103 protein-coding genes and 3 pseudogenes (1 of these 106 running past the window's edge) are annotated in these 115,343 nt (G+C 38.7%); 45 read left to right on the top strand and 61 right to left on the bottom strand.

Going from position 1 to position 115,343, the window contains the following annotated elements:
- The 4 genes from pyrD to pepN form a co-directional block, all read right to left on the bottom strand.
- A protein-coding gene (pyrD, locus tag C9J46_RS09010) for a quinone-dependent dihydroorotate dehydrogenase (protein ID WP_107208146.1) crosses the window boundary here: on the bottom strand, positions 1-291 show its 5' end (the start). The gene continues 720 nt to the left of window position 1, outside the view; only the first 291 of its 1,011 coding nucleotides appear in the window; the start codon lies at positions 289-291; its stop codon lies beyond the left edge, outside the window.
- Positions 292-639: 348 nt separating this feature from the next.
- Positions 640-5,463, bottom strand: a complete 4,824-nt coding sequence (locus C9J46_RS09005; protein ID WP_107246661.1) for an NAD-glutamate dehydrogenase — start codon at positions 5,461-5,463, stop codon at positions 640-642.
- Between the two features lie 112 nt (positions 5,464-5,575).
- Complete coding sequence (locus tag C9J46_RS09000) at positions 5,576-5,800, bottom strand: DUF2835 domain-containing protein (protein WP_006645627.1); 225 nt, start codon at positions 5,798-5,800, stop codon at positions 5,576-5,578.
- Positions 5,801-5,926: 126 nt separating this feature from the next.
- Complete coding sequence (pepN, locus tag C9J46_RS08995; protein WP_107287390.1) at positions 5,927-8,551, bottom strand: aminopeptidase N; 2,625 nt, start codon at positions 8,549-8,551, stop codon at positions 5,927-5,929.
- 673 nt (positions 8,552-9,224) lie between these two features.
- Between pepN and pncB the strand changes: the two genes are divergently transcribed.
- Complete coding sequence (gene pncB / locus C9J46_RS08990) at positions 9,225-10,424, top strand: nicotinate phosphoribosyltransferase (protein WP_107208143.1); 1,200 nt, start codon at positions 9,225-9,227, stop codon at positions 10,422-10,424.
- Between the two features lie 153 nt (positions 10,425-10,577).
- Here the strand turns inward: pncB and C9J46_RS08985 are convergent, their stop codons facing one another.
- The 4 genes from C9J46_RS08985 to C9J46_RS08970 all read right to left on the bottom strand — a co-directional run bounded on the left by C9J46_RS08985 (position 10,578) and on the right by C9J46_RS08970 (position 14,666).
- A complete protein-coding gene (locus C9J46_RS08985; protein ID WP_107208142.1) occupies positions 10,578-11,243 on the bottom strand; it encodes a lipocalin family protein in 666 nt (221 codons plus the stop codon).
- A gap of 200 nt (positions 11,244-11,443) precedes the next feature.
- Complete coding sequence (gene prc / locus C9J46_RS08980; protein WP_107246664.1) at positions 11,444-13,447, bottom strand: carboxy terminal-processing peptidase; 2,004 nt, start codon at positions 13,445-13,447, stop codon at positions 11,444-11,446.
- An 18-nt stretch (positions 13,448-13,465) separates the two neighbouring features.
- Positions 13,466-14,098 carry an RNA chaperone ProQ gene (proQ, locus tag C9J46_RS08975; protein WP_107208140.1) on the bottom strand — a complete coding sequence of 211 codons (633 nt, stop codon included), beginning with the start codon at positions 14,096-14,098 and terminating at the stop codon, positions 13,466-13,468.
- 109 nt (positions 14,099-14,207) lie between these two features.
- Positions 14,208-14,666: a GAF domain-containing protein gene (locus tag C9J46_RS08970; RefSeq protein WP_107208139.1), complete on the bottom strand. Its 459-nt coding sequence runs from the start codon at positions 14,664-14,666 to the stop codon at positions 14,208-14,210.
- Positions 14,667-14,750: 84 nt separating this feature from the next.
- Here C9J46_RS08970 and C9J46_RS08965 point away from each other — a divergent pair, with 84 nt between their 5' ends.
- The 4 genes from C9J46_RS08965 (at position 14,751) to rsmF (ending at position 22,084) form a co-directional block, all read left to right on the top strand.
- On the top strand, positions 14,751-16,583 hold the full coding sequence (locus tag C9J46_RS08965; protein ID WP_107208138.1) for an ABC transporter ATP-binding protein: 1,833 nt from the start codon (positions 14,751-14,753) through the stop codon (positions 16,581-16,583).
- 117 nt (positions 16,584-16,700) lie between these two features.
- Positions 16,701-17,897: a paraquat-inducible protein A gene (locus C9J46_RS08960; RefSeq protein WP_107208137.1), complete on the top strand. Its 1,197-nt coding sequence runs from the start codon at positions 16,701-16,703 to the stop codon at positions 17,895-17,897.
- Positions 17,878-20,505 carry an MlaD family protein gene (locus tag C9J46_RS08955; RefSeq protein ID WP_107287389.1) on the top strand — a complete coding sequence of 876 codons (2,628 nt, stop codon included), beginning with the start codon at positions 17,878-17,880 and terminating at the stop codon, positions 20,503-20,505. The genes C9J46_RS08960 and C9J46_RS08955 overlap by 20 nt, the downstream gene beginning before the upstream one ends.
- Positions 20,506-20,653: 148 nt before the next feature.
- On the top strand, positions 20,654-22,084 hold the full coding sequence (gene rsmF / locus C9J46_RS08950; RefSeq protein ID WP_107208135.1) for a 16S rRNA (cytosine(1407)-C(5))-methyltransferase RsmF: 1,431 nt from the start codon (positions 20,654-20,656) through the stop codon (positions 22,082-22,084).
- Positions 22,085-22,441: 357 nt separating this feature from the next.
- Here rsmF and C9J46_RS08945 read toward each other — a convergent pair whose 3' ends face one another.
- Complete coding sequence (locus C9J46_RS08945) at positions 22,442-22,750, bottom strand: DUF496 family protein (protein ID WP_105060198.1); 309 nt, start codon at positions 22,748-22,750, stop codon at positions 22,442-22,444.
- A gap of 518 nt (positions 22,751-23,268) precedes the next feature.
- Here C9J46_RS08945 and C9J46_RS08940 point away from each other — a divergent pair.
- Positions 23,269-23,478, top strand: coding sequence for a cold-shock protein (locus C9J46_RS08940; RefSeq protein ID WP_005367915.1), 210 nt, complete (start codon positions 23,269-23,271; stop codon positions 23,476-23,478).
- A 481-nt stretch (positions 23,479-23,959) separates the two neighbouring features.
- A complete protein-coding gene (locus C9J46_RS08935) occupies positions 23,960-24,169 on the top strand; it encodes a cold-shock protein (protein WP_005367917.1) in 210 nt (69 codons plus the stop codon).
- A 94-nt stretch (positions 24,170-24,263) separates the two neighbouring features.
- On the opposite strand, the gene C9J46_RS08930 is transcribed toward C9J46_RS08935, so the two are convergent.
- From C9J46_RS08930 to hflX, 3 genes are all read right to left on the bottom strand, one after another.
- Positions 24,264-24,725 carry a GNAT family N-acetyltransferase gene (locus C9J46_RS08930; RefSeq protein WP_107260359.1) on the bottom strand — a complete coding sequence of 154 codons (462 nt, stop codon included), beginning with the start codon at positions 24,723-24,725 and terminating at the stop codon, positions 24,264-24,266.
- A 111-nt stretch (positions 24,726-24,836) separates the two neighbouring features.
- Positions 24,837-25,409 carry an elongation factor P-like protein YeiP gene (gene yeiP / locus C9J46_RS08925; RefSeq protein ID WP_107246668.1) on the bottom strand — a complete coding sequence of 191 codons (573 nt, stop codon included), beginning with the start codon at positions 25,407-25,409 and terminating at the stop codon, positions 24,837-24,839.
- Between the two features lie 311 nt (positions 25,410-25,720).
- Positions 25,721-27,064, bottom strand: coding sequence for a GTPase HflX (hflX, locus tag C9J46_RS08920; protein WP_107290814.1), 1,344 nt, complete (start codon positions 27,062-27,064; stop codon positions 25,721-25,723).
- Positions 27,065-27,541: 477 nt separating this feature from the next.
- Between hflX and C9J46_RS08915 the strand changes: the two genes are divergently transcribed.
- Both C9J46_RS08915 and C9J46_RS08910 read left to right on the top strand, forming a co-directional pair.
- Positions 27,542-28,873: a hypothetical protein gene (locus C9J46_RS08915; RefSeq protein ID WP_107260361.1), complete on the top strand. Its 1,332-nt coding sequence runs from the start codon at positions 27,542-27,544 to the stop codon at positions 28,871-28,873.
- On the top strand, positions 28,866-29,201 hold the full coding sequence (locus C9J46_RS08910) for a multidrug efflux SMR transporter (protein WP_107208131.1): 336 nt from the start codon (positions 28,866-28,868) through the stop codon (positions 29,199-29,201). Before C9J46_RS08915 ends, C9J46_RS08910 begins: the two co-directional genes overlap by 8 nt.
- Positions 29,202-29,318: 117 nt before the next feature.
- Here the strand turns inward: C9J46_RS08910 and C9J46_RS08905 are convergent, their stop codons facing one another.
- The gene (locus C9J46_RS08905) at positions 29,319-29,921 is read right to left on the bottom strand and encodes a LysE/ArgO family amino acid transporter (protein ID WP_107290793.1); all 603 of its coding nucleotides are present in this window, start codon (positions 29,919-29,921) and stop codon (positions 29,319-29,321) included.
- Positions 29,922-30,314: 393 nt separating this feature from the next.
- On the opposite strand from C9J46_RS08905, the gene C9J46_RS08900 reads away from it, so the two are divergent.
- Complete coding sequence (locus C9J46_RS08900; protein ID WP_107208129.1) at positions 30,315-30,605, top strand: hypothetical protein; 291 nt, start codon at positions 30,315-30,317, stop codon at positions 30,603-30,605.
- Between the two features lie 94 nt (positions 30,606-30,699).
- Here C9J46_RS08900 and C9J46_RS08895 read toward each other — a convergent pair whose 3' ends face one another.
- Entirely contained in the window at positions 30,700-31,017 is a 318-nt protein-coding gene (locus C9J46_RS08895) for an antibiotic biosynthesis monooxygenase (RefSeq protein ID WP_107260367.1), read from the bottom strand.
- Between the two features lie 186 nt (positions 31,018-31,203).
- Entirely contained in the window at positions 31,204-31,503 is a 300-nt protein-coding gene (locus C9J46_RS08890) for a DUF3088 family protein (protein ID WP_107287384.1), read from the bottom strand.
- A gap of 15 nt (positions 31,504-31,518) precedes the next feature.
- Between C9J46_RS08890 and C9J46_RS21775 the strand changes: the two are divergent.
- Positions 31,519-31,661: pseudogene (locus C9J46_RS21775) on the top strand (phage integrase N-terminal SAM-like domain-containing protein); the annotation flags it as partial.
- Positions 31,662-31,850: 189 nt separating this feature from the next.
- On the opposite strand, the gene C9J46_RS08885 reads toward C9J46_RS21775, so the two are convergent.
- The 4 genes from C9J46_RS08885 to C9J46_RS08870 all read right to left on the bottom strand — a co-directional run bounded on the left by C9J46_RS08885 (position 31,851) and on the right by C9J46_RS08870 (position 35,713).
- On the bottom strand, positions 31,851-32,234 hold the full coding sequence (locus tag C9J46_RS08885; protein WP_107287383.1) for a VOC family protein: 384 nt from the start codon (positions 32,232-32,234) through the stop codon (positions 31,851-31,853).
- A gap of 52 nt (positions 32,235-32,286) precedes the next feature.
- Complete coding sequence (locus tag C9J46_RS08880) at positions 32,287-33,093, bottom strand: helix-turn-helix domain-containing protein (protein ID WP_107290792.1); 807 nt, start codon at positions 33,091-33,093, stop codon at positions 32,287-32,289.
- Between the two features lie 504 nt (positions 33,094-33,597).
- Positions 33,598-35,085: a hypothetical protein gene (locus C9J46_RS08875; protein WP_107290791.1), complete on the bottom strand. Its 1,488-nt coding sequence runs from the start codon at positions 35,083-35,085 to the stop codon at positions 33,598-33,600.
- 16 nt (positions 35,086-35,101) lie between these two features.
- Positions 35,102-35,713 (bottom strand): hypothetical protein, encoded by a 612-nt coding sequence (locus C9J46_RS08870; protein WP_107246681.1) that lies wholly within the window; start codon positions 35,711-35,713, stop codon positions 35,102-35,104.
- Between the two features lie 375 nt (positions 35,714-36,088).
- On the opposite strand from C9J46_RS08870, the gene C9J46_RS08865 reads away from it, so the two are divergent.
- Positions 36,089-36,565 (top strand): peroxiredoxin, encoded by a 477-nt coding sequence (locus C9J46_RS08865; RefSeq protein ID WP_107290790.1) that lies wholly within the window; start codon positions 36,089-36,091, stop codon positions 36,563-36,565.
- 177 nt (positions 36,566-36,742) lie between these two features.
- Here C9J46_RS08865 and C9J46_RS08860 read toward each other — a convergent pair whose 3' ends face one another.
- Positions 36,743-37,633, bottom strand: a complete 891-nt coding sequence (locus tag C9J46_RS08860; RefSeq protein ID WP_107208121.1) for a LysR family transcriptional regulator — start codon at positions 37,631-37,633, stop codon at positions 36,743-36,745.
- A 202-nt stretch (positions 37,634-37,835) separates the two neighbouring features.
- Between C9J46_RS08860 and C9J46_RS08855 the strand changes: the two genes are divergently transcribed.
- A complete protein-coding gene (locus C9J46_RS08855) occupies positions 37,836-38,405 on the top strand; it encodes a DUF2938 family protein (protein ID WP_107246683.1) in 570 nt (189 codons plus the stop codon).
- 285 nt (positions 38,406-38,690) lie between these two features.
- Here the strand turns inward: C9J46_RS08855 and C9J46_RS08850 are convergent, their stop codons facing one another.
- Both C9J46_RS08850 and C9J46_RS08845 read right to left on the bottom strand, forming a co-directional pair.
- On the bottom strand, positions 38,691-39,122 hold the full coding sequence (locus tag C9J46_RS08850; RefSeq protein WP_107208119.1) for a DUF2000 domain-containing protein: 432 nt from the start codon (positions 39,120-39,122) through the stop codon (positions 38,691-38,693).
- A 59-nt stretch (positions 39,123-39,181) separates the two neighbouring features.
- Positions 39,182-39,589, bottom strand: coding sequence for a GNAT family N-acetyltransferase (locus tag C9J46_RS08845; RefSeq protein WP_107290789.1), 408 nt, complete (start codon positions 39,587-39,589; stop codon positions 39,182-39,184).
- Positions 39,590-39,793: 204 nt separating this feature from the next.
- On the opposite strand from C9J46_RS08845, the gene C9J46_RS08840 reads away from it, so the two are divergent.
- The 3 genes from C9J46_RS08840 (at position 39,794) to C9J46_RS08830 (ending at position 42,042) form a co-directional block, all read left to right on the top strand.
- Complete coding sequence (locus C9J46_RS08840) at positions 39,794-40,603, top strand: peptidyl-prolyl cis-trans isomerase (RefSeq protein ID WP_107290788.1); 810 nt, start codon at positions 39,794-39,796, stop codon at positions 40,601-40,603.
- Positions 40,596-41,630 (top strand): HupE/UreJ family protein, encoded by a 1,035-nt coding sequence (locus C9J46_RS08835; protein WP_107290787.1) that lies wholly within the window; start codon positions 40,596-40,598, stop codon positions 41,628-41,630. The genes C9J46_RS08840 and C9J46_RS08835 overlap by 8 nt, the downstream gene beginning before the upstream one ends.
- Before the next feature lie 109 nt (positions 41,631-41,739).
- Entirely contained in the window at positions 41,740-42,042 is a 303-nt protein-coding gene (locus tag C9J46_RS08830; RefSeq protein WP_008987102.1) for an antibiotic biosynthesis monooxygenase, read from the top strand.
- 61 nt (positions 42,043-42,103) lie between these two features.
- Here C9J46_RS08830 and C9J46_RS08825 read toward each other — a convergent pair whose 3' ends face one another.
- A complete protein-coding gene (locus C9J46_RS08825; protein ID WP_233217731.1) occupies positions 42,104-42,406 on the bottom strand; it encodes a hypothetical protein in 303 nt (100 codons plus the stop codon).
- A gap of 321 nt (positions 42,407-42,727) precedes the next feature.
- Between C9J46_RS08825 and C9J46_RS08820 the strand changes: the two genes are divergently transcribed.
- The 9 genes from C9J46_RS08820 to purT all read left to right on the top strand — a co-directional run bounded on the left by C9J46_RS08820 (position 42,728) and on the right by purT (position 52,596).
- Positions 42,728-43,801 carry a sensor domain-containing diguanylate cyclase gene (locus C9J46_RS08820; RefSeq protein ID WP_158259610.1) on the top strand — a complete coding sequence of 358 codons (1,074 nt, stop codon included), beginning with the start codon at positions 42,728-42,730 and terminating at the stop codon, positions 43,799-43,801.
- A 215-nt stretch (positions 43,802-44,016) separates the two neighbouring features.
- A complete protein-coding gene (locus C9J46_RS08815) occupies positions 44,017-45,192 on the top strand; it encodes a serine hydrolase (protein WP_107290784.1) in 1,176 nt (391 codons plus the stop codon).
- A gap of 549 nt (positions 45,193-45,741) precedes the next feature.
- Positions 45,742-47,163, top strand: a complete 1,422-nt coding sequence (gene sbcB, locus C9J46_RS08810; protein ID WP_107290783.1) for an exodeoxyribonuclease I — start codon at positions 45,742-45,744, stop codon at positions 47,161-47,163.
- A gap of 239 nt (positions 47,164-47,402) precedes the next feature.
- Positions 47,403-47,924: a hypothetical protein gene (locus tag C9J46_RS08805; protein ID WP_107208277.1), complete on the top strand. Its 522-nt coding sequence runs from the start codon at positions 47,403-47,405 to the stop codon at positions 47,922-47,924.
- A gap of 125 nt (positions 47,925-48,049) precedes the next feature.
- Entirely contained in the window at positions 48,050-48,394 is a 345-nt protein-coding gene (locus C9J46_RS08800; RefSeq protein ID WP_107208276.1) for a CidA/LrgA family protein, read from the top strand.
- On the top strand, positions 48,391-49,074 hold the full coding sequence (locus C9J46_RS08795) for a CidB/LrgB family autolysis modulator (RefSeq protein ID WP_107208275.1): 684 nt from the start codon (positions 48,391-48,393) through the stop codon (positions 49,072-49,074). Before C9J46_RS08800 ends, C9J46_RS08795 begins: the two co-directional genes overlap by 4 nt.
- Positions 49,075-49,302: 228 nt before the next feature.
- Positions 49,303-50,190 carry a cytidine deaminase gene (cdd, locus tag C9J46_RS08790; protein WP_005367973.1) on the top strand — a complete coding sequence of 296 codons (888 nt, stop codon included), beginning with the start codon at positions 49,303-49,305 and terminating at the stop codon, positions 50,188-50,190.
- 149 nt (positions 50,191-50,339) lie between these two features.
- Positions 50,340-51,224 (top strand): DMT family transporter, encoded by an 885-nt coding sequence (locus C9J46_RS08785; RefSeq protein WP_107247649.1) that lies wholly within the window; start codon positions 50,340-50,342, stop codon positions 51,222-51,224.
- A gap of 193 nt (positions 51,225-51,417) precedes the next feature.
- Complete coding sequence (gene purT / locus C9J46_RS08780; RefSeq protein WP_107290782.1) at positions 51,418-52,596, top strand: formate-dependent phosphoribosylglycinamide formyltransferase; 1,179 nt, start codon at positions 51,418-51,420, stop codon at positions 52,594-52,596.
- 102 nt (positions 52,597-52,698) lie between these two features.
- Here purT and C9J46_RS08775 read toward each other — a convergent pair whose 3' ends face one another.
- Complete coding sequence (locus C9J46_RS08775) at positions 52,699-53,337, bottom strand: thiopurine S-methyltransferase (RefSeq protein ID WP_107260394.1); 639 nt, start codon at positions 53,335-53,337, stop codon at positions 52,699-52,701.
- 129 nt (positions 53,338-53,466) lie between these two features.
- Positions 53,467-54,804: a PLP-dependent aminotransferase family protein gene (locus tag C9J46_RS08770; RefSeq protein WP_107290781.1), complete on the bottom strand. Its 1,338-nt coding sequence runs from the start codon at positions 54,802-54,804 to the stop codon at positions 53,467-53,469.
- 307 nt (positions 54,805-55,111) lie between these two features.
- Between C9J46_RS08770 and C9J46_RS08765 the strand changes: the two genes are divergently transcribed.
- Complete coding sequence (locus C9J46_RS08765; protein ID WP_107260398.1) at positions 55,112-55,987, top strand: NAD(P)-dependent oxidoreductase; 876 nt, start codon at positions 55,112-55,114, stop codon at positions 55,985-55,987.
- A gap of 185 nt (positions 55,988-56,172) precedes the next feature.
- Here the strand turns inward: C9J46_RS08765 and C9J46_RS08760 are convergent, their stop codons facing one another.
- Positions 56,173-56,466: a hypothetical protein gene (locus tag C9J46_RS08760; protein WP_005367981.1), complete on the bottom strand. Its 294-nt coding sequence runs from the start codon at positions 56,464-56,466 to the stop codon at positions 56,173-56,175.
- Between the two features lie 241 nt (positions 56,467-56,707).
- Between C9J46_RS08760 and C9J46_RS08755 the strand changes: the two genes are divergently transcribed.
- Positions 56,708-57,100 (top strand): nitrous oxide-stimulated promoter family protein, encoded by a 393-nt coding sequence (locus C9J46_RS08755; protein WP_107290813.1) that lies wholly within the window; start codon positions 56,708-56,710, stop codon positions 57,098-57,100.
- 364 nt (positions 57,101-57,464) lie between these two features.
- Here C9J46_RS08755 and C9J46_RS08750 read toward each other — a convergent pair whose 3' ends face one another.
- Positions 57,465-57,833, bottom strand: coding sequence for a lipoprotein (locus C9J46_RS08750; RefSeq protein ID WP_107208269.1), 369 nt, complete (start codon positions 57,831-57,833; stop codon positions 57,465-57,467).
- Between the two features lie 398 nt (positions 57,834-58,231).
- On the opposite strand from C9J46_RS08750, the gene C9J46_RS08745 reads away from it, so the two are divergent.
- Positions 58,232-59,521, top strand: a complete 1,290-nt coding sequence (locus tag C9J46_RS08745) for a hemolysin family protein (RefSeq protein WP_107208268.1) — start codon at positions 58,232-58,234, stop codon at positions 59,519-59,521.
- 66 nt (positions 59,522-59,587) lie between these two features.
- Here the strand turns inward: C9J46_RS08745 and C9J46_RS08740 are convergent, their stop codons facing one another.
- From C9J46_RS08740 to C9J46_RS08710, 7 genes are all read right to left on the bottom strand, one after another.
- Positions 59,588-60,046 (bottom strand): hypothetical protein, encoded by a 459-nt coding sequence (locus C9J46_RS08740; protein ID WP_107290780.1) that lies wholly within the window; start codon positions 60,044-60,046, stop codon positions 59,588-59,590.
- 138 nt (positions 60,047-60,184) lie between these two features.
- Positions 60,185-60,778, bottom strand: a complete 594-nt coding sequence (locus tag C9J46_RS08735) for an alpha-ketoglutarate-dependent dioxygenase AlkB (RefSeq protein WP_107208267.1) — start codon at positions 60,776-60,778, stop codon at positions 60,185-60,187.
- Between the two features lie 100 nt (positions 60,779-60,878).
- Entirely contained in the window at positions 60,879-61,925 is a 1,047-nt protein-coding gene (locus C9J46_RS08730) for a lactonase family protein (protein ID WP_107290812.1), read from the bottom strand.
- A 73-nt stretch (positions 61,926-61,998) separates the two neighbouring features.
- On the bottom strand, positions 61,999-64,389 hold the full coding sequence (locus C9J46_RS08725) for a family 20 glycosylhydrolase (RefSeq protein WP_233217651.1): 2,391 nt from the start codon (positions 64,387-64,389) through the stop codon (positions 61,999-62,001).
- A gap of 58 nt (positions 64,390-64,447) precedes the next feature.
- Positions 64,448-65,392 (bottom strand): sugar kinase, encoded by a 945-nt coding sequence (locus tag C9J46_RS08720; protein ID WP_107208265.1) that lies wholly within the window; start codon positions 65,390-65,392, stop codon positions 64,448-64,450.
- 100 nt (positions 65,393-65,492) lie between these two features.
- The gene (locus C9J46_RS08715) at positions 65,493-65,885 is read right to left on the bottom strand and encodes a RidA family protein (RefSeq protein ID WP_005368015.1); all 393 of its coding nucleotides are present in this window, start codon (positions 65,883-65,885) and stop codon (positions 65,493-65,495) included.
- 42 nt (positions 65,886-65,927) lie between these two features.
- A complete protein-coding gene (locus C9J46_RS08710) occupies positions 65,928-67,379 on the bottom strand; it encodes an amidohydrolase family protein (RefSeq protein WP_107290778.1) in 1,452 nt (483 codons plus the stop codon).
- Positions 67,380-67,556: 177 nt separating this feature from the next.
- Between C9J46_RS08710 and C9J46_RS08705 the strand changes: the two genes are divergently transcribed.
- Together C9J46_RS08705 and C9J46_RS08700 are read left to right on the top strand one after the other, a co-directional pair.
- Positions 67,557-68,828: an amino acid deaminase gene (locus C9J46_RS08705; protein ID WP_107290777.1), complete on the top strand. Its 1,272-nt coding sequence runs from the start codon at positions 67,557-67,559 to the stop codon at positions 68,826-68,828.
- A 28-nt stretch (positions 68,829-68,856) separates the two neighbouring features.
- Positions 68,857-69,720 (top strand): MurR/RpiR family transcriptional regulator, encoded by an 864-nt coding sequence (locus C9J46_RS08700; RefSeq protein ID WP_107247659.1) that lies wholly within the window; start codon positions 68,857-68,859, stop codon positions 69,718-69,720.
- A gap of 43 nt (positions 69,721-69,763) precedes the next feature.
- Here C9J46_RS08700 and C9J46_RS08695 read toward each other — a convergent pair whose 3' ends face one another.
- Positions 69,764-70,306, bottom strand: a complete 543-nt coding sequence (locus C9J46_RS08695) for a prepilin-type N-terminal cleavage/methylation domain-containing protein (RefSeq protein ID WP_107208261.1) — start codon at positions 70,304-70,306, stop codon at positions 69,764-69,766.
- 158 nt (positions 70,307-70,464) lie between these two features.
- A complete protein-coding gene (gene bla, locus C9J46_RS08690; RefSeq protein WP_107208260.1) occupies positions 70,465-71,352 on the bottom strand; it encodes a class A beta-lactamase in 888 nt (295 codons plus the stop codon).
- Between the two features lie 201 nt (positions 71,353-71,553).
- Here bla and C9J46_RS08685 point away from each other — a divergent pair, with 201 nt between their 5' ends.
- From C9J46_RS08685 to C9J46_RS08675, 4 genes are all read left to right on the top strand, one after another.
- Positions 71,554-72,273: a sulfite exporter TauE/SafE family protein gene (locus C9J46_RS08685; RefSeq protein ID WP_107208259.1), complete on the top strand. Its 720-nt coding sequence runs from the start codon at positions 71,554-71,556 to the stop codon at positions 72,271-72,273.
- A gap of 146 nt (positions 72,274-72,419) precedes the next feature.
- A complete protein-coding gene (locus C9J46_RS21655) occupies positions 72,420-72,572 on the top strand; it encodes a hypothetical protein (RefSeq protein WP_199187151.1) in 153 nt (50 codons plus the stop codon).
- 760 nt (positions 72,573-73,332) lie between these two features.
- A complete protein-coding gene (locus C9J46_RS08680) occupies positions 73,333-73,794 on the top strand; it encodes a SulA-like leucine-rich domain-containing protein (RefSeq protein ID WP_107290776.1) in 462 nt (153 codons plus the stop codon).
- A gap of 194 nt (positions 73,795-73,988) precedes the next feature.
- A complete protein-coding gene (locus C9J46_RS08675; protein WP_107208257.1) occupies positions 73,989-75,401 on the top strand; it encodes a basic amino acid/polyamine antiporter in 1,413 nt (470 codons plus the stop codon).
- Positions 75,402-75,464: 63 nt separating this feature from the next.
- Here C9J46_RS08675 and C9J46_RS08670 read toward each other — a convergent pair whose 3' ends face one another.
- From C9J46_RS08670 to C9J46_RS08630, 9 genes are all read right to left on the bottom strand, one after another.
- Positions 75,465-76,781 (bottom strand): GGDEF domain-containing protein, encoded by a 1,317-nt coding sequence (locus tag C9J46_RS08670; RefSeq protein ID WP_107208256.1) that lies wholly within the window; start codon positions 76,779-76,781, stop codon positions 75,465-75,467.
- Between the two features lie 186 nt (positions 76,782-76,967).
- Entirely contained in the window at positions 76,968-78,251 is a 1,284-nt protein-coding gene (locus C9J46_RS08665; protein ID WP_107247660.1) for a DEAD/DEAH box helicase, read from the bottom strand.
- Positions 78,252-78,393: 142 nt separating this feature from the next.
- Positions 78,394-78,723 carry a hypothetical protein gene (locus tag C9J46_RS08660; RefSeq protein WP_107247661.1) on the bottom strand — a complete coding sequence of 110 codons (330 nt, stop codon included), beginning with the start codon at positions 78,721-78,723 and terminating at the stop codon, positions 78,394-78,396.
- A 131-nt stretch (positions 78,724-78,854) separates the two neighbouring features.
- Positions 78,855-79,763 carry an N-acetylglucosamine kinase gene (gene nagK, locus C9J46_RS08655; RefSeq protein ID WP_107208253.1) on the bottom strand — a complete coding sequence of 303 codons (909 nt, stop codon included), beginning with the start codon at positions 79,761-79,763 and terminating at the stop codon, positions 78,855-78,857.
- A 232-nt stretch (positions 79,764-79,995) separates the two neighbouring features.
- A complete protein-coding gene (locus C9J46_RS08650) occupies positions 79,996-80,721 on the bottom strand; it encodes a tRNA-uridine aminocarboxypropyltransferase (protein ID WP_107290775.1) in 726 nt (241 codons plus the stop codon).
- A gap of 93 nt (positions 80,722-80,814) precedes the next feature.
- Complete coding sequence (locus C9J46_RS08645; RefSeq protein WP_107290774.1) at positions 80,815-82,896, bottom strand: methyl-accepting chemotaxis protein; 2,082 nt, start codon at positions 82,894-82,896, stop codon at positions 80,815-80,817.
- 322 nt (positions 82,897-83,218) lie between these two features.
- Positions 83,219-83,563, bottom strand: a complete 345-nt coding sequence (locus tag C9J46_RS08640; RefSeq protein ID WP_158259295.1) for a DUF3802 family protein — start codon at positions 83,561-83,563, stop codon at positions 83,219-83,221.
- A gap of 65 nt (positions 83,564-83,628) precedes the next feature.
- Positions 83,629-84,648: a GGDEF domain-containing protein gene (locus C9J46_RS08635; RefSeq protein WP_107208249.1), complete on the bottom strand. Its 1,020-nt coding sequence runs from the start codon at positions 84,646-84,648 to the stop codon at positions 83,629-83,631.
- Positions 84,645-85,613 carry a response regulator gene (locus tag C9J46_RS08630; protein ID WP_107208248.1) on the bottom strand — a complete coding sequence of 323 codons (969 nt, stop codon included), beginning with the start codon at positions 85,611-85,613 and terminating at the stop codon, positions 84,645-84,647. The genes C9J46_RS08635 and C9J46_RS08630 overlap by 4 nt, the downstream gene beginning before the upstream one ends.
- A gap of 317 nt (positions 85,614-85,930) precedes the next feature.
- Between C9J46_RS08630 and C9J46_RS08625 the strand changes: the two genes are divergently transcribed.
- The 3 genes from C9J46_RS08625 to C9J46_RS08615 all read left to right on the top strand — a co-directional run bounded on the left by C9J46_RS08625 (position 85,931) and on the right by C9J46_RS08615 (position 88,368).
- Entirely contained in the window at positions 85,931-86,290 is a 360-nt protein-coding gene (locus C9J46_RS08625) for a glutathione S-transferase N-terminal domain-containing protein (protein ID WP_107208247.1), read from the top strand.
- Positions 86,291-86,456: 166 nt separating this feature from the next.
- A complete protein-coding gene (locus tag C9J46_RS08620) occupies positions 86,457-87,137 on the top strand; it encodes a DUF3334 family protein (RefSeq protein ID WP_107208246.1) in 681 nt (226 codons plus the stop codon).
- A gap of 202 nt (positions 87,138-87,339) precedes the next feature.
- Positions 87,340-88,368 carry an acyltransferase gene (locus C9J46_RS08615; RefSeq protein ID WP_107208245.1) on the top strand — a complete coding sequence of 343 codons (1,029 nt, stop codon included), beginning with the start codon at positions 87,340-87,342 and terminating at the stop codon, positions 88,366-88,368.
- 56 nt (positions 88,369-88,424) lie between these two features.
- On the opposite strand, the gene C9J46_RS08610 is transcribed toward C9J46_RS08615, so the two are convergent.
- From C9J46_RS08610 to C9J46_RS08570, 9 genes are all read right to left on the bottom strand, one after another.
- Positions 88,425-89,966: a GTPase family protein gene (locus C9J46_RS08610; RefSeq protein ID WP_107247666.1), complete on the bottom strand. Its 1,542-nt coding sequence runs from the start codon at positions 89,964-89,966 to the stop codon at positions 88,425-88,427.
- Positions 89,950-91,146: a YcjF family protein gene (locus tag C9J46_RS08605; protein WP_107290773.1), complete on the bottom strand. Its 1,197-nt coding sequence runs from the start codon at positions 91,144-91,146 to the stop codon at positions 89,950-89,952. Before C9J46_RS08605 ends, C9J46_RS08610 begins: the two co-directional genes overlap by 17 nt.
- Before the next feature lie 63 nt (positions 91,147-91,209).
- Positions 91,210-91,893, bottom strand: coding sequence for a potassium channel family protein (locus tag C9J46_RS08600; RefSeq protein WP_107208242.1), 684 nt, complete (start codon positions 91,891-91,893; stop codon positions 91,210-91,212).
- A gap of 39 nt (positions 91,894-91,932) precedes the next feature.
- Positions 91,933-93,192, bottom strand: coding sequence for a hydroxymethylglutaryl-CoA reductase (locus tag C9J46_RS08595; protein ID WP_107208241.1), 1,260 nt, complete (start codon positions 93,190-93,192; stop codon positions 91,933-91,935).
- Between the two features lie 87 nt (positions 93,193-93,279).
- Positions 93,280-93,630, bottom strand: a complete 351-nt coding sequence (locus tag C9J46_RS08590; RefSeq protein WP_107290772.1) for a hypothetical protein — start codon at positions 93,628-93,630, stop codon at positions 93,280-93,282.
- A gap of 21 nt (positions 93,631-93,651) precedes the next feature.
- Entirely contained in the window at positions 93,652-94,062 is a 411-nt protein-coding gene (locus tag C9J46_RS08585; protein ID WP_107290771.1) for a GFA family protein, read from the bottom strand.
- Positions 94,063-94,179: 117 nt separating this feature from the next.
- Positions 94,180-95,271 carry a lipocalin-like domain-containing protein gene (locus tag C9J46_RS08580; protein WP_107290770.1) on the bottom strand — a complete coding sequence of 364 codons (1,092 nt, stop codon included), beginning with the start codon at positions 95,269-95,271 and terminating at the stop codon, positions 94,180-94,182.
- On the bottom strand, positions 95,271-97,730 hold the full coding sequence (locus C9J46_RS08575; protein ID WP_107208237.1) for an ABC transporter permease: 2,460 nt from the start codon (positions 97,728-97,730) through the stop codon (positions 95,271-95,273). The genes C9J46_RS08580 and C9J46_RS08575 overlap by 1 nt, the downstream gene beginning before the upstream one ends.
- On the bottom strand, positions 97,711-98,382 hold the full coding sequence (locus tag C9J46_RS08570) for an ABC transporter ATP-binding protein (protein WP_105060132.1): 672 nt from the start codon (positions 98,380-98,382) through the stop codon (positions 97,711-97,713). The genes C9J46_RS08575 and C9J46_RS08570 overlap by 20 nt, the downstream gene beginning before the upstream one ends.
- A gap of 402 nt (positions 98,383-98,784) precedes the next feature.
- Between C9J46_RS08570 and C9J46_RS08565 the strand changes: the two genes are divergently transcribed.
- Positions 98,785-99,918, top strand: a complete 1,134-nt coding sequence (locus C9J46_RS08565) for a cupin domain-containing protein (protein WP_107208236.1) — start codon at positions 98,785-98,787, stop codon at positions 99,916-99,918.
- Positions 99,919-99,989: 71 nt separating this feature from the next.
- Here C9J46_RS08565 and C9J46_RS08560 read toward each other — a convergent pair whose 3' ends face one another.
- Complete coding sequence (locus C9J46_RS08560) at positions 99,990-101,357, bottom strand: MATE family efflux transporter (RefSeq protein WP_107247670.1); 1,368 nt, start codon at positions 101,355-101,357, stop codon at positions 99,990-99,992.
- Between the two features lie 281 nt (positions 101,358-101,638).
- Here C9J46_RS08560 and C9J46_RS08555 point away from each other — a divergent pair, with 281 nt between their 5' ends.
- Complete coding sequence (locus C9J46_RS08555) at positions 101,639-103,099, top strand: SDR family oxidoreductase (protein WP_107208234.1); 1,461 nt, start codon at positions 101,639-101,641, stop codon at positions 103,097-103,099.
- Between the two features lie 136 nt (positions 103,100-103,235).
- Here C9J46_RS08555 and C9J46_RS08550 read toward each other — a convergent pair whose 3' ends face one another.
- Both C9J46_RS08550 and C9J46_RS08545 read right to left on the bottom strand, forming a co-directional pair.
- Positions 103,236-104,807 (bottom strand): BCCT family transporter, encoded by a 1,572-nt coding sequence (locus tag C9J46_RS08550; RefSeq protein ID WP_107208233.1) that lies wholly within the window; start codon positions 104,805-104,807, stop codon positions 103,236-103,238.
- A gap of 919 nt (positions 104,808-105,726) precedes the next feature.
- A complete protein-coding gene (locus C9J46_RS08545) occupies positions 105,727-106,515 on the bottom strand; it encodes a helix-turn-helix domain-containing protein (protein ID WP_107290769.1) in 789 nt (262 codons plus the stop codon).
- A gap of 94 nt (positions 106,516-106,609) precedes the next feature.
- On the opposite strand from C9J46_RS08545, the gene C9J46_RS08540 reads away from it, so the two are divergent.
- The 3 genes from C9J46_RS08540 to C9J46_RS08525 all read left to right on the top strand — a co-directional run bounded on the left by C9J46_RS08540 (position 106,610) and on the right by C9J46_RS08525 (position 109,846).
- Positions 106,610-107,965: a CynX/NimT family MFS transporter gene (locus tag C9J46_RS08540; RefSeq protein ID WP_107288013.1), complete on the top strand. Its 1,356-nt coding sequence runs from the start codon at positions 106,610-106,612 to the stop codon at positions 107,963-107,965.
- Positions 107,966-108,638: 673 nt separating this feature from the next.
- Positions 108,639-109,139, top strand: coding sequence for a hypothetical protein (locus C9J46_RS08530; protein ID WP_107290768.1), 501 nt, complete (start codon positions 108,639-108,641; stop codon positions 109,137-109,139).
- A 131-nt stretch (positions 109,140-109,270) separates the two neighbouring features.
- The gene (locus tag C9J46_RS08525) at positions 109,271-109,846 is read left to right on the top strand and encodes a hypothetical protein (RefSeq protein WP_107288015.1); all 576 of its coding nucleotides are present in this window, start codon (positions 109,271-109,273) and stop codon (positions 109,844-109,846) included.
- A gap of 93 nt (positions 109,847-109,939) precedes the next feature.
- On the opposite strand, the gene C9J46_RS08520 is transcribed toward C9J46_RS08525, so the two are convergent.
- A complete protein-coding gene (locus tag C9J46_RS08520; RefSeq protein WP_107290767.1) occupies positions 109,940-110,245 on the bottom strand; it encodes a hypothetical protein in 306 nt (101 codons plus the stop codon).
- Between the two features lie 216 nt (positions 110,246-110,461).
- On the opposite strand from C9J46_RS08520, the gene mdtD reads away from it, so the two are divergent.
- The gene (mdtD, locus tag C9J46_RS08515) at positions 110,462-111,841 is read left to right on the top strand and encodes a multidrug transporter subunit MdtD (protein ID WP_107290766.1); all 1,380 of its coding nucleotides are present in this window, start codon (positions 110,462-110,464) and stop codon (positions 111,839-111,841) included.
- Positions 111,842-112,286: 445 nt separating this feature from the next.
- Here the strand turns inward: mdtD and C9J46_RS08505 are convergent, their stop codons facing one another.
- A complete protein-coding gene (locus C9J46_RS08505) occupies positions 112,287-112,760 on the bottom strand; it encodes a GNAT family N-acetyltransferase (RefSeq protein WP_107247675.1) in 474 nt (157 codons plus the stop codon).
- A 201-nt stretch (positions 112,761-112,961) separates the two neighbouring features.
- Here C9J46_RS08505 and C9J46_RS08500 point away from each other — a divergent pair.
- A pseudogene (locus C9J46_RS08500) lies at positions 112,962-113,120 on the top strand (phage integrase N-terminal SAM-like domain-containing protein); the annotation flags it as partial.
- A gap of 220 nt (positions 113,121-113,340) precedes the next feature.
- On the opposite strand, the gene C9J46_RS08495 reads toward C9J46_RS08500, so the two are convergent.
- Together C9J46_RS08495 and C9J46_RS08490 are read right to left on the bottom strand one after the other, a co-directional pair.
- A complete protein-coding gene (locus tag C9J46_RS08495) occupies positions 113,341-113,883 on the bottom strand; it encodes an N-acetyltransferase (protein WP_199187152.1) in 543 nt (180 codons plus the stop codon).
- 147 nt (positions 113,884-114,030) lie between these two features.
- Positions 114,031-114,783, bottom strand: a complete 753-nt coding sequence (locus C9J46_RS08490; RefSeq protein WP_107247909.1) for an SDR family oxidoreductase — start codon at positions 114,781-114,783, stop codon at positions 114,031-114,033.
- Between the two features lie 204 nt (positions 114,784-114,987).
- Between C9J46_RS08490 and C9J46_RS08485 the strand changes: the two are divergent.
- Positions 114,988-115,146, top strand: a pseudogene (locus C9J46_RS08485) (integrase); the annotation flags it as partial.
- Positions 115,147-115,343 lie beyond the last annotated feature (197 nt).

Genomic DNA, 115,343 nt, shown 5'->3' with positions numbered 1-115,343 from the left:
TTTATCATTACCAGGCTGTGGACGAGGTGTCACGGTCCCTACTTCAACAAAGCCGAAACCCATTTCACCAAATGCATCAATACATTCGCCGTTTTTATCAAGACCAGCCGCTAAGCCAACAGGGTTTTTGAATGTAAGCCCCATAACTTCGACAGGACGTGCAGGAAGATTTTGTCGGTAGAAAAGTTCTAATGGAGTGCCAGTAAAGCGAGAAAAGTTCTCAATAGCGAGGTCGTGTGCTTTTTCAGCATCCAACTGAAAAATAGCAGAACGTGCGATGCGGTATAACATTGTAACTCCAAAATAAGTCCCGAATAAACGGGATGGTATTATTCACAGTTATTCTGTTAACTTCAATCGTTATTTTTTTGATTATTGTCAATAAAACAGTAACTTAGAAATTAAACCTTTGTTTAACAATAAGTTATAGTTTCGTAGTTTCACAAATTATTACACATAAAAGCAATCGTTTTCTTTTTAGCTCTGAAAAAAGTAACGTATTATTTTTATAACCTTATTGTTAATACTTAAATAGTGACAATGTAACATAATAACATCGTAAAAAAGTTACATTGTCACCATATATGTTACACCGTAGCTTATACCATCTTATTAGGCGGTGACTATAAAGTACACTGACTACTGTATCGGCCTTGAGTTGAGATTTAGAATGGTTAATTCACGTAAAGCGACAGAGAACTTTGCAAACTCATGCGCATTACCGACTTTAAATTCAGCCAGTACACTCTCCCATCGATCAACCGCTTTTTTATGTTGTTCCATCCATAGTGATATACTTTCTTCTGGCTTAGCAGTACTTGTCATTATAACCGCTGTTGTTAATTGTCTTTGTTGCCAATCTAGATCTTCACGAAATGAAGCTCTTGCTAATGCTTGCCAATTATTCTCAACAGCTTGGTTTTGAATTTGCTTTAAGAACCAATGAAGTGATAGTTGCGCTCCTAGTACAAAGTACACTCTTGCAATATGCGATATGTTAACGTCCATTTCTTTTGCAATTTGCGCTATATCCATGGCTGAATATAAACTGGTTAAGCGTGAAATGTTTTTGGCCAACCGCTCAGGTACCCCTTTGCGGATCATTTCATTCGCTTGCTCTTCATGCTCTACCACTTCTTCAGTTACAAGGTAACTATCTAATTCATTTCGTAACTGCTCAACAAAGGGTTGATAGAACACTATTTGTTGTTCTATACCTAACTTGTGCTCTCTATTGCGTAGGAACCATCGTGTGACCCGACGCAACATACGCCTTGAACGATAAAGCATGTCATATTGCGTTTGTGCTGAAACTTGATTATCTAATGCTCTAATTTCACTAAAAATCTGGTCAAACTTAAAGATCTCACGCCCTATTGAGTAAGAGGCTGAAATTTCATTTATCGTTGCCCCCGTTTCTTCTTGCAGCCGAGTGACAAAATTGCATCCCATTTCATTCGACATCAAATTAGCTAATGATGTTGCGATTAATTCACGTCGTAATGGATGGTTTTCCATTTGTGATCTGTAGTTATCTTGTAAAAATTGAGGGAAGTAAGCAGGTAAAAGACGGGAATGATAAGGATCACTGGCTATATCGTGATTAACGAGTTTTTCTTTTAACACCATTTTACCGTAAGCCACCAGCACAGCAATTTCTGGTCGTGTTAAGCCAATCCCTGCCTTTTCACGCTCTACTAATGTTTCATCATCAGGTAAACATTCCAGGCTTCGATCCAATTTGCCCTGTCGTTCCAGTAAATGAATAAACCGCGTTTGTTCCTTTAATAGTTGTACTTGCTGTTGCTCTGTTACTGAAATAGATTCACTTTGGCGATAGGCATCATCTAATACAATGTCAGCAACCTCATCTTCCATCTTTTCTAAAATACTATTACGCTGTTTAAATGTCAGCTCATCAGCGGTCACTAGGCTATTGAGTAAAATTTTGATGTTCACTTCATTATCTGAGCAATCAACCCCACCAACATTATCGATAAAATCGGTATTCACTCGACCACCAGCTTTCGCAAATTCAACTCGACCTAACTGGGTTAAGCCTAAGTTTCCCCCTTCACCTACAATTTTTGCTGCAAGTTGAGAACCATTAACCCTAACAGCATCATTGGTGCGATCACCAACATCGGTGTGAGTCTCTTTAGTCGATTTTATGTATGTTCCTATACCACCATTCCACAATAAATCGACCTGCATTTGTAATATAAGATGTATCAACTCATTAGGTGTGCAACTTTGCTTACGCGTTTGCAGTAAAGTTTGCACAATAGGTACAAGCTTAATCGCTTTACTTTTACGTGAAAATATCGCCCCACCTTCAGATAAAACTTCACGATCATAATCTTCCCAACTCGATCGTTTAAGTTCAAAAAGACGTTTGCGTTCTAACCAACTTGCGGCAGGATCCGGATCTGGATCAATAAAGATATGCTGATGATTAAAGGCCGCTAATAAACGAATATGTTTTGATAACAACATCCCGTTACCAAACACATCACCCGCCATATCACCAATGCCGACACAGCTAAAATCTGTTGTTTGGCAATCTATACCTATCTCTCTAAAATGCCGCTTAACTGACTCCCAAGCCCCTTTCGCTGTTATTCCCATTTGTTTATGGTCATAACCATTAGATCCGCCAGAAGCAAAAGCATCACCTAGCCAAAAATCATAATCAGCAGCCAATGAATTGGCGATATCTGAAAATGTTGCCGTGCCTTTATCCGCCGCAACCACTAAATAAGGATCATCTTCATCATGACAAACGACATTTGCTGGTGGATACCGTTTACCCTCTAAGATATTGTCTGTTACATCAAGCAGCCCACAGATAAAACGTTGATAACAATGTAATCCCTCTGCAGCTATCTCTTCACGTGTTGTTAATTGAGGCTGCCGTTTGCAAATAAAGCCACCTTTCGCACCAACAGGCACAATTACCGTATTTTTAACCTGTTGTGCTTTGACTAGTCCTAATATTTCTGTGCGGTAATCTTCTTGCCTGTCTGACCAACGTAAGCCACCACGCGCAACTTTTCCCCCGCGCAAATGGACACCTTCCACATCGGGGGCATAAACAAATATCTCGTAACGAGGAATTGGAGCTGGAATTTCAGGGATAGATGATGGATTGAGTTTGAGTGATAGCCATGCTTTTGGCTTACCGGTATCTGTTTTTTGATAAAAGTTCGTTCTGAGGGTTGCTAAGATCATATCCATATAACGACGAATGATCCTGTCGTCATCTAAACTCTCGACATTCTCTAATCGCTCTACGATCTTTTTGATCAATAACTGTTCTGCTTTCTCACTATATTTCGCTTTGGGATCAAAGCGTAATTTAAACAACGACACCAAATAACAAGCTAGCTGACAATGATTAGACAATGTCTCTTCTATATACTGCTGGCTAAATGGAAAGCCAACTTGTCGCATATAACGAGCATAACTGCGCAATATGGTAATTTCTCTACCAGACAAACCAGAACGCAGCACTAAACGGTTAAAACCATCACTTTCAAGCTCTCCATGCCAAATATCAGAAAAAGCATTTTGAAAACGATCTCTTGCTTCTGATAGGTCAAATCCATTTCTAACATGATGTAACATCGCAAAATCTAAGATCCAATTAACGACACCATCCGCAGTGATCACTTGATATGGTGATTCACCAATGACCCGCAAACCTAGATTTTCAAGCATTGGCATAACATCAGATAAATGAATCGGTTCATTACGGTGAAAAAGCTTCAATTTTACAATCGATGAGTCGGCGGATTCCTCTTGTGGACGATAAAATAACATGCCTAATTTATTATCTTCATTCAGCCCTTCTAGCTGTAAAACATCTGCTACTGCAGAGCCTGGTAGCATTTGCTCTTTATAAGATCGAGGAAAAGCACGCGCATAATTTTTGGCAATTGGGATCCCTTTGCTTTCGCCAAAGTTAGCCACTAATGACTGGGTTAAACGATCTTCCCACGAGGCAACAGCGACAACTAAATTATGCTCTATCGATTTAACATCCACATCGAAATTATTGTTCTTTACCCTAACGATGTAGTGCGTACGAGCTAATGGACTCACAGAAAAAAAGGTTGTGAACTCAACAGTTTGTGATGAACCAAGATAGTCTTTTAAAACACTTTGGATCTTACGCCTAAGCTCCGTGTCATAACGCTCTTTGGCAACATAGACCATGCAGGAAAAAAAACGCCCAAAAGGATCCCGCCTTACAAACAATCGCAGCATGTCACGATCTTGCATTCGTACTACGCCTACTCCCACCTCAAGCATTTCCTCTTCTTTTGCTTGAATAAGTTCATCTCTGGGATAAGTTTCTAATACATTATTGAGCGCTTTCCAAGAATGAGAGCCTTCCGAATACCCACTGGCGTTGAGTATTCGTTTTACCCGATTACGGATCAATGGAATGTTCATTGCTGTTTGATGGTAAGCCGTTGACGCATATAGACCAATAAAGCGATGTTCACCAATAACATTACCTTTACTGTCAAATCGTTTAATACCGATATAATCAATGTAAGCGGGGCGATGAATACGAGATTTAGCATTACTTTTGGTGAGAATAAGCAGATCGGGCTTTTGCGCTTCAATACGCGCTGATTCAGGTAAACTGGATAAATTAAGTGGTCGTGCATGGCGCGGCTTTTTAAGTAGACCAAGCCCGGCCTCTTGCGTTGGTCTCAATTGATAATCACCTTTTATCGGCTTTAGGTCGTAACAGTGATAACCCATAAAGGTAAAATTATGATTGGCAACCCAATCAAGAAATTCAATCGCTTCCTCGCAGTATTGATTTTCAACAGGTAATTTTTCTGTTCTTAGCCCTTTGATAATTTGATGCATTTTATCTTGCATCCATTGCCAATCATTCACCACTAATTCAATGTCTTTAAGCACCGCTTCAAGTTCATCTCGCAATATCGCCATTTGATCATTTTTTGTAAGACGATCTACTTCAATATGAAAAAGTGTCTGTAGATCCCCCTTATCACCGCACGCCTTAACGATGTTATTTTTTTTGTCGCGCTCAAAATAATAAGGACCATTCAGCATTAAATGGCTAGTAATATCTAATCGATTTAACGTCATACGTACAGAATCAACCAAAAAGGGTTTATCTGGCATAACAATCTCAACCACGGTATGGGTAGATTTCCAGCCATGGCGACTTAATGTGGGGTTATACACACGAACGGATATTTGTTGCGGATTATTTTTAACCAGATGATGCCATAGGCTCAGCACAGCACCATATAAATCAGATTCGTTACGTTGTAATAAATCATCTTCAGCCAATTGATTTAATAGGCTTTTAGCAAACACATCAACTAAAGGTTGCTGGGTGTTATCAACTTTGGATTTTATTAAGCCATATACTTTTTCAAGTAATACAGGAACCACATTGTCTGGTGCATTCATAAGAAAATCCCATAACTTTTACTACCTTAGGTAAGTATAGGTATGCAATTTTCTGTCCGAGTTTCAAATAAAATACATGATAACAATTTAGCTATGATAAGAGATGTAAACACTAATCAGACAATTTAGTTAATGTAGTCAGTTTATTATTATCATCGACAGCAACTTGAAAACGCCCTCGTACACCCATTTGCGTTAAATACGGACGTAAACGCACAGCGGGCAATTGAAGTTTTAATCCATTCTCTGTCACCACAACAGCACTACTTGCTGCACCAGAATAGTGTTGTAAGAAAACTTGATAACTAATATTTACTCGAAAAGTAAAGCTTCGCATAATCCCTTTTATCTCGTTATTCGTTCAATAGCCCAATATAGAAAAAGCCAAGTCCCCATTACACACTCCCTCATAGAAAGTGTTTAGTAATAAGGTACTTGGCTCTATTATTTAGCGAATTATGATTTATTGTTCAAGCGCTTTATGCACTTTCTCAAACAGATCTTTTGCTAAGTTATCTAATGCCGCTAACTTCTCAAGCTCGCTACGCATTAATTGCTGACGTGTTTCATCGTATTGGCGATACTTTAAGAACGGCTCAATTAATCGTGAAGCTACTTGTGGATTACTGGTATTTAATGCCGTTAGAATTTCAGTTAAGAACGCATAACCAGAACCATCTTTCGCATGGAAATGCACTGGGTTATTGGCACAGAAACTCGCCACTAAACTGCGCGTGCGGTTAGGGTTTTTCAAGCTAAACGCTGCGTGACTCATAGTATTACGCACATTTTCTAACGCATTATCAGCAGGATTTGTGCCTTGTAGCATGAACCACTTATCCATAACCAAGCCATCGTGAGTCCACTTATCACTAAAGTCTGACATTTGTACTGCGCGACAAGCTAATTGCGCATTATTTGCAGCAGACATAGCAGCCATCGTATCAGTCATGTTGTCAGCAGCTGCATATTGTGCAATCACTAAATCATTACCTAGCGCTGTGTGTGCTAGATAAGATAAACACTTGTTACGCAATGCGCGTTTAGCCATAGCATCATGATCAAGACTGTATTCGCCTTGCGCTAAGCTACGATAAATCGCGAGTAATTCATCTTCCATTTCTGTCGCTAAAATCTGAGTTAACGCACCAACAACCTTATTGATTGCATCAACATCAACTTGCTTGTACCAGCCTGCGATTTCATTCTCGCTTGGCAGTGTTAGCATTTCAGCAATAAATGCAGGATCAAGATTTTCATCCAATAATGCGCCACGGAAAGCATCAATAACCGCTTCAGGTAATTGAACTGACTCACCAGCTTGAACAGCTGCCACATTGTTACGAATGTATTTCGCTAATAGCATTTGGCCAGCATCCCAGCGTGCAAACTCGTTACGCGCGTGGATCATCAAGAAGATCAACTCTTGATCTGAGTAATCATATTTTAAGATCACAGGTGCAGAGAATTCACGCAGCATCGACATCACAGGCTGTTCCGCAACATTCTCAAATACGAAAGTTTGCTCTGCTTCTTTTACATCTAACACGTTGTGAACAGGCATACCATTTGATTGAAGTGCAATAACCTCACCTTTGCTATCATATAGTTCGATATCAAACGGAATGTGAAGTGGTAGCTTTTCTTCTTGCCCTGCTGTTGGGGCTGTGTGCTGCTTTATAGTGACGTTGTAACACTTAGTGTCTGCATCATATGACGTATCAACTGTAACAACTGGCGTTCCTGCTTGACTATACCAACGACGGAAGCGAGACAGATCAATACCTGATGCATCTTCCATTGCTTGAACAAAATCATCACAAGTTGCAGCTGTTCCGTCATGGCGATCAAAGTACAGCTTCATACCTGCTTGGAAATTTGCTTCACCTAGCAAGGTATGCATCATACGGATCACTTCGCTACCCTTTTCATACACTGTTAATGTATAGAAGTTATTCATCTCAATCACTTTTTCAGGACGAATTGGGTGCGACATTGGGCCACGATCTTCAGCAAACTGTGGACCACGTACAATACGAACATTGGCAATGCGATTTACTGGACGAGAGCCAAGATCTGATGAGAATTCTTGATCACGGAATACAGTTAAACCTTCTTTTAAGCTTAATTGGAACCAATCACGACAAGTAACGCGGTTACCTGTCCAGTTATGGAAGTATTCATGACCAATCACAGCTTCAATACCTTGGTAATCAGTATCCGTTGCTGTTTTAGGGTTAGCGAGAACGAATTTAGAGTTAAAAACATTCAAGCCTTTGTTTTCCATGGCGCCCATGTTGAAGAAATCAACGGCCACAATCATGTAGATATCTAAATCATATTCAAGACCAAAACGCTCTTCATCCCACTTCATTGAGTTTTTCAATGAAGTCATGGCGTAATCTGCGCGATCAAGATTACCTTTATCAACGAAGATTTCGAGCTCTACGTTACGACCACTCATTGTGGTGTAGTTATCACGTAAAACGTCAAAGTCACCTGCCACTAAAGCAAAGAGGTATGAAGGTTTTGGGAATGGGTCTTGCCATTGTACCCAGTGACGACCATTGTCTAAGTCACCTTCAGCAATACGGTTACCATTACTAAGTAAATAAGGGAATGCTGCTTTATCCGCAATGATCTTAGTTGTGAAACGAGCCAGTACATCTGGACGATCAAGATAATAAGTAATCCGACGGAAACCTTCTGCTTCACATTGAGTACAGAAACCGCCCCCCGACTTATACAGCCCTTCTAATGCAGTATTTGCTTCTGGATTAACGGTTGTAACGATCGTTAAATCAAATTGAGCAGGCAGATCTGATAAAGTTAAGTGGCTGCCTTCTTGAATATATGACGTCCATGTTTTGCCATTGACAGAAATACTCACAATGGCAAGTTCATCACCATCAAGTACAAGTTGGGCATCATCGTTATCACTAATACGAATAACCTTGCTTTGCGCTATCACCGTTGTATTGGTGTCAAAAAGGTCAAACGTTAAATCGATATCTGTAATAGTGTAATCCGGTTGACGATAATCGGAACGATATTTAGCAGTAGGTTGTAAAAATGCCTGCTCTGTCATTATTATATTTCCTTTTATAAAGGCTCTACCAAACCTTGCATCAATAGACAGGTGTTAATAGAACGACAAACAATTTTCATAGTTTGATACTATAACGTTCAAACAAGAATTAATATCAAATATATCCGATAGTTTTATCTTTAACGGTCAATTTCTTAGTTTTCGCAATTAAACGATTAAAAATAAATCAAATTTCAATCGACATATCTAACCTCAGCCTTTTCTGGATATAAATTAATCAATTGTTCTATGTAAAGTACAATTTTTAAATAAAGAAATACTGTTTTACTCACTATTAATAATTATTATTTATCCCGGAAAAGTATGAGTAGTTAACTGCCAAACACTAGAAAACTTTTAAAACACTCAGTATTAATGAATAAACTCCCCGTCAAGCTATAGTTTATATATTGCTCGTAACGATAAGAGAATTAAAAACTCATAAATAATGCGTAAGCTATATATTTAGTAAGTAAACTTCATGAGTCTATAAAGCCTAATGAGAATGGTTATACTTGACGAACATCACATCTTAGTTCACAATCAGTCGTAACCTAAGGCATTAATAAATTCTATTTTTTATTTATCTTCAATAATATAACCCATTGAATAATAATAAAATCACGTTACAGATAGATTTATTATCACTTCTAATAAGTATCTACAGCCAGATATGAATAATAACCAACACAATATTGGGGTTATCAACTCCCTGCTTGATACTGATGCGTATAAATTGCATATGCAACAGGCAATTTTTCATCAATACCCAGACGTTGAAGCAGTGGCTGAATTCCACTGCCGAAGCGACGAAGATCTGCGCCCGTACTCTCAAGAGATCAAAGATCAAATCGCAAACATCGCAGCGCTCTCTTTTGCTGACGATGAAATCAATTATCTATCAACATTAACTTTTTTCAGTGCTGACTATCTTAAGTATTTACGAAATTTTCAACTAAATGCAGATGATGTTTGTGTTGATGATTCTGGTGAACAGCTATCTATTATCATTCGTGGTAAATGGTTGGATGTGATCTTATGGGAAGTTCCTCTTCTCGCAATTATTTGTGAAGTGCGCTGTGCACACTTATATCCAAATGCTACGCCCGAAGATGCCATTAAACAATTACAAGAAAAAATTTCACGCTTCTACCACAATGCACAAGATACAGATTTAAGTGAATTTTCGCTGGTAGATTTTGGCACTCGCCGCCGTTTTTCTAAAGCCGTTCATCATAAAGTTGTTGATTACTTAAAAGAAAACATGCCAGAGTTCAAAGGTACTTCGAACTACTATCTTGCATATACTCGTAATTTAACACCGGTTGGAACTCAAGCTCACGAATGGTTCCAAGGCCATCAGCAATTAGCCGGTGAGCTTGCTGATTCTCAACAATTAGCATTAAATCGTTGGCTACAAGAATACCCTAACGATTTAGGTATTGCGCTCACCGACTGTATCAATATGGATGCTTTCTTACGTGACTTTGATAAACGTTTATCTGAACGTTTCATTGGTTTACGCCATGATAGTGGTGATCCTATTTCTTGGGGTGAAAAAGCCATTGCACATTACAAATCATTAGGCATTGACCCAAAAACAAAATCACTGGTTTTTTCTGATAGCCTTACACTTGATAAAGCACTGAACATCTTTAAGCATTTCAACCACCAAATAAACGTAAGTTTTGGCATTGGCACACAGCTAACCTGTGATTTACCAAATGTAAAAACATTGAATGTTGTGTTGAAACTAACTGAATGCGAAGGTCGCCCTGTAGCAAAAATTTCAGACGAACCCGGTAAGAGCATCTGTCGGGATGAAGACTATTTAGATCAGCTTCGTACTGCATTTAATCTCGCTAACGAATAAAACTTCATCTATTTTCAAATTAGAAAGGCGAACAAGTTATCTTGTTCGCCTTTTTGTTTGCACATCATAACCAATGCTATATTTGTTGATATTATAAAAATTATGGAATGACCTTCCCTTTCACCACTAGCATTGTCGCTACATTAATAAAAATTATTCTCGTTGTAATATCGCTTCCATTCCAAAATGAGTATTCGTTAACGTTAGCGTGTCATTGCTACTTAATTCAAATTCAGAATCGTGTTGCCCATCTTCATATAATAAAACCAGTTGGTTATCTTCAATATAATAAATACCACGATGCTCTTTTGATTTTCCTTGATCATTTGAGACTTCAGCAGAGAATAAAAAATCAGGGCGTAACGTGAGTGAAAGTTCAGAAATACTGTGGTCAACATCAGAACCTGATATCATTGAAGTTTTCCAATTACCTGGTAGATTTTCAGGGGCTAACTTAGTAAATCTTGCACCATCTAACACGAACTGATTATAACTAAGCATATAAGTATGCATTTGATCTTCTTCGCCTTCGGTGACAAAAGTAATATTGGTTTCGTCAATATCATACTCACCTGACCATTGTTCTATTTTTCCATCAATACGAAGTAAACGCATTGCAAATACATAGTCAGATTTAAACATCACATGCATTGCACGATAACTTTCACCTTCACTTTCTACACCGGCTTCTGTTGAGCTAAACCAATACCAATTACCTAATAAAAATGGATAGTCAAACTCCGTAATATCGTCGGCAATGATTGGGCGGCTAAATGCGCTAAAGAAGAATAACACGGTAATAAAGAATAGTTTTTTCATAGGCTTCCCCTGTTACTAGAACAAAGTGCATGTACTTTAAAACTAGTTGGTAAAGCTATTTTGCGATGAAAAATATGCGACAGATCACATTTAAATATGCAACAAGTCTTATTTATGAGATTATTACAGTAACAAAGAGAAATAAAAAAGCGCCCCATGAAGGAGCGCTTATTTATGTGTTGCTGGATACTATCAGAAAACTACGATGATTTTATCTTGGTTAAGTCAGCGGTAATACCAATGGCTTCATCCAAATATGCATCAGGTGCTTCATAATCTTTTGGTACTGCATCTAAATCAGCAAACGGTTTTTTACCGAGTACTTTTTGACGCTTATTTAAACGTACCAATCGATCAGCATCTTGTTTATCTTGCTCAGCTAAACGCATTTTTTCATTTAATGAAATTCTATTGATATCTTTTTCCTTTTTATAGGTTTTGATATCTTCATTAATGAAACCAAACTCCATATCATTCTTAATTCGTGCAAGGTGTTCTTCATTTAACTTAGGAAGAATTGACGAATAATTATGAAGTTGTTGATATTTAGCCGGTTTAATACTATCCCACGGTAATGCATTATCTTCTACACTTTCACCGGTTTCAGACGGATCAATTGCTGTTGGGAAAGAGATATCAGGCACAACACCTAAATTCTGAGTACTACCACCATTAATACGGTAGAACTTTTGAATTGTATATTGTACATGACCCAGTGGCTTATCGAATAAATCATATAAATGGTTTAAAGAACGATGCTGCTGCACAGTACCTTTACCAAATGATTGTTCACCAAGCACCACTGCTCGACCATAATCTTGCATTGCCGCAGCAAATATTTCAGATGCCGATGCACTATAACGGTTAATTAGAACAGTTAACGGCCCATTAAAGAAAACTTGATTATCTGAATCACTGTTTACTTTTACGCGACCATAACTATCACGAACTTGAACAACAGGCCCGCTTGAAATAAATAAACCACTTAATGCTGTCGCTTCAGTTAATGCACCACCGCCATTGTTACGAAGATCAATAACGACACCATCAACTTTCTGCTCGTTAAGCTTAACCAATTCTTTCTTGGTATCTTCAGATAAACCGACATAGAAACTTGGTACTTCAATCACACCAATTTTCTTGCCTTCAACAGTTTTCACTTCCGATTTAACGGCACGATCTTCTAGACGAATTTTGTCTCGAACAATAGTGACAGTGTAACTCTTGCTGTTCTTACCTTCAGGTAAAACATCAAGAATCACTTTACTGCCTTTCGGACCTTTGATTAATTGGACAACATCATCTAAACGCCAGCCAATAATATCTACAATTTTTTCGCCATCTTGACCAACACCAATGATACGGTCACCCGCAGCCAGCTTTTTAGAGCTCGCAGCAGGTCCACCAGCAACAAGGGATTGAATCGTCGTATAATCATCTTTCACTTGCAGCACTGCTCCAATCCCTTCCAAAGAAAGGTTCATTTCTGATTGGAACTGCTCAGCATTTCGAGGAGATAGATAACTAGTGTGAGGATCAACTTCACGCGAGAAAGCATTCATGTATAACTGGAATACATCTTCACTATGGGTTTGCGTTAAACGTTTAACGGCGTTGTTATAACGTTTACCTAGTGTTTCTTGTATTTCTTTCCAGTTTTTACCTGCCAGCTTTAAATTCAACGCATCGTATTTCACACGCTTACGCCAAATTTCATTTAACTCAGCTTGATTTTCTGGCCACTCAAGTTCAGAGCGATCAATAACAAAGTCTTCATCTTTATCGAATTTAATCTCTGTATCTAATTGCGAGATCGCAAACTGATAACGGTCAAAACGACGTTGAAGGACTTTATTAAAAATATCAAATGCACCCGATGTATCACCAGATTTCAATTGATCATCAAACTGATTTCGCCAGCGTTCAAATTGCTTTACATCAGAAGCAGTTAGAAAGCTTTTATTATAGTCGAGCATTTCGATATAACGATCGAATACCTGACTAGAGAATTTATCATCAAGTGAAAAATGCTTGTAATGAGAGCGGGTAAAGCGTGACGCTACCCTCTTACTCGCAGTTGCGTGCTGCTGCTCTGGTGCAAGTTGCGGCAAATCACTTAATGAATACTTAGCCTCTAAGGCTTGCGCTGAAGCTGCCAGCATCATGCCGGCAGCAATCAGTGAGAAACGGAATCGACAATTCATGCGTCGCGCATTCTCCCTTTATGAACGCAGGTGCTCCGCTTTAACAGCCATTACTAAGCCGTTATTTAAGCGAACACGCACATCGTCCTTGTTAATTTCGACAATAGTTGCCGGCATGTTACCTGAGCCCATATTCACTTGTACGTTCTTACCAACAATAACTTCGTCAGCTTTTAGTACAGGTGTAGTCTCAACTGGCTTCTTATTAACTTTAGCCGTTTTTGGCTTAATGTTCTTAGGTTTAGCAGTTTTTGCGCGAGTTTTTTTCGCATCGCCTTCTTTAGCTGCTTTAGCGATAGCCTGCTCTTTACGACGAGTACGTACTTTTGCTTTGCTTTCTTCTAAGGCTTTAAGTGCGTGATCAACGTGTTCTTGCTCAAGTACATCACACTCATTTCCATCAAGATCAACACGACTTACACCAGCTTTAACGCCGTGAAGGTAACGCCAGGAAGATGTGTATTGACGTAATGCTGTACGTAGTTGAGTCTTACTGATTTTTGGATCATCACTTAAGCGCTCAGCAAGATCTTGAAAAATACCGATCTTAAGTGGTTTAGCTTCACCCTCAATAGTAAAACATTTTGGGAAACGCTCAGCAATATATGCAATAACTTCTTTACTGTTCGTTAACTTTTCAGAGTTTTCCATGGACTTTCCTGACATAAACGAGATTTGCTCGTTATTAGTGCTTTGTTCAAAAAGAAATAGTGGGGCTATTATAATTACCTAATAAGGAAAAACCACCGAAAGCATGAAATTAGAGTACTTTTTGTAGCTCTGTAACCAAAGAAACTAGACCTTGTTCATCATTTTGGTCAAATCTTGACAAATCTGGACTATCAATATCCAGTACACCTATACATTTTTCCCCTATATTTAATGGGATAACGATTTCAGATTGACTAACTGCGTCACAAGCAATGTGCCCAGGAAAGGCATGAACATCATCAACACGGATGACTCTGTTATCTTTTACTGCCGTACCGCATACCCCGTTACCGACAGGAATACGAACACAAGCAGGTTTTCCTTGAAATGGACCAAGTACGAGCTCATCATTTTTTAATAAATAAAAGCCAACCCAATTTATGTTCTCTAACTCCATATTCAACAACGCACTAATATTAGAGAGATTGGCAATGAGATCTGATTCACCTTCAACTATCGCTAAAGCTTGAAGTGTCAGACGGTTATAAAAAGAACCTGTATTTTCCATAGCATACGCCTTACATAATCGTTAAAATGGAAACACTTAACAATAATAGGAATCATTATCACTGTGAAGCATTCATTCCCCACTATGATTAATTGGTCTTGGCTTTTTATTCAAGCTAAAAAACATCGTCCCCGCCTTATCACCGCGAATATTATTGCTGTTATTGCCACCTTGATTAGCGTACCAATTCCATTACTTATGCCATTAATGGTCGATGAAGTATTACTCCATAAACCAGCTGAAGGGATCCAATATTTAAACCACCTTCTTCCCGAACAATGGCAATCACCTACTGGCTATATCTTATTAGTGTTATTTTTAGTTGTCTTAATGCGTACCGTAAGCCAAGCATTGAACATTTTACAAAGCCGCCAATTCACACTGGTATCAAAAGAGATCACCTTTAATTTACGTCAGCATTTATTGGATAAATTAGGGCGTATTAGCATGCGCCAATATGAAGAAAAAGGCAGTGGCGGCATTACTTCGCATCTTGTCACTGATGTTGAGACTATCGATAAGTTTGTCGGAGATACGTTAAGTCGTTTTATTATCGGCTTGCTCACCGTTGTTGGTACTGCTGGCGTTTTATTATGGTTAGATTGGCGACTCGGGCTATTTATTCTCATCATTAACCCTATTGTTGTTTACGCTTCAAAAATGATGGGTAACCGCGTTAAAAACCTCAAGCGTCAAGAAAATCAATCTTATGAAAAATTCCAACAACGTTTAGTCGAAGTATTAGATGGCATATACCAATTGCGCGCATCTAATCGTGAGCGTGAATTTTTAGCTCAACTAAAATCGCACGCAAATGATATACGCCACAGTGCTGATAAGTTTGCATGGCAATCAGAAGCGGCAGGACGCATCTCTTTCTTATTATTCTTGGCGGGTTTTGAAGTATTTCGCGCCGCTGCAATGTTAATGGTGCTTTTCAGTGGCTTATCTATCGGTGAAATGCTGGCTGTCTTTAGTTACTTATGGTTCATGCTTGGGCCTGTACAAGAGTTATTGGGGATTCAATTTTCTTGGTACAGTGCATCTGCGGCCATGCAGCGTTTAAATACGCTGTTAGATTTAGAAGAAGAAGTTCGCCCTACCGCTACCGTTTATCCCTTTAATCACAATGAAGCACTGGATATTAAAGTAAGAAATGTCCGTTTTTCTTATGACAATGATAAACAAGTGCTGCGAGGTTTAAATATTGATATCCCTGCAGGAAAACGTGTTGCTCTTGTAGGTGCATCAGGCGGCGGTAAATCAACCTTAATTCAATTACTGCTTGGCATTTACCAAAAGCAATCAGGTGATATTTTTATTAATGGTCACCCGATTGAGGCGGTCAGTTATGAATCTCTTCGCGAACGTATGGCTGTTGTGCTCCAGCAGCCCGTCTTATTCAACGATACATTACGTCATAACTTAACATTAGGTGGTGAATATACTGATGATGAACTCTGGAATGCATTAGACATTGCTCAACTTACAGACATGACAGAGCGGTTAACGCATGGCCTAGACACTGAAATTGGTCGACAAGGTATTCGTTTATCCGGTGGTCAGCGTCAACGTTTAGCGATTGCCCGTATGATCTTATCTAACCCTGACTTTGTTATTTTAGATGAAGCAACATCAGCGTTAGATACTTCAACAGAAGCTGCACTTCATAAAGCGCTGAATGGTTTTTTAAAAGATAAAACCACCTTAATTGTTGCCCACCGTTTATCTGCCGTTAAACAAGCTGATTTAATCTATGTCTTAGAAGATGGATTAGTCAGTCAATCAGGTACACATACTGAGTTAGTGAGTCAACATGGGTTATATCGAACACTTTACGGTTCAATTCAATCACCTAATAATGATGTTGAACAAACAGATCAACAACTTCCAGTAGCAAGAATCGGTACAAAATAATATAGTACCCATCCTTGACGCTCATGGGCTATCATTCACTATGTTTTTACAAACGTGTGAATTTTTATTTCGTGAGCGTTTTTATATCTCGCTCTTTTGCAAAGGAAACAACGTACTATGTCAACGGCCAGACGCTGCCCCGGTTGCAATTTACTCGTGCTCCCTGAGGTGGCTCAACAAGGACACAGTGCTTACTGTCCCCGTTGCCAAACACGTTTATATCGTGGGGGAACAGCAAGATTTAATGCAGAACTGGCGATTGCCGCAGCGGGTTTAATCCTTTTTATTCCAACCATTACTTTACCGTTAATCACAATACGATTATTCGGACAGATGATCCCTGCGACACTTCCATCTGGCGCCATCACACTTTCAGAAAATTTTCCTGGCGTTGCCGCATTAATCTTATTTTGTAGCGTTATTGCCCCGCTATTAGTCATAGGGGCGGTTTTTAGCGCCCAATTTTCCCTTAAATTTCGTCACTTTACTCTATTTAAAGCATCAACATGGGTTCTTCACCATTTAAAGCAATGGGTGATGCTCGATGTTTTTTTAGTTAGCCTCGCCATTGCTTGTTTTAAAGTCCAAGAAGTCGCAGAGATTAATATCGGTCTTGGGCTGTACTGTCTCATTACCTTACAGATATTATTTCTCGTGTTACTGACTCGTATCAGTGTTCGTCGTTATTGGGATGCGTGGCAACCTGAAAATGAACATATTAGTGATGACTTAGACACACTTTGTACGACCTGTCATTTAACGCAAGAACACCTGACCCATTGCCGCCGCTGTAATAGTCCATTACACGATCGCATTCCACATTCTATTCAAAAAACATGGGCATATTTAATTTCAGCAAGTATTTTTATCTTGCCTGCTAACCTTTATCCCATTTCAATTTTCATGAATAACGGTAAGCGTATTGAAGATACTATCTTTTCAGGTGTTGCTGAACTCGTCAGAACGGGAATGACAGGTATCGCAGCAATCATCTTTATTGCCAGTATTGTTGTCCCTGTCGCGAAAATTCTAAGTTTGGCTTATATCCTTTTAGCCGTACAGTTCAAACGAAAAACACACCACCTATTACGTATGCGACTATTTCGTGCCGTACACTGGATAGGTAAATGGTCGGTAATGGATCTTTTTGTTATCGCCATCATGGTCACATTAATCGACCGTGGGCAAGTTCTTGATTTCACGCCGGGACCTGGGGCAATTGCCTTTGCCGTCGTGGTAGTATTAACAATGTTAGCAGCAGAAAGTTTAGATTCTCGCCTGATATGGGACAATTATGAACAACGATCCAAATAACGAACAACCCAAAAAGGTGAAAATTCGCCGTGATCGGGGGTTATCACCGCTGTGGCTGTTGCCGCTATTAGCATTAATACTTGCTGGTTGGTTACTGTATAAATCAGTTAACGAAGCCGGTGAACGTATTCAAATCCACTTTAACGATGCCGTGGGTTTAGTCGCTGGAAGAACGACTATTCGTTATCAAGGCCTTGAAGTGGGTATTGTACGTGATATCAGCCTATCAAAAGATCTTAAGAGTATTTACGTTACTGCCGACATTTATCCTGAAGCGGTAAACATTCTTCGTAAAAATACCCGATTCTGGCTAGTCAAACCTAAGGCATCTATAACGGGTATATCAGGCTTAGATACTCTTGTTTCTGGTAACTACATTGCGTTATTACCCGGTGATGGTCCTGAAGCTACGAAATTTACAGCATTAGAAAACCAACCTGCAGATACGCCATTAGAAGATGGCTTAAAGCTGCAATTAAAAGCACCGAATCTTGGATCGATCAGTATTGGTTCGCAAATTTTTTATAAGAAGATCCCAGTCGGTGAGGTTTTCAATTACACCCTTAGTGATAACAAAAAAGAAGTCCTTATTGATGCACTAATCAAACCCAAGTATGCCAACCTTGTTACTGATAAAAGCCGTTTCTGGAATGTTAGTGGCATGCGTGCGGATATCGGTTTCAACGGTGTTGATGTGCAGTTTGAAAGCCTGTCAGCATTAATCGCAGGTGCTATTGCATTTGATTCACCAGATAAAGGTAAAGTCATTGAAGCAAATCATCTGTTTAAGCTCTACCCCGATATCAATACGGCCGGTCGTGGTATTGCTATCACGATAACCTTGCCAGATAACAATGATATTAGCGATTCAGGTTCACCAATCATGTATCGTGGCTTACAGATCGGTAAAATCACCGATGTAAGCCTTGATGAAAAAACCAACAAGATTATCGCACATGCCGCGATTGAACCTAGCATGCGTGAGTACTTAAATAGCGGCTCTCGTTTATTACTCGAAGAAGCTGAAGTATCACTTAATGGTGTTAAGAATATCGGCAATCTTGTACGAGGCAATTTCTTACGTTTAATACCGGGTAAAGGCGAAACTTCACGTCAATTTACAGCTATTACCCGTGACACATTAGAAGAGCAACAACCCGGTGTAGCAACCTTCAAACTGTATGCTGATAAAAGTTTTGGTATTAAACGTGGCACCAAATTACGCTTTAAGGGATTAGATGTCGGGCGAATCACTAACGTTGAATTAACCGGTGAGCGTGTAAGCTTTGATGTCTTAGTTCAACCTGAGTACACCCATTTGATCAGAAGTGGTAGTCGATTCTTCGTTGATGGTGGTGTCGATGCCAGCATTTCGAGCAAAGGTATTGATGTTTCTATTCCGCCAGCCGATCAATTAATCAGCAGTGCGATTAGCTTCACTTCTATCGGTAGCAAAAAAATAAACAAAAGCTACACCCTATTTAAAAACCGAAGTCTTGCCGATCTTGCGGATGAAAAACTGAAAGGCTATAGCAGCATTAGTTTATTTGCTGAAAAGTTACCCCCCGTATCTGAAGGTAGTCCAGTACTTTACCGTAACTTACAAGTAGGTGAAGTGAGTGACTTTGCTTTGAAAGATAACGGTGTGAGCATTAAATTAAATATCGAGAAAAAATACCGTCATTTGATCACTAACCACACCGTATTCTGGAACCGTTCAGGTATCGAAGTAGAAGCAGGATTAAATGGTATTAAATTAGTGACCGATCCCCTATCCACGCTTATCAAAGGTGGGATTGCTTTTGATAACATGAAGCAAGTGACTAACCGTATCGGTTCTAAATACAAGCTTTACCCAAGCTTAAGTTCAGCGCAACATTTTGGACAGCTGATAACTTTAACAGCCGATGATGCACGATCTGTCTCTAACAATACTGAGATCAAGTTCCAAGGCGTAACCATTGGTAAAATCATTAACATCGAACCCGATTTTCATACAAACAACGTGAAAATACAGGCTCGTTTATATCCGAAATACGCTCAAAAAATCGCAAAGTCAGATAGCTACTTTTGGGTGGTTAAACCAAAGATCAGCTTAAGTGGTAGTGAAAACTTGGATTCGTTGCTGAGCTCTTACATTGCTGTTCAACCTGGGAAAGGCTATTTTGCTGATACTTTTAAGCTTGGTTCGGCAGAGTTGTTTGATTCCCGCGTCACGATAGTATTAGAAAGTGAAGAGCGTGATTCAATTAGCGAAGGTACACCATTGCTCTACCGTGATATTCAAGTTGGACAAGTGGTTAACGTTTCACTCGGTGACTTAGCCGACCGTGTCATCATAAAAGCCCAACTTGAAAAACAATACCGCCATTTAGTGCGAAAAAACACTGTATTTTGGAACACCTCAGGTGTGAATGTTGATATCGGTATTACAGGTGCCAACATAAAAGCAGGTACATTTGATAGCCTATTACGTGGCGGAATTGCCTTTGCAACCCCCGAAAAGCAACCACTTGAACCACAAGTTAAAGCAGGAACACACTTCTTACTACATAAAGAAGCAAACCCTAAATGGTTAGCATGGCGTACTGCAATTCCTGAGAGTTAACAGCTAAAATCAAACAAAATAAAGAGCACTTCGGTGCTCTTTTTTATTCAGAAAAAACCTTTATTACGCTTTGTATTAGCAAAAACTGCAATTCATACCAATCTGTTATAAAATCAGCCTCATTAGCTAGTTAATAGAGATCCTTCCTTTGCATCCGAATATTCACATCCCTGACGCATTTATCGATTTAATCAAGCAAACCATGCCTGAGCATTTAGATATCGATGAATTTATTGCTTGTTGTAAAACACCCCTTCGTCGCAGCATTCGCGTCAATACACTCAAAATTAGTGTTGAGGATTTCTTAGCGCGTGTTGCAAATCGTGGTTGGACATTAACGCCTGTTCCTTGGTGTGATACTGGCTTTTGGATTGAACGAGAAGACGAAGATACTGTTTCTCTTGGTAATACCGCAGAGCACATGGCAGGACTTTTTTATATTCAAGAAGCCAGTTCGATGATGCCAGTAACCGCATTGCTTAAAGATAATGACGCATTAGACTGTGTATTAGATATGGCATCAGCGCCAGGTTCTAAAACCACCCAAATTGCATCTGCAATGCAAAACCGTGGTGCACTGGTTGCCAACGAGTTAGCCGCGAGCCGAATTAAAGTACTCCATTCAAACTTACAACGTTGTGGTGTTCACAATGCAGCACTGACCCATTTTGATGGCTGTGTATTTGGCACATGGGCACCAGAATCTTTTGATTCGATCTTATTGGATGCGCCATGTTCTGGTGAGGGTGCAATTCGTAAAGATGAAGATGCTATGGCTAATTGGAGCCTAGCTTCTATTGATGAAATTGCCGAAGTACAACGCAACCTTATTGTAAGTGCATTCCAAGCTCTGAAAACTGGCGGGGTTATGGTGTATTCAACATGCACATTAAACCAAAGTGAAAACCAAGACGTTTGTCATTTCCTAAAAGAAAAATTTGGTGATGCTGTTCAATTTGAATCGCTAAACGATCTGTTCGATGGTGCAGAAAAGTCACTCACAGAAGATGGCTTCCTACACGTTTACCCTCAGATCTTTGATAGCGAAGGTTTCTTTGTCGCACGTATTCGTAAGCTGGCACCTGTTGAAACCGATAGCGTAAAAAAACGGATGGGGAAATTCCCGTTTGCTCAGCTTAAAGACAAAGAGCAACAAGAGATAGCCCAACAGTTAAAACAAGATTTAGATATTACCTTACCTGAGCAACATGATGTCTGGTTACGTGATAAAGAAGTTTGGCTTTTCCCTTCTCAGCTACGTACTTTAATTGGTGAAATCCGTTTCCAACGTATTGGTATTAAGCTCGCAGAACAGCACAAGAAAGGCTATCGCTGGCAACATGAAGCGGTAATGACACTGGCAACAGGCAAAGAATCTATCGCTATTGAACTTAATGTTGAACAAGCTAAAGAATGGTTCATGGGACGCGATATTCGCCCAGGAATACCAGCAGGCAAAGGTGAAGTGATTGTTACTTACCGTGATTACCCTATTGGTATTGGTAAATGGGTGAGCAACCGTATCAAAAATGGCTTACCTCGTGAATTAGTTCGTGATACTAACCTATTTGATATTTAAGGTAAAAATATCGTTAGCATCAAAAAGTATAGTTAATGATGACTTTATTAAATGCAATAACTGGAAAATAAACATTATTCAACTAACATTGAAAGTGTAATCATACTCCATTTACTAACCAGTTAGCGCAAGGCTCTTACGAGAGCCATTCCCCTAAGCCCGAAACAGGAATCGTTTCGGGCTATTTTTTGCCTCAAGTAATATTTCCAATCAGCGCTAAAATTTAAAAGCCCAGCACTATAGATATTGTTATTACTTACGATAGATATAAAAAAACCGAGCATTACGCTCGGTTTAATTTAACTAATATAAGCATGCTATGTCTTTTGCACACTCTCAACTTTCTAGTGCTGAGAATTAGTGTTTATGTGCAATTTCAGCTTTTTTCAGCTCTTTTACTGCTTTGCTTACTTCACGACGCTCTTTCGAAAGCTCTGCACTGATGATGATATGATCATCAACACGATCTTCGTAGTCACCTTTCATGTTTTCAACAATTTCAACGATTTGATCGTGGCTCATATCGGCCTTAATGTAATCCATCAAGTTCTCTAACAACTCAACACGCTTACGGTTATCACGAATTTTACGATCGTTGTCTAGGATTTCGCGTTTAAGTTTGTTTTTACGACGTGTTTGACGAACGAGTTCAAGGATGTTGTTCATGTGTAGTCCTTAGTCTGAAAATAAAACCTTGTGAAACTGATTTAATGCAAGGGATAGAAATAATGCACTTCCTAGTACATAACCGTCGAGTCTCAGTTTATTACTGAAATCGTTATATCAGAAAGTCATTCGTAAACTCAAGCAATACTCATGATTAAATGCTCAATGATGATTCTATGAGCATCAACTTATGTTTCTCGCTTAAATATCACACAAAAAGCTCAACAAATTTTTGATATATCACAATAAATACCCCTATTTTAATTAATAATTATGACAATTAGACAATATATGTAATCTGTAATAACAAAATGGTATCTTTTGTGAAATCCACCACAAAAAAAGCCTTCCTGTATTTGCAAATGGCATATCAGCACCTACTCTTGAAATAGACCAGTACTCGTTTACAACAATGCAATCTGGACAAGGATAGCTTCCTCGAAGTGTTCAAGCTCAAATAGCGTAGTAACCCGATATTGGCGACACAGTGTTTGATGTAAAGTTTATCAGGAGAAAACATGTCAAAAGCAACAGGTACCGTTAAGTGGTTTAACGAAGAGAAAGGTTTTGGTTTTATCACTCAGGATAACGGCGGTGCTGACGTATTTGTACACTTCCGTGCGATTACTGGCGATGGCTTCAAAACCCTAACTGAAGGACAAAAAGTTTCTTACGAAACAGAGCAAGGTCCTAAAGGTCTACAAGCTGCAAATGTTGAAAAAGCATAATTATTTGCTTATCTAACGTTACGTTAGTTCACATAGCACTTGATAAAAGGGTCGTCACGGCCCTTTTTTTATCCATAATTAATATTCCCACCCTACCGCCTCACATTCACAATCGACTGCATAAAAGTGATTTACCAGTTAAAAATGCAAGATTAGAGCACACTTATAGATATTGATAGACCTGTTATTATTAAAATTCCTGATAAGAATTAACCAGCCTGATTAATAAGACACCTATTTCATAATATTCTTTGCTTTTTTTTTGTAATGCGGCTCACATTATAACGCGATAAATAAGTAACTCACTTGCTCTTTAAAATCGAAAATGGCTTAATATCAGCGTCCTATATAACAGGGCTATTTATGAAACAAAGTGAAAGAAAAACTTCGTTACACTGTTCAAACGTACACAGTTGTCCTGAAGCGCTTCAATATTCTTTTGTACATAAGTAACACATTAATTTATTTCAGGAGACATCACATGTCTAAAGCAACTGGTATCGTTAAGTGGTTCAACGATGAGAAAGGTTTCGGTTTCATCACTCAAGATAATGGCGGTGCTGACGTATTCGTTCACTTCCGTGCTATCGCTGGTGAAGGCTTCAAATCTCTAGCAGAAGGTCAAAAAGTTTCTTTTGACGTTGAGCAAGGCCAAAAAGGTCCTCAAGCTGCTAACGTTGAGCGCATCTAATCTACAACGAACAGTTGAAGAAGTAAGGGTATCTTTGGATGCCCTTTTTTATTTCCGTAGAAAAATGATATCAAGCGACTTAAACAATATATGCCTACTCTTTACGATTTAAGCACATCTTAATTCTTGGTGAGCCACAACCAAAATAATCGTCTTCTTGCCCTATCTCTACAAAGCCTAGTCTCTGATATAGCTTTATTGCCGTGTTCTTTGGGTGCACAGTCAATAAAATTCGATTGTAATCAGCTAGCAGCGCTAATGCCTTATTCAACAACGCTTTTCCAACACCTTTCCCTTGCACCTTATTCGCAACCGCAATACCTAATATCCACGCATCGCTCTGCGTTTCTGTTTGTCTATTAAAGCTTGGGCTTGCGAGTACATAGCCTACTACATGTTCACATTCTGAAACGGCAACCAATAATCCACTTGGCCAACAATCATATGCCTGACGAAATAAAAAATCAGGATAACAATGCTTGCCAAATAGCTCACGCTCTAATTGGTATATCGCGGCAAGATCTGATTTTTCTGCTTGTCGTATTTGATATAGCACTATCCATTGCTCCGTGACGTCATGCAGCCAATAAAAAACCAGCCCATCTGCTTAACAAAAAGTTAGCAAGGTGAAGGCTGGTTTTATCCAGTATAGATTATAAGTAACCTATTACTTATCAGCGCGGCTCATGAACTTTTGCTCAGCCGTGTTAACTTTAATTTTTTCGCCATTCGCGATGTATTCTGGAACTTGAACCACTAGGCCAGTTGAAAGTGTCGCTGGCTTAGTACGAGCACTTGCAGAAGCACCTTTGATTGATGGATCAGTTTCAACGATAGTTAGTTCAACTGTCGCTGGAAGTTCGATAGCAACAGGCGCGCCATCAACAGTAAGAACTTCGATACCTTTCGTATCTTCAGTGATGAATAGTAGTTCTTCTGCGATTGCTTCTTTGTTGAATGTGTATGGTGTGTAATCTTCATCATCCATAAACACATACTCTTCACCATCGATGTAAGAGAATGATGCTTTTGTACGACGGAAATCAGCTAAGTTAACCATTTCATCAGCTTTGAAGCTTACGTCTGATTTAGTACCAGTAGCTACATCATAAATACGCATTCTGTAAAGACTTGCGCCAGCACGACCACTAGGCGTTAGCTTACTAATTTCTTTAACAAGACCTACTTTACCGTTGATTTCAACAGCAGCAAATTTTTTAATGTCACTAGCCTTTGGCATGATCATAATTCCAAATAAAAATAGTGGTGAGAAATTACACCAAGATACAGATTTATAGCAAGTGTTATAGTAGTACAAACACTAATTTTTTGCGTTTATTCCCTAAGCTTGTTCAAAGCTTAAACAACCATAAACACTTTGCATAAAAAACCACGGTTTATCTGCTTTTGATATCCCATCCAACATTTGTGGCAAAGGCTCAACCAACTGATTTCAAACATCAATCTAGAACTTTAATCCATCGTTATAAACAAGCAAACACACACAGCTATTTGCTCACTCAATAAAGTTTCTATATAAAGCTACATATGTCACTTTTGGTATTCAGACATCCGTTTTTTCAAGCGTGCGAGTTCAATCTCATTAGAGCGAACAGTCAGCTTAATATGATCATATTCATATTCTTCTTTCGTTACACTCATCACCGAACGAATATCCCCCATCAGCCCTTTTGCGGTATAAGGCACAATGATTTCTTCTTCTATCATCTCGTGTTGAGCTACATCGACAACGTATTGATGAAGTTTGGTAATATCTAGTGGATTACGGGTTGACGTCATCATAGCATCAGGAAATTCAGCCATTAATGCCTGTTGCTGCTCAACACTTAATTGATCTGATTTATTCAGCACTAATAGTTTTTTTATACCATCAACGCCCACTTCTTTTAGCACTTCATGAACAACGTCTAATTGAGAACGGAATGACACATCAGATGCATCAACCACATACAATAATAGGGAAGCGTCATGAGCTTCAGCCAAGGTTGAATGGAAAGATGCCACCAAATCGTGCGGTAATTTTTTAATAAAACCAACCGTATCTGATACTAAAATACGTGGTTGTGTTTCTGGTTTTAAGGCGCGAACAGTGGTATCTAGCGTAGCAAATAATTTATTTTCGCCTTCAACATCACTACCTGTTAATGCTCGCATCATAGACGACTTACCCGCATTGGTATAGCCAACTAACGCCACACAAAAAAGCTCTGAACGTTGAGTTCGACGTCCTTTCATTTCATCTTGAACGCTGACTAATTCACGGCGCAATTCCGCCAATTGATCGCGAATTTTACGACGATCAAGCTCTAGCGTTGTTTCACCCGCACCTTTACCCATTTGTCGCTCTTTATTACCGCTGGTGGATTCGCGTAAACGCGGCGCTAAATAATTAAGACGAGCAATTTCAACCTGTAGTCGTGCCGTTCGTGTACGAGCATGACGGCTAAATATCTCAATAATGATGCCTGTGCGATCAAACACTTCAACGCCTAATTGATTTTCCACATTACGTAATTGAGATGGGCTTAAATCACAGTCAAACACCACAACATCGGCAAGTACGCAGGGTAAATCATCGAGTGACACATCTATAAAATCAATGTCATCAAGAGGATCATCTTCACCATCGTCTTCAATAACACCAAGGTTTCCAGTTAACTGCGCGATCTCAGCCATTTTACCAGAACCAAGTACACTCATTTTTTTTGTTGAGCTTAGTTTTTGAGACTGTGTGCCAACAACTTTAAAGCCTAATGTCGTCACTAGGCGTGCTAATTCTTCTAATGAACTTTTTGCTTCATCGCCTTTAAATTGCGGCGTTTGGATTGAAATTAGTAATACGTTGTTTTTTAACGGTTTTTGTGTTAATTGCATACTGAATGCTAATGCACTAACGTGCACCCTATCTTTATAATTACCTTCATCCTACGCTCTTATAGTCAGGCTTTATACAAGAAAAGATATTATTATTTAACATTCTTTCTATTTATTATTACGATAATAAAGATATATTCTCTGTTTAAAGGTTCTAACGATTTATTTTAAATACCACCACGATATGTCATCGCATTTACCTAAGTATCCAGAATAAATTTAAATGATGTATTAATGAATTATAAAAATATTATTTAAATACAACTTGACTTATTATGTAACAACTCACAATATTAGATTATATTATTGAATCACATAAGTAATATAAAACAATACCTTGATTAACATTCAACCATGTAATAATATCCGCGCCTTCGTTTTGAATATATCAATTAGTTTTATAAAGTATCTTACTTTTAGCTTTATCTAATAGTTCTATTAGAACGCTAGATCACAAATAAAAAATTACGGTTCTTCATGTTACAAATAGCGATGCTACTTTTCGGTGCACCTTTCGTAAAAAGTAAAATATTTCATCTGTTAGGATTCAGCACCCTTTGGGGATTTGCTGGCCTTCTCATCTTCATTGATGGCCTTGACGGAAAAGTATTTGATTCCTTCAGTTACTTTCTTTTACTTGAAAGCTTAACAACTTTAATCGTAGCGCCTAGCGGATTGGGGTTGCACCGTAACATCCTTATTTTCAAAGGATTAATATTCCTTTGTTGCGCAATTGCGGCACTCGTAAATATCAAATTTAGCAATATTTTATTATCTGCGACTTTTGGTTTAACTTATATTTCTGTTGGTATTTTTAATATTGCATCCGCTTGGGTTGTTCGTTTTGCTCATTGGAAAAGAGCTATCGTGTGGGGATGTATTCAAATCTTTTATTCTATTTTCCTATTACAAAATTATAATTATGTTATTTCTTACTTTCTTGGGTTTATTATGATCACAGGAAGTATTCGAAGTATCATTGTTCTAATGAAGGTCAGTTCATTAAAATACAACAGCCCTATTTTTCAATTATTAAATAATAGTGGAAATGAATATATATCTACAACTGACAGCGTATATTCGATAAATAGCACAGAAAATAGAAATAATACGCAACCGTTAACAATACATATATGGACACCAGAGGGGTCAGCAGAAAACCCACATGTTCCTCGCCCCATTATTAATCGTTACATTGCAGCTACAGATGTAAACGGGGTTATTTCTACCGGTCATGCCGCATTAGAAGCAGGATTTGAGTGTTATATTAGTTTATATCCATCAGAAGATATTGATCGCTCACCTTCTGAGTTTATTCGCACTCTAAAAGCGACTCCTGAAAATAATGTGCTTGGCCGTTACCTACCGGATTACAAAACCGAAGCCGCTGAATGGTGTGAATCAAATGTTAAAATTGAATTTATTCAATATAACGCACTAACATTAAAGCAGTTCTGGCATCATTGTTATAAAAATCCTATTTATAATTTAACCTCCAATAACTGTTCAAGTAATACCGCTTATGCACTAGAAGCGGCATTAGACGGTGTCTTGTATAAAAAAAGCAGCAGTATATTCACACTTTTAAAACTGTTGTGCAGCCCTGAGTTATGGCTTGCAGCTCAAATTCGACATCGTGCAATGATGATGGCATGGACACCTGGTTTAACGATGGATTATAGCCGCGTGTTACACAGCATTGTTCAACCAGCTTCATTACCTTGGTATCAACGGTTATCACTTAAATATTCTTTGCAGCAAGCAATCAGACGCACACAAAACAATTTAGCGAGTAATTTTTATGACTAATGTATACCTGATACTCTTTATTTCTATAATTGCTGAAACACTTGCAACAACCATGATGAAAGCATCTGAAGGCTTTACCCGACTCGCTCCCAGCCTTGTTGTACTAGTTGGTTACGCGATCTCATTTTATGGGCTTTCTCAAGTCGTTAAAATCATGAATGTCGGCATCGCTTATGCACTTTGGGCAGGGATCGGTATCTTTTTAGTCTCTACACTGTCTTATTTTGTATATCAGCAAAAGCTCGATTTTCCAGCCTTGCTTGGGTTAATCCTTATTGCCGCAGGCATCATCACGATTCAACTTTTTTCAAAATCTGTCATGCATTAATAAACACATAAGCCATCAGTTCTGCAGCCATAACAAGTGTGGGCTGATATGGATCGTTGATACCCGACCATTATTCCCATTGCTGTTCTCGGTGTAATTTGAATCACTCTAACCGACTCAAATACCGAGAGCCAACGATGCTGCAATAGATAACATAATTACCCCTACCAGTATTTCTAACACCTTCCATGCTTTAGGCTGCTGAAATAATGGAGCTAATAAACGCGATCCATAGCCCAGTGAAAAGAAAAACACAAAAGATGCCGTGATAGCCCCCAGCGCGAATTGCCACTCATAAGGTTGATATTGGGTAGAAATAGATCCAAGTAGCACGACTGTATCTAAATACACATGTGGGTTTAACCACGTAAAAGCCAAACAAGTCAGTATCGTTTTTAATAATGAACCTGATGTTCTTTGATCAATAAGCAAAGCATGATCCGTCATCAATGCCGATTTAAAACTCAACAGCCCATAAACCGTTAAGAAAATTGCGCCACCGTAACGCGCCACAGTTTCAATATCTGGATACTTACTGACAATAACGCCAAAGCCTGCGACACCAAAGCTAATCAATAATGCATCTGACAACGCACAAACAATACAGATGATAAACACGTATTGATTCTTAAGTCCTTGTTTCAATACAAACGCATTTTGAGAGCCAATTGCCAGTATTAAAGATAAGCCAAGCGAAAAGCCAGCAAGAAAGATAGTCATTACAGCACATCCATGTAAAAAGTGACGAGTATTAGGTTAATACTATTTATCTACGTAAGTTACAAAGTAGTTAATAATTCAGCAATGAATGACCACTTTACTCATAATTAACAGCGATAATCACCTTTCAATTATACCCAAAAAGAAAGATGTATACTTTTCATACAGAAATACATGCAAAAACACGCCTCTCTGGTTTTGTTCTTCAAAAACTCTAATTCACTATTTATTGATAATAATCAAGATATTAGTTAATCCCGTAATAATCCATAACAAACTTAACAACAATTAATTATCGTTTTACGATAATTTTTTATTTATTTAGTTTTGTTTTATAGCTATATTAGCAACCGAACCAACGCACAATATTCATTAAATTATTAGAGGTATATAATGAAAAAAGTATTACTATTACTAGCACTTAGCTCTGTTTCTGTTTTCGCACACGCAGCTCCAGCTAAACATTCTGAGCAAATGCTGGCACAAGTAGATAGCATTACCATTTATTCGGGTGACAATGTTGATAGCCAAAAACAAGCAGTTAAAACAATCAATAAAGCACTTGTACCAAACTTTGAAAAATGTGCAGTTTACTTACCGAAAGGTGCCTCAAAAGCAAGTACAACTATCACCCTAACTCGCGATGCTAATGGTAAAATGTCGCTTGATTGTGCTGGCCAATAAACCTGATACAAATAAAATACCGACCTGATGTAGGTCGGTATTTTTACTACCTAATAAATGATTAGGTGAATTGGCTGAATTGATAACTCATTTGTCATATGCCATAGTCTCGTTCTACTTTTGAAATTCGAACCTTAAATGACTCGTACCATAACTTACGACCGTATTTTTGAGCCTCTTGATGCTCAGTATTCGCCTTCCAGTTTTTAATAGACTCCAAATCAAGCCAGTAAGAAACTGTAATCCCTAGATCTTCTCTTGCTGATTCAGCACCTAAATAGCCTGGTTGCTGTGCGGCAAGCTCAATCATCCTATTTGCAGTTTCGCTATAACCATTATCGCCCGTAGTACGAACTGAAGTAAAAATAACAGCATAGTATGGTGGCTTTGGGGTATTCACTAAAAGAGTCATCAATTATCCTTGACATATAACGCCTTGTTAGTTGCTTATTTCAATAAATAATGGTTACTTTCCCAGACACCATTATCTAAAAGTTATCCTGACTTAAAATTGTTAGCTAAAATATTCGACGAAGGAACCAAAATTTAACTGTTTTAAGTCCTTTTTTATTTTCTAGTTAAGCTTACTTTACCCTCACTATGGGTGTACCGCAGCCCCACTAAATTCTCTTGCTAAATAATTAATAATTTCTGTTGGTTCAGTGATCGTCTTATTATTTTCAAGTATGAGTACAGGAAGCCATTGGTTTTCTTCACCCAATATATCCACTACTTCCTCTCTTGGTTTTGGAAACGCTATACGGCGAACTTCCACCATATCTTCCCAGTGCGTATTTACTGATAATGCACCTTCAATAAGTGCACAGTGTGAACAGATCCACATTTTCCCGGGACCATCTTCAAATGGCATGTTTAAAATAAATAATTTCGGCTTCATCAATGACTACTCTATATTTTTGAACAATACCTTACTCATCTCACCTTGCAAGGTAAACGCCCCGCTACGATTGAAACTTATAGTCGTGCTCTACGTCGCATTAACATCAACTGGGTAAATAGCCAGACACCTTAACTACCGACGATCTGAAACGATATTTACACAACAGATCAAAACACATTCATGAAGTACCCATGATAATTGTTCGAAATGTCATCCACGCTTCAGAATTAAAAAAGGTTTTATTATAAATTAGAGTGTTACAATCACTGATTCACACCAAGGAGAGGTGTCGGCTATCGGTACATATCTCTTATTTGTTCTATTTTTAACGCATTATCTGTAGGTTACAAATGTTGAACGACGTCAATACTTAAACCTGCAGGATCTTGAATCATAAAATGTACTTGCCCCCATTCTTCTTCTTTTAAAGCCATTATAAGGTTGAGATCCATTTGCTTAGCTTCGGCATACGCAAAGGTAGCATCCTTGACTTCAAGCGAAATAACATACCCCTTAGAAGACATTATAGGATGAAGAAATTCAGGTTGGCTTGCGACGTTTGGCAATAGAAAACCAAGCTGGATATTATTATTAGGCGAGACCAAATGAAGGTAAAAATTTGAATCATAGAATACGGCGTTAAATCCAAAAGCGGTCTCATAAAACTGCTTTACTGCCTCTAAATCACTCGTCACCATTACGGGGAACATAGCATCAACGTCTATCATTTTATTTACTCCTGAGATTAGATTATTAAAACAATATTATTATTCATTTAATTCAATCTGCCTTGTACAAAGCGGACATAGTCCTAAACTCGCTGGGAGTAACACCAGATATATTTTTAAATTCTCGATTAAAGTGCGGTTGGTCATAATAATAATACGCCCATACATCGACGAAACTCTCCATATTCATCGCGCGTAATATTTTCTGAAAACGAAAAACCTTAGTGAATTCTCTAGGCGAAAGTCCTAAATATAGTGAAGTTAATCGACGAAGGTGCCGAGCTGATACACCAAATTCAGAACACTGTTGATTAGACAAATCAATACTAGATGTAATGCTTCGATCACAATACAAAATAAAGCGTATTAATCTACGATCAACTTCGCTAGAACCTATATTACCAAGTAATATTTGAGAAATAATTTCGCAACGTCTTTGAAATGACATTGCCTGATAAGCGTTATTGTATAAAGCACTTAATAAATGTTTGGGTAATAGGTCACTGATGATTGTTACATTCTCGTCATTACTCCATTGACTCAAAGGAGCCTGGATTATTCCTTGATGCCCTAATATACGAAACCGAATACCAAAATATGAAACAGGCCCTGTCATCTCAAATACTTTAGCCGAGCAGAATGGTGTTACAACAAAGGCGTCTTCAGGAAAAGTAAGATTAATTATGATGTCGACACAATTATCAGGGAGACTACGATAAAAATACTGACCATCAGGTACATTAAGTTGCCAAAACTCCTGCACCCAATTACTTAACGGTGGTATTGGTTTGAAAGTAATATAACAATTTGGATTATTTACACGACCTTGCAAGGAGTCATCATTAATGTTTATCAGCATAATTGAATATCCGCCTCTCAGAGAGTATAGGAAAAATATAGCGCGCTCATAACGGGTATTTTTAACAGCTAAATCACTGATTTATAAAGATTAGCACAACCTATAACTTTTAGTTCCTTTTCAGGGTTAAATCAGCTAAAAATTTAGTAAAGCCAACACAAAACACGCTATAGTTTTTAGCATGTAAAACTGTGGCCAGTATTTGTTGACCACTACAATTGAAGGTTCAATAACCTGATTAAGTATAGAAGCTCGATATAAGTTTAAACTGCGATTACTTAGCTTCAGGTTGAAACAAGTTATATTCGGATATTTGCTGCTCAGCAATACTTCTTAAGTTTTCAGGTAAGAAACTTAAGCAAAGATGGAGATACTCTTGTTCAAAAAGTGTTGATTGAACACAAAGAAAGTAAGAAATGTATGTATTCTTATTAATACAAATTGAATATAAAAGCCACAAGCTTTCCATGAAAGCCTGTAGCTTTAATTCATTCTTTTATCACGCTAATAACTCAAGCCTAGCTCTTTAATGATAGTTTCTGAACGCTCGATACTGACAGTAATGCGAGATTCTAAACGTCCCATAATAAACTCATGGCGTTCTGCTTCATTAACACCAAACATGTCTAGTTTATCTAACATAAACACGACAAAAAGAGAGCCTAAACCAGAAAGTAATCCTGTCAATACCATACTGATAGTGCCAGCAAACGGAATCGTCCCTAATGCAGTAGCAATGGCTTCCCCTGCCATAATACCGCCAGTGATCACTAAACCCGTGGCTAAGATTTTAGTTGCTTCATGGGCTGCTTGTTTTGCTGTCATTCCTTCGGGTGGAAATATTAATGTTTTTAACGCTTTGGTTAATGACATAAAGCCTTCACGGATAATACGCACCATGTTTTTTCCTGTGCGTACAAACATGTTCAGTAATGCGGTAATGATTGAACTTAAAAAGCCTGACAACGCCCCTGCTGCAAACGCTTGAGCCACATTCTTCCATTTTGAAAGCAGTTTGTTTTTGATGTTATTAAGCCGAGAGATCAATGCATCCACCCACGACATTTCCAGTGCGTTACCTTTGAAACCATTATTAAATATATCTTTTACTTCTATGAAGGTGGCAGAAATAAACTCAGATAACAAAGCACCTAATGCTTGTTGTAAACCTTGTTGGCTACCCGCTTTTACACCATCTACCGCACCACGTTTAGCAACAAAAACGGTTTTACCAACAGGATTTGACGGTACATATTTCTCCGCGGCTTTTTCTGCTCTTGTATGTGCAGCGTTAGTGCGTCTTTTATCGGCTTGTTCATTGGTTTCTGAGAACTCTTTAAGATCCTTTTCACCTTTAGATCGGTTTAAACTGTTATGGGTAAATTCATGATTATCAGGATCAGCTGCAAATTGGCGTTTCTCAACATCCGATAACATATATGCCCCACTTTCATGAAAGGCTTTTAGCGATTTAACATGGTCTAAGTCCATCTCAGATGCATCGTGATATTGACCTGTATACGTGTCTTTAATCTGCCCCTGCTCGTTAGTCGATTGCAGCTTTAGTTTTTTCCGTTGTGTATCAAACGATACACCTTCACCACCAGAACTCTTTGGTGATTTGGTGTAATCATCACGATTGTATTCAAAATTACGATCGACATTTTCTAAGTCAGCACGACTTAAATTAAGTGGGTTTAGCAGTTGATTGATCAAAACGTCTTTACTTGATTCAAACAACACATCGTATTTTTCTTTATTAAAATCAATATCTAGCATCTTTAATGATGCTTTTACTTCTGCTTCAGAGACATTAAGATCGTAGATCGGCGCTTTTTCTAACAGCGCATTATCAATAAACTCTTGATCAACCTGACGGGCTAACATCTGTTGCGATACTTCAGAATTTGCCAGTTCTTTAATATGGCTTTTCTCGGCATAATTACTGCGAAGTTGCTGTCTTTTCTTAAAGCGTTCCGATCTACTACTCATTTTTTACTGCCCTGTCTTACGCTGCTTTTACCAATGTATTCCATGCTTGTTCGAACGCTTTTTCATTCTCATGAACACGACCATCAGCATGCATCACCACTTCGATGATTTCGTTGTAAAGTTCAAATGAATTCAAGCCCACCTTTTGTGCTAATGCAAACGCAGTATTAACATTTGGTGGGTTCTTAGCCATATCTTCGATTTTACGCTTCACGTGACTTGGTAATTCACTTGAAGACACACCCGCAATAAATTCATCAATCTCTTGGCGTTCTTCTAATGAAATTTCACCATCACAATTAGCACACGCAAGGCCAACTGCTTCCATTGCGATCAGTAAATTAAAATAATTTTCAGTTTCGTCTAAACGATTTTTTGCGTCTTCAAACGCAGCCGTTAATTTACTGTATTTAAGTTCCTGTTCAGCGTTAGCGCGACGCTCACCACGGCGTTCTGCCTCTTCTTCACTGTCGTCCATTGCTGCGGCAACACCACCGGCGGCAGCACCAACACCACCCGCAATCGCTGCACCTGCTGCAGTAATTGCACCTACTGGTCCTGCAATTGGTAATGCCACTACACACGCAATCCCAGCGGCTGCGCCACCAATAACTTTCCAAAAGCTCATGTATTAATCCTTTTCAATATCAAGATATATGTTCAAATTGAGTCTCTATATTTAACAACCACCAGCATTTCATAACCATACAATATAAGGCCAAAGAATTTAGGAATCAGCCATTCCACTGCAGCTAGCTAAATATGAAGCATTAAATTTTATTTATAATTTATAGGGTTTTATAAATAGTGAGTCTGTGAAGTAATGCGCATTCCATTACAGTCGCGATATTTTGCTTATTTTCTTTGTTCAATTTGCTACCGAGACAACAAATTTCAAATATCTGAATATGACATTGACAATGATTGCTCCACCAGCAAAATTAGCCGTGAGATAAAATCCTCGCTACACTGTTTCAAACTAATACAACAAGGAAAGTAAACCATGATCGAAAAAGGCCAAACATTACCAGCCGCAGTGCTCAGTGAACTCACACATGACGGTATGGTTAAACACGATACCGCAGAGCTTTTTGCCAACAAACGTGTTGTGCTGTTTGCTGTACCAGGAGCATTTACTCCTACTTGCTCTGAAGCCCATTTACCGGGTTATGTCGTGCTAGCAGATGAGATCAAAGCAACGAGTGTCGACATTATTGCTTGTGTATCTGTTAATGATGCCTTTGTTATGCAAGCTTGGGGCGAAGCGCAAAACGCATCTGAAATTATGATGTTGGGCGATGGCGATGGAAGCTTTACTAAAGCATTAGGGCTTGAAATGGACACTGCTAACTTTGGTGGTATTCGTTCTCAACGTTATGCAATGGTTGTTGATAATGGCGTGGTAACTCAGCTCAACGTTGAAGAGCCAAAACAATTTGAAGCGAGTAAAGCGGAAACGATTTTAGCAAGCTTGAAGTAACCGCAATAAGACTTTAAACATCAATAATATGGTTCAGTGTGTGATCATTGAACCATATTTATACTTACCCAACTCTGAAAGCGTCAACCAGCTCACGAGTGGCTGTATCTTCGGTCATTATGGACGTCTTCATACATTTGCTAGTAATAAGAAACGCTCACTAAATTAGTGACAATGTCACAATATTTCGCTGAGTTTATTTCTCAACCATTGGTTAGCTGAGTTATGTTCATCACGCTTATGCCACATCATAATGTGTTTGAAAGGTTTGGAAGAAAATGGCAATGGCAGTATTTGTAAGTTAAATAATGAGGCATATTTTTCAGCCATGAGTCGGCTAACTGGCGCAACGGCGTTGCTCTCTGACACTAATGCTAAGATTGAAACAATAGATGCGGTTTCACAGTCTAAATCTCTTGGCAGAAAGCGTTCATCAGAGAAATAATTCATTTCAAGTAAGTCTATTCGCCTTTTCTGCATGAAGATTATTTTTTCAGCATAAAACTGCGCTTGCGTGATTGTCTGTTGGATATTGGGATGATCTTTCCGACAGACTACGACAATTTCATCATCGATAAATGATTGATAGAAAAAAGACGGATTACTGCGTAAACCAATATCAATGGCTAAATCTGCTTTCTGTAAACTTAACTGAGATAGCAACTCTTCTTCTGTATTAGGCGTCATATAGAGGTTTATTTTGCAATTCCCCATCGTTGGGTCGAGCTCAATTTTATTTCTAATCGTGTGCATAACCACCTCATTTACATAAACCGTAAACGCGTGATGATTTTGAACATCAAACCCCGCGATATTACCTAACGCACTTTGTACTGTCGTTAGCGCTGGCTCTATCTCATTAGCTAATTTAATTGCGGCATGTGTTGGGCTAATCCCACGTCCTTCTCTTACAAAAAGAGGCGTCCCTAACTGGGATTGTAATCGCTTTAATACGCCACTTACCCCAGGTTGTGTTAAACCTAATGATTCTGATGCTAATGTGATGGAACGAAGCCGATACACTTCTAAGAATACCACCAGCAAATTCAAATCTAAATTTGGTTTCATCCTTGATCCCATATATAACCATTCGTAATGCTTTGCATAAAGCATACTTTATATATCCCAATTTTTCATTGCCTTAGACTATAAACATCAACAAATCATTGAACTTATGAAAGCCATTGCCACGGTGTTAATAAACCACACCTGACTATGACAAGCTCTTTTCATTATCACAATGAAAGCGTAATTAATCAGGAGATGCTCTATGTTCTATTACCCACATCACCAACGTTCATCCTACCTTCTTCACCTTCTGTTTATTAGTGTATTTAGTGGTCTTTGTTTAGATTTAGGCAGCAACTTATATCTATTATTTAGTGATCACCCACTAAATAATTTTGCGAGTTTAGGCCGTTATTTGGTTTATATCACTCAAGGGCATCCACTGGTTGAAGCTATACAGCAGGTGCCAGCCGTTCCCCATGATGTTCTCATCGGTTGGATTATGCACTTTAGCGTTAGTTTAGTTTATACCGTGATTTATATTAGCTTTGTAGAGAAAGGATTGTTTCTAAAACCAAGTCTTAAAAAATCGCTTGTTTATGCATGGTCATTGTTATTTTTTCCATTAGTTGTGGTGAGTTATGCCTTTGGTGAAGGCTTTTTCCACGTGAATAGTCCCAATATGATCCACGCGATTTTGTTCTCTATTTTTTGTCATTCTTGCTACGGTATTGGTTTGTATATCACTACGAAAGTGCTTTACGCTAGTCGATTAGAGATTTTCAAAGAAGCGAAAGAACATCATGCAATAATCGTCAACAATGCGACATAACATTAAGAAAAGGTAAATTAATCATTGCGTTGTTCGATTAAATGCATTGCCAATCACGCGATATATTTTATATAGCATCGCGTGATTTGTTATTTATCTGAAAAGCAAACATCAGCAACTAAAGTAAGAAGTTTGAGTACTTCATGCGACTGCTTGTTTGCTGTTATATATTCGGTTGGAAATAACAACGTTTTTAGTTCGTTAATACCATAAAATGTTAAAATGGTTTTGAAACAAAAGTAGCTCACAATATGCGTCAGCTTGAGCAATTTTTAATACAACACACTACTTATACAAACTGAACTTTTTAGTAAATTCTCGTAATGTTTCAGTATCACCAAACAAACAAACTCCCAAGTACTCCAAATCAGCTTCTTTTGTTTCTTTCGTCCTCAGTTGCTGTTCTGTTGATCCCCCATCTATCATAGTACTTGTAAAATCAGTGAATTTAATACCACGACTCAAAGCCTCTTCTCTTACTTTACGTAATTTATTTGAATTATCAGCTTTTAACACAATGAATGGATAATGCGATAAACTCGGATGCACATTGCCATCCAAATCAACATAATCTAGATAAGCACCTTCATCTTCAGACAGTTGTTTAGACAAACCAACACTCAAATGCCCAAGTACATTTAAGGTACGCCCTAAATCCATTTTTTTACTTAAAACTGAAATATACCTTTTCTGATTTTCATCAGGTAAATCAACCATAATGTCCCCTTATAAACTGAACGTTCATATTAGCTGTATAAAAGCGCTTACGTAAAATATTAATGCTCTGTGCCTTCATACACCCACATTGATTCTGTTTTACCTGCTCGTTCAAAGCCAAGCGCTTGATAAAAATCAATGGCTTCACCATCAGCAGTCAGCATTTGTTGATGAAATCCACTGTATACAGACAACATTGCTTCCATCATTTTACGACCAATGCCCTTACCCTGATGTAAAGGGTGAACAAGCATATGGGGATAATACACAACAAGATAACCGTCTGTGATAGCGTTCCCCACTCCGACTAACTTACCGTTAGCACGAGCAGTAACCAAAGTATGAGAATTACGTAATGCAGCTAAGAGTTGTTTGGGTTTATCTGCTGAAGACCATTCATTCGCGCGGTACAATGCGATAACTTCGACTTCTTCAATCTCGCCGTTAAGTTCAACGTTAATATCCATATAAACGGTACTCCATATCATCATGCCGAATGTTTTAATCATATACTTAATAAAAATACGACTTTTAAAACATTCTTATCTTATTGATAAATAACGTAGCATCACAAAAAGTAAAAATCTACATGCAGTCAACATTCAACACTCATACAGTTAGCATGGGTATTCTTATAGGGCATTATTTAATATAAGAAAAGATCCCGTAACATGTTAAAAAAAGTCTGCTATTGGCTTAAGCGATTCATTCAAGATCCCTTTTCGCATTTCCTTATCGCGGGTGCTGTGCTGTTTATTGGTTATTCACAGTATTACTCCTCTGCTTCTGTAAACACTATTTCAGTGACAGCGTCACAAGTTGAGCAACAGAAAAAAGACGATACGCTTTATTTTGGTTCCCCCCCGTCGAGCACAGAACTAAACAAAGACATTAACCATGTAGTGTTAAAACAGATGCTATCTCAACAGGCATTAAAATTAGGCTTGGAGAAAGGCGATCCAAACTTAAATGAAATGTTGATGCAACGTTACCTGTCCTATGTTTCACAGTTAGCTAAGATCAATGCCACCAACACAACCTTATTACATCAATACTATTTAACGCATCAAGCGCGTTATAAGCATCCCGATATGTACTCATTGTGCTATCACTTTTTAACGCCACAAGAAGTGCAACACCCTATTGCTACGATGGATTCTCAACAATGTTTAAGTGATGTGAGTAAGCAGGCATTATTGGCAAAGCTGGGTACAAAAACAGTAGACGCATTAGCCGCACTAGCACCAAACCAATGGTCAACACCGATTGATACTCCCTTTGGCGCGATAGCAGTAAAGGTACTCGATTATCAAAAAGCAGGCGTTCTCAGTTTTAAACAGGCCAAGCAACAATTAGCACAAGATTTTGCCCGTGATGATGTTAATAAAAAAATAGCTGCCGTTATTAAGCAATACCACATTGCACTACCCGCAGGTTCAGATTTTACCGTTAACACAAAGACACTATTAAAAAATGTATAAGCACATCTCTTATTTTATGTGGCGCTTAGTTGTTGGCACAGTCGTTAGCGCCCTGATTTCGGTAGTAATGGCACCACTGGCAATGGCGCATCCTTATCAGCCCTCAGTGGGTTTGATCACACAGTTAGATAATCAACAATATAAGTTGGCGTTAAAACTACCGGTAATTGCAGGTGAACATACACAAATAACACCCACCTTAACTAATGGCGGCACGGTACGTTTATTGTCATCACAGCGAAGTGACAATGGTTTCGGAATGGATGAACAAGATTATTTGCTGCAACTTAAAGCGAATACATCATCACCGACTCTGGTATTTAACGGACTAAAAACAGGCCAACTACTCACGCAGTTAACGCAAAAAGATGGGAAAGTGAGTACGCTTGCGCTGTATAAAGGGCATAACAGCCTACACTTAACCGATAAGATCTCAATTTGGACAACAATAAAGCTCTTTGTCACCTTAGGTATCACCCATATCTTAACGGGGATTGATCACCTAATGTTTGTGGCGGGCTTATTGTTATTTACGCGCGATTTTAAAACCTTTTTAAAGGCCATTACCTGTTTTACCTTAGCCCACAGTATTACGTTAAGCTTGTCTGCGCTTAATCTGGTACACATTCCAGAACCGCCAGTAGAAACGGGAATTGCACTGAGTATTTTGTTTTTGTGTTATGAGCTTACTCGCCCTTATGACAAAGCACATCCAACATTAAGCCGAAAATTTCCATGGCTGATTTCGTTTTCCTTTGGTTTATTACATGGGTTGGGGTTTGCCAGCGCATTAAAAGAAGTAGGATTGAGCCAAACCAGCATTCCGTTAGCCCTCGCCTGTTTTAATATTGGGGTTGAGATCGGGCAATTGATCTTCTTATCGTTTCTTATCGTGCTATTGAAATTGTGCGCTAAAGTGCCTGTATTTCATCATAAGTTCTTTCAAAAAGTACCTTTGTATACCATGGGGATCATGGCGTCTTTTTGGTTTATTCAACGGGCGTACATTATGTTCCATGTTTTATAGTGGAAGTTACAGAGAACATATTTTGTATTTTTGCTGCTAGCTTGCATTAGCCAATACTGTAATAGTGGCAGGACAAAAATAAAAACTGAAGTTAGTAAAGGAAGTCATCATGTATATAGCAATGAACCGTTTTAAAATCCGTTTAGGCTCAGAGCAAGAATTTATCGATATCTGGAAGAACCGCGATACCTACCTAGATACCGTACCGGGTTTTCAATCATTCAACTTGCTTCAAGGTACATCAAACGATGAGTACACCCTGTTTGCCTCGCACTCAGTATGGGATTCTCGCCAAGCGTTCGAAGACTGGACACAATCAGAAGCATTCCGTAAAGCTCATGCTAATGCTCGCGGTAATAAAGACATTTATTTAGGCGCACCAAACTTTGAAGGGTTTGAAAGCTGCCTATAATTTACATTTAACAAGAAATGTATACCCAAATACGATTTACCTGTGTTTGGGTATTTTTTGCCTAAATACTGAAGAGTTCTTTAAACATTACAAGATTAAACACCACCGCGATCACGCCTAATAGCCAAGCTAATACAGTAAAAACGATGCCAAAATACATCACTTTCTCGCTAACGAACTTAGAGATCAGCTTTACAGAAAGATAAGATGAAACGATAAAACCAGAAGCGACTATCAGCAAAACAACATTGATCAGAGGATGGCTAAGACTCTCACCATGAAGCAACATATAAGTACCAATAGTACCCGCAAAAGACAGTACGGGGATCAGATATATAATCAGAAATATCGCTGCAGTACTCACATTTACTCCATCTTGGTGTAGGCGCAAAGACAAGTTGCCTGCCATTTAACTTTAAAACAGCACCTTACGCACCTAGCCTTGCAAGGTAAACGTGCCACAACGATATATACACATAGTCGTGCGTTGTATCACATTACACATAAGTAAAGAAATGAGCAGATACATTACCTATCACACCACTTTTATTGAAAATTAAGTCACTTCTCTAACAACCACTTGTTATCACTAAAAAACAATTAATAGCTTTTAAATTAAAAGACTTAAGTGCAATTGTTAACAAGCAAAATAGATAGTGTATCCATGCCACACAATGTTAATAAAATGCTAAAATTAGAAAAATTTAATAAAAAAGATATGCCTATTGTGAAGAAAGAATCGATGCTTTTATCTGCACATCGCAAATTCAATTTATTATTGAGAGACCTTGTTCTGAGCTCAAAAATTGAACCTTTCCTAGAGCGAATGGTTGATATGGTAGAAAGTTTTTTACCAGGCAGCAAAGTCTCCATTCTCACTTTAAATCAACAACAAGGTACTTTACATACAGGGATAAAGAACAACCTTCCTGATTTTTATAATGAAGCTGTTAATGGTATCAAAATAGGAAAAAATGTAGGGAGTTGTGGTGCGGCAGCCTTTCTTAACAAAACAATCATTGCTAGCAATATCAATGAACACCCAAACTGGCAGCCGTTTTTAGCCGTTACACAAAAAGCGAATCTACATTCTTGCTGGTCTGTACCTTATACCGATTCAAACTCAAATGTATTAGGCACATTCGCCATTTATCATAACGAGCCTAAATCACCTTCGGACATTGAAGAAGAAATCGTTAATGTGGCAGCACTCATTATATCAGTCGCTTACGAGAAATTAATACTCGAAGAACAGCTACGCTTTAGCGCAACACATGATGAATTAACCAAGCTTCATAATCGTACTTATTTAAATGAAGTCGCAACTAAATTTTTATCACTGTGCCTACGAAAAAATTTAAAAAGCTCACTGTTATTTATCGATCTAGATAAATTTAAATTAGTGAATGATAATTTGGGTCACAAAGTTGGTGATGATCTACTTGTTTTAGTTTCAGACGTTATATCTCAACAAGTACGTGACTGTGATATTGCATCCCGTTTTGGTGGCGATGAGTTTATTATCGTAATGGAAAACACCCATACAAGAGATGGTACTCAAGTCGCAAACCGACTTCACGACGCTATTATGGCCAAAGTACCATCCGATATATTGGATTTAGGATTTGGTGTAAGCATTGGTGTCGCAACGTCAACAGAAGAAAATCAAGCCTTAGATCAACTCATTCAGAAAGCAGACCAAGCAATGTATCATGCAAAGCAGCACCGTTTAGGTGTTTATAGCGATACGTCACTTTAACTAAAGCAGCATATCTTTGAGTAAACTTTCTCACTGATCTGCAAATAATCTTGTGCTTACTCCCGTTATCTTTCATCCAAAATGTAATTATTTCACATTATAAATTAAATCAATTCCAACACGTAAATTAAGAACCATTAGATTGATTTTCAACCTACCGACATGTTAATAAATTGTTTAATTTATTTTAAGTGAACAAATTTTAAGCAGCCAAGATGAAACGTATTATCAAAATCGGATTATTATTATCACCTGCTATTTTTATCTTATGGATGATAACCTTTCCTCCTAAAACTGACATGAGTGATTTTAATTGGACTCAAACGTCTGAACAAAATGATTGGAAAGTTAGCTCCCCCAAAGCAGAAGGTTTTAACCCAGATAAGCTAATTGAACTTCACCAACAAGTAACCTTACGTAAGTCAAAAAAGGTGCAGTCATTGCTGATAACACGGAATGATAAATTAATTTTTGAACAATATTACCCTGTTAGGCACTCTGGAGATGGCACCCCAATGCCAGATTTTTTTCCACCTTCACCCGATACGTATCACAATATAAAATCAGTTACCAAGACGGTCACATCAACATTAATTGGCCATCTTTTATATAAAAAAGAAATAGCCAATACTGATGTCTCGCTGTTTGATTATTTTAATAAAAAAGATATCCCCAATTTTGAAAAGAAAAGGCAAATTAAACTTCGACATGCTTTAGATTTCAATAGTGGTCTTGATTGGGCAGAATGGCATGAAAGACATAGCGATGCGATGTCCATGTGGTTATCCGATGACCCTTATCAATATATTTTCCAAAAAGGTATTAAAGATCAGCCCGGTAAAACATTTGTCTATCAAGGAGCTATGAGTGTATTACTAGGTGGAGTAATAGAAAAAATCACAAAGATGAACCTTAAAGAATATACCAATCAAGCACTATTCCAACCACTAGGTATCACTCATTATGATTGGTTTGCTCATGAAGTGACCGGTGATTATTTAGGTTCATCAGGTTTATATTTACGTCCAAGAGATCTTGCGAAGTTAGGACAACTTTATATAAACCAAGGGGTATGGAATGGTCAGCGTATTTTTTCAAAACAATGGGCACAAGAGTCTTTAAAACCTAAAGGTAAATTTTGGCCTAATAAGTCTATTGCTTACGGCCATAACTGGTGGTTTCCAACAATAAAAAAAGAGGGTAAAAAAATAGATATAGCAGGAATGAGAGGTACAGGTGGTCAAGAAGTTTTTATCATTCCACAGCTCCAACTGACGATTGTTATCACATCAGGTGCGTATATGGATCAAGATGATACTTACCCTTTTAAGCTGATCGTCGATTATATTCTGCCGTCACTTGGGATCGACGAAGCCGAATATATAACATAAAGTATTTATACGAGTACCGTTAGTTATGTAAGCTTAAGGTACTAATAATTTGCTGTATTTGGCTCCCTTTTTATTTGAATGCATTTTCTCTTTTTTATAACGTTACGCATCACGCTCTCCCCTTCACCACCGAGGTCTTATTCACCCACCTCGGTGGTGGTTTACAGAAAAATTTTATTCTCCTGAGAGCATCAGCCGTTAGCGCAATTTGCTCTTTCGGAAGAACCGAGACATTAATTTCTATCCAAACCAATAAACCCAGCAGCAATATCTTTAAGTAAGCTTTCTAACTGCTCTGCAAATAAAATAGTGACGCCATCAGTATTTTGGAAGTCCTATATCTCAACACCACGATTAATTTATCCGCGTCTCGCCTTGCCTATTTGCCCTTAAATACGGGATACTTAATGTTATGCGTGCTTAGGGTTTTACTCTTAAGCGTTTAACGACTTAAATACAATAAACTGCTGAATTTATAAGCGGTTTTAACAACAAGCCATTGCTTAGATAAAGAGTAATAATAACAACCGTAATGGCTATGGATGATTTATGAACGATAAGAACCAAGCAACACTTTATTGGATTGACTACGAGACGTTTGGCGCAAGCCCTGCCAATGATCGTCCTTGCCAGTTTGCGGGTGTCCGTACTGATATGGACATGAACATTATTGGTGAGCCACTCGTTATTTACTGTAAGCCACCAGCAGATTACTTACCGTCACCTGAAGCGTGTCTAATCACCGGTATTACACCGCAAGAAGCGATGGAAAAAGGCTTATCAGAGCCTGAGTTTATTGAAGCCATTCATGCTGAACTGTCAAAACCCAACACATGTGTTATTGGTTACAACAACGTTCGTTTTGATGATGAAGTGACGCGCTATACCTTATACCGTAACTTCTTCGACCCATACGGTTGGGCGTGGCAAAATGGTAACTCGCGTTGGGATTTATTAGATATTATGCGTACTTGTTACGCATTACGCCCAGAGGGTGTCAACTGGCCGCTGGATGATGAAGATCGCCCTAGCTTTAAACTTGAAAAGCTGTCTGTTGCCAATGGTATTGAACACGCGAATGCTCACGATGCAATGGCTGATGTTTACGCGACAATCGAGCTGGCTAAAATCATTAAAACGAATCAACCTAAGTTGTTTGATTACCTGTTTGATTTACGTCATAAGCGCAAGCTACAAGAATTAATCGATATTGTTAACTTAACGCCGTTAGTACATATCTCTGGCATGTTTGGTACTGATTGTGGCAATACGAGTTGGATTGTGCCTGTGGCATGGCACCCTGATAATAAGAACGCTGTTATTACAGTGAACCTCGCGCTTGATCCTACCCCATTAATTGAGCTTGATGCCGACCAACTGCGTGAGCGTTTATATACTAAGCGTGTTGATTTAGCGCCAGATGAATTACCTGTGCCCGTTAAAGAAGTGCATTTGAATAAGTGCCCTGTTCTTGCCCCAGCAAAAACATTAAAAGCAGAAGATGCTGCACGTTTAGGGATTGATAGAGAGCAATGTTTAAAGAACCTTGCCTTGATTAAACGGCACCCTGAAATTCGTGAAAAGTTAATCGAAATGTTTAGTGTTAAACGTGAATATGCGGCTAACGATAATGTTGATGCGATGCTCTACGATGGGTTCTTCTCAACAGCGGATCGTTCAACCATGGATATTATCCGTGAAACAGCGCCCGATCAGTTAGCTTCCCTTGAAATCAATGTCGATGACAAGCGTATTAAGCCGCTGTTATTCCGCTATCGTGCCCGTAATTTCCCAATGACGTTAAGTTATGAAGAGCAAATACGTTGGAAGCATCATTGTCAGGATTTCTTTGAGGTGAATATGCCAAAGTATATGGAGAACTTTGAGGCAGTCGCCTACGAACATGAATCTGACGAAAGTAAGATGAAGGTTTTACACTCACTTTATGATTATATATCTAAATTGGTTTAAGCCTTTTTACTAACACGATAGCGATGAATGAAGCCTATTACGTGACTTTCTTTTTGAATGTCGCGAATAGGCTTCTTTTTTTTAAGATTTTTATGTAGTGATTTATTTGATGATTACGTCATTAACGTTAACAATTAAAGACAACAATAAAACGGCTCACTGATTTGCGTTTATTAATAACGGAATAGCGATCATTGATACCGTGACGCTCGAGATCTATTAAGCGTTAGGTGTGCACTATGACAACACAAACCCTATTGAAATGTTATAGCTACGACAAAATAGATTTTTTTCCTGAAAAGCATCTATTGATATGGAAAGATCATACGCAAACGTTATTAACGCGAGAAGAATCTCGGTTATTAGAAGTGTTATGTCTCTGCGCTGGAGAAGTGATTGGAGCCGATTCACTCTACCGTAAAACGTTTACATCATTAGATGCGTTTGAAGAAACCAGTGATCACAATTATGACTTGAACTTACTACTGGTATCACTCACAGGGAAGTTACAATGTAACGGAGTAATGGCGATACCTATCCATGTTGTGCCTCACTATGGCTTTCGTGTCCCATTACCTTCGAAAACATCACGTCGACTGCCTTTTACTACCCGCCCTTGCCCTCGTGCTACCCCCTCTAAAAAAAAGCCATTGTTATTCAATAAGGCATGGTTTAAGTATGTGGTAATTGATTTTATTTGGCTAAAAGTGACGATTCTTTTGACACTTGCCGCGCTCATTGGTCTATTTTTGTGGAATTAAGCATCAATAAATATCACGCGATCTACATTTTTTAACGAATTATCTAAATAATGCTCTTTTTTGTGTGACAAATAACACGTTTATTTGTATGATAAATAAAATTTTCTAGCATTACTTTTTTTACTATGGATTACATTCGATCTTTTGCCATTGTTATGTTTTGCTTTTTACTTGGTCAAGGCATACAACATCTGACTCATTTGCCGATCCCTGGCAGTATTATTGGCTTGTTTTTACTGTTCTTTGGCCTCGTTACTGGCATATGCAAAACAAAATGGGTCGATAAAACCTGTAATTTACTCATCAAACACATGGCATTGCTATTCGTGCCTGTTGGAGTTGGCTTAATAAACTACCTTGGTTTAATTAAGCACAATGCAACTATCATCTTTGCGAGCACATTAGGCAGCACATTAATTGTATTGCTTGTGATCGGCCTTGCGCTTCATCATAAGGAAAAAGAGTCATGATCTGGTTAGTTGCAACGCTAGTGGTATTTTACAGCATGCGCTATTTAGCAATAAAGATTCGTAATCCACTTTTTAATCCATTGCTCATTTCGCTGATTATTTTAATCGCTGCACTGCATTGGTTACAGGTGCCGTATGAAACCTACTTTGCAGATAACGAAATAATTAACTATTTGTTAGGTCCTGCGGTAGTGGCCTTAGCCTTACCTTTATATCAGCAACTGCCTTTAATTAAGCGTAAGTGGAAAACAATTTTAAGTGCCTGTTTTGTTGGTAGTATCTTGTCGATGACATTTGGTACCTCCATTGCGTTTTTAATGGGTGCTGATGCTCAACTTGCAGCCAGTATTTTACCTAAATCTATTACCACACCACTTGCGATGGCCGCTTCTCAACAAATTGGCGGGATTCCTGCGATTACAGCAGCAATGGTGATTATTGTTGGTCTATTTGGTGCGGTGTTAGGTTATCCAGTGATGAAACTGGTCCGTATTTACCATCCGTTAGCAAAAGGGTTAACGATTGGTACGGTATCTCATGCTTTAGGTACAGCAAAAGCTGTCGAAGAAAATTATCAAGAAGGGGCATTTAGCTCATTAGCGTTAGTGATCTGTGGGATCATGACAACGTTACTCGCTCCCATCATGTTCCCTATTTTAGAACACCTGTTTTTCCACTAAGTTATTCCTATCTCATGTTATGAGCTTAAACACTAATTCTTATTAGTTTTAAGTTCATAATGTTTTGATAACTATTTATTACAGGAAAAATTACATTTACATGTGTGAGTTCGCTCTCGATAATGTACACCATCCTGCGCTATCATTATTAATGTGACTCAAATCACACTTGATTAATGACAATTAACTTAGAATGTTTCTCCATCAACAATACGGAGTAACACACCAATGCACGCAAAAGTTATGGATGCATTAGGTCAATTACCTAAAGAGCTTGCATCAGCTTTACGACCAATTATTGAAGATAAAGATTTTGATTCAACAATTAGTCCTGAACAATTTGAACAGTTAGTTTCCCAAACTAATTTATCTGATACTGATCTTCGTCTTGCTCTCCTTCCTGTTGCTGCTGCTTACGCTGTTGTTCCTATTTCTAATTTCTATGTTGGTGCTATTGTTCGTGGTACATCTGGTCGCCTATATTTCGGTGCAAATATGGAATTTGTAGGCGCAAGTATGGCGTGTACGATCCATGCTGAGCAATCTGCAATTAGCCATGCTTGGATCAAAGGTGAAACAGGCATTAAAGACGTAACGATTAACTACAGCCCTTGCGGTCACTGTCGTCAGTTCATGAATGAATTGAATACGGCGCAAGATTTAGTTATTCAACTTCCTGAACGTCAGCCAATGACACTGCAACAATACCTGCCTGAATCTTTCGGCCCTGCTGATCTTGGTATTAAAGATGCGCTATTAAGCGACATTAATAATGGTATTACGATTGCTGAGCAATCAGAGCTTGCTGTTGCTGCTTGTGATGCTGCAAACCGCTCTCATGCACCGTACTCTAAGAACTTCAGTGGTGTTGCACTTAAAGCCAAAGACGGTCGTGTTTTTGTGGGGATGTATGCTGAAAATGCAGCATTTAACCCAAGTCTTCCACCGCTGCAAGTTGCGCTAATCAACATGAATATGTCAGGTTACAAACTATCTGAATTAGTTGAAGCGGCATTAGTAGAAAGTGCAGAAAGCCTAATCAGTCAATTAGCGCGTACTCAAGCACTACTAGAAGCACTAAATCCTGATATTCAAATGACTTATGTTGCTTACTAATCGTTAGTGCTAGCAACATCTGTTGATGTAAGACCGCCATAATAGGCGGTTTTTTATTGCCTATTGCATTCAACACAATCAGTTATATTGGCTATCTAAAAACAAAAGCGTATTATCTCGCTATGCTTTTTTGACGAAACCAATTTTTAATGTCTGATTCACATACCCCAGTTCATAACCCAGTCCAAGGTGCCGGATGGATGCTTTCTGCAGGCCTTGCCTTTGCGATTGTAAATAGCCTTGCACAATTTCTCAGTATTAAGCTCCATGTCTCTTCAACTACTTTTGCGTTAATCCAATACTTTGTTGCACTGGTGGCTATGCTGCCATGGCTGAGAACCATGGGTATTCGCCGTTCACTAAAGACAGAGCAATTCTTCCAGCACTGTTTCCGTGTCTTTCTTGCGGTGATTGGTATCCAACTCTGGCTATGGGCACTTGCCTATCCTGTTCCTATTTGGCAAGGCATTGCACTGCTTATGACTTCACCGTTATTTGCAACTATTGGCTCAGGTGTATTACTAAAAGAGAAAGTTGGCGCTGCACGTTGGTGCGCAACGCTTGCTGGCTTTATTGGTGCAATGATCATTTTAGAGCCGTGGTCTGATTCATTTAGTATTGCGACATTATTACCTGTCGGCGCTGCGGTTTTCTGGGCGGGTTATTCTTTGATGGTGAAAAAGCAATCTACTACAGAATCACCAACCACTGTTGTGATGTATTTACTTATTCTGATCACGCCATTTAACTTGTTACTGGCTCTACCTGATTTTACTATGCCAACAGGCGGCACAACATGGACATTAATCATCGCTGCTGGTCTGTTAACCGCACTGGCACAATGGGCGATTGCTAAAGCCTATGCCGTCGCTGATGCGTCATTTGTTCAACCATTCGACCACGCAAAATTACCACTAAACGTGTTAGGTGGTTGGCTTGTATTTGGTTGGGTACCACCGGGTCGATTATGGCTAGGTGCGGCGATTATTATTGCTTCTGTGGCCTTTATCACCCAGTGGGAAAAGCGAAAATAGCAAGTAACAACCGTACCCCATAAAAGATTCACTAACCGCCTTCTTGGCGGTTTTTTATTATAAGCTCTAAAGCTTTTCTAATATTTACTATTAAAGTCTATTTAAATCCCGACGCAAACGTTTGCTTAAATGAAAAAACAAGGTATTATCACGCCCAACCAACACTATCCAACATAAATAGTAAGGAATAATAATGTTAGGTACAGCTAATGGTTCAAATGCAACACGTGTTTTACTTTTAGGCTCTGGCGAGCTTGGCAAAGAAGTCGCGATTGAATGCCAACGTTTAGGTATTGAAGTGATTGCCGCAGATCGCTACCCCAACGCGCCAGCAATGCAAGTTGCACATCGTAGTCATGTAATTGATATGCTCGATGGCGAGGCGTTAAAACACATTATTGAACTAGAAAAGCCCGACTACGTTGTTCCTGAAATTGAAGCCATTGCCACTGACACGCTTGTAGAATTAGAGCAGCAAGGTGTTAACGTTGTGCCTACCGCTAATGCGACGAAACTGACAATGAACCGAGAAGGTATTCGTTGCCTAGCCGCTGAAACCTTATCGATTCCTACATCACCTTATGAATTTGCCGATCAATTTGATGATTTCTCAGCAGCGGTACATCGCGTTGGTATGCCATGTGTCGTGAAGCCGATTATGAGTTCATCAGGTAAAGGTCAAAGTGTGATTAAAACCGAGGCTGATATTGAATCTGCTTGGCAATACGCACAAGAAGGCGGTCGTGCTGGTGCAGGTCGTGTGATCATTGAAGGCTTTGTTGATTTTGATTACGAAATCACCTTATTAACTGTTCGTGCGGTGGATGGTGTGCATTTCTGTGCACCTATTGGTCATCGTCAAGAAGATGGGGATTACCGTGAGTCATGGCAGCCACAGCAAATGTCTGAAGCAGCATTAAAAGCGGCACAGGATGTAGCAGAAAAAGTAGTGAACGCACTTGGCGGTTTTGGTTTATTTGGTGTTGAGCTATTTATTAAAGGCGATACCGTGTTATTCAGTGAAGTCTCTCCTCGCCCACATGATACGGGTATGGTGACGCTTATTTCACAAGAGTTATCAGAATTTGCGCTTCACGTTCGCGCTTTCCTTGGTTTACCCATTCAACACATCACCCAATATGGCCCATCAGCTTCTGCAGTGATCCTTGCTGAAGGTGTATCATCAAACATCCGTTTCGATAACCTGTTACCTGCACTCTCTCGCCCACAAACACAGATCCGATTATTTGGTAAACCTGAAATTAATGGTCGTCGTCGTTTAGGTGTCGCGCTTACACGTCGAGAAGATATTGTTAGCGCAGTAAATGATGCCGTCAATACCGCTGGTGATGTTGAAGTCATTTTCGATTAATCGCTTAACCCAATTGATGATAATTTATCTATAAGCAAAAAGGCATGGTTTCCACTAATAAGAAACCATGCCTTTATTTTATCTGTACTTTATAACAACAAGTTATACTTCAATTAACCATACTTCTTCGGCAAATCGCGATAAACCGCGTTGGCGACGAGGATGACTTTCATCGGCATCATCACGTTCAAGATGCGTCACTTTACAACCCGCAAATAATGCTTCAACGTCTGCTTTTGGCACTGAGAAAGGAGGCCCTGCTAATTCATCTTGTGGGTAGTCTAACGTCACCAATAAAATACGACCGCCAGTTTTAACCAACGACAATAGTTTGTCGACGTACATTTGTCGCATGTCTTCTGGCATTGCAATTAATGCCGCGCGATCATAAACCACATCGACAGGATCGATATTTAGCGTGAAGTAATCACCTTGGTAAATCGAAATCTCATCAAATTGGTAAAGATGTTGATGGCCAACGCCTGTCACTAACGGCGTATACAGGTTTTCTGCAAAAAAGGCTTTAACTGCAATATCACTCAGTTCAACCCCAATCACGTGGTTATGTTTTTGCGCTAGCCACACAAGATCTTCCGACTTACCACACATAGGGACAAACACGCGATCATCACGTTGTGCATTTAACGCCGACCAATGCTTGATCAGTAACGGATTAACCTCTGATAAGTGAAAACCAATTCGATTTTCTGCCCAGCGTGAGTGCCAGAATTCTGCATCCATTTTATGACTCGACTTTTTCTAATTAAAATAATAATGCTGAAATAATAACATAGGTCAGTGGCTTTCAAAGAGTGCTAACAGTCGCTTTTTATAACTTCGCAGTGACTGTCAATCTTGCTATCTTTGCGCTTAAAACGGGATAACGCTGCTGACTTCAGAGCGAGCTAAATCGCGTAATAATGTTAAACCTTGTTGTAGCCGCTGCTCAGAATTAATAGCCATTAGAGACAAGCGGATATGCTTCGGATCGTCGCCCTTTGCATTAAAATAACGCCCACTACTGACAATTAACCCTTGGTTTTTTGCTTCCATCACAAAGCGTTCCTGCTGCCAATGTTGAGGCAACGGCCACCAGATTTGAAAGCCAGTTTCATTACCATCATGGCTTAAAATATCGCGGGCTAGTTGTTGTCTTTTACAGGCGGTTTCACGCTGGTTTTCTGCCAATTCAAAGGCTTCACCACTCTCAATTAACTGCGTTGCAGCAATATAATTTAGCGGTGACGATAGCCAAATGTTAGCGCGAATAGTGGCCTGTAAAACCGCAATATGTGATTCGGGTACTTTTAAAAAGCCACAGCGTAGCGCAGGACTAAGGGCTTTTGATAAACCTGAAATATGAAAGCTATGCAGTGGAATGCGATTACTGATCGCGGCGATAGGATTTGAATTTAAAAAGCCGTAGATATCATCTTCAATTAACCAAATATTATTGCGTTCAATCACTGTTGCAATGGCATCTCGTCTTATTGGCGGCATGGTGATACCTGTTGGGTTTTGATGAGATGGCACGACAATGACTAATTTAGGCTGATGTTGAGTGATCACCTGTTGCAGATCATCAGGGCACATCCCCTGCTCATCAAGTTTGACCCCAACCACATGACGACCTGCTGCTTGAGCGATCGCCATAATACCGGGGTAAGTTAAGGCTTCTACCGCGATGGTATCACCAGGCTCTGTTAACGTATGAATAAGTAACGATAAGCCATGCTGTGCGCCATTCGTCAACAAGGTATTTTTAACATTCCCCCCTTCCAAACCAAACTTTTTCGCCCATGTTACAGCAGCCAAACGATGGCTTTCATGGCCTGAATGTTCGGTGTAGCCCATTAAATGACAACTCAGTTGATCTGCTGCATTCATCATGGCATAACGCAGTGGAGACAGGTTTTGAGACAAGCAAGGTTGCAAGATAGAGAAGTTAAAATCAGTTTCATCATCAGCAGGTTGAATGACATCGCTGAGTCTTGATGGTGAGCATACAAATGTTCCACGCCCAACAAACGATTCCACGCGTTTTTTATCTACCAGTAACTGATATGCTTTAGCTACCGTCGCGGGTGTGGTGTTTAACTCATCCGCAAGTACACGGTGTGTCGGCAATTTAAACCCTTTCGGATATTCACCATTGTCTATGCGCGCCTCTATTGTTTTTGCTATTTGTTTATATTTAGCGACACTCACAGTCTGATCCTATATTTATCATTATCACCAATCACTTAACTAACTTTAACCAAGTTAGCTCAAAAATGATACCTTAAATAAAAAAATTGACATATGTCAATGTAACCCCTAGTGTACTAACCATCATTTGGTAACCATTTAGCTAACAATGAGCACAAATGGATAAAATCTGACATTACAAAGGTAGTTACAACCTTTAATAACAAACGTTCAGCTCGCCATCGTTTATGAATAAAGGCATTGCCTGCTGACGACATATCGCATAATGACATAACTCAATTTTACTGTATTTGGTAAGGAGAAACCTATGACAACAAGTATCGCTTTTATTGGTTTGGGTGTAATGGGCTTCCCAATGGCACGTCACCTGTTTAATTCAGGTTTCGACACCACTGTGTATAACCGCACGACCTCTAAAGCACAGCAATGGGCATCGGAGTTTTCAGGACAATACAGTGAAACACCGCGTGAAGCTGCTCAGAACCGAGATGTGGTTGCGCTTTGTGTTGGTAACGATAATGACGTTCGAAGCGTTGTATTTGGCGCTGACGGCGTTTTAGCAGGCATGAAAGCGGGCTCTACGCTTGTTGATCATACGACAACCTCTGCGGAACTTGCTGAAGAGTTAGCGAAAGCATGCTTAGCTCAAGGCGTTAACTTTGTTGATGCGCCAGTTTCTGGTGGTCAAGCCGGTGCTGAAAATGGTGCACTTACTATCATGTGCGGTGGCGAACAAGCTGTTTTTGATAACGTATTACCGATTTTAAACAGCTACGCGAAACAAGCGGTATTGGTTGGCGGTTATGGACAAGGTCAACGCTGTAAAATGGTGAATCAAATTTGTATTGCCGGTGTACTACAAGGATTGAGTGAAGCATTAACGCTGGCACAAAAATCAAACCTTGATATCGAACAAGTTGTCAGCGTACTAAAGCATGGCGCGGCGGGCTCTTGGCAGATGGAAAATCGTGCTAAAACGATGGCTGAAGATAAATTTGATTTTGGCTTTGCTATTGATTGGATGCGTAAAGATCTGGGCTTTTGTTTAGATGAAGCGAAAAAACACGATCTTGAATTACCACTGACGGACGCAGTAGATAAACGTTATGGCTTATTACAAAACGAAGGGCTAGGCAGAATGGATACATCTGTCTTGATTAAAGCTTTCAATAAAGCGGTTTAATTTTATCTAGACCTCAGCCACTGAGATGAGAAAGTGGCTTTGTGAAAACCGATATTACATAACGCCAGAAAAGCGAAAGGGATGCACTTGCATCCCCTTCTGCCGACCCCGATAAACATCAAGATCAAAAATCCGTTTTCCAATTCTACATTGGAGTCATGGAATACCGATTGAATCCATTCAGCTTACGAAATTCTGAATAGTTTAATCGAATCACGACGTACTGTTACACCACGGAAAGTTACAGGCTCTAACAACGTCATTAGTTGCTTAGAAACAAAAAACTTACCACCGTAGCTACGATCGCCACCACGATTAACCCAATCAGCAAATTCATCAGCCAGACTGAACATAGAGTTACCGACTAGTAAAACAAGAACTTTAGCAACTTCGCTATCGTTCTGACGGTTAAACTCAGCGTCACGAACTTTTTTACGATATTCGTCGACAATTCTTTCAAGGCACTCAAATCTGCTCATATACACCACCATAAAAATCGAGGCGTGGATACTACTGCTCTAGCCTATTTAAATCAACCCATCGCCTTATGTTTCTTTAAAAAACTGATACTTTTTTTCAATTTGGTAACAAAGATGATGCTATTTATCATTAAAAACACGATTTAATTTCATATTCACCCTCTAAAAACTTAAATGTTATTTCATATGCATGTTTGTATAATGACAGTATTAGATAGAGTCTATTAAGAAATACAAAATGATGACTATAAACACTAACTTTAAGCTGCTAGGTAAATTAAATCGTGAATATTTGACGATTTCAGCAATGATCGAAATTTACTGCTCACATCACCATTACGAAAAATGTAAAAAAGTTAATTTATGTGAAGACTGTGAATCTTTCAAAAACTACGTAAAACAAAGGCTAGATCGTTGTCCTTATGGTATCAACAAGCCGACATGTCGACAGTACCCTATTCATTGCTACAACGATCAAGAAAAGGTCAAATCACAAACAATTATGCGTTATTCAGGCCCTAAAATGATGTATAAACATCAAATAATGGCTATTACACACTTAATTAATGATAAACGAAAAGTTAAAGCGTTAAATCAAGCAATGACTTCAAACAGAAAAATAAGAAAGAGTTAATAAACAACAAGTAAAAGTTAAATGTTCAGTAAAATATATTTTTACTTTTATATTTCATTCACTTTTAAGTCCGCTTTAGGGCTTGGCTACTTTATAATCAGCCTATTTACTGCTGTGTAAAAAACATACATCAATGTAATGACAAGAAATACCGATATAAGAAGGAAACTATTGAAAATAGCCCGTATGTACATAAATATTTCGTTTCATGACTTTTTATAAATAAAACAGTCAACATGTTAATTGTAGTAACAAATGGCTGGTATTTATCAGTAAAGGCTCATCACTTTAAATATTTAGAGTATTGCTACCTAAAAAAACAGCGATAGATGATCGCTGCTTTTTGATAACAGATGAGTTTTATTTAGTTTCGATAATAATCAATTACTTGAATTTTCACAGGTTTATCTGCGCTGCTAATATCGACAGTAAACTGATCGTCATCAACAACTTTCGCATTTTTTGCCCCTTCCCCAATGACGTCAACACCTTCAATCTTGGTATATAGCTTGGTGTAATCGTAATGCATGGTGACAGTTGCGGTAACAGGTTTAGAAGCCGTTAATTCAAAAGTACAAATACCTGTAGGACAAAACACATCAATATCTTCTGCGGACGTCACCGCGATAGAATCTACATTCTTAATTGGCGTACCGGTGATTTTTGCTTCCCCACAGCCTGTTAATAATAATGCCGTTGTAACTGCAACAAGGCCAAGTTGAATTTTTTTCACACTGATATCCTCATGTATTCCGCTGAACGGTGATCTTTGTTCACTATAACAAAGAAAGTTTTACGTAGACTATATCAAACATAACAAGTTCAATGAATTAGCATTGCTGAGACAGTGCTAACATCCATCAATCACAAACCAGCAACAACAAATTCACAATTTCACCTCTTTACCCTAACAAGTATCACTAATTGTTTTCACTTCTGTTTATTGGCTAAACGAATACATAATTTATTTCTTATCAATAACCAATAAAGGTTAATTTTTAATTAACCTTATAGGCATACTATAGATATAATCACCTACAATGTGTGAATAGGCTTTCTTTTATTCATGTTATAGACGCACCTATTTTTATTCCCACCCTATGGTGCACTCGAAGTTTCTAGGAGAAATAAATGAGTATCATTATTTTGGTCTGTTTGATCATTATTAATGGATTATTTGCTATGTCTGAGATAGCACTTGTCACAGCAAAGAAAAACCGGCTACAGCGATTAGCAGATGAAGGGAATATCTCTGCTCAAAAAGCAATAGAGCTAGGTGAATCACCAACTCAATTTCTATCAACAATGCAGATCGGTATCACTGTTATTGGTATTCTGAACGGTGTTATTGGTGAAGCTGCATTAGCTGGCCCTATTTCACATTGGTTAATTGAGTTAGGCCTTCCTGCAAAATCCGTTGGCTTTACTGCTTCAGCAATTGCGGTCATTGTTTTAACGTATGTATCGATTGTTATTGGTGAATTAGTCCCTAAACGATTAGGTCAAGTAAACGCTGTTTCTATTGCGGTATTTTTCGCCCGCCCAATTGCAGTTATCGCTTTTATTTCTCGTCCATTTGTCTGGCTATTGGCAAACTCAACCGATTTACTGTTGCGTTTATTGGGCAAAGGAAAAGACGACAGTTCAGCACTAACAGAAGATGATATCCGTGCAGTGATCGCGGAAGGTTCTCAGTCAGGTGTTATCCACCAGCATGAACATAACATGGTGCGTAATGTCTTCAATTTCGATGACCGCAAAGTATCTTCAATGATGACGCCACGAAATGAAATTGCGTATCTTGATTTAAATTATTCGCCTGAGAGCTATTTACAAAAATTACTCTCAAGCACGCATGCTTGCCTTCCTGTTGGAAATAACGGCTTCAGCGATTTAAAAGGCACATTAAATGCCAAGCAGTTATTACAATTTATCAATGATAATACGGCTGAAAATCCACTATCAATTTTAGATTACTTAACCCCTCCCGTTTTCGTACCAGAAAACTGGACAGGTACAACGCTATTAGAAATGTTCCAAAGCTCAGGTACAGACTTTGCCTTCGTGGTTGATGAATATGGTGATATTCAAGGTATTGTGACTTCTCAAGATATTTTAGAGGCATTAGCCGGTAAATTTACCCCTGATAATCCAAAGGATGTTTGGTCAAAGCAAAACCCAGATGGCAGTTGGAATTTAGATGGCATGATGCCAATCACTGTATTTAAAGATCTATTAGATATTAATAAACTGCCAGACGAAGAAGACGGCGGTTACCACACACTTAGCGGTATGTTAGTGTGGCTATTAGATGATTTACCTAAATTGGATGACTGTATTCGCTGGCAAGGTTGGCAATTCCGCATTCTAACATTAGAAAATAACCGTATAGATCGTATATTAGCTCAACGCTACGAATAATCTGTTGCGTTTCATTCAATCAAAAAAAGTTAGCCATAAAGGCTAACTTTTTTTTCATCTGCTCTATTAACTATAAGCAGGACTCGTTGTTTGTAACGTTGCTCTAAATGCCTTGATCATAAAAAAAAGATAAAATACTTCAAAAGCAATACCAAATACTAATAAGCCGTAGGTATCATGTTTTAAAGAATCAGGAAAAACAAAATACATAAGACCCAAGAATACAAACGCAAATGGAATTAAATAAAAGATTGCAACTCGCCAGCCTACAACCCAGCTTAACGAAAAGTATTTAATTAAAAAGTTCTTTCCGTTATTTCCGCCATTGACGATAAATAAAATAATAAAGTTAATTATAATCATTACGTCATCAGCAAGTGACTCTAATGAATCTGTTTGTGGTAAGTAATAGGAATACAGCATCAACAAAATAGTCGGAATCAAAATGTACAACGCAGATTCCCGCTCAGTGACATTGTTGTGTTTTAAATCAAGCAACAAGGCTTTCAAATTGAAAAAATACATATCCTCCTCCCTTATTGTCAATAAGCCTATCCTGTGAAGGTGGAGATAGTGATTGTAATAATTGATGAATTAGAATGAGTTATCAAAATATAACGTTTTGATGATAGCTATTTCAATCGAACGTGATCATACCTGCAGTTACTGATTAATATAACGAAAGGTCAAGTTTATGCGTGGCTCATTGACACGTTTAGTTTTAGGTAGTGCATGTTGCCAATACTGCTGGGTCTCTCCTGCCATTATCAGCAAAGATCCCGGTGTTAATTGAAAGGCAATTTTCTCTTTAGTGGTTTTATGTTTAAACACGAACTGCCGTGTTACACCAAAGCTTAAAGAAGCAATAACAGGTTGATGACCTAATTCACGCTCATTGTCTTGATGCCACCCCATGTAATCTTCTCCATCACGGTATAGATTGCCAAGCACTGAGTTAAACGACGTTTTCGCTTGCTGTTCACACTGTGCTTTTAGATCTAATATTGCCGATGTCCAAGGTTGTGGATGCATGGTAAGCCCTGAATAAGTATAAACAGCATCACCGAGCCATGTTTGTAACCTCGGCTGAAGCACTGACCTACCAAATAGCGTTATGTGTTCTTGTTGCCAGTTCAGTTCGTTTTTCAATTGCTGAAAATACTGTTCAGACTGCTGTAAATTCAAAAACTGTGGATGCCAATAGAGTAATCCATTGTTGATTGTTATCCACTCCCCTTGATCAGCAAACAAATCCATCGTGTTTTCCTAAATTCATTTAACAACAAGTTATACGTTTTTAAGGTACAAAAAAGCCACAGTCAACACTATGGCTTTTAAGACGTTAAGATCAATTTGATTATCGTGAAAGCATCTCGACAAGGCACACAGGTGCACCGACATTACAACGATAACCTGTTGCTGTGATATCACCCGTCTCAACATTACGGTGATAGCTAACAATATCGTTAGAATGTTGATTCGCCACCAGCAACCATTCGCCATTTTGGGAAATCACAAAATCACGAGGGAATGCCCCGCCACAATCAACAGCGGCTAATTGAGTGACGTTTTCACCGTCTACATTAAAATAACTAATCTTGTTTTGAGCACGACAAGAAACATATAAAAAGCGTTCATCTGGTGATAAGTAAATAGCAGATGCCGCTTGTTTATTTTCTTCATTAGCAAGCAGTGCTTGTTGTGATACTTGCTCCCAGCAGCCATTTTGTTTTGTGATCACCACAAGCGTTTCAGACAGTTCACACACAACATAGCCGATTGATTCATCATGGCTGAAAACAAGATGTCGAGGGCCTGATCCTGCTGGCATGTTTAGCGTTTGATTTAAGGCAAATGATAATGTGTTTACGTCATAATCGTAAAAGTAAACGCAATCACTGCCTAAATCAACAACGGCTAACTGATTGGTATGCTTTAGAAATGTAACTTGATGTGCATGAGGGGCTTCTTGACGATCAACATTTGGTCCACAGCCATCAACAAATAAATCTGCGATACACTCTGTCGGTTGACCTTCTTCATCTAAACCATAAACAGTGACATTACCTGAACCATAGTTCGCCACCGCCAAAAGCTTATCTTTTACATCAATATGACAAGGATAATCCCCAGCAATAGCTAAAGAACAGCGCGTTTGATGATCAGAAAAATGAAGTTGTGCACCACTGTGTCGATCAACTTCATTAAAGGTATATAACCCGTTTTGAGTCGCAGCAAGATAAGATGGATTATGCTGTTGTTGCAACGTATCTGGCACTATCTCATTGTTTAACGTTAATACGCCAGATTGAGGATCAAGGGAAATGCCTACAACACCATGACTATCACTCGGTGCATCGGTATAAGTACCTACATAAAAATGTAAGGGAGATTGTTTTGTCATGGAAACCTTCATAAATAAATCCGTTATCAATCATTAAAATGCCGCCTGAATAATCAGACGGCAACGACTTCGTTTAATGATTTTCTAAAATGTGAAGTAACTGCTTAGTTGGCGAGACGATAGCAACGATGGTTTCGTCAAATATGACGGCATTTTTATCAATAATTTGATGATAAGCCGCTACCTCTTGCTCTGATAACTGACATCCCTGTTTAGTTTTATCAATCAGTTTCATACCGAGTTCTGCAACCGCTATAACAGCATCAGTCATCGGCAGAGTATTTACAGCAGCAATATTGTTAGCAAAAATTGGTTTTGCTTGCTGCGCGGCTAACTTAACGGTTAAGTAATGCATATTTAGCGTAGCAAGGGCTGACATATCCCCCTTATTAATACGTGAAACCAGATCGTTCATCTCATACACTGCCAAACTTTCAACAGGCAATGCATCCGCAAAGCGATTTAAACGCTCATACTGGTTATATAAATCGCCTTTCGTTGGTATCGAATTCCACTTCTCCCAATGACGTGCATAATATTGGGCTGGCTCAACGTACTTGGCTAAGGTTTGTAACGGGCTTGAATCAGTACCATTAGCAAGACGTTTTAGCATCATGTTTGCATCTGCATGATGGCGTAACCCAACAGATATCTCTGACCACGTATCGATTGCTTTCATCCGCTTATACATGCTGCGCTCATCGGTTAACGCTTGGCTTGACCACAAACGCTCTGCAATTGCGTAACTTCGCGGCCATAAACGGTGTTCAATCGTCATAGAATCAAGGTTTTCGCCCCATATTGTGATTTCACCACCTAAAATCAATGCTTGTTCTTTTTCAGTTAATTCTGCTGGATAGCCCCCATTAGGTTCTGGGATCTGACTGCCTTTTATATCACTACTTGCAATAAGTTGCCCTGTTGCAGGCCAGCGCACATTACCGATTAACTGATAACTGCTGTCTGCAAGTTTGTCATTGGAAAAATCGTAATTAAATTCGGTGTATGACATGAAGTTATCGAAATAACCTCGGAATTTAACGCCTGGCACATACATAAGAATGTATACCTCTTCACGAGACTTACCGTTGTAGTCTGTAAACGCCCGATAACTGCCATCAGCAGCGGTAATAATAGTTAAGTTACCTTTACGTGGGCCATCTTTGCTTCTTGGCTTTACCCAATCATAAGTCTCGAATACCTCGCCTTGACGAAGTTTGTCATCCACCGTGCTCCCTTTAGGCATAGGATCGTTTCGATAGTGATAGCTTGTCGGTTGTGGCTGATCAAGGTAATACCCCGTAGAAAGAATACCTTGATACCCTTCTTTTGCGGCACGGCCTATGCTGTCATGACCTTGCCAGCTTTGGATCACTATCGATTTGGGTAACTCTTTATGCCAAATTTCATCCCACCCGATCATTTTCTTACCGCGCTCTGCCAGCATCTGCTCTACTTTAGTATTAAGATAAGACTGTAAACCGCGTTCACCATCAATATGATGCTCTTTAATAAACTGCTGAATTTTCGGGTTGTCACGCCATTGTTTATAGTTAGGCTCATCCCCGCCTATGTGGAAATACTCATCAGGAAATAAGGCAACAACTTCATCAAACACACTCGCTAGCATTGCATAAAGTTCTGGATTAGTAGGATCCATTAAAGGTTCAAATACTCCCCATCCACGTTGCTGAGGGTATTGTTGCTTTCCTATGCCAGACATTAATTCAGGGTAAGCATGAGCCACCGCAGATGCATGACCTGGTAATGATATTTCTGGAATAACACGAATACCTAAATTACGCGCATAATCGACAACCTGACGAATCTGAGCTTTGCTATAGAAATCACCATCGGTCGTGTCACGCCAAAGTTTTTGGTATTTATCGAGTTGAATACGTATGCCTTGATCGTCCCATAGATGCCAGTGAAAAACATTGAGTTTGGCTGATGCCATTGCATCTAATTGACGAAGGATCACATCAAGCTCAATGAAATGTCTTGAAGTATCATAAGATACCCCACGCCAAGGAAAGCGTGGCCTATCTTGAATAGAAACAGCAGGAAAAAAATAACCAGTAGCATCCGTAGAAACTATTTGAAGCAGAGTTTCTAAGCCACGAAATACACCATAATGCTGCGCTGCATTAATCACAATTTTACCGTTGCCAACATCAAGCGTGTAAGACTCGTCACTATTAATGTTCTGAACATCCGATTTGGGGCGATGATGAATATTAATCACTAACGTCGCGTCTTGTTCAGATTGTGCTTGCCAGTTCAACATGGGCAACCCTGTCTGACGATAAAGTCGCTCCATGATTCTTTTGGCGTAAAATTGTACACGAGGCGAATCGTAACCTTTGATATAAATAGCAAAGGATTTATCCAACGTGACTATGCCTTGTTTACGCTCCACTCTCTGTGGATAAGGCATTAAATTTAAATCGCTATTTGGCGTCATTGCTATGCAACCATTAGAAACGTGGAACAAGTAAAGACATTTTTATGATCTCAGGTAATTATAAAATTAAATGTCGCATTATATCGTTGGGGATAATGGCGCCTGAATGTTGGATCACAATTGCCGCTAAAGCATGTCCTAACGTTGCTGAGTCTTGATGGCTTTTCCCTGTAACTCGCCCAGCTAAATAGCCTGCAGCAAAAGAGTCACCTGCTGCACAAGTATCAATCACATTGCTCACCTGCTCTGTCGCAACATCAGCACGCTGAACAAGCTGATCTTGGCGCCAAATAAGCTGGCAAGGTTCACTCCCTCGTTTTATCACTATTTCATGACAGCCCATGCGTAAACAACGAGCAGCAACGCTTTCATCATCTCCCCACACCAATACATCATCGTCTTGTGTGATTAACGCGATATCAACCAGCGGTAAGATTTGGCTATACCAATGTTGCGCTTCTTCGCTCGACCATAATTGAGGGCGATAGTTATTATCAAAGATGATCTTTCCACCTGTTTGCGAAAAAGCTTCAAGCCGGTTTTTAAGTCGTAAGCGGCTTGCTTGGTCTAAAATGGCAAGACTAATACCGCTCAGGTAAAAGTAATCGTATTGCTTATCTTGTAATGCAATTTCTAATTTATTCAGTGATGAGGTTGAGAAATAGCGTTTTGCTGCCGAGTTATCTCGCCAATAGAGAAAACTCCGCTCACCCGTTTTATCCGTTTGTACCATGTATAAACCGGGTAATTGCTGAGCGAAGATTTCAACTAAATTGGTGTGGATTCCTTCTAGATGCCATGTTTCCAGCAGCTCTTGAGATAATGTGTCGACACCTAATCCTGTCGCATAAGAAACATGTACTGAGTGCTGGCAAGTTAATCGTGAAAGATAAAGCGCAGTATTTAATGTATCGCCACCAAAGCCTTTACGAATAGGATCGCCGCTTAGTTCGATCATACACTCACCAAAAAATGCAATCTTGGTTTCAGCGGAGTTAAGCATCAATTGAAAACTCGATATGTAATGATATAAATAAAAAAAGAGCGCCTAAATAATCGAAGAGATGGCATTTAGGCACTCCAAATAAAGCTTAAATCTAGGGTTAGCGGCGGTCTTCTCGGTAACAAGTCACATCGACTTCGACTTTTACATCAACAACCAAATCACACACCATGCAAATACGTGCTGGTGGATGTTCACCAAAAAATTCACGAAACACTTTATTGAATGATTGGAAATAACGAGCATCAGTAAGCACGACTTTTACATGCATTACATCGGCAAGGGTATAGCCTGCTTCGTCCATGATATCGATACAGTTTTGGATCGCTAAACGAGACTGGTCAACGATTCCGCCTTCTACTACCTCACCATCAATCATCGGTGTTTGACCAGAGACATAAAGAAACCCTCCAGCCTCAGTTGCGCGAGCAAATGGCAAGTGTTGACCTCCAGTTCCTACCCCACCTTCTACACCATAACGTTTGATTGACATACTACTCTCCACCGATAACTAGTTATTCTTTAAATATGTTTTTTAATTATTTTCTTGGGTGCTACTTCTAAATAAAAATGCGCCTTTCCTTGTGCCACTGACGTTGCCATTTGAATAGGTTAATTGTCCATTTACAAAGACGCTTTCTATACCCTTAGCAATAGATATTGGGTTTTGAAATGTGGCTGTATCTTTTATGGTATCAGGATCAAATAAAACTAAATCGGCAAACGCCCCTATTTTTATTTCACCACGATCTTTTAATTGATATCGATTCGCCGACATTCCCGTCATTTTATGAACCGCTTCTTCTAATGAAAATAACTGTTCTTCACGACAGTATTGACCTAACACTCGCGGGAACGTTCCCCATAAACGAGGGTGTGGCTTCGGATCATTCGGTAAGCCATCAGACCCCACCATGGTCAATTTATATTTTAAAACTCGTTTTACATCGTCTTCATCCATACAGTGATAAACAGCCCCTGCCGGTTGTAATGCTCTTGCTGCTTCTAATAATGAAAGATTCAGCTCTTCAGCTATCACCTTTAGGGTTTTACCTGCGAGTTCTGGTTTGGGTTCTGACCAAGTAATAAAAATATCAAAATCATCCGTAACTTGATTTAAATCGAGCGTTGATGAACTGGCTGAATATGGATAACAATCACAAGCAATATCTTGATATTCTGAGACTTTATCCATCAAGGATAACACTTCTACCGTGCGCCCCCAGTTACCAGCTCCTGCACATTTTAAGTGAGATATAACCACAGGTACTTGCGCATGCTTTCCTGTTTCAAAGGCTTCTTCCATCGCACTGATGATCGCTTCAAACTCTGTACGCATATGGGTTGTATATATACCACCATATTGACTTAGCACTGTCGCCAACCTCATGACTTCATCTGCGGTGGCAGCTTTTGCACTTTGGTAAGCTAAACCGGAGCTTAATCCCAATGCACCTTGCTTCATCGCTTGAGCTAAGCTCTCGCGCATAGATTCAATTTCTTCATTTGTGGCAGTACGTTGCAAATCATCTATTACGTTATTGCGTAATGTGGTATGCCCCACCAAGGCTGCAACATTCACTGCTGGCTCCGCAGCTTGCACCGCCTTTACATAATCGCCAAAGGTTGAATATTGAAAATCGTCTTTTTTTCCCAATAAGTTCATTGGCTCTGGTGGCTCGCCTTTAAGAATAGTCGGGCTCGCACTAATGCCACAATTACCCACTATCACGGTTGTGACACCTTGGCTAATTTTAGAAAGACACTCAGGAGCACGGATCACATTGGTATCATCATGGGTATGTACATCAATAAAACCCGGAGACAACACCAATCCTTCAGCATGAATAATTTGCTTAGCGTCATAACCATCTAATTGACCAATCGCTTGAATACGATCCTGACAAATAGCGACATCCGCAATGAACGATGCCGCGCCAGTACCGTCAACAATGACTGCTTTTTTAATGATGGTATCGCACAGCATATTGAGCACGCTCTAAATTTATAAGATGTAGACATAGTAAAGAAACGCGGATTTTAATCAGTGATAAAACACACAAAAAGGTAACAATTGTTTGATAGTTTCTAACACGTAACTTACCCTTTTATACATTTATAAAATAAGTATCAACAACTTAACTTATGTTAGAAAAGGTGATGCATGGATAAAAATCTCTTTGAATACGATAAAAACTATCATGATAACTGTTTTACTACGCCAAGTTTTGGTGATAAATCGCAACCAATTACGACTGAGTCAAATCGGAATTACAGCCTTATTGATGAAGAAATCGCCTTACCTGCAGCAGTAATTAAAGCCTCTTTACTGGATAATAACCTTCAGTGGATGCAACAATTTGCGAATCACCATAACGTGAAATTGGCACCTCATGGTAAAACGACAATGACCCCAGCCTTTTTCCGCCAACAACTTGAACACGGCGCGTGGGGCATCACTATTGCAAGTCCTGCTCAAGCCCAAATAGCCGTACTCAGTGGGGCACAAAATATCATTATGGCGAATCAATTAGTGGGTCGCGCAAACATGATGATCATTTCACAATTAATCAAAGATTATGATGTAGACTTTTATTGTTGCGTCGACTCAAGACGCAATGTTGAAGCCTTGGAAGACTTCTTTGCCAGCCATGATCAAAAACTGAATATATTAATTGAAATGGGTGTTGATGGCGGTCGTTGTGGTTGTCGTACAGCGCAAGAAGTCATGGCGTTAGCTCAACTTATTCACCAAAGCCCCCACTTAAACTTAAAAGGTATTGAAGTCTACGAAGGGGTTATTCATGGCGATGATGCAGAACAACAAGTCAGAGACTTTCTCAATCGTACTATTGCAATCACCATCCAATTACAACAAGAACACCTCATTCAAGAAATACCATTAGTCACAGGCGCTGGCTCTGCTTGGTATGACGTTGTTGCTGAATGCTTTAATAAGCATCGAGAGCTAGAGGCTGTTATTCGTCCCGGTTGTTATGCCATCCATGACACGGGCATTTATCTTGATGCGCAACATCAAGTCATGCAGCGTGCTGAAAAAAATCAGGGAATAGCATGTGATTTAGGTGGTGATTTAGCATCAGCACTGGAGCTTTGGGCGTATGTGGTCTCTCGACCAGAGCCGAATAAAGTGATTGTCGGCTTTGGCAAGCGTGATGCTGCTTTTGATGCAGGATTACCTATTCTTGAACGCGCTTATCGTAATGGTGAACCTGTTGTTTTTGATCAGGTAAAAACAACGGCTGTGATGGATCAACATGCTTTTCTCTCTGTTTCAAGTGATTGCGATCTACAAGTAGGTGATGTCCTCGTATTTTCAACTTCTCACCCTTGCCTAACCTTTGATAAATGGCGTGCTGTCGCAGTATCTGATGATAACGATCGCGTCACTCACTGGGTAAGAACATGGTTTTAAACGTACTAATTAATAAGAGGAAAACAATATGAGTGTAGATGTCGATATTATTTCTCAAATAACAGAGCGTTATAATGCCCTTCGTGATGCCGAAAAGAAGGTCGCACAATGGATTATGGATGACATCCAAAGCGCAGCCAATGCCAGTATTACTGAATTAGCACAAGGCGCTGATGTTAGTGAAGCTTCTATTACTCGTTTTGCTAAAGCGATTGGATGTAAGAACGTGCGTGACATGAAAATTAAACTCGCGCAAAGCTTATCTGTCGGTCAGCGATTTATTCTAGAGCCACCAGATCAAAGTGGTTATCAAGGTATTTATGAATCAATCAAACAGTCGTTAGATGTAAACCGCAGTTTAATTGTCGAAAAAGATATTGATACCGCTGCTGATTGGTTACACAACGCTCGGCAGATCATCGCTATTGGAATGGGCGGCGGTTCAACAATTGCCGCACAAGAAATGCAGCACCGTCTATTTAGATTAGGCTACCCTGTTGTGGCTTACAACGATGGGCTGTTATCACGAATGATAGCCGCAACCGCCGAAAGTAATGATGTTTTAGTGATGATTTCATCTACCGGTTACACACCAATCGTGGTTGAAACCGCGCAGTTAGCCAAAGAGTACGGCTTAAAGATTATTGCTATAACCCCGAATAATACCCCACTCGCGGAACTAGCTAGTTTAGTGCTACCAATTAAACATCAAGAAACAGACTTTATCTATAAACCATCAGCATCACGCTACGCCATGCTAGCACTGGTTGATGTCATATCAATGGCCATTGCAGTTAAAAACAAACGACGTTCAAGAGACAAACTGCGACGATTAAAAATAGCCCTTGATGCTCATCGAGGTGGTTTAGAGAGACAACCGCTTGGAGATTAATAAGAGAAATATCTATGTGGCTGTTTAAAGGGAAAATACTGGGTTAACAATCTTTATCTTCAATACCGACAACAGGTGGTTCACCATCGTAATAATTTACAAAGTAAACGCCACACTGATCGTTATAACTAAAACCACGAGGAAATATTTTACCGACTTTAGGTGTGGTATTGCCTGCTGGTAATGCTGAGATTTGACCACTAGGTATTGTACCTTGATTACCCAAACCACACCACTCAGCCTGGCATTGGGTATCTCTACCACTGGTATACATTACATCATTCAAGGTCAATAAGTAACGCATGCTATGCATCCAATGCCCGGTTGGATAACCCATAACAATTTCAATATCAACATCACCTGCATCTATCACTGACTTGTTAGGATCATGCTCAACACCAAGAACTATGGCGCGCGTATGGACAAAATCACTTGCCGTTATCAGTGAAGATTTCACTCCTTTTAATAAAGCAATGCGAGCATCTCTACTGATATTTAAAAACTTAGGGGCGACGAAAACAGCAATAATTCCAACAATAACGATGATGATAACTAGTTCAATAAGACTAAACCCTCTAATTTTCACTATCGTTATCCTTTATGTACATCAGTTTTTTGTGTCGTATATTTCCATCCTATTGACTGAGCAATGAATAGCAAACAAAGTGTTGGAAAAACGTTAGCAATATCAATAGATCATAAAAGCACAACATAAATTACATTGTGCTTTCGTATTCCTGTGTTTTAAGCCCCAAAATGCTGCAAAATAGCCTGACCAATTTGAGCTATTTCTTTATCACGCTCAGGAATACTCGCTTTAGTACCTGTTAGATAAATACTGATCACTAACGGTTGTTTTTGTTCGTTCCATACCACAGCAGTAATACCACGTGAACCATGGCCACCAGCGCCTGAGCGATCTGCAATTTCCCACCCTTTTGGTAAGACTGAACGCAACAAGCCATTTGAAACTTTATTGGCTTTCATCCAGTCTTTCAGTTGTTGTTTTGAAGACGCATTTAAAGCATTACCTAATACTAAATTGCTAATCGTTTTATTCATTGCATAAGGTGTAGTGGTATCACGCTCATCACCTGGTGTTGCCTCATTGAGTAATGGTTCAATACGATCTAACCTTGTTACATTGTCACCACTATCAATTAAAAATGTCGTTACGCCTACTGGGCCACCAATATGACTTAGTACTAAATTCGCCGCTGAATTATCACTGGTTGTCATGGTGGCAAAACACGCGTCTTTTAATGACACCTCTGTGCCGACTTTGTCTTGAAATACTGGCGCATAATCTAAAATTGTATCGGCGTTGATCAGATAGGTTTTATCCATCATGCCATCATTGATTTGGTTATCATGTAGTAACTTTGCACAAGCAAGTGTTTTAAAGGTGCTCATTAATGGAAAACGTTGATCGCTGTTATAGCCAAACAACTGCTTTCCTTTGCCATCAACGACTGAGACACCAATTCTTGCACCTAATTGCTTTTCAGCATGTTCAATTGCTGAATTAACTGTGATGTTTTCCGCTAGGCTCACGCTAGAAAAGCCCAAAAGAGAGCCCATTAATACTGAACCAATAATGTGTTTTGATATTTTTTTTGATAAATAACGCATGTACACCTCTGATAATAGCTTTCACATTTTATCAGTAAAAAAATCCATTAAAAGTAACGTTTGCGACATAAAGTTAATTAAAATTGGATAACCACCTATATTTTCATTTACTATTTTACTTTATGCATTATTAGTATTAGTTTGATTTAGTATTTACATAATCTCCGTAACCACCCATATTCAAGCTACTACATAAATATAATGACTATTGAACCTACCACCTTACTTGCGATTGCAGCAATCTTTGTCGGATCTTATGTCCAAACAGCTATCGGCTTTGGTTTAGCAATTGTTTCTGCACCTATTTTAATTGTTTATGCTCCACAATATGTCCCTGCCCCTATTTGCCTTATTGCATTATTTATCTCATTACTTAACGCCTTAAAACATCGCAGTAGTATTGAACTTGGTGGTTTAAAAATGGCCATTTTAGGGCGGGTACCTGGCTCTATTGCAGGTGCGGCTTTACTTGTTTATGTTTCGGCTCATGTCCTAACATTGTGGATTGGTTTACTGGTACTACTTGCAGTGGTTGTGAGTATCTTACCTTATCGGATTGAACCGACGCCTCGTAGAATGGTTATTGCAGGCTTCTTCTCAGGCTTATTCGGTACAAGCTCCGCCATTGGTGGGCCGCCAATGGCGATATTGTTGCAACATCAAGAAGCCAATCAATTACGTGGTAACCTATCAGCATTCTTTGTCTTTAGTTCTATTGTTTCTTTAGCGGCACAAATTCCTGTCGGCTTTCTTTCTTTTGATAAACTTTGGATAACCCTCCCTTTAATCCCAAGTGCATGGCTGGGATATTGGTTAGCGCTCAAGACTACCCAGTCTCTGCCGAAAGAAAAAATACGCTACGCTGCTCTTATCCTGTGCTTAATTTGCGGTATCATTGCCATCTATGAAAGTATCCACTAGTAAATATGTACTCAATATCACATATCACTAAGATTAGTACCCACAGTATCAATTAAACCAAACAAAATGATTGACCATTACCGATACAACTTGATAAACATATGTTAACAAACATTAATTTTTATCAGTTATTTAAGAGGTATAATATGGATATTGTTGTTGCCTTAACGAACGGAAAGTTCGGTATTGTTGAAGACTGCATCACGGCAGATGATATTGAAGGTAGCTGTATTGAGTGCTGGGTTGAAAATGACACAGGCTTTACTTACGAAAAAGCGATTGTCGCATATTGTTTATAGTCTAGTTACTTTAGAATTAAGCATCTAAATAATAGGTGCTTAATTCTCTCATCATATCAAGCCAACTCTATTCAAGAACTATTGTTTTATTTATCTGAAAATATGTTGGCAATTCAATTGATAATTATAGTTAGGGTAAATGCATAGAGCATATCCTAACTATGTTATTTTCCCATCACCTGAGACTACAAAAGTAAGTAATCGCCTCTCCCGCATTAGATCTCATTAACCTATTAACCTTCTTGCAAGCCTTTCTAAATACACATAAATGTCCTATCGGTAATGCTTTTATCTAGATTAATAACAAACCAACAATCCACATAACTATGCATCGGCTATAGGCAATACCGTGACGAATGCGCACAGAGCCATCTTCTATTCCCATTACTACATTAATTACGCTGATTAATCATCCACAGCAGCCTCAACAGTCAATTAACCGATTTAATACTGTAACTGTTTTTAACCCAACCACTGTACAAAACACTGTATGAATTACTGTATAAACACCTGTGACATAGCGCAATATTTTAACTATTGATAATTTTCAGTTTTCATAAAACAAAATAACACAAATAAAACACACTTAAATATTCATTTAAAATCAGATATTTAAATTAATTTGAATTCGAACGCTACCTATAAAAAACCACACAAGATATAAAAAGATCACACAAAAAACACTTGCATCAGGAGCTAAATAAAACTACTGTACACACATACAGTATGTATATATAACCACTAGTTGAGGAAAGCACTAATGAACTACCACTCATCAATTACTGCTTCACAAGTTTACAAGTCAACATTTGCAGCAGATTCAACCCAGCACCCCCTTTCTGCTGCGGTCGGACAACCAATTGAAGTGAGTTATAGTGTAGAGCAGCAAACTCAATTAGCCTATTTCTTACGACTATTAAAAAAAGCGAATAGTGAAAATCGTTGGATCATGTTTATTGGCTATGATGCCTTAATCGATAAGTCATTATTGAAAAATGCAGGTATCGACATCAACAAGGTCTTGCTGTTAAAAACACCTGTTCATCAAAGTAAACATAATTTAATGGTGAAGGCATTAGAAATGGGAAATTGCAGTGCTGTTATTGTTGCTGGTGAAATCGAACAATTTGATACTCCCCTTATATACTCTGCAGCGACCAGCGGACATGCGATGGCATTTGTACTAAATAAAAATACAACAACCCACTTAACTGTGCATTAACATGGACTAAGATCGTAACAAAATGGTTACAGTGACGTAATTTTAATGAGGATAACGTTAATAAGTTTAAATAATTCCCCTTGTTCCATCCCAAATAAACATACAAACTATCATTTTATTAAGATAATGGTTTTTAGGTACATAAAAAGACCATATAATCTTATATATATGATAATTAAAGATTAGGTTACAACATGGATAATAAGCTTGGATTAGGGGCGCTAACAGCACTCGTGATCGGCTCAATGATTGGTGCCGGCGTATTTAGCCTTCCTCAGAATATGGCACTCGTTGCAAGTCCAGCGGCTGTAATGATAGGATGGATGATCACTGGTATTGGCATGATCTTTCTCGCCCTATCATTTCAATACCTTACAATTATAAAACCTGAAATTAATAGTGGTGTATTTGGCTATGCGCAAGCTGGTTTTGGTGACTACATCGGATTTTGTTCCGCATGGGGTTACTGGCTAAGTGCAATGCTAGCAAATGTCTCATATTTAGTGATTGTCTTTAGCACATTAGGCATGTTTTTCGATAAACCTAATGATGTTATTTTTGGACTTGGTAATACGTGGCAATCTGTTGTTGGCGCTTCTATTATTTTATGGCTCGTCCACTTCTTAATTTTGCGAGGTGTTAAAACAGCAGCAAAAATTAATATGGTAACAACCATCGCTAAATTAGTACCTCTATTCTTATTTGTCTTCTTTACCATGCTTGCCTTCAAATGGCACACATTCATTTTTGATTTTACTGGCATTGAGTTTGGTTCCAAACATGACCTACTTGATCAAGTAAAATCGACTATGTTAATCACAGTATGGGTATTTATTGGTGTTGAAGGTGCCGTCGTTGTTTCATCACGAGCTCGCGATCGGAAAGATATTGGCCGAGCAACTATTCTCGGTCTATTAACAGCGCTTATTATCTATATTTTTGTAACGCTTCTTTCTATGGGTATTATCAGCACTCCTGAACTCGCAAAATTACAAAATCCATCAACGGCTAAAATATTAGAACACATTTTAGGACCGTGGGGAGCCGTTCTAATTGGCTGTGGCTTACTTATTTCTGTATGTGGTGCTTTCCTTAGCTGGACGGTTTTAGCAACAGAAGCACCGTTCCTTGCCGCTAATAATAATGTATTTCCTAAAATTTATAAGAAACAAAATGAAGCCGGTACTGCCGTTACTTCATTAAACCTAACGACTATTTGTATTCAGGTATCTTTATTTGTAGTGACTTTTGCAGGTGGAACCTACAATAGCATTTTGGTCATTGCCTCTGAAATGATTTTGATCCCCTACTTTTTAGTTGCTGCTTATACGTTAAAAATAGCGATACAAACTAAAAATAGAGGTTCTTTACTCTGGGTTGGTATCTTTGCAACCGTATACGGTATCTGGCTACTCTACGCATCTGGTTTGCACCATTTGCTGTTGTCTGCAATTTTGTATTTACCTGGAGTGTTTTTCTTTATTAAAGCAAAACGAGAGCAAAATAAGCCTATTTTTGTAGGTAGAGAAATCTATTTTGTTTTATTCCTTATTACCATTTCAGCGTTTGGTATCTACTTACTTGTAACAGGAAAGTTAGTCATCTAAATTGCAACTAAAAAAGCCGTGTTAATAAAATCAACACGGCTTTTTTCACATCATCTGTTTAACTTATAACTGTCGTTCATTCCAAGCTATCTCAACGCGATTTCTACCACGCTCTTTAGCCTTCATTAAGGCCTCATCAGCACGTTCAATAAAGTGGCTATAATCTTCATTCTCAAGTTCTGCTACACCTAAACTACAAGTCACTTTCATACCGTTATCCCATACAGCACTCTCTATACATTCACGTATTGATTCAGCCAGTTCTGCGGTAGCACCTAAAGGTGTTGCTGGGCAAAAAATCACAAATTCTTCTCCTCCCCAACGAGCAAATACATCAGATTTTCGTACACGCTTATTGATCAAACTTGCAAATCGTCGTAATACTTCATCACCTAAGCGGTGGCCATACTTATCGTTCACTTGTTTAAAGTAGTCAATATCGATAAATATCATTGAAAAAGAAATATTATTAACAATTGAGTGTGTTGTTACCTCTGCTAACCATTCATTAATTTCATGTCTATTACGAGTTCGCGTCAAGGGATCCGTAAATGCTAACTCTTCAAACACCAAGCTTTTCTCGTACAAAGTACGGTTAGCAGCACGTAAACGTTGTGTACGTTCTTCTGTTTCTTTAATCTTTTTTCTTAGATAAATGCGATCAATAATGATAAAAGATATTGCTGTTACTACCCAAAGCGATAACAATATTTTTACTAACGCTTGTTCAGTGATCCTCTCACCATAAAAAACCAGCTTATTTAATCTAATGGAATAATTCGCTTCTTTTACATAACTGCCTGTAGCAACTTCAATGATTGAAATGTTATCAAACTGTCGACTTGATTTATCAACAGGCACTTCGTAATCAGCTATCCACCATGATAAAACTTGGAAAGAACGAAGAGGAAATACAACTAGCCCTTTATCCTCTCCAGGGGCATACTCAATTGCATTAAACTTTAGAGAAATAGGATCTGATAACTTCGCGTAAGCTGAATCATAATTACGTAAATAAATACGGACTCTTTCTCCCTCTAAAGGGCTGTCATAATCAATATCAATCCCAACACTATCATAATCACTAAGATCAATACCTTTATCAACTGAGTCTGTTAGTGATATCGCAATTTCACAAAAAGGCCATTGCGCTTTATTAACGATATCACATTCAAGTAATGCACCATTCCTATCTATATATAAAGACGATTCTGTTGCACCATTCTGTCCTTTATCATCAATAATTTTGTATGTACTATTTACAGGAGACACAATGTACTCTTTCTTTGCGCCACCAAGCATAAACCACCCATAAACAATACAGGTAAAAATAACTAGAAATAATATAGTGTAACGGACTGGTTTTATTAAACCTGTCATGAAAACCTCAGAGACAATTAAAGAAAAAAATATGCATATAATTTAGTAGTAAAACTAACAAAGCTTACCGATTTTAACAATAGAATAAACATTAATATGTAAGCCTTATTATACTTTCAGTGCAAAGCATTAACACTAATAAAACAATAAGTTATCTTGAATTTATCATTATTGCCTCACCGTATATTAGCGACGATTTCTATGCTTACCTCTATTCTGGTGGATTCTACTTTTCGACTTTGCTCGTCGCTTTTCAGCTGCTGCACCACGGTGAACAGATTGTGTTTCTATTAATTCAGGATTAGGCTCATAGCCTTCTAACCATTGCTGTGGTAGACGGCTATCTAATAACTCTTCAATCGCTTTTAATGCCCATTCTTCATCAAGGCTCATCAAAGTAATTGCATGACCAGTCATTCCTGCTCGGCCTGTACGACCAATACGGTGAACATAATCTTCAGCTTTGAAAGGCATATCAAAGTTAACTACATATTCAAGTTGCTCAATATCCAGACCTCTGGCAGCAACATCAGTCGCGACTAATACACGAGTCTTACCTGATTTAAAATCATCTAATGCACGTTGGCGCGCACCTTGGCTTTTGTCACCATTGATCGATGACGCTTTAATACCATCTAAACCCAAATCTTTTGCTAACTGATCAGAGCCCTGCTTAGTTTTAGTGAAAACCAATACCTGTCGCCAATTACGAGAACCAATTAAATACGCAAGTAATTCAGCTTTACGATGTTTATCAACAGGATAAACCATTTGTTCAACGGTTTCCGCAGCAGTATTTGCTGGCGTTACTTCTACCATTTTAGGGTTGGTAAGAATATCAAATGCTAGCTTTTTAACTTGCTTTGAAAAAGTAGCAGAGAAAAATAATGTCTGACGTTCTGCCGGCATTCGCTTCATAATACGTTGAATATCAACAATGAACCCCATGTCTAACATACGATCTGCTTCATCTAATACAAACGTTTCAACTTCAGATAAAGAGACAGAACCATTAAAGACGTGATCAAGTAAACGTCCAGGTGTCGCGACTAAAATTTCAGCGCCTGCATTTAAGGCTTTAACTTGTACATTCATACTCGTACCGCCATAAGCAACCGCCACTTTTAACTCGGTATATTTGGCATACGTTGTAATACTATCAAATACTTGTTGAGCTAATTCTCGTGTTGGAGTCAAAATTAAAGCACGAATTTTATTACGTGACTTCTGATTATTTTCGACCGCTGTCGACACCTGCTCAGCTTGCGATGGTAACGTCATTAAGCGTTGTAATAGTGGAAGTGCAAATGCTGCTGTTTTACCTGTGCCAGTTTGTGCACCTGCCATTACATCGTCACCTTTCAATGCCAATGGAATTGCTTGTTGCTGCACATCTGTAGGTGTTGAATAACCTAATTCAGTCAATGCTTTTAACAAATTGGGATGAAGGTTTAGGGATTGAAACGACATAATGATTTCCTAACAGTAAAAACACTTATAACTTTCGATACAAGTAAGAACCGTGAGTCTACCATAAAAGGAAATAAGCGATCTTTTATCAATTGAAACAATATATAAAAATTATCAACAATGCAGATTTATAGAAAGGATGTTATTGGATATAGAGCTGTTTTTTTATTCTATAAATTCGCAGTTCTCTGATAGTAACAAAAACAAAATTGATAATCACAGTGATAAACAGGAAAGATGCTCCTAGTGGAGAATAGTCGAAGCTCATCATAAGATAGCCTAATGCACTGAATGAAATTAAAACTAATATCCACCTCAATGGCGAACCAAATCGTAAATCGTCGCGTTTCTTATCGTAATACACTGAAAAACGGCCTAATAGAAAGCCAAACTTAATGTCTAAACCATAAGATTTTATCTCATAAGGCTGCGAGATTTTTTTTAATTCCTGCTCAAGCTCTGCAATATCCATATTCATTTCCTTATAGAAGTATATCCATACTAGCAATTTAAAAATAAGAATTTTAAACAGAGGTAAAATTATGAGGCTCGTTTAACAAAAAAGAGCTCTATAAGAGCCCTTTTGATTGAATCTAAAAAATATTATTTTATATTTAAGAATGCCGCACCACGTACGCCACCCGCATCACCATATTTTGCTTTCACTACTTTTGGCGCAACAGCTACAGACAATAAGTATTTAGGTAAACGCTTTGGTAATTCATCGTAAATAACATCAAAATTAGATAAACCACCACCAAGTACCACAACGTGCGGATCTAAACCAGTAAAGATATTAGCGAAACAGATAGCAAGCAACTCTAAGAAACGTTCTACATGCTCAACTGCTTTTTCTTCACCTTCACGATAATGACCAATAATTTCAATTGCTTTTAACTTTTCACCGTAATAGTGCTGGTATAACAATTCAAAACCACGACCCGAAAGATAATTATCAATACAGCCTTTTTGACCACATCCACAACCGAGTAACGGTGCATTTTCACCTAAAAACAACCATGCATCTAACGGTAATCGAGCATGGCCTAGTTCACCACCTACATGGTTTAGACCAGAAAACACCTTGCCATCAAATACCATACCACCGCCAACGCCAGTACCAAGGATCAAACCTAGTACTGATGGCGAATCTTTATGTTCATCATCCCACGCTTCAGATAATGCAAAACAATTCGCATCGTTATCAAGTGCCACTTTACGACCCAGTTTCGCTTCTAAGTCTGCACGTAACGTGCGCCCTTTTGCAGCAGGAATATTAGACGTTAATACAACGCCATTTCGTGCATCTTCAATACCAGGAATACCGATGCCTACCAAGCCTTCACAACCAAATTTTTCATCGGCTTGTTGAACCAAAGTAACAACTATATCGATTAACTTATTGTAATCATCACCTGGTGTTGCCACACGCTCTGTTGCTACACGCTCAAGCTTTTCATTAAATGCCCCAAATTCAATTTTGGTACCGCCGATATCAAAGCCGTAGTACATCCTATAACCTCACAAATAATGCTCAACAACACCCGACCAGTGTACAAAACTTTCACTACTTTGAAAATTATCCACACTAAGCACCACTCTATCTGTGACTAATAGCAAATTTAGCCTCATGATGAGGTGTAAAGATCTCGTTTAAAGAAAAAATTTAGCTAAATTACATAATCATCACTGATTAAATGACAACCTCTCTCATTAACAACAAGTGACAAGGTAACGTTTACATTTAATTTCCGTACTCAAGCATAAAACTTTGAAGTGTTTTTAAGGCAGAGTCATCAGGCAATAGTCGATTCATTTTACCTGTGATGTAATTTTCACGAAATACATCAAACCACAGGTCTAACATTTCAGCATTTTCATGCTCACAAAATAAATCAACAATTTTAGCAGCAACTTCTGCTGTACCTAATTGGTTATCCTTAGACGCCTCACGCATTTTATAACGTGATGGTTTATCAGGGTTTATCGATAAGACTGGGAAATTATTTAAGTAAGGACTTTTACGAAACATTTTTTTTGCTTCAGCCCAACTACCATCCAGCATGATAAATAATGGACGTTTGCCGTCTGGCAGCTCAACGTTTTCGGCAACACGTTCAGGCTCTGCATATTCAGCAGGAAAAACCACATAAGGTTGCCATTGTGGATCATTAAGCAGTGCTAACATCTCTGTATTCGGTTCAGTACGAGACCAAATATAAGCGAAGGTATCTTCAAAAACATCAGCAATCAAACGGCCTGTATTGCTTGGTTTTAAGATCTCGTCATCGAACATGATGAGTAGAAACGCAGCATTCGATGTTGCTAATGGTCGATACTCACAAATACAAAGATGAGTTCGCAGCATACATTGACGACAACGCTCAACTTTACAACCGCGAGCTAAAAATGGACGAGTCGAACGCGCTAAACGTTCGTCATATAAAGTATGTACAGCATGTATGCGCATGAAGGATAACCTGAGACAAAATGAACTGCCGCATTCTACCGAATACCATGCGCAACATACAAAAATTAACTCTATCCAGTTCGTCTCTGATTATTAATTAGTCGATACTGGCGTTTCAAATGTTAAGACGGGATCATTTTCATCTTCTAAATGATAACGGCTCAACATACCTTGTTGTTGTTGCGCGATGACAGCGACACGTTCAGCTTCATCAACAAGCGTATCAAGCTGGTGATTATTTTGTTGAGCACGACTTGCAACCTGCTCCAAATTTTGGGCAACATGTTGTGACGCTCGTTCTTGTTGTTGTGTCGCAACGGCAATCGTCACCATTTGTTGATTGATATCTGAAATAGTATTTTTGATCAAATTGATAGCTTGTTGCACATCACTGCTACGTTCAATAGACGACATCATTTCTTTACGACTCACTAACATCGCTTCATTGACGTCATCAGCCGCTTTATGAAGCGAGGCTATCGTATTGCGAATAGACTCTGTTTGTTGATTCGTTTCACTTGCCAATTGACGAACTTCATCTGCAACAACAGCAAACCCACGGCCTTGTTCTCCCGCTCTTGCTGCTTCAATGGCTGCATTTAAAGCCAGTAAGTTAGTGTTATTCGCGATAGAACTTATAAGCTCCACGACTTCTGTAATTTCTTTTACGTAATTATCTAACTCTTGCATTCGCTTTTCATTAATAGCGAATTGCTCTTCTAGAGCTAATAAGCCTTGAGTACTGCACTCAATAATCCCAACACCATTTAAAGCTAATTGTTGAGCCTTTTGCGCTTGTTTTTCTGATTCAGAGCTACTTTGCGAGATCTCTCGAATAGATCCTTCAAGTTGTGTCATCGATGTTGTTACAACAGCCAATTCCTCACTTTGATTTTGTAGCGCAACACGCGAAGTTGTAGAAGCGTGCATGCTTAATTCAGCAGCACTGGTTAACTCATTACTGTTAGTAATTAACTGCTGTAGTGATTCTCTATCATGTTCACACAGATCGTTGAGCACTTGTGCTAACTGAGCAAATTCACTAGCAGCATTAGTATTTGCCTTAACCGTTAAATTCCCCTCACTAATTTTATTTACAACGTCACTAATATGTTCAATCGACTTTTTCACTACGCGGCTTATCCACGTTCCTGCAAGCACTGAAATAATTAACCCAATGATGCTAAAAATTAGGAACATTTGTCGTGCATCATTGCTTGCATGTGTAAAACCATTTTCACCATTTTTAATTAAACCATGTGATTGCTGGGTAATCACTTGGAGTAAATCCATAATCAAACTAGTTTGGTGTTTAACTTCGGTATATTTAATGCTTTGTTCTTCATTGAGTTTCAATACATTTAAATAACGTTCAATATATCCCTGTTTGGCAAATAACTTTTTTACCATTTCAAATGGCACAGTGAGGCTTGAAAAATCATTTATCGCACCATTTTCACGTACCAATTCACCCCAAGCATATTTCATCCCTGATAAATTCGTACGTTTAAGATCTTTTGCTATCAACTTTGCTTTAACCAAATCAGGTTCTGTGACTAACAGCATCAAGTTACCGCTTAACTCTACAGCATGATTTAAAAAGTTAGTGACATTACTCATCGCATACTCGTTATCAGAATATAACGTTATACCAACACGACTCATTTCCGAACGAACAGATGAAACCGCATAGTTCATCGTTGAGCGCTCAGTTGCTAGCTTTTCTTTATTTAGAATAATTTCTTTTTGAATGGAATAAATATCAAACGCTAATTGATTAATGGATTCAACTTCAGACAAGTATTTTTCTGCATATTGTTTTAACCAGTTTATCTTATAAGTTTTTGCTAGTATCTCTAACTCTTTACCTGCATCTTCACCTTGGTTATGCATATTATTATAAATAGCAAATGTTTGATTCAGTGACTGTTCATTATTACTCATCAACATATCACTTAAGCTTTGCTCAACTTCTAATGCACTTGTCACAATCGTGGCGTTTTTTAATGATACTGGCACCGCTTGGTTGCTTAATACATCAAACTCTCGGGTCATGTTATTTAATCCATTATTACCCGAAAAAGAAAGCGTAAGACTGATTGTTACCAGTATTGCTAAAACAAACTGAATTCTTAAAACAACAGATAATTTTTTTGCGCGATGTGCTTGCTTCATTAACCTATCCTCAGAACATTGTTAAGAGAGAAAAGTAAAAAGCAAAATGCTAACTACCAATTATTAATATTATGAATACTCTCTATGGAGCATTAAGGTAATAATTAATTGTTAAAGAAATATTTCAATTAATTATTTTATTAATATTCTTGTTTTTAATGATAATAGACATGAATTAAGTTCTACTTAACTCACATTCCATATAGGGATTTTTGATGGTTTTTTATATAACAAAATACAGCATAAAGTTAAAATAAAATATGACATTAAATGCCTTATTCCTTTTCTGCATTTATTAAATGGATTAACTACATTAAAATTTTTAATAAATTTTTAAAATTGCTGAGTCAAATAAGTTTTTTACTAAACTAATAAAGTCTTCTAAGAAACTAATTTGCACATCAGAAGCTTCACATAACCAAATTCCTTCAAGAACTTGATTGAGATCAGCAAGAACTAAATCAGCTTCTTGCATTAACTGAAAACGAACATCTTGCTCAATATCAGGGTTTTGCGAAAATACGGTCATCAATTGCGTTGCGATTAAATCAGTGACGACATCTTCTATAGTAATGCTTTTTTCAGATACGGATAACCCTTCAAATAAGGTTAAACTTGAGGCTAAATACTCAACTAAAGCTTCATATCCTTCTGTATTTACGACCAGATTTTCCACAATACTATCCATATATAATCAGAAAATTTTTATATACTTTACTCTTTATTTTTTCATTAACCAATATTTCTATTGAATTCATTGATATTTTTTACATTTGTCGCTAGTGAAGTAAATTTACCATCCGCTTGCATTACTGTCGTTTGATTTCGTCCTTTATTCTTCGATTCATACAGAGCAGAATCAGTTTGTTCTAGCCATGATTCATAGTTGGTTATACCTGGGTGTAACTGGCACACACCTAAACTTATCGTGACATTAATTGTCTTACCATCAACAACAACATTCGCCTTTTCTACTTTTTTACGTAATCTTTCAGTAAAATAGCTGGTCATATCTGCCGTAGTTCCAGGTAAAATCACACCAAACTCTTCTCCCCCATAGCGCCCTGCTATATCGCTTTGCCGTTTTGCTTTTCGAACGATGTCAGCAATCGTTTTAATGACGGCATCACCAGCAACATGGCCATAAGTATCATTAACATTTTTAAAATGATCGATATCAAACATAACTAGTGTCATCGATTGATGCATTTGCTGATAGTGTTCAAACTCTTCAACTAAACAATTTTCCCAATGCCCACGATTATACAGCTGGGTTAATCGATCTGTGATACTAAGATGAGTTAATTGCTCGTTTGACTCCCTTAGGTGGTTTTTATTTTTAGCTATATCCGTGACATCTGTAATCGTTAAACAGATATGAGTATATTCACCAGTCAAAGACTTCAAAGGTGTTAATGTCATGTTTTGATACATGAAATCAGCACCTCCAGAGATTGGACTAAAATTACTAAACTTGAATACCCAAGGACGATCTTCCCATGCAGAAAAAGAGCGCATTCGTAATTTAAATGTTGATGATATTTTATTTTTTAGCCAATTCTTAGGTAAATTCTCTACAACATCAAATAAAGGCTTACCCATTATTTGATCGGTTGATATACCGCTATATGCCTGCATAAATGTATTCCATGCATATACATTGTAATCTTTATCCAATATCACAATCCCTGCATCCAAATGATCAAGGACCTGCATGGTTAAATGAAAATCAGCTAATGAAATATCACTCAATTTAATGTTTCCATAATCTGGTGAATAACTTTAGTGGAGTGACTATCCATCATAAATAGTACTTCACATTCAAGATCCAGTGTTTCAGCTTTATATACGTATTCCACGGTAAAAAAATCACTCTCTTCATGCTCTTTCTGACTCAAATTCATATATTCTTCTAAAATGATTGGCTGCCGAACTGAGAATGGAATACTTATTTGTTCTGATAAAGCAACGAGAAAAGAAGAAACCATGATATTACTAATATCAATAACAACTTCATTTTTATCTTCATTTGTTTGACTAAAACCCAATTTTTCGCCAAACGAAAGAATATCTTTACCGCGTAAATCAACTAAAGCTTCACCATGAATACCACCACCGACAAACCGCTGAGCAATTGCAATTGATTGATGATCACTACGAATATCAGCAATTGTCATAGCAAGATCGCTACTTTGCATAGTGGCGACATATGGCAATGGCATTTTAATAAACTCACCAAGATGGTCTGAAATAATTGCAGCACCACGTCCAAGTGAGATATTTGCGATTTCTCTAAAACCTTCAATATAATCAACAGATAAAGTGTTATCGTTCGCGGTTGTATTTGTTAACACCGTGATTTGTAAATTCGATAACAGTTGTTTGAGCTTTTTCTTGTCAAATGGCTTTGACAAAAAATAATCGGCACCAAGCATCAAACAACGCCTTGCTGCTTCTTTTTGGACATCTGCAGAAATAATCACAATTGTAGGCTTATAACTGAAACTCGGAAGTCGTTTTAATACTTCAAAACCATCCATGATAGGCATAGTCAGATCTAGAAAAACGACATCAATATTATTTTTAGCTATTTTATCTAGGCCATCACTACCATTTTCAGCATAATATAAATTTATGTCATAGCTATCCTTCAACAAACGCGTCATTGATTTATGGACTAGCGGTGAGTCATCACAAATTAGTATATTTTTCGCCATAACAATAGATTAGGATCTTTTTAACATTAATAAAAATATCATAGAGATATTGCTACAAATATCTATCATTTGGTTATGAAATTTAGTTGATAAGTGACATTGGTCTAATTTTTGACTTTGGTTCCAAAAATTACATTACAACAGAGTGATAAGTTTATCGATGATATTCGGATAAGCTTGTATTTATACTCGTAAAGTGATGTTGCCGTTATAATAAGATGACTATAAATGACCATAATTTCACGGTATTCTAATACTGTCCATTTGGATGTATGAAAATAAATTAACACTATATTAATTATGTAAGGTTTGTCAGTATGAAGGTTATTCGCTGGATTCTTGGGCGTATTATTCTTGTCCTAAATTTTATTTTTTCTCCTCGCGGGATAAAACGTTCTTCCGAACAGCAAAATGAGGTCAACAAAGCGGTAGCTAAACTCAAGTTATATCAATTTGATGCATGCCCTTTTTGTGTAAAGGTACGTCGCGAAGCTAAACGACTAAGCTTACCGTTAGAAACACGTGATGCAAAAGTATCACCTTGGGAGCAAGAATTAATCGAACAAGGCGGTAAGCGCAAAGTCCCTTGTTTACGCATTGAAAAAGAAGACGGCGTTGAATGGATGTATGAGTCTAGCGATATTATCGCCTATCTTCAAAAACGTTTTAATGGCTAGGTTACAGAGTTAAAATCCTCCCCAAATAACCTTTTAATAACAACGACTAAAGTTCCCTCTTTTGATGCCGATAAACAACCGTTATTGTTTTATCGGCATCTTCTCCACTTTATTAAAGCAACTATTTAGTAGCTGCCTTCAACATCTTGATACAACAGGACGTACAATGAGAAAATTAAAAACCGTCACTACTGATGATATTCTATTAAAACTGTGCCAATCACTTTCCGATGTCTTATCTAAAGCAACAGAAACTGACGTTTCCTATTCCGCCATGGTACAAAAAATTAATAAAACAAGTTTAAAACCTGATATTGGCTGCTTTGTACTATTTGATGGCGGTTTTACTGGTTTAGTCGTTACAAACTTTACCAACCAAGCAGCAATGGAGCTTTATAAAGAATATATGCTACGTATGGGGATTTCTGAAGATGAGCTCGCTGTACATCATACCTCTGATGAGGTTGCGAATATTCTTGGTGAATTAATGAATCAAGTCGTTGGGGATTTTACGGGTAAGATCGGACGTGAGTTAAAAGTCTCAATTACTCAGAACCAACCAAAAATGTTAGCACTCAACAAACAAATATTATTATCTGTTGATACCAACTTAGATCGCCCTCAAGCTCGTCGTGTTAGCTTTACTACAGCCAAGAACAACATTTTCTATCTTGAATTTGCTATGGATAAAACCGAATTTATCCAACTGGAAGAATTTGAACAAGACACTCAAGACACCGACAGCATTTTTGAATCAGCCAAGCTTGAACAACAAAAGGAAAATGCTAAAAATCAAACGTTAAAAGATATTAACGACCAAGATCTCTTTGATCAACTAGGCATTTAATCTAATAGGCTTTAATGAATATTTAATAGGCAATATATTACTCTCATGTATTGCCTTTTCTCAAAACAAATATCGGTGTGAGATATTAGTCACATTTTATATCTATTCCTCCTGCTAACCACTCTTTTCCCCTTCAGTTTAATTTACAAAATAGACTTTTAAGTTTACCTTCTTTGCGAAATTATTTGATGAGAATGCTGTAATGACACACAAGCGTATTACTAGTTTTGAATCTGGGCGACTCATTGCTTTACTCGCAATTATAGGCTTACACAGTCAAGTCTTTATGAAAACACCGTTGATTTTCGGAGAGCCCCTCATTGGGATGTTCTTAAATCAAATGAGTCGTTTTGCTGTGCCGCTATTTTTCATTATTGCAGGTTATTTTTATTACCCAAAATTAGTCGCCAGCACGTCAAAAGAAGATGTTTTAGTAAAGTACGCAAAACCTCTGCTCATTATGTGGTTAAGTTGGAGTGTTGTTTTTCTAATAATCCCTTTTAACTTTTCGATACTACTCAGTGACGGTTACCTTGCCGAGCGCAGTAATCACTGGAATAGTTTACTTGCAAACCCAATAAATACTTTGTTTGAAGGTTCTCTTGTACACTTGTGGTACATCCCTGCTCTAATTTGCGCGATAGGTATCATAACCTTGTTACATAAATATCGCCTTGATAACCTACTATTACCTGTTGGTTTAATATTATTCATTTATGGTTGTGCTGCAGGCAGCTATGTTCCAATTACAAATATAGAAGCACCAATTTTAACCCGTAACGGCCCCTTTTTTAGTACGTTATTTGTTGTATTAGGTTATGAAATACATCGTCGCCAGATAACATTGAATACCAAACTAAGCTTAATTATTGCTAGTATTGGTTTTGCTGTATTTTTAATAGAGGCAAATTACCTCTATTTCTTTGCTAATGGTGCCTTTTATCATGATTTCTTATTAAGTTCACCAGTATGGGCTGTAGGGATTTTCTTATTTCTTCAAGATAAGTCTAATTTTGGAGAACAGTTAAAGCCAACAGCATTTAGTAAAGATATTTTAGGTATATACCTCTGTCATTTACTTATTGTTATTTACTTTTTTAATTTGGTTTTCATGCTTAATATCAATCCGATATTATCCAGCTTTTTAGCATTACCTTTTGCTTTTATCATTTCATTCCTCTTAGTGAAGCTCTTACGGAAACTCCCTTTTGGGTATCTATTAGTTCGCTAACAGCATGAAAAAAGCCCTCTCGTTTACACTTGAGGGCTTTGTTCATTTACATATTTTTATTTTACTGCAGCATCAAAAACCAGTTTGCCTAATCGATACAATCGTTGAGCTTGCTCGGTATAATCAATACGATCGCCATCAATACGACGACGATTTAACTGGGTATTGATACCCTCTTGATACACCTCTTGAATCGTCTCTTGAAGTACATCTAAGTTATAAGTCAATCTTTCACTACTAACAGATAATGGAATGATAGTGTCGCTTTTCATCAAGTTTTGGTTGTAATTAACGGCATCTAAAATGATTTCCCCTTTCTTGGTTTGGATATCATTCAAATCATAAGGGGGTAACCATTCATCAACAGGCTTCAGCTTATCCACCTGATTAACAAGAACAATGATCTTTGGTGCTTTACGATGCTGATTTTTCGGTTGTGTATAAAAATCTTCAATCATCTGTTTTAACGTAATATCAGCTTGGCGCGATGATTGATTCGCTTTAAGTACCCACAACACCACATCACTCTGCGTAACTTGTTTTAACAGCATTTGATTAATACTTTCAGTACCGTCAATACCAGGTAGATCAATTAAATTAATCACATCGGTTCCTTCGACTTCGCAACGATAGGTTGTTGCTTTATCTGTTGAAGGTAACGCACTAATTTCTGCCGACATCTCCCCTAGTAAACCATTAACCACAGATGATTTACCCGCACTAATTTGCCCTATTACTGCAACACGTAGTGGTTCAATAGGAACCGCTCCAGCCTGTTGATCTTTGTCATGCATTTTACTGTGCGGAACGGAAGCATCATCAAGTTTGAAATGACCGCTATAAAGATCGATGGCGACTGAGGCAACTTCTTGTAGCAAGGTCATTTTTAGTTTGGTTTGCACTTCTAAGCTGACATCATCAAACAGCTTACCTAACACTAATCCGCGCGCTTCTGCTAACCATCCTGTTGGTGTTGCAATACGAAATAATCGATAGACATCATAGGCAGATTTCGCATAGCCCACTTTATCCTTTAACTGATAGCCTTGCTGAAGGCTCTTTAATGTTATTTTCTCAGCAAATGGCACATGCTCTTGTAAAAAATAACGATAACGCCGACTTACTTCTTCCACCATAAGTAAAAACTCAGGAGCAGTAAAAGATAGGCGTTGGGCTGATTTACCTTTATTAAAACGATCCGCGACTTCTGCAACTAAGACATATGCATGCGCTTGTAATGACTCCCACTCAGGTGCATCACTCAGTTGTTGCTGAATGATCAATGTTACTTCTTGCCACACCTGATTTTCATGCGCTCCCCATTGAGGATTACCTTCCACATGCAATGGGGCTAAATCATCACTGACAGCATCACTCACTACTCTTTTTCGGCGAATAAACCAATAAGGGACAAAAACAATCAAACACGAAATTGCAATTAGAGCGAAAAACAGTATCCATTGACCATTATTGATTAATGCGACAATACCAAAGCCTGATAACACGACAACTGGCAATAAAATAGCAACAGCCACCAGCGGAATAAAACCATCTGATAACTGACTAATAAGTTGATAACTCTTATTTACTCGCTTCATGGCTATCCTTACTATCAAGATTATTTTGATTAACTTGCTGGTCAGCCACTTTTTTAACTGATTTAAACGCTTGTTGATAAGTTGTCTTTAATAACTCTTTCGATACGGTTTCACCTTTACTCCGGTGGTAGAGGTACATAGCGGCGGCACGGCCAATCGCATAAGAGGATGAAAAGCTCATTGCGGCAGCCGTCGCACTACCGACAGTTTGCCCATAAGCGGGAATAAATTTTACTAACTGATTAACGCTTAACTTGGAGATATAATGCAATAAGAAACCAGAACCAAGCATACTAATAAATTCTGCATAGTCTTTCTTATTCCACGTCACACCATACTGATTGGCAAGGCTGTGTAACATTTTTCCTTGAATAGCTGGAACTGTAAATAAGCCAATGGCTGGAATCGCATCACTCGCGCCTGCAGCACCTGCATACCATAAGACTTCTTTACGTAATCGCTCGAAGTTTTGCTCTTCTCTATTACTGTGTGCCTGTTTATTTGACAGCAAGCTCAACATAGGCAGCGTTTCAGAAAGCACAGCATTTAAGGTATCTAAGCCGATGTACTGTTGCTCATCAGGGATCAAATCAACCCCAATTGGCTGATAAGTATTTAATTGTTCATCCGTATTTTTCGCTTGCCATACGGACTCTTTAATACCCCATACGTCCATAACCCGCTGATGATTATAAAAAATGGCTCGCTCGCGTTCTTGGCTATCATTCAGGCTATTTATTGCCGTGTGAACAACCAATAAATGTTTAATTTTGCCTGAACGCTTAATGGTTTTTAACGCCTCAAGAACGGATGATTGTTCTGGTTCTTCAGCTTTCATGATAACGATCAGTGCATGGCTTTTACCGCTACACATCGCTATGTCCTCAGCAGGATCATAATTAGCTTCTGCCAAACCTCGGGTATCTAGAAAACGAACTAATGGGCTATCTGTTGGGTATTGGTAAACTTCTGCAGTACGTGTGCACGGTTGAAAACCGTTACCGATCTCAACCGCACTACTTCCTGTGATGGCTTGAATAACCGTCGATTTACCCGCACCTGTTTTACCCAAAAGCCATAATGTTGGAATATGCTTTTGCCATTCATCGAATGCGGGCTCAAGCTCTGGATTAACCGTTGGGTTAATATAATCATAAACTTTCTTGAAAAAACGATTCATTGTTTATAAATACTCAATAACGTTCAAAAACAACGACTATCGCTTTTATCAAACGATAGTTAACTACTCATCACGACCTAAATGCTTACTGCCACTAGAACTGACTAAACTCGATACTACAATTGCCATATAAAACACGCCGACAATAGCTTCTAAATATGCGAAAACTTTCGCAATCGAAGAGACCGGTAAAATATCGCCATAACCTAATGTCGTTAAGGTAACAAAACTAAAATACGCCGCATCAGAGAAATTTTCATGCCATGGCCCTGAATTGATACCATGAATTGAATCGGGGAAAACACGAACAAGAATCAAATACGCAATCGCCCACATTAATCCAAGCAATAAAAATAATGCCATAGAGCCAATGATCTTATTGGTATTTATTGAGCCTGTGAACAGGATCTGACGCATAATAGATTTAAACGTGCCAAAAAAGAATACAAACATCAGCGATAGCATAATAATTTCAATTTCTTCAATACCTAATAGGATTCTAGCAATCATCGCCATAATCCAGATTCCGACCAAAGATGTTAAAAAACGAAACCATGACCTATCAAAACGTAAGCTTAATAAGCAGACAATAAACGTAATGACAGTAAAGGCCTCTAACGCATACTGAACTATGCCATGCGGGATCACTTTTTCTAGTGACGCACTAATTAATAAGCTTATTAAAGCTATCGTCAGAAAAAAGAAATTATTCTGCGAGTTAATTTGTTCTATCTTTTTTTGTAACACAGTATTCTATACTCCATGTAATATACCATCTAATTAAGCTTATCGTGCTAACCGATGATGCGCTTTGGCAAAATGGCCTGAACAAAAAGCTCCAATAATTGAAAGTTCACCGGCTAAACATAAAACGGCACACACTTCCGCTAATGCTTGAGAGTGGCCACTTCCATATAAACCTAATAGTTCTAAACACGCTTTTTGGCTAGGGAGATGTGTTCCTCCACCTACAGTCCCTACCATTAAATTGGGTAATGTCACCGATACGCAAAGCACATCATGTTGATTTAGTTCCATTCGCGTTATACCAACAGAAGATTCCGCAACACATGCCGCATCTTGCCCACATGCAATATAAAATGCAGCAAGCGCATTCGCATAATGTGCATTAACACCGATAGTACCGCTTAACGCACCGCCTACTGTGGTCATTTTGCCAAAGTCGACCATTTTTTCAGGGGTCGTATGAAGATATTTCTTCACTAGCTCACGGCTTAAATGTACTTCAGCAGTCACTTTCTTCCCACGAACCGAACGCAACGTTTGTGCCGTTGCTTTTTTATCACCAGATAAATTACAGTCTAGAAAGGCTTCAACAGGTTTAATCGGTGTATTAGCAAGAATATATTCAAAAACGGCATTAGTTGAAATCGTCACCATGTTTTGACCAGATGCGTCACCGGTTAGATATTCAAATACCAAGTAAACATGATTACCTTCCATGCTCAAATTAATGTCTGATAGCTTACCGTAGCGCGTGGTTGATTCTGCAATCGTTTTAAAAGTATCGTATTGTGTTGTGACCCAAGTAATAAATTTGCTCGCCTGTACAAGTGATTCAAACGCAAAACCTGGTGCTCGTGTTACGCCTTCATTTAACAATATAGCACTTGCTCCTCCTGCTTCACTGATCAGAAGAGCCCCACGATGATAAGATGCAACTAATGCCGCTTCTGTTGTTGCTAATGGCACAAAGTACTCACCACTAGCAAATAGACCATTCACTTTTAAAGGACCTGCAATACCTAACGGCAACTTTACTGAGCCAATAAAGTTTTCTATGTTCTTTTCGTAGCAATGCTGTTGTTGCTGAGTTTCGGTATCATACAAAATAGTTTGAGAGTTAATGTTATTCAACACTTCCCAGCGTTTGGCGATGATACGATCACTGATATATGGGTTACGCGGTAACTTTTTTGTTAATTGTTTTACTATGGGATCAAGGCGTTGATGTAATTGCGAAGAAGAAAGCTGACCTAACATGGAGGTCACATAATCCGGACGATGTAAGTTAAATTTTGGCATGAATACAACACATTACTAAATGAATGCGTATTATATCGCTAAACGCACCATTCACTGCTCATGCCAGATAAGATTTAAATTGAGAGACTAAAGCACCATAACATGGTCGCAAAGAATACGGTCTTCTTGGCAAACTAATATCATTTCAGCCATAAACTCACCTTCTGCTTTGCTGAAAAATTGCTTCCACACAATAACAACAGAGTCAGGTCTTTTAAACACTGCAACAGGAAAGCGTTCAGTAAAAAAGCCTTTTTCCGATTGGTATTGTTCGCACACTTGTTTAAGGTAATCTTTCGTCACAATAGCCTTTAATCGCGGAGTAAAATCGCGAACGTGTGCTGAATGATCTTGCCTTGTTGACGCATCCATTAAATTATCCATTATAGGTGTTGCTAACAGCAAGATTTCACCATCATCAATAGAAGTAAAATTCATTAAAACCTCTTTTAAATGGGCTTAGTGTGGCTGCTTTGGATAACACGGTACATTTTCAGGTAATTGATACCAGCTCACTTTTTCACTTACCCAAACATGCATTTGTGGCTTGAACATAACATCGTCAACGCAAGCAACAGGCTTAAGTTTAAGCTTAACTGTAGAGCGATCATCAGGGTTAAAATGATAAATACGATTACCACATTCAGGGCAAAATACCGCCGTATTGGTGTTGCCACTATCGGCTTCACGACTCCACATTTTTAATTCACCACTAAATGTAATATCTTCTACAGCAATCACCGCTGTAATACTAAATGGGCTAGTTGATAGTTTTTGGCACTCTTTGCAATGACAAGCAAAGACTTTTAATGGCTTATTTTTTAATACATAAGAAACCTGACCACACTGGCATTGCGCTTTTATTTCCACAAATAATCTCTCACTTTCAAGTAAAATATCACAGTAACAGTGCCTTGAATTTAAACTTAGATCTTGTTCACAAATATCAGATAAGAAAAAAGCCGAACGAGTCGGCTTTTATCAATATTATTCGTATCCGGTAAGCTCCATAAAGCCTTTTCCTTTATGACTACCACTGACCCGAATAGGTCCTTCCCAATAAGGGAAAATAAAAGGTAACCACTGTTCTCGACGAACAACTGTTGTTTTAATCTTTATGGATTGTGATGGTATCTCGATTTCCCATATTAACGGGAACTGCTTTCCTTTAACGGAAAAATATTTAATCGGTTTCATGCGGATCTGGTGGTTATCAAGCTTAACCACTTTACCATTTTTCCATGAACGAGAACCAAAAAAGTAAGGCTTTTCACCGTGTTCACGTAGTTGAGAAACCATCAATGCACTGCCATCATCAAGGTGAATAGAGAACCAATCCCATCCCTGCTGCTGTAAGCTAAGCATACTGCTACTCCATTCACGATCAAACCAACCTTGGCCTTTTACGCGATAGGTTTCGCCATCAAGCTCTAACATCCCTTTTACATTCAAAAAGGGTGCGCTGTAATAATAAGAGGCAATATCTAGCAGTGGATGTTTACGGCTATAGCCATTATCCCCCTGCAAAACTATCGTTCCCGCTTGTGTGATATCTAAAATCGCTTTCATATTATCATCGGCAAATTCAAGTCGACCGGGAAACGGTGAATTATCTTTTGAGCGCCATGTCCAATTATCTAACCATGCTCGAAATGGGCTTAATATCACCCCTGCTTGGCCTATACCACCACGAGCAAAACGCTCTGCTCGCCATGTTTTCTTATCAGTTGTGATCACCGCATGCGCCATATACATTTGTGGCGTTTTCCAACCTTTGGTTTCTTCATCCCCCGTCGCCATTCGGAATAATGTCCATTGCAACGCTATTTGCTTGCCACTTTCAGATTCAAGGTTAGTGGTGAAATACCACCATTCAGCACGATATTCAGGATGTGAACCATAATCTTTAGGAAATTGTAGCTTGTTACCTTTCACTACAGGCTCAAACACATAGTCGGTTGATTGAGTTAGTGATTCCACAGATTTGCTCGGTGGTTTTTGGTTATCGCAAGCATTTAAAAGCAACGCTAACGTTAGGGTAACTACAACGCGACAGAGCCATATTAATGACATCTTCATTAGAATGACTCCCTTAAAGACAAGATTGCAGAGCGACGAACCAAACGCCAAACAGGCCAGGCTCCAGCCACTAACAGGGCTAATAAGGCAGTACCCAATGTCGTCAAATAATCCACAGGGAAATATTGCACTGGCATTGTCCAACCAAAGGAATATTTAAGCACCACATCAATTAATAGCTGGGCAAGAAACAAGCCTAACGGCAATGCTATCAACGACGTCATCACGCCAATAAACAGCAACTGCCCACCACCAAGTAACGCCAGCTCTCGACCAGTCATTCCCATGCAACGTAGCAACGCAAACTGACGTTGACGTGATACTTCCCCTGCTATTGTGGCAAAAAATAAACCACATATCGCAATGAACAAGGTTAAATGTCCCAGTGTTGAGGTCACAACAAACGTGCGATCAAAAACCCCCATCGCCTCTTTCATCAAGGCTGCATTATTACGAATACGTTCAGGTTGTAAACGGAAACGAGCACCAAGATCGGCAAGTAATTTATCTGGGTTTGCGTTCTTATTAAGGTGAATCGCTAATCCAACTTGCCCAGAATGGGGCCAGAAACGCTGCCACTTAGACTGTGAAATTAATACCTGACCATAAGGGTTACCATAGTCATAATAAATACCGACAATTTTCCAACCTTTATTCATCGGTGCGGGCAAATTAATGATATCTCCGACATCCCAATGATTTTTAAGTGCTATAGACTCACTCACCATAACCGAGCGGCTTTTATGCAGTGTCTTCCAATAGTCATAAGCTGTTTTTTTAACGACTAACGCTTTTTTCTCGCCAGAAGTATCACCAATACTCATGACTTGAATAGTACCAGCGTCAGACGGCGTTTCTTTTTGCCAGCTCCACCAAACTTGCGCAACTTCTGGTTGGTCTTGTAACCACTTAGAGATACGTGGTGCCATATTCATTGATGGACGTATATAAATATCAGCGGCTAACCGTTGCTCTAGCCAACTTTCAGTAGTGTTTCTAAAGCTACCTACCATGGTTTCCATACCAATATTTGATGCTAAAGCCAGCATAAATGCCATCGCAGCAACACCTCGATAGCTCAAACTTGCCGCGGCATCATTAAAAAACCATCGTAATTGTGCCGAGCGACAAAGCTTGCCGAGCCATAAAAACAATTTCCACATCAGATATGGCATGAATAAGCCTGAAGCAATCAAGATAAATGCAATCAGCGCAAAGCCAGCTAGTTGTCCATGAGGCAGTTGATAGATGCCAAAGGCAATCAACATGAAGATACCTGAAAACAATGCTTGCCACGCAAATTCTCGACCGCTAAAGCGAATTAAAGACAAATGAGCTGCGAGCCGTGATGGTTGCGATCTCACTAACCGGATCAAAGGCCAAGTACAGGCAAACGCACAACCAAAGAAAGCAATGGCTAAACTTGCCAGTCCCCACATCCAATGCCACTGAATTTGCAAGCTAACGTTAGCACTATAAAGATCATTGAGAGATGCAGCGACACTAGGCAGTAATTGCTGAGCTAATAACAAGCCCAATAAATTACCGCCAATCAAGCCTAAAACAATCCAAGCAATTAATTCAAAAACTAACGCTTTCGCGATTTGTCCACTGGTGACGCCTAATTGACGTAACACACCGACTAAAGGCTGGCGCTGAGCAAAAGATAGTGACATCGCTTGATAGAAAATAAATAACCCAACCACAAACGATAGCATGCCCATTGCAAACAAATTTAAGTGAAATGCATTAGTTAAGGGCTCTAATTTCGCACTTTGTTTCCGTTCTAAGGTTAATCCTGGAGGAAGAATATGAGTTAACTTACTTAATTGTTTTCGGCTCATCTCCCCGCAAACAACAGCAGTGAAACCAGAACTTGGGTTCAATTCTCGCAACAATGCAATATCAGCAATCATACGAGGTTGATTCATTCTTTTGTCTTGAATAATCTCGACTGGACCGATTTTTTTTCCAGAATCTAACGTGATCATACTGCCATCAGACAAGCCAATATAATTTGCGAGCTGTTGACCTATCATGATCGGATAAGGTGGACGCATCAATTTCAGCAGTTCTACCTTACCTTCATCTAATCCATTTGAACCTGACACAGACATCATTGTAACGGGATCAATACCTAGCAATTGAAAGTCACGTTGCTGATCAGTCACGATGCGATATTCTTCCATCGGCGAGCAAGTTTTCAATCCTGCTCGGCGCATTTGAATATAAAAACCCTGTGGGACTTTCATCCCCATTTGTACGTGGCGAATGCGATAAGGGAAAGGATTAGAAAAAAGTTGTTCACCTTCGCGGTAACTTTCTTTGGCTTGCTGATTTACGGCCATAACGCCAACAAGTAAGGCAATACCTAACGTTAGGCCTAACCATACAAGAACAATTTGAAACGGGTGACGTCGATAATGCCCCCATAACGCATTAACTACGGGGCGTAACATGAAGTTGCCCTCCCTGCAGACGAACATGGCCTTGCATGTGTGATGCGACTTTCTTACTGTGTGTTACAACAAGTAGGGTGCAGTGAAGTTTTTTTGTGAGAGATAGAAGTAACCGAATAACGGCTTCAGCATTGCGTTCGTCAAGGCTACCCGTTGGCTCATCGGCTAACAGGATCTTAGGCTCCATATAAATAGCACGTGCAATCGCTACACGCTGTTGCTGCCCTCCTGATATTTCTTCAGGATAACGCTCTAACAACGGCATAAGATCTAATGCAGAGATCAATTGACGCCATAACTTATCATCTGACGCTAATCCCTTAAGCTGACGGCAAAATTTAATATTATCAGCAACGGTTAATGTCGGTAATAAATTATATTGCTGGAAAACCAAGCCAATATTATCACGCCTAAAGGCCGTTCGTTCTCGCTCTGAAATAGAATGTATGGGTGTGTTGCCCAGCCAAATCTCCCCTTCATCAGGAGTATCTAGCCCTGCAATTAGGTTTAATAACGTACTTTTACCTGAACCACTTTCACCCATTAACGCAACTTGATCACCGGGTTCAAGATCTAAATTCGTTCCTTGAAGCACAAAATGAAATTCGGAGCCGTCACGGTATCCTTTGCAGAGTCCTGCGAGTCGTAACATTTATATCACCAACATTTGAAATCACATCAACTACTTAAAATTTGAGCAATTGATTAAAATAACTAAATAAATACGTCACGCATTTACGCGGCAAATTTACAGCAAATAGCACTGTCATTAAAGTTATTTCAATTGTCAAAGTCGCGATAAATAGTATCACTTAACTTAAGCAACTTATTATTAACAATCTTAACTTTTATAAAAAAATTATAACTTATACTGTGAATTTGTAACCATGCCTAACGTCAATATATTTTCTGTTATTTCATCTGTTATCATGAATATAAAGACGTTAATTCCAGATTGTATTTACATATCTATGACACTTAGCAACATAAAAATCCGTCGATGTTTTTTAATTACGTTATACTCATCGCCTATTTCATAATCAGTAGCTTGCGAATGTATCAATTAACGTTCTCCCTAGAAGAATTTCTCACCCAATATTGGCAAAAAAAGCCAACCATTATTAAAGGTGGCTTTAAGCACTTTGTCGATCCTATCAGCCCTGACGAATTAGCGGGGCTTGCGATGGAAGAAGAAGTTGATTCTCGCTACATTGCAAAAAAAGATGACCAATGGGAAGTCCTGCATGGACCATTAACCTTCGATAATACGCCAGAAGAGAATTGGTCGTTCATCGTACAAGCCGCTAATCATTGGCATGAAGGTGCTGCACAATTAGTCACTCCTTTTCGTCAACTTCCAGGCTGGTTATTTGACGATTTAATGATCAGCTATTCAACCCCCGGTGGCGGTGTTGGTCCTCATATTGACCAGTATGATGTATTTATTGTTCAAGGTTCGGGAAAACGTCATTGGCGTGTGGGTGAGAAACGCGATGATTATGAGGAAGAGTTTCGTCATTCGGCATTACGCCAGATTAAAGGTTTTGAGCCAATCATTGATGAAGTGTTAGAAACGGGAGATATTTTATATATTCCACCTGGTTTCCCACATGATGGCTATTCTGTGGAAACATCCATGAGCTTTTCTGTCGGTTTCCGTTCACCTAAAAAACAAGAGTTATTAAGTACCTTTGCTGATTTCGTGATTTCAAATGATATTGGTGATGTCCACTACCACAATCCAGCCCTCTCTACCCGTCGTTGTAATGGTGCAATTTCAGAGCAAGATTACCATGATCTTGAAACCATGATGCGCAGTTTGCTTGATCACCCGCATTTGTTAAAACAATGGATGGGCGAACATTTAAGCCAAAATCGTCACGAGTTAGATATTGTTCCGTCTGATCCTGAGTGGAGTAATGAAGAAACCTATCAATGCTTAATGAATGGCGATAGCTTTAATCGCATTAGCGGCTTACGTGCGTTTTATCATGATGCTCAACCTGAGATCATCTTCATCAATGGTGAACAATACGCATTACCCGATGAATGTGCAGAGACCGCAAAACAGTTTTGTAATGAGCAAGTCGTGACTGCTGAATCTCTAGGCAATGCCATTCATCACCCTGCCGTATTAACGCTACTTACTCAGCTTATAAACCTTGGATATTGGTACTTAGCAGAATAAATAAAGTCATGTTATCAGACTAAAAATGGCCTAAATAAGCGGGAGTCAACCTCTTCTTTTAGGCCGTATATTTAAGCCACTAAATTATTCATCCAACGTCGTGAATGTACACGAAATGATGATGCAAACCATTTAATTAGCTCTTCTAAACCTAATAAAGCATAAACCCACTCTATCGGCCAATGTAAAACAAATGCACAGAATGCGGTGACGGGAATACCGATCATCCATTGCGCAATAATATCTTGATAGAAGCAAAACTTAATATCACCACCAGCTCGTAATACACCAACAATCATTACCATTGGAATACTTTTTAACACCAGAATAACTGCAAAAATATCAAAGAAATGATCAGTTAACGCGCGTACATCTTCTGTTAATCCTGAAAATAAGCTTAATAACGGCTGTTTAATTAAAAACATCACACATACCGTTAATAAAGCAAAACCTAAGTTAAGTAACGAGAATGCCCACGCCTTTAAATAGGCTTCATCATTTTTATTGGCACCGAGTAAATTGCCGATAAATACAGCTGACGCATTTGAAATACCGATCAGCATTGCAAGTGACAGTGACTCAATCGGCGTGATCACCGACATTGCAGCAAGCCCATTTACACCTAATTGCCCTATAATCGCATGGTAAACAAAAATTCCCCCCGCCCATGCAAGGTGATTAAATGTAATCGGTAATGATAGTTTAAGAAAACGCTGAATATCTTTTTTATTACAAACAGCTACAACCGTTTGTAAATTAAACGCTAATAAATGTTTTCGCCCATATAAATAAGAGGCCAGTAATATCAGTTCAATACCACCACTAAGCAACGTTGCCCATGCAGCACCTTTGATCCCCATCGCTGGCAAACCAAATTTACCAAAAATAAATACCCAATTAAGGAACATATTGGCACCAATACCAATCGCACTAAAAAAGGTACTAACACCGGGCTGGTGCATCGAACGTAAACCCACAGCGATACCAATACCAAATGCCGCGCCGAGTAAGTTAAATGCCGTAATACGTAAATAATCAGAACCTAACGCGATAACTTTTGGCGATTGTGTCGCAAGGCCCATGATCCATTCTGGCGCAAATAAAAACAGTGCCGCTGCGACTGAAGCAAAACAACCGCTGATCATCACGGTTAAGGCTGTTGCTTCTCGTACTCCTTGCTTATTATTCGCACCCCAATATTGAGCAGTCAACATCGCACCGCCTGTCGAGACGCCAAATAACATGATAATGGCAACAAAAAAGGCTTTACCTGCAATACCAGCAGCGGCTACTTGGGCATTCCCTAACTGGCCTAACATCAAAATATCGACAAGACTTCGACTTGAAAACAACATTGACTGCAACGCAATAGGTAAAGCAATCCAAAATAGCGAACGAAGGAAGCCTCGATCAAATTGTTGAAGAATGAGTGTCGGCATTGCAATAATCCCTAATAACAACAATCGATAATATAATAGTTATTATCGAGTAACCATTGGTAAAATTTACTGATAAACTGTCGTGATAAAGCAGAGTAATTATCTAAAATAAAGCATACTGATAGATAATCAATTTGACGTGAAATGTTATGCTAATCGCGAAAATAACTTGATGCCATACCTATTATTCTGAACTTGGTTACAATTAACAAAAATATAAATCTTTATATCTACGATAACTCTTCTTAAGTCACACCATAAGGAAATGGAGCAATGAGGTAATGAAACAAACAATTCTAGTGGTCGGCGCATCAGGCTATGTGGGTAGCCATTTAGTGCCAGAATTGCTAAATCAAGGTCATCACGTTAAAGCCACAGGACGCAACTTACAATTGCTAAGAAAGCGTGGCTGGAATGATCTTGATAATCTTGAATTAATTTACCTTGATCTCAATGATGATAGTGACCTTACGGATCTCTTTCACGGTGTTGATATCGTTTTCTTCCTTGTACATGGTATGAACCATGGTCATGATTTTATTGATTTTGAATTAGACTGCGCACGCCACTTTAGCCAATATTTAGAACATAGTCAGGTTAAGCAGGTTATCTACTTAGGCGCGCTACAATCTGAAGATGCAGCTTCAACTCACCTGCTAGCTCGTAAAGAAACAGGTAATATTCTTCGCAATAGTGGCAAAACTATCGTCGAATTACGTGCAGGTATCATTATCGGTCCTGGCTCTGCCGCTTTTGAAGTGATGCGCGATTTTGTAAGTCATCTACCTGTGATGCTAACACCACAGTGGGTCAGTTCTCGCAATTCTCCAATTGCGCTTAGAAACTTGTTATTTTATTTAACTGAGCTGATTAAAAAGCCTAATAATGAAAACCTCATTTTTGATGTTGCAGGACCAGAACAACTTACCTACCGTGATCAAATGGTACGTTTAGGTACACTGCTTAATAAGAAAATTCGCGTGATACCGCTTAAATTCTTAAGTCCAGCTATGGCAACTTATTGGCTACGTTTTATTACCTCAGTACCGACCAATATTGCAAGAGCATTGATCAACGGGTTGCAATATGATTTACCAGCTGATGGAAGCAAGTTACAGCAATACATCCCACAAGTCTTAATCAGTTACGATGATGCGGTATCAGAAGCATTAGAGATGAATGATGAGATTATTGATAGTGAGATTTGGGGATTTGACCCTGATGCATTATCGCGCTGGAAATCTAATTATGGCTATTACCCTAAACAAGCGGGCTACACGTTAAAAACCGATGCGAGTGCTGAAGATTTATGGCAACAAGTTCAGCTCGTTGGTGGAAAAGAAGGTTACTTTTTTGCCAACAGTCTATGGCGTATTCGTGAATGGATGGATTCGATGATTGGTGGTAATGCTCTAGAACGTTATCGCCGTGATCCTCAACATTTACAATTGGGCGATCGCATTGACTCTTGGAAGGTGATCAGTCTTGAAGAAAACCATTTCTTATCACTCCTGTTTGGGATGAAAGCGCCAGGTTTAGGACGATTAGAATTTACCATTAATGATCATGGTGATCACCGCTCAGTGGATATTCGAGCATGGTGGCACCCGAAAGGTTTTAAAGGTCTTTTATACTGGTTCGCTATGATGCCTGCACACCTATTCATTTTTAGAGGCATGACATTACAGTTAGTCAAACGTTGTAAAGCGAAAGCGAAAGATGGACAGATTGATACGGTATAACCTTGGCTTTGCTTGTCATTTCTAACAAACCTTATAGTCCGTAATAAAAAACGCCCGATAGCGCATGTTATTTCTAACAGCAATATCGGGCGTTTTTCATTTACGGAATGTCAACATCAATAGGTGATATACCGTATTATGCAGCCACTTGTTTTGTTGCACATGTCATTCTGTATGCAGCGATTGGGCCACTGATCAATGTGAACGCAATCAAGATAGAAACAGGGACAGCAGTGATCACAATGAACGATTGCAGTGCATTTAAGCCACCGTCACCTGCAAGCAATAATACCGCAGCAACCACACCCATAGTGATCGCCCAGAACAAACGATGCTTACTATCAGGTTCATTATCACCAGAAACCACCATCGCAATCGAATATGCCATTGAATCACCCGTGGTAACAACAAAGGTTGTCGTCAACACAAGAAACGCAGGTAATAAAATACCGCTTAATGGCAAGTTAGACAGTGATGCTAATAATACCGCCGGTAAACCACCGTCATTCAGTGGGCCAGAAATTACACCCGGTGTTTGTAGCTCAAGGAAAATACCAGTACCACCTAATACAGCGAACCAGAAATTCGTCACGATAGGCGCACCAATCGCAACCGCAAGAACTAAACCACGAATGCTACGCCCTTCTGAAATACGTGCAATAAAGATTGCCATCATCGGTGCAAAACCGATAAACCAACCCCAGAAGAACCATGTCCACCATACATTCCAAGAAGGCTTATCATTCGCTAAGCTTAGCTCGCCAAAATGATGAATGTAATCACCAAACGCGCTACCAAACTCAGTTAAAATAAATTTCGTTGGGCCTAAGAATAGCATTGCTAGTAATAGTCCAAACGCACCAATCACGTTTAAGCGTGATAGCCACTGTAGACCTTTATCCATTCCTGACGCAGCAGAAAGAGAATAAATAGACACAACGACGGCAAGGATCATTAACTGAGATTGAACGTTATTTTCAAGCCCTGTTAGCAACTCTAAACTATAACCTAACTGCGATGCTAGGAAACCAATAGGGCCAATTGTACCTGCGGCAACGGCAATAATTGAGCAAGCATCAATTACACTACCGAACCAATGATCTTCCAACTTCTTTCCAAAGATAGGAAAAAGCAAAGCACGCGGACGTAATTTTACGCCATGTTCATGGTGTGCATACATTAATACAATAGTTGCCAACGTGCCCAATACAGCCCACGCTAAAAAGCCCCAGTGTAAGAACGCTTGACCCAGTGCAGGGTCGACAGCTTGTTGTGTAGATCCAACAACACCTTCAAATGTCGGCGGTGGTGTAATGAAATGGTAAATTGGCTCAGCGGCAGACCAAAATACGCCACCACCCGCTAATAAAGTACACATGATCATCGCTAACCAACGAAAAGTACCGATTGTTGGTTTTTTCACGGTTCCCATCACCTTTTTACCCAAAGGGCTAAAAGCAATGGCTAAAGCAATAAGAAAGTTAACCAGCATTAAGATCTGCCAGCTATAACCAAAAGCATTGGCTGCAGATTCAAAGCTAGTTTGAATTAATGCTGTAAAGCTGGACATATCAGCCAGTGCAGCAAAAATGAATAAGGAAATGAAACCAATAGTTAGAATTGGAACTAGTTTTGCTTCAAAACGAGAAGAATCTGAGTTCAAAGATGTGTTGTTACTATCAGCTATTTGACATGCATTACTTGGCATAAATATCTCACGTTGTTTGTGAGGGACGAGAGATTAGCAGCTAAAAAGCATAAAGACCAGTCAAAAACTCCTTTATTTTCAATAAAAAGACCATGCAATCTATCATTGCATAGCTTTTTAATTGGTAGATCATGACGTTACATATTTATATTACAAATTTTGATTAACGATAAAAAATTGAATATTTATTATACAGGCTGTATTGATAGGATAATAATTACCAAACATCGAAAGTCTTTATTGCTCTAACCATTCCCCATCTGGTATTACAAAATACAGTAGATAATCATGCAGCAATAGCCGTCTATTTGGCAGGTTAACGTCTCTATAATTCGTGGTAATAGGTACAATAATGAGAAAAAGCATCACTTTCACTGCTCACCTCTTCGACTGAGTTTACTCGTCGGCACTGCGATATCACTTAATCGAAGCAAAGAGATCAGCTAATGAAAAATGTTGTCTAATGAAGAAGGGATAAATTCGAATATGTAACAGCAGATTCATCCATAATTAGCTCATAAACAGTCAGTGAGTGAATATGATCAATATGCAGAATTTGTTGCCTAGGTATTAAAAGCTAATCATTCGTTTACTCTAATGGTTCAGAAGCCAATGTCACACAGCCTAACTGCTGCTTAATATATCGCTGGCGCAGTGTTATTTGTACTGTTACACGCGATCGGAATACCAACCGAAACCATCACCGTTCACAAAGTTAAGGCTTTTCGCTCTTCTAACATGTGAAGGATTAGCGAATGCTCTGATTGATAAATCCATTCAGAGAGAGAAATCGATTTTACGTGAAAGGCCAGCCAACGAGACATAGCCCCCATCTGGTTTTGTCATATGAATGAAAAGCGGACTCTTTACCTTGGCTAAAATCAAGTCTAAATCTCGATATAAGCACATATCTAAAAATTTAATCATTAATCCGTTTTTTAATGTATTGCTTAGGCGGTCGTCCGAGGGTTTTTTTAAAGAAAGTAATAAAGGCGCTTACTGATTCGTAGCCTAAATCTTCTGATACTCGCTGTACAGGCTCCCCTGATGACAGTTTTTGCAATGCAATCACAATATGAAGCTGTCCACGCCAATTACCAAAGGTTAATCCTAATTCCTGCTTCACTAAACGCGCCAAGGTTCTTTCACTCATCGCATATTTACTTGCCCATTCACCAACAGTACTGCGATCGCTTGGGTTATTAATGAGCTCTAAAGCAATACTGTGTAATCGACTCTCAGTCGGAATTGGAAAATCAAAATGTTCAGATGGCATGCTCGTTAATTCATCAATCAACACATCCACTAACCTTGCGGTTTTACATTCGGATGTATAGGAGAGATCGGATTCTGTTAAACGAACAATAAGCTCACGTAAAAGTGGAGAAATAGATAATGTGCACGCTTTAGATGGCATTCCAACTACATCTGGATCAACGAATAGCATACAAGTATCGGCATCAGGAGAAACACTATTACTATGAGGTACTTGGCTTGGGATCCAAACTGCGCAATTCGCGGGAACCATCCAGATAGCGTCAGCAATTTTACAACGAACAAAACCACTTAAAGGAAGAACAAGTTGTCCTTTACGGTGTTGATGGACTGGGATTTCTTCATCCTTCTCTAACCCAGATAGGCGCAATGCAACGACCTTTTGTGGATAAAGATCGGAGTCAAACTCAGGGAAATGGATACTGTACTTCATAATTTGTCCGAATTTAGATATCTACTGTCAATATAACTTAATACAGAAAAAATTAGGAGAGGTATTATGTCATTAAAGATTTAAGGAGAGAGCTATGTCACATAAAAATAAAAAAACAGTCCCTAAAGTTGCACGACCAGCATTGGTTATCCTGGGTATTTTACTTATTGCAAGTAACCTACGTGCGCCACTTACAGGATTAGGACCTATTCTAGAGTTCATCTCACAAGATTTAGGTTTAAGTGCAACACAAGCCGGTATGTTAACTACTTTGCCTCTGTTGGCCTTTGCCCTATTTTCACCGGTATCATCTGGCCTTGCACGTAAAATCGGCTTAGAGCCATCTCTTATGATAGCTCTGGTTCTTGTTGGTGGTGGTGTGCTTATCCGTTCCGGTGGCTCAACCTTAATGCTATTTTTAGGTACATGCATTATCGGTATCGGTATTGCGATTGGTAACGTATTACTGCCAAGCTTACTAAAAAGAGACTTCCCAACAAAAGTCACGACTTTGACTGCTGTCTATGTATTAATCATGGGTATTGGCTCAACGTTAAGTTCAAGTACGGCTATTCCAATGATGAACCTAGCAGGTTCAATGGGCATTACGGCAATTCCGCATTGGGCATTTGCTTTAGCAACCGTACTGATCTTCCCTATTATTTCAATTATTGTATGGTTGCCACAATTATCAGGTCACACTCGCCCTTCAGCTGATACGGCTGATATTGATAGCCATAGCTACCTATGGCGTTCAGCGGCAGCATGGCAAGTTACCATCTTTTTAGGCTTAAACTCTTTTATCATGTACATCTTTATCAGTTGGTTACCAAGTATCCTAATTGATAACGGCTACACAGAGAACCAAGCGGGTTACTTACATGGTGTATTACAGCTTTCAACTGCCATACCAGCACTCGTGCTTATTCCACTTATGGCAAAAATGAAAGACAAACGTGCAATGAGCTTTGCGATGGCTGTCTTAGCCTTCATCGGTATTCTTGGCCTACTTATGATGCCGGAACACGCATTAATCTGGGTAATTTGCTTTGGCTTTAGCTGTGGTGGTGGTTTTATTCTTGGCCTGTCATTTGTTGGTATTCGTACTCATGATGCCCACCAAGCAGCCGCACTATCAGGTATGGCACAATGTATGGGTTACTTACTTGCAGCAACTGGCCCTATTATTTTTGGCTCGCTACATGAATCGACACATAGCTGGGAAGCACCACTATATATGACACTTGCCGTCTGTGTGGTATGGGGATTCTTAGCACTGTTTGCAGGACGCTCACACGTTATCGTTCGCTCACAAAGCGGTAAAGATATCGTTATTGATGCACCCGTTCATGAAAATATTCACGAAGAACTTAAACGCGTAAAAAATGAATTAGCGCTAGTGACTGAAGAGCGTAACGAACTTAAAAAAGCATTTAACGCAAAATTATAAAGCTCTCTTAAATTGGCAAGGACGCCAATCTCTTATTACTTACATATCGGCAGGACGCCGATATTTTTTTATCTGCTTAACATACACTTATGCAATAACAGCTTGTAATAACAATGATTGCCGCTAATAGCAGTTAGTTTTAACGTAAGTTTTATTTCTTATGAGTAAACCACAATGAAACTATCTTATCTTCTTACGAGTGTTGCTCTTTTTTCTCCCCTTGCACTAGCAGAATCTACGCAATCACAGCCACAACAAAACGTATTTTATATCCTTGCTGTCACCATCATCTTTTTGATCGCCCTTGCATGTTACCGTGTAACTAAAAACAAAGCACGCAAACATAAACCGGAGATACCTTCATTCATACACCATCTCATTGGTTTTGTGATCGGCTTTATTTGTTTCTATGCCTTATTCTATTTTCTTGGGTTTTGTTTTTAATTCCATCCATCAATAGGCGAATAATAAGATGTCATATACCATTAAATTTGCGCACTATGGCTAGTGTTCTTACAGGAATTATCTCTTTTACTCTTTCATCATCTAACCTAATAATAAGAAAGCAACGTGTAATTCACACAATCTACTGACATAACATACAATAAAGTCTATATCCTCAAAGAGTTAGTTTTGCTAACGGCACAATACAGTGCGTCACAGAGGAGATAGTATGAAAGGAATAACCATCGCGAGTGTTTTACTTGCCACCGTATTACTCACTGGATGTAATCAGCAACACGATCACCAAATCCACGGTACATTAACTCACGTCGGCATTGCCACTGACTTCGACTTAAACAACACCCCAGCAGTCAGTATTATCTTGTCAAAAGACACCGAACATTACTTAACTATTTCACTAAATCAACACAGCCTTCAAACCTTACTTGCAGGTCAAAATACCCAAAACTTCAATCAAAAAAATAAAAATATTGATGCCAACTTAACTTGGGATGGGCATTATATTATCGATAAAGCACGAGCATCAGGTATCGTGTTAGATCTAGAATATATTAATAAAACAACACATAGTGCAAAAATTCACTACACCGCCACACTTGTTAACGCCAAGAAAGAAAGCAATAAAACTATAGAGCTTAGTGACTCATTCACTTTAGCTGCTGATGATCTGAAGGTAATCCAAGAACTGAGTTCCAAGCCAGCCAGCTAACTAGATGAAATAACAAATTTAATTGGTAATTGATTAAGGATTTTAACAAGGTGATGGGATATTAATGGACATCGTCGTGTGAACACGTATGATCAGCGCCAATCTATTGAATCCCATATTGGAATAGCATTTTGATTAGAGAAAATGTATTTACCTCATACGAAAATTGGACAAAACCTTTCGTATCAGAAGTCGCTGAAATCATTAACCTACTGAAAGATCATGGCTATGATGCAAAGAAGTTAGCGTTAGTCACTGGTTTGCAAGAGAAGAATGTAAGTAGCTGGACAGCGAAATACAAAAAAGAACCTTTCAATGTGTCGACTATTCCATACCCATGTTGGTGTTTCTTAGCGGCATTAATTGGCAAACAAAGCATTGCAACTAATGGCAAAGTGATCCCAGTTGAGGATATTCGTCGCGTATTACGCTTATTCAAACCATCAGCATTTGGTGCTCGTAATACTTTTGTATGCCCAACCAACGAACAATTTGCCAAGCTAATTGATAGCGGCCTATTTGAAGAAATGACAGCGCAGAATATTTGTGAATTATTTAGTTGGAACCCAAGTAAGTTTGTTGAAAGCATTCAAACAGGCAAACTCCCTTTCCTCAATTGGTGTTTAATCATCATGATGTTAGGAATTAATATTCAAAAAATGGTACTTAAAGACTTAGAAGCCCCATTAGAATACGTACCAGAATAAACTTCGTTTAGTCTTCAAATTCTAGCAAACGACTGTTTTACCACAGTCGTTTTTTTATTCTTAAAAACCATTAACTTATTAACAATCAGAATCTTATCTTTTAAGCATCTTACCCAACCCACCTAACACAATCGCACTAACAACAACATTTACAGCAAAACCAATGCTTATTAATAAAATAGTAAGTGGATTGCAGATATAACTGCTGGTATAGGCACTACACATTGCGCCAACTTCTATCGTAAAGAACGACCATGGCAAAGCTAAATACAAAAAGACGATATGGTTTTCATAAAACAAATGATTAAGATCCGTACTTACGTACAGAGATAAAAACCAAATTATGCCGTAAATAATAGGCACCATAAATGCGATAACAAAAATCCGTTTTCTATTCATTGACCGATTCTCCTTTTCATATTCCCAACACCAGTTTAGCTGCATATTTTCGATTATGTTATACCGTAATAAGCATGTTTACGCGATTCACTTCAGGTTAAGTTACAACTGATATAGTCATAATACATTACGTATAACCTTCGTTATTTCCTCTCCACTGTTTTATGCTTCTGGCTACTCTGCGCGCGGAATATCGTTACCATTAATGAGGTGACTATGGTGAAACCATCAAAACAACTGACATGGCTACCATGGATTGCGGGTATTGCTTTTTTTATGCAGACCCTTGACGCCACAATAATTAATACAGCCATCCCCTCATTGGCGAAAAGCTTACATGAATCGCCCTTAACGATGCAGCTAACCATCATTAGCTACACTCTGACTGTTGCGATCTTAATTCCTATTAGTGGCTGGCTTGCTGACAGATTTGGCACCCGCATTATATTTGGCTGGGCTGTAGGCTTATTTACACTCGGTTCGTTGGCGTGTGGATTATCTGGCACATTAACGCAACTGGTACTGGCTCGCATTCTCCAAGGTGTTGGTGGCGCAATGATGGTGCCTGTAGCACGCTTAGCATTATTACGGAGCTATCCACGTAATGAATTTGTTCACGCGTTAAACCTAGCAACAATGCCGGGATTAATCGGTCCTGTTGTCGGCCCTGTACTTGGTGGTGTATTAGTCACTTATGCAAGTTGGCATTGGATATTCTTAATAAATATCCCTGTCGGTATTATTGGACTATGGATGACCAAACGCTACATGCCTAACTTTACTTCAACTGCGAGTAAGTTTGATGGTTGGGGATTTATTCTATTTAGCTCAAGTTTAATTACTCTTTTAAGCGGCATTGAACTTTTAACTAAATCAGAGACGGCTTTAATTCCAGTTATAACCTTATTAATTGGTTTTACTCTTCTTGTTACTTATATTTATTACGCATCAAAAAAACAAAACGTGCTTATTCCTTTATCACTTTTTAAGACTAGGACTTTTTCTGTTGGTATCGGTGGAAATATATTTTCTCGTTTAGGTACAGGGGCTATTCCTTTTCTTATACCACTTATGTTGCAAGTTGGGATGGGAGCATCAGCCTTATATGCAGGGTTAATGATGGTACCCTTAGCCTTTGGCGCATTATTAGGTAAATCGTATGTCGAAAGAACCCTTAAACGTCTAGGCTATCGCAAAACATTATTTTGGGTCACTATAGTTATTGGTATTATTACAGCGGCATTTGCCCTTATATCAGGCCAGTTATCTCTATGGTTAGCCCTACCATTACTGTTTGCGTTAGGCATTGTTCGCGCAACACAATTTACCGCAATGAACACCATAACATTAGCTGATTTAGATGATAATCATGCAAGTGCAGGCAACAGTATGCTAGCGGTAACCCAACTACTTTCAATTAGTTTTGGTCTTGCTATCTGCGCGTGTGTTTTACACTTTTTCTCAACCTATTACGCTGGCAATGATATGACTCATTTTCACCAGACATTCATCGCTATGGGCCTGCTAACCGTTATTTCTGCAGTGTCCTTTTTATCATTGAAGCGTTCTGATGGTAATAACTTAATACACAGATAACATTCATGTTAGCGATGAAATAAGTGAGCATCTGTACTAAACATACTGATGCTCACATCGATATATGAGTAATAACCGCAGCTTTATTGATCCAATTTATGTTCATGTTAGCTGGGTAACTAACGTTGCCCTCACCGAATAAAACGGTACGTATAAAAGCCCAACTCTTTTGCCCCTGCTGCCAACATATCATGCAATTAAGAGGAACATTTCGACCCAGATAACCGATGTTCAATAATAAGGATAATGGCATTCACGCTTCAGAATTAAAGAGGATTTTATTATAAATCAGGGTATTAATATTATTGGTTCACACCAAGGATAACGCTCGACTGCTTTTTGTCATCACCCTTCATGATATTTCCAATATTTACTTATATAAGGAGGCTTAGGCTTGTCCAACACTTCGGAGAGGTGTCGGCTTCGCGACACATATCCTTATCTGTTAGGTTAATCGTTTTTCTGCCAATTGCCCACGTTCACCAAGCTCTCCGACATCAAACCAACCATGTTTGCGATAGAAACTAACGGCTTGCAAATTTGCAGGAATATAGCGTAGCTGTGCATATGTACATTGCTCGTTTTTGAACTGAGCACATATGAAATCCACTAGTTTTTTACCTAAACCGTTGTTACGAAATTCAGGTAACAAATACAGCAAGTTAATATAGCCAAACTTTATACCTTGCTCATCCATCAAGCCATTTCGAAATTCTATTTGACCGATGACCTCATTGTTTTTGATAACATGATAAAAGCCAGAATTATCAAATGTACTTAGCTTTGTAAACCACGCTTTAGTTTCATCAACACTAAAACCGGCATCATTCCCAAAGCTTACTGCATGTGCATCTCGTCGAAATTGTATGCATAAATCGAGAGTATCATCCATTTCAATTTTTACGGGAATAAATTCCATTTTACACTCCGTACTTTAAGTAGATTAACCTAACGCCTCGTTAAGAGGCGAAAAATTGTTGGCTAAAATTAGCGACGTAGGAGCAAAAGCCAACTGTTTTTGTCCTTTTTAACGACTTGTTGAACGAAGCCGCTTCGCGGCAGAGTGAAAGCCCATAAGATCGACTACGGTAAATACACCTTTAAAAAAGGAGTATTTATCATGAATAAAGCACAGCAACATCGTTCAGAATATCTTTATGAACAACACCTTAACCATCTCACCTTGCAAGGTAAACGTCCCGCTACAATTGATGCTTATAGTCGTGCGCTACGTCGCATTACCCATCAACTGGATAAATCGCCAGACACGTTAACTACCGACGTTCAATAATAAGGATAATGGCTTTCACGCTGCAGAACTAAAGAGGATTTTATTATAAATCAGGGTATTAATATTATTGGTTCACACCAAGGATAACGCTCGACTTCTTTTTGGCATTCCCCTTCATGCTATTTCCAATATTTACTTATAATAAGGTAGCTTGGGCTTGTCCAACACTTCGGATAGGTGTCGACTTCGCGACACATATCCTTATTTGTTAGGCTTTTAACTCACGATATAGTACTAAGCAGTTGTATTCCTTACCAAGTTCTATTTCTTTATCGAAAGATCTAATTTGTGTAAAACCCTGTCTGTACCAGAACCTAAAAGCAGAAATGTTTTCTGCATAAACATTTAAAGCTACATTTTGTAGATTTGCGTATTCACATGCTACGGTGATAACACTACTAACTATTTCAGAACCCAATCCTTTACCTTTAAAACTCGGTAGAATTGTTAACATAGGAAGCCAAAGAGTGCCAGTTGAAGGAGCATGAAACTCCAGTTGTATGTAGCCAACCACTTGACCTTTCTTTGTGCTAATTTTTCTTAGGTAAAATGCACCTTGCTCGTCAGGTAATTTTGACTTATTGCTTTCAGCTATTAACTTTTCATACTCTGTGATGGGCCATTCTCTGAACGTTGGATCCATTGCTTTTACATTTGAGTTACTGTCAAAAATTGACTTGGCTAGCTCCGCCTCATCACTTAAAAACTCAGTGAAAACTAAATTTTTTGACTCCCATTGTGGTATTAACACTAACAACTTCCTCCCTAAAGCCTAACGCCTGCATAACACGTTTGCTACTATACAGACTTACCTGAATTTTACTGCCTTAATCACTGAAACTAAAGGCAAACTGACAATGCCGAGTGTAGCAAATCGTGTTGATGCATTTGTTATGCATTACAGCCCACCAGCTAAATCCAAGTAGTTTCCTGTGGAAAATGATGATTTGTCTGAGGCTAACCAATAAATGGCTTCTGCAACCTCACTTGGTTTCCCACCTCTTTGAAGCGGAATTATACTTTTTAACCTTTCGATCCTCTCTGGCTCTCCACCATCAGCATGCATTTCAGTATGAATCAACCCAGGACGAACACAATTTACTCGGATACCTTCAGATGCAACTTCCAATGATAAACCTTTCGTTAGAGTATCAATTGCTCCTTTCGATGCTGCATAATCAATATATTCGTTTGGTGAACCTGAACGAGCAGCACCAGAAGAAACATTAACAATTACGCCACCAAAACCACCATTTCGTGTCGACATTCGCTTTACTGCTTCTCGACAGCATAGAAAATAACTTGTGACATTATTAGTAAGTATTGAGTTGATTCGTTCGGCACTCATATCTTCTAAGCGTGATTGCTTTTTTAAGATCCCTGCATTGTTAACAAGAATTGATATTGCACCTAATTCGCGGTCAACAGTGGAAAACATTCGGATCACATCATCTTCGCAAGAAACATCAGCTTGAACAGTAATGCACTTTCCACCCTCAGCCATTATTGATTGAGCTAATTTATTCGCTGAGTCTGAATTGGATTTATAATTGATGCATACAGCGTAGCCTTCTTTCGCAAAAAGGTGAGCCGTAGCCGCTCCAATTCCTCGCCCGCCACCTGTAATAATTGCCACTTTTTGAATACTCATAAATCAATCCTTATATTCTGAGTTAAGGGAATGCATAACGCTCGATTAACGGGTTAAAAATAGTGGGCTAAAATTGAGCGAAGCGAAGAGCCCACTGCTTTTAATCCCTGTCTAATTGCTTGTTGAACGAAGCCGCTTCGCGGCAGAGTGAAAGCCCATAAGCTCGACTACGGTAAATATACCTTTAAAAAAGGAGTATTTATCATGAATAAAGCACAGCAACATCGTTCAGATTATCTTTATGAACAACACCTTACCCATCTCACCTTGCAAGGTAAACGTCCCGCTACGATTGATGCTTATAGTCGCGCTCTACGTCGCATTACCCATCAACTGGATAAATCACCAGACACATTAATTACCGACGTTAGATAATAAGGATAATGGCTTTCACGCTGCAGAAATAAAGAGGATTTTATTATAAATCAGAGTGTTAAAGTTATTGGTTCACACCAAGGATAACGCTCGACTTCTTTTTGTCATCACCCTTCATGATATTTCCAATATTTACTTATATAAGGTGGCTTGGGCTTGTCCAACACTTCGGATAGGTGTCGGCT

Source organism: Photobacterium sp. GB-36 (assembly GCF_003026135.1).
In the GTDB taxonomy this organism is placed as follows: domain Bacteria; phylum Pseudomonadota; class Gammaproteobacteria; order Enterobacterales; family Vibrionaceae; genus Photobacterium.
This window is presented reverse-complemented; position numbering and strand designations above follow the sequence as displayed.

Excerpts from the sequence above, each read along its gene's own strand:
- C9J46_RS08620 (WP_107208246.1), top strand. The coding sequence starts at position 86,457 with ATGAGAAAATTAAAAACCGTCACTACTGATGATATTCTATTAAAACTG.
- C9J46_RS08880 (WP_107290792.1), bottom strand. The coding sequence starts at position 33,093 with ATGCTGATAAACATTAATGATGACTCCTTGCAAGGTCGTGTAAATAAT.
- sbcB (WP_107290783.1), top strand. The coding sequence starts at position 45,742 with ATGAACGATAAGAACCAAGCAACACTTTATTGGATTGACTACGAGACG.
- C9J46_RS08955 (WP_107287389.1), top strand. The coding sequence starts at position 17,878 with ATGAACAACGATCCAAATAACGAACAACCCAAAAAGGTGAAAATTCGC.
- C9J46_RS08915 (WP_107260361.1), top strand. The coding sequence starts at position 27,542 with ATGTTACAAATAGCGATGCTACTTTTCGGTGCACCTTTCGTAAAAAGT.
- C9J46_RS08595 (WP_107208241.1), bottom strand. The coding sequence starts at position 93,192 with ATGCCAAAATTTAACTTACATCGTCCGGATTATGTGACCTCCATGTTA.
- C9J46_RS08775 (WP_107260394.1), bottom strand. The coding sequence starts at position 53,337 with ATGGATGCAGAATTCTGGCACTCACGCTGGGCAGAAAATCGAATTGGT.
- C9J46_RS08550 (WP_107208233.1), bottom strand. The coding sequence starts at position 104,807 with ATGCCAAGTAATGCATGTCAAATAGCTGATAGTAACAACACATCTTTG.
- C9J46_RS08850 (WP_107208119.1), bottom strand. The coding sequence starts at position 39,122 with ATGGTTGATTTACCTGATGAAAATCAGAAAAGGTATATTTCAGTTTTA.
- C9J46_RS08705 (WP_107290777.1), top strand. The coding sequence starts at position 67,557 with ATGGATAAAAATCTCTTTGAATACGATAAAAACTATCATGATAACTGT.
- C9J46_RS08575 (WP_107208237.1), bottom strand. The coding sequence starts at position 97,730 with ATGTTACGCCCCGTAGTTAATGCGTTATGGGGGCATTATCGACGTCAC.
- C9J46_RS08985 (WP_107208142.1), bottom strand. The coding sequence starts at position 11,243 with ATGAAAAAACTATTCTTTATTACCGTGTTATTCTTCTTTAGCGCATTT.
- C9J46_RS08900 (WP_107208129.1), top strand. The coding sequence starts at position 30,315 with ATGAAAAAAGTATTACTATTACTAGCACTTAGCTCTGTTTCTGTTTTC.
- C9J46_RS08945 (WP_105060198.1), bottom strand. The coding sequence starts at position 22,750 with ATGAACAACATCCTTGAACTCGTTCGTCAAACACGTCGTAAAAACAAA.
- C9J46_RS08940 (WP_005367915.1), top strand. The coding sequence starts at position 23,269 with ATGTCAAAAGCAACAGGTACCGTTAAGTGGTTTAACGAAGAGAAAGGT.
- C9J46_RS08875 (WP_107290791.1), bottom strand. The coding sequence starts at position 35,085 with ATGAGTAGTAGATCGGAACGCTTTAAGAAAAGACAGCAACTTCGCAGT.
- C9J46_RS08555 (WP_107208234.1), top strand. The coding sequence starts at position 101,639 with ATGAAACAAACAATTCTAGTGGTCGGCGCATCAGGCTATGTGGGTAGC.
- C9J46_RS08665 (WP_107247660.1), bottom strand. The coding sequence starts at position 78,251 with ATGTCGTTTCAATCCCTAAACCTTCATCCCAATTTGTTAAAAGCATTG.
- C9J46_RS09005 (WP_107246661.1), bottom strand. The coding sequence starts at position 5,463 with ATGAATGCACCAGACAATGTGGTTCCTGTATTACTTGAAAAAGTATAT.
- C9J46_RS08905 (WP_107290793.1), bottom strand. The coding sequence starts at position 29,921 with ATGACTATCTTTCTTGCTGGCTTTTCGCTTGGCTTATCTTTAATACTG.
- hflX (WP_107290814.1), bottom strand. The coding sequence starts at position 27,064 with ATGCAATTAACACAAAAACCGTTAAAAAACAACGTATTACTAATTTCA.
- C9J46_RS09000 (WP_006645627.1), bottom strand. The coding sequence starts at position 5,800 with ATGCGAAGCTTTACTTTTCGAGTAAATATTAGTTATCAAGTTTTCTTA.
- C9J46_RS08520 (WP_107290767.1), bottom strand. The coding sequence starts at position 110,245 with ATGAATAGAAAACGGATTTTTGTTATCGCATTTATGGTGCCTATTATT.
- C9J46_RS08960 (WP_107208137.1), top strand. The coding sequence starts at position 16,701 with ATGTCAACGGCCAGACGCTGCCCCGGTTGCAATTTACTCGTGCTCCCT.
- C9J46_RS08630 (WP_107208248.1), bottom strand. The coding sequence starts at position 85,613 with ATGGCGAAAAATATACTAATTTGTGATGACTCACCGCTAGTCCATAAA.
- C9J46_RS08560 (WP_107247670.1), bottom strand. The coding sequence starts at position 101,357 with ATGCCGACACTCATTCTTCAACAATTTGATCGAGGCTTCCTTCGTTCG.
- C9J46_RS08795 (WP_107208275.1), top strand. The coding sequence starts at position 48,391 with ATGATCTGGTTAGTTGCAACGCTAGTGGTATTTTACAGCATGCGCTAT.
- C9J46_RS08805 (WP_107208277.1), top strand. The coding sequence starts at position 47,403 with ATGACAACACAAACCCTATTGAAATGTTATAGCTACGACAAAATAGAT.
- C9J46_RS08735 (WP_107208267.1), bottom strand. The coding sequence starts at position 60,778 with ATGGATTTGTTTGCTGATCAAGGGGAGTGGATAACAATCAACAATGGA.
- C9J46_RS08835 (WP_107290787.1), top strand. The coding sequence starts at position 40,596 with ATGTATAAGCACATCTCTTATTTTATGTGGCGCTTAGTTGTTGGCACA.
- C9J46_RS08645 (WP_107290774.1), bottom strand. The coding sequence starts at position 82,896 with ATGAAGCAAGCACATCGCGCAAAAAAATTATCTGTTGTTTTAAGAATT.
- C9J46_RS08970 (WP_107208139.1), bottom strand. The coding sequence starts at position 14,666 with ATGGAAAATACAGGTTCTTTTTATAACCGTCTGACACTTCAAGCTTTA.
- bla (WP_107208260.1), bottom strand. The coding sequence starts at position 71,352 with ATGCGTTATTTATCAAAAAAAATATCAAAACACATTATTGGTTCAGTA.
- C9J46_RS08890 (WP_107287384.1), bottom strand. The coding sequence starts at position 31,503 with ATGAAGCCGAAATTATTTATTTTAAACATGCCATTTGAAGATGGTCCC.
- C9J46_RS08530 (WP_107290768.1), top strand. The coding sequence starts at position 108,639 with ATGAAAGGAATAACCATCGCGAGTGTTTTACTTGCCACCGTATTACTC.
- C9J46_RS08675 (WP_107208257.1), top strand. The coding sequence starts at position 73,989 with ATGGATAATAAGCTTGGATTAGGGGCGCTAACAGCACTCGTGATCGGC.
- C9J46_RS08700 (WP_107247659.1), top strand. The coding sequence starts at position 68,857 with ATGAGTGTAGATGTCGATATTATTTCTCAAATAACAGAGCGTTATAAT.
- C9J46_RS08670 (WP_107208256.1), bottom strand. The coding sequence starts at position 76,781 with ATGACAGGTTTAATAAAACCAGTCCGTTACACTATATTATTTCTAGTT.
- C9J46_RS08755 (WP_107290813.1), top strand. The coding sequence starts at position 56,708 with ATGACTATAAACACTAACTTTAAGCTGCTAGGTAAATTAAATCGTGAA.
- purT (WP_107290782.1), top strand. The coding sequence starts at position 51,418 with ATGTTAGGTACAGCTAATGGTTCAAATGCAACACGTGTTTTACTTTTA.
- C9J46_RS08570 (WP_105060132.1), bottom strand. The coding sequence starts at position 98,382 with ATGTTACGACTCGCAGGACTCTGCAAAGGATACCGTGACGGCTCCGAA.
- pepN (WP_107287390.1), bottom strand. The coding sequence starts at position 8,551 with ATGACAGAGCAGGCATTTTTACAACCTACTGCTAAATATCGTTCCGAT.
- C9J46_RS08800 (WP_107208276.1), top strand. The coding sequence starts at position 48,050 with ATGGATTACATTCGATCTTTTGCCATTGTTATGTTTTGCTTTTTACTT.
- C9J46_RS08845 (WP_107290789.1), bottom strand. The coding sequence starts at position 39,589 with ATGGATATTAACGTTGAACTTAACGGCGAGATTGAAGAAGTCGAAGTT.
- C9J46_RS08545 (WP_107290769.1), bottom strand. The coding sequence starts at position 106,515 with ATGAAGTACAGTATCCATTTCCCTGAGTTTGACTCCGATCTTTATCCA.
- C9J46_RS08860 (WP_107208121.1), bottom strand. The coding sequence starts at position 37,633 with ATGAAACCAAATTTAGATTTGAATTTGCTGGTGGTATTCTTAGAAGTG.
- C9J46_RS08910 (WP_107208131.1), top strand. The coding sequence starts at position 28,866 with ATGACTAATGTATACCTGATACTCTTTATTTCTATAATTGCTGAAACA.
- C9J46_RS08885 (WP_107287383.1), bottom strand. The coding sequence starts at position 32,234 with ATGATAGACGTTGATGCTATGTTCCCCGTAATGGTGACGAGTGATTTA.
- C9J46_RS08935 (WP_005367917.1), top strand. The coding sequence starts at position 23,960 with ATGTCTAAAGCAACTGGTATCGTTAAGTGGTTCAACGATGAGAAAGGT.
- C9J46_RS08605 (WP_107290773.1), bottom strand. The coding sequence starts at position 91,146 with ATGAATCGTTTTTTCAAGAAAGTTTATGATTATATTAACCCAACGGTT.
- C9J46_RS08725 (WP_233217651.1), bottom strand. The coding sequence starts at position 64,389 with ATGACGCCAAATAGCGATTTAAATTTAATGCCTTATCCACAGAGAGTG.
- C9J46_RS08625 (WP_107208247.1), top strand. The coding sequence starts at position 85,931 with ATGAAGGTTATTCGCTGGATTCTTGGGCGTATTATTCTTGTCCTAAAT.
- prc (WP_107246664.1), bottom strand. The coding sequence starts at position 13,447 with ATGAATTGTCGATTCCGTTTCTCACTGATTGCTGCCGGCATGATGCTG.
- C9J46_RS08680 (WP_107290776.1), top strand. The coding sequence starts at position 73,333 with ATGAACTACCACTCATCAATTACTGCTTCACAAGTTTACAAGTCAACA.
- C9J46_RS08840 (WP_107290788.1), top strand. The coding sequence starts at position 39,794 with ATGTTAAAAAAAGTCTGCTATTGGCTTAAGCGATTCATTCAAGATCCC.
- C9J46_RS08765 (WP_107260398.1), top strand. The coding sequence starts at position 55,112 with ATGACAACAAGTATCGCTTTTATTGGTTTGGGTGTAATGGGCTTCCCA.
- C9J46_RS08820 (WP_158259610.1), top strand. The coding sequence starts at position 42,728 with ATGCTAAAATTAGAAAAATTTAATAAAAAAGATATGCCTATTGTGAAG.
- C9J46_RS08490 (WP_107247909.1), bottom strand. The coding sequence starts at position 114,783 with ATGAGTATTCAAAAAGTGGCAATTATTACAGGTGGCGGGCGAGGAATT.
- C9J46_RS08715 (WP_005368015.1), bottom strand. The coding sequence starts at position 65,885 with ATGTCAATCAAACGTTATGGTGTAGAAGGTGGGGTAGGAACTGGAGGT.
- C9J46_RS08565 (WP_107208236.1), top strand. The coding sequence starts at position 98,785 with ATGTATCAATTAACGTTCTCCCTAGAAGAATTTCTCACCCAATATTGG.
- C9J46_RS08895 (WP_107260367.1), bottom strand. The coding sequence starts at position 31,017 with ATGACTCTTTTAGTGAATACCCCAAAGCCACCATACTATGCTGTTATT.
- C9J46_RS08685 (WP_107208259.1), top strand. The coding sequence starts at position 71,554 with ATGACTATTGAACCTACCACCTTACTTGCGATTGCAGCAATCTTTGTC.
- C9J46_RS21655 (WP_199187151.1), top strand. The coding sequence starts at position 72,420 with ATGGATATTGTTGTTGCCTTAACGAACGGAAAGTTCGGTATTGTTGAA.
- cdd (WP_005367973.1), top strand. The coding sequence starts at position 49,303 with ATGCACGCAAAAGTTATGGATGCATTAGGTCAATTACCTAAAGAGCTT.
- C9J46_RS08830 (WP_008987102.1), top strand. The coding sequence starts at position 41,740 with ATGTATATAGCAATGAACCGTTTTAAAATCCGTTTAGGCTCAGAGCAA.
- C9J46_RS08720 (WP_107208265.1), bottom strand. The coding sequence starts at position 65,392 with ATGCTTAACTCCGCTGAAACCAAGATTGCATTTTTTGGTGAGTGTATG.
- proQ (WP_107208140.1), bottom strand. The coding sequence starts at position 14,098 with ATGGAAAACTCTGAAAAGTTAACGAACAGTAAAGAAGTTATTGCATAT.
- C9J46_RS08760 (WP_005367981.1), bottom strand. The coding sequence starts at position 56,466 with ATGAGCAGATTTGAGTGCCTTGAAAGAATTGTCGACGAATATCGTAAA.
- nagK (WP_107208253.1), bottom strand. The coding sequence starts at position 79,763 with ATGTACTACGGCTTTGATATCGGCGGTACCAAAATTGAATTTGGGGCA.
- C9J46_RS08785 (WP_107247649.1), top strand. The coding sequence starts at position 50,340 with ATGTCTGATTCACATACCCCAGTTCATAACCCAGTCCAAGGTGCCGGA.
- C9J46_RS08540 (WP_107288013.1), top strand. The coding sequence starts at position 106,610 with ATGTCACATAAAAATAAAAAAACAGTCCCTAAAGTTGCACGACCAGCA.
- pncB (WP_107208143.1), top strand. The coding sequence starts at position 9,225 with ATGAATAATAACCAACACAATATTGGGGTTATCAACTCCCTGCTTGAT.
- C9J46_RS08650 (WP_107290775.1), bottom strand. The coding sequence starts at position 80,721 with ATGCGCATACATGCTGTACATACTTTATATGACGAACGTTTAGCGCGT.
- mdtD (WP_107290766.1), top strand. The coding sequence starts at position 110,462 with ATGGTGAAACCATCAAAACAACTGACATGGCTACCATGGATTGCGGGT.
- C9J46_RS08965 (WP_107208138.1), top strand. The coding sequence starts at position 14,751 with ATGATTAATTGGTCTTGGCTTTTTATTCAAGCTAAAAAACATCGTCCC.
- C9J46_RS08710 (WP_107290778.1), bottom strand. The coding sequence starts at position 67,379 with ATGCTGTGCGATACCATCATTAAAAAAGCAGTCATTGTTGACGGTACT.
- C9J46_RS08505 (WP_107247675.1), bottom strand. The coding sequence starts at position 112,760 with ATGGAATTTATTCCCGTAAAAATTGAAATGGATGATACTCTCGATTTA.
- C9J46_RS08730 (WP_107290812.1), bottom strand. The coding sequence starts at position 61,925 with ATGACAAAACAATCTCCCTTACATTTTTATGTAGGTACTTATACCGAT.
- C9J46_RS08855 (WP_107246683.1), top strand. The coding sequence starts at position 37,836 with ATGTTCTATTACCCACATCACCAACGTTCATCCTACCTTCTTCACCTT.
- C9J46_RS08740 (WP_107290780.1), bottom strand. The coding sequence starts at position 60,046 with ATGTATTTTTTCAATTTGAAAGCCTTGTTGCTTGATTTAAAACACAAC.
- C9J46_RS08660 (WP_107247661.1), bottom strand. The coding sequence starts at position 78,723 with ATGGATATTGCAGAGCTTGAGCAGGAATTAAAAAAAATCTCGCAGCCT.
- C9J46_RS08610 (WP_107247666.1), bottom strand. The coding sequence starts at position 89,966 with ATGAAGCGAGTAAATAAGAGTTATCAACTTATTAGTCAGTTATCAGAT.
- C9J46_RS08745 (WP_107208268.1), top strand. The coding sequence starts at position 58,232 with ATGAGTATCATTATTTTGGTCTGTTTGATCATTATTAATGGATTATTT.
- C9J46_RS08865 (WP_107290790.1), top strand. The coding sequence starts at position 36,089 with ATGATCGAAAAAGGCCAAACATTACCAGCCGCAGTGCTCAGTGAACTC.
- C9J46_RS08590 (WP_107290772.1), bottom strand. The coding sequence starts at position 93,630 with ATGAATTTTACTTCTATTGATGATGGTGAAATCTTGCTGTTAGCAACA.
- C9J46_RS08870 (WP_107246681.1), bottom strand. The coding sequence starts at position 35,713 with ATGAGCTTTTGGAAAGTTATTGGTGGCGCAGCCGCTGGGATTGCGTGT.
- C9J46_RS08815 (WP_107290784.1), top strand. The coding sequence starts at position 44,017 with ATGAAACGTATTATCAAAATCGGATTATTATTATCACCTGCTATTTTT.
- C9J46_RS08615 (WP_107208245.1), top strand. The coding sequence starts at position 87,340 with ATGACACACAAGCGTATTACTAGTTTTGAATCTGGGCGACTCATTGCT.
- C9J46_RS08580 (WP_107290770.1), bottom strand. The coding sequence starts at position 95,271 with ATGAAGATGTCATTAATATGGCTCTGTCGCGTTGTAGTTACCCTAACG.
- yeiP (WP_107246668.1), bottom strand. The coding sequence starts at position 25,409 with ATGCCAAAGGCTAGTGACATTAAAAAATTTGCTGCTGTTGAAATCAAC.